This window comes from Pseudomonas xantholysinigenes (assembly GCF_014268885.2).
In the GTDB taxonomy this organism is placed as follows: Bacteria; Pseudomonadota; Gammaproteobacteria; order Pseudomonadales; family Pseudomonadaceae; genus Aquipseudomonas; species Aquipseudomonas xantholysinigenes.
In genome coordinates, this window is sequence record NZ_CP077095.1 from 2,843,174 (window position 1) to 2,958,516 (window position 115,343).

The following is a 115,343-nucleotide window of genomic DNA, read 5'->3' on the forward strand; positions in this document are numbered from 1 at the left end:
CACCGCGATCAGCGACAGCAGCAACGTCAGCGAGCGGCTGGTCTTCTGCACCGTCTGCATGATGCTGTCGAGGTTGTTGGTGAAGAAGTCCTTGGTGCCGTGGCGCTGCAGCATCAGCTTGTTGACCTCCTCCTCCACCCGCTTGCTCGGCATGCCGTCCTTGATCCGCACGCTGATGCTGTCCAGGTGACGCTGGCCGAGCACCCGGCCGGCGGCGGTCTCGTAGGGCATCCACACGTTGAGCGTGTTGCCGGCGACGAACAGGTTCTTGTTCTCGGCGGCCACGCCGATCACCGTGCACGGCAACTTGCCCACCAAAATCACCTGGCCCAGCGGGTTGACCCCGGCACCGAACAGGCGCTTGCGGGTGTTGTGGTCGATCACCACCACCTGCGCCTGGCGCCGGGCATCCTCGGCGCTGAACACGATCCCCGCCGCCAGCGGGATGTTGCGCACCTGGAAGTACTGTTCGCTGACGCCGTTGAGCTGCACGTCGGCGTCGATGTTGCGGTAGCGCACCAGCGAGCTCTGGCCGATCACCGGGGTGGCGCTGTCGACGTAGTACAGTTCGTTCAGCGCGGTGACATCGGCCGGCACCAGGGTTTCGATGGCCTTGGCTCGGCTGTCGCCGAAGCTGTTGCCGGAGTAGATGTCGATGGTGTTGCTGCCGATCGCCTGGATGTCCTTGAGTACATAGCCCTTGGCGCCTTCGCCGATGGCCGAGATCGACACCACCGAGGTAATGCCGATGATGATCCCGAGCATGGTCAGCAAGGTGCGCATACGGTGCGAGACCAAGGCGATCCAGGCCATCTTGAAGGCCTCGCGGAACAGCCCGAGGCTGGCCACCAGGCGCCGTGGCGAAGCCTTGCGGGGCGCTTGCCCGACGCCAGCCGTCGGCACCTCGCGCACGCTGCGCCGGTCGCTGACGATCTGCCCGTCGCTGACCTCGATGATGCGTTCGGCGTGGGCGGCGACCTTGGGGTCGTGGGTCACCAGGATCACCGTGTGCCCGGCACCGTGCAGCTCCAGCAGGATGTTCATCACTTCCTTGCCGCTGGCGGTGTCGAGGGCGCCGGTGGGCTCGTCGGCGAGGATCACCTCGCCGCCGTTCATCAAGGCCCGGCAGATACTCACCCGTTGTTGCTGGCCACCCGACAACTGGCTGGGACGGTGCCCCAGGTGGCCGGCCAGGCCCAGGCGCGTCAACAGTTCGCGGGCACGCTGGTAACGCCCGCCCTGGGGCATGCCGGCGTACACCGCCGGGATTTCCACGTTGCGCAGGGCATCCAGGTGCGGCAACAGGTGATAGCGCTGGAAGATGAAACCGAAGTGGTCGCGGCGCAGCGCGGCCAGGGCGTCGTCGTCCAGCTCGCGGGTCTCCTGGCCGCTGACCTGGTAACTGCCGGCACTGGCGTGGTCCAGGCAGCCGAGGATGTTCATCAAGGTCGACTTGCCCGAGCCCGAGGCACCGATGATCGCTACCAGCTCACCGGCCTGGATCTGCAGGTCGATGTCCTTGAGCGCGAGGAATTCTCGATCGCCGGCCATGAAGCTGCGGCTGACCCCTTGCAGACGCAACAACGGCTGTTGGTTGCCTGCCATGCGCGCATGCTGCGGCGACAGTTCGACATTCAGGTTCATGCTCACGCCCCCGCCTCGCCCGACACCGGTTCGCCGATCACCACCCGGTCGCCTTCGGCCAAGCCGGCCTTGACCTGTACCTTGACGTTGTTGTTGATCCCCGCCTGGACCTTGCGCACCTGGGCGAAGCCCTTGCTGTCGAGGACCCGCACCGGGAAGCTGCCGTCGGCCTCGCGCGGGCCCAGCGCCGCCACCGGCACGGTCAGCACACCCTGGGCGGTGTCGAGGACGATACGCACCTGGGCGGTCATCGAGATGCGCAGGCGATGCTCGGGGTTGGGCACCTCGAACAGCGCGTTGTAGAACACCGCGCTGGCCTGCTTGGCCGCGCCGCCGTTCTTGTCGCTGCTCTCCAGGTAGTTCTGCGGCGCCGGTTCCGTGCCGCGCAGCTTGGCGTAGTAGCGCTGGTCATCGCCGAGGATGGTGAAGTACACCTGCTGGCCGGGGCTGATATGGATCACGTCGGCCTCCGACACCTGGGCCTTGATGGTCATGGTGTCGAGGTCGGCCAGCTTGAGGATCACCGGCGCCAGCTGGTTGGAAATCACCGTCTGGCCTTCCTGGGTGACGATACCCACCACATGGCCGTCGATTGGCGCGACGATGCGGGTGTAGCCGAGGTTGACCCGGGCCGTGTCGATCTGCACCTGGGCGCTCTTGATCTGCGCGTCCAGCGAGCGCAGGTTGGCTTGTTGCACCTCGAACTCCGACTCGGCGTTCTCGAAGTCCTGACGCGAGATCGACTCGTCGGCCTGGAGCACGTCGTAGCGCTCGTATACGCGCTTGGCCTGCTTGAGCTTGGCCTGTACCGAGCGCCGTTCGGCCTGCAGCTTCTCGGCATCGACCTCGGCCTGGCGCAGGGTGTTCTGCGGCACCAACGGGTCAATTTCGGCCAGCCACTGGCCTTCGCTGACCTTGTCGCCCAGCTTGACCTTGAGCGACTTCAACTGCCCGGACACCTGGGCGCCGACGTCCACCTGGCGAATGCCCTCCAGGGTGCCGGTGGCCAGCACCGCGTTCTCGATATCGCCGCGTTCGACGCTGGCGGTGATGTACTGCGGCGCCTTGGCCGGGGCCTGCACGGCGTACAGCACGATGCCGGCGACCAGGGCAACCGCGGCGCCGAGGGTGATCTTGCGAAACTTGCTGTTATTCATGAGTGCCTACTACTGATCGAAGAGGGGGGCCGCGTTGCGGCCCTTTCGCGGCACAAGGCCGCTCCTACAGACATTCATCCTCGAGGGCACTGCCCTCGCCCGACCTCAGGTCAATCCCGCCTTGGCGGCCAGGGCCTGCCCGTCATGCCACCAGGCCGCCAGGCTGAACACATCCGGCACCTTGAGGATGCTGAAGTGGTTGCCCGGCCCCCGCCAGACCTCCAGTTGCGGCATCAGCTGTCGCCAGCCCTCCTGCATCGCCACCTGCTCGCGCTGGTTGCCGGCGGCGTCCAGGGTCGGGTCGGCCACCAGCACCAAACGCGCCAGGCCGGTGAAGCCGGCCTCAGGCCGATACACCGTGCGCAGCGCCGTGGCAAAGGTGCGGGTGACCCCGGCCAAGGCCTGCGGCGTGGAGCGCGCGGGCATCAGGCCGACGCGCACCATCGCCGCGTGCAGCTGCGCCAGTTGTGCCTGGTCGTCGGCCTCGGCGAAGGCCTGGGCGTCGATACCCAGCGACTTGCCAGTGGACAGCTGCAACGACGTCACCAGCCGTTGCAGGGCCGCGCTGAAGGTATGCGGCTTGCCGCAACTGCCCCCACCGTCGGGCGCCTCGCTGTCGATCAGGGTCAGCGAACGCACCTCGCGGCCCTTGGCCTGCAGGCGCAGGGCCAGGGCATGGGCGACCCAGCCACCGAACGAGTGCCCGACCAGGTTCAACGGCCCTTCGGGATGGAACGCCTCGATGGCCTGCAGATGGCATTCGGCGGCGACCTCCACCTGGCTGTGCGGCACCTCGCCCGCGGCCAGGCCACGGGCCTGTAGACCAAGCACCGGCCAGTCCGGCCCCAGCGCCTCGGCCAGGCCGATGAAGCTGGTGACACTGTCGCCAGCCCCCGGCACGCAGAACAGCGGAACATGCCCCGCGGTGCCGCTCTGGATCGCCAGCAACGGCTGATGCGCCGGCAAAAGCGCGGCCTGTGTCGCGGCGATGGCGTCGGCGATGGCCTGGCCAAGCACCGCGACATGGGGTTCCTGCACCATGCTCTGGTGATCGCCCGGCACACCATGGCACTGCAACACTTGCCCCGGCAACGCCTCGGCCCAGCCCAGGGTCGGGCTGTCGCAGGCAATGGCGCCGGTACGCTGCTCGGCCTGGAACAGGTGCAGCGGCACCGGCAACGGCGCCAGGTGGTAATGGGCCAGGGCATGGCCGTGGGCCGCCTGGCGGGCAAAGAAATGCCCCAGTTGCGCATCGCTGGCCTGGGCCAGGCCCGGTACCAGCAACTGCCGCGCCCGGCAATGGGCCAGCAAGGCATCGAACGCCAACGCCCCCGGCACCAGCGCCTCGACCTCGGCCAACTGCCCTGCCCCCGCCGCGCCCTGGGCGCGCCAGTGCTCGCGGCAATGCAGCAGCAATTGCGCCTCGGCCAGGTGCGGCCCGTGCCAGCGCGCCTTGCCCTGGTCGACCAGGCGCGGCACATAGGTGTCGATCAGGCCGACGAAGTCCACCAGCTGGTCGGCGCCCAGCAACTGGGCGGCCACTTCAAAGGCCAGCACCCCGCCGAACGACCAGCCGGCCAGGCGGTACGGCCCTTGTGGCTGAACCGCGCGGATCCGTCGCGCCAAGCGCGCCGCCAGGCACTCCAGGGTGTCCAGCTGCGCCTCGCCGACCGGCACGCCGGGCAGGCCGTAGATCGGGAAGTCCCCCGGGATATGCCGGCCCAGCACCGGGAAGTACAGGTCCAGGCCACTGAACTCGTGGACCAGGAACAGCGCCGGCCCGCTGCCGGTGGCACGCACGCAGACCAGGCTATCGTCCTGCTCCGGCGCTTCACGCTGGCCCAGGCGCTCGGCCAAGGCCGCCACGCTGGGGTACTGGAACAGCTCCGCCAGGGTGGTGCGCAGCCCCGCCTGGTCCATGTCGCTGACCAGGCGGATCGCCAGCAGCGAATGCCCACCCAGCTCGAAGAAGCTGTCATGGCGTCCGACCCGCTCCACCTCCAGCACCTGCGCCCACAGCCCGGCCAAGGCCTGTTCCCGGGCGCCGAGCGGTGCCTCGAAGGCGGCCACCGCCAGGTCCTGCGCGCCAGGCAGCGGCAAGGCCTTGCGATCGACCTTGCCGTTGTTGGTCAACGGCAGCGCCGGCAACGCCACGTAGGCCGCCGGCAGCATGTATTCCGGCAGGCGCTCGCGCAGGAAGGCACGCAGCGCCGGGCCGTCGAGGCCAGGTTCGTGGCGGGTGAACCAGGCCACCAGGCGCAACGGCCCCTGTTCCAGGCGCAAGGCCATCACTACCACCTCGTCCAGCCCCGGGCACTGCGCCAGTTGCTGCTCGATCTCGCCCAGTTCGATACGGAAGCCGCGGATCTTGACCTGGTCATCGCTGCGGCCCAGGCACTCGAGCAAGCCATCGGCGCGCCAGCGGGCCAGGTCGCCGGTGCGATACAGGCGGGTACCGGCCCTTGTGGCGAACGGGTCGTCGACAAAACGCTCGGCGCTCAGTTGCGGACGGTTGAGGTAGCCCAGAGCAACACCATCGCCACCGATATACAGCTCACCAGTCACGCCCTCGGGCACCACCCTTCCCTGTTGATCAAGCACATACACCGTGGTGTTGCCGATGGGCCGGCCGATCGGCACATGCTCGGCGTCCTCGGCCACGGTCGTGACCGCATGGGTGGTGGCGTAGGTGGTGGTCTCGGTGGGCCCATAGCAATGCACCAGGCGCAACCCCGGCGCCTGCGCAAGCAACGCGCGGAACGCGCCAGGCTCGCCGCGCTCGCCGCCGCACAGCAGGATGCGCAGCCCGGCCAAGGCCTCGGGGATCAGCTGCACGTACTGGTTGAACAGCGCCGTGGTGACGAACAGCACGCTGGCACCGCCATCGCGCAGGGCCGCGCCGAAGCGCGCAGGCTCCAGCAGGGTCTGGTGGTCGATCACCAGCACCTGGCCGCCGTTGAGCAGCGCGCCCCAGACATCCATGGTGGCGGCGTCGAACGCCGGGTTGGCGACAAAGGCCAGGCGGTCATCGGCGTTGAAGTCGGCGTAGCCGTTGTTCAGCACCAGCCGGGCAATGCCGTGGTGCGCCACGCGCACGCCTTTCGGCGTGCCGGTGGAGCCGGAGGTGTACATCACATAGGCCACTGCGCCTGCGTCCACGCGCAGGCCGGGGTTGTGCTCTGGCTGGTCGTCGAGCGCCAGGCAATCGAGGTCGATGCGCCGTACGCCACAATCGCCGGCCATGCCGCCGAGGGTCAGCAACGCCACGGCCTGGCAGTCCTGGGCCATGAACGCCTGGCGCTCGGCCGGGGCGTTGCTGTCCAGCGGTACATAGATCGCGGCGCACTTGAGCACCGCCAGTTGCGCCACCAGCAACGGCAACGAGCGCGGCAGCAGGATCGCCACGTGCTCGCCTGGCTTGACGCCCTCGCCGATCAGCCAGTGGGCCAGGCGGTTGGCCTGTTCGTTGAGCTCGCCGTAGCTGAGCTGGCGTTCGTCGTGGCGCGCCGCGACAGCTAAAGGATGCCGGGCCGCGCACTGTTCGAACAGCTGCTGCACCGGCAACTCGCGCGGATAGTCGCGGGCCGTGGCGTTGTAGTCCTCGACCAGGCGCTTGCGCTCCTGCTCCGGGACGACGCTGATACCGGCCATGGCTTGCTCCGGGTCGCGCTCCAGCGCCTCGAGCAGCCCGCCCAGTGCCTGCTCCAGGTAAGCGCACAGGCGCCGCGCATCCACGCCCGGCGCGCACTGCGCGGTGAGGCTGAACGCCTCGCCCAGGTCATCGATGCTCAGCGCCAGCGGGTAGTTGCTGCGCTCTGCGGCATGCAGCAACTCGATGCCGGCCCAGGCCTGCCCCGCCGCCGCGTCACGCGCCAACGCGGTGGCGCTGTGGCGGTAGTTGAGCAAGGCGCTGAACAGCGGCGCGCCCGGTGGCAATGCGCTGCAACGCTGGGCCAGGGCCAGCTGGGCATGCTCGTGCACCAGCAAGCCGGTCAGCCGTCGATGGGTGTCGAGCAGCGCCTCGCGCACCGGCAGCAGGCCGACGTCCAGGCGCAGCGGCAAGGTGTTGATGAACACCCCCAGCGCCCGCTCGATCCCTTCGCCGCCTTGCAGGCGCCCCAGCAGCACGGTGCCGAACACCACGCTGTCACGCCCCGACAGTTGCCCCAGCACCAGGCCCCAGGCCAGGTGCATCAGGCTGGCGGCGCCCACGCCCAGCAAGCGCGCCTGCTCGCGCACTCGCCGCGCCATGCCGGTCGGCAGCCAGTGCTGCGCCTCGGCCACGGCATCCGGGTGCGGTTGTGCCTGGGCGCCGTAGGGCAAGGTCGGTTCGTCGATATCACCCAGCTGTTCGCGGAAGAACACCTCGTGCTCCGCCTCGCCAGCGCCTTGCAGCACCTGGGCGATGTAGTTGCGATAAGGCACCGGCGCGGGCAACTGCTGCGACTGGCCGAGCAGGCACGCTTGCAGCTCCGCGCGCAGCACATCCTGGGCGACATGGTCCATGACCAGGTGGTGGAACAGCAAGGTTGCGGTAATCGCACCGGTTTGTCGGTCCCGGCTGTGCAGCAGGCGTAGCAGCGGCGCGCAGGCCAGGTCCAGGCGCAAGGCCGGGGGCTCATCGCCCGCGACTTCAACCAGTGGCAACGACGCCTGGCGCCAGACCACCTGCACGGGCTGCGCCAGCCCCTCCCAGGCCAGCGAGCTGCGCAGGATGTCATGACGGGCGATCACCTGCTCCAACGCTTGGTGCAAGGCCAGCAGCCGGCCATGGTCAGCCACGGCGAAACGTGCCTGCAACAGGTACGGGTCATCGCCCTCGCTGGCCAGGTGGTGGTAAAGGATGCCTGCTTGCAGCGGCCCCAGCGGGTAGATGTCCTGCACATTGGCGGCGCCACCGGGCACCTGGGCGACCAGGCCGTCGATGGCGGCTTGCGACAACTGCACCAACGGCAACAGCTCAGGGGTGATGCGTTGGCAATCGGCGCCGATGCGGTTGGCCGGTACCTGCGGCCCGCTGTCATGACCGAGGGTCGCGGCCAGGGCGGCCAGGGTCGGTTCGGCGAACAGCACGCGGATATCCGCCTGCAACCCTGCGGCGCGCAGGCGGGCGATCAAGGTCACCGCCAGCAGCGAATGGCCGCCCAGCTCGAAGAAGTGGTCGTGGCGCCCTACCCTCGGCACGTTGAGCAATTCGGCCCACAGTGCCGCCAGCTGGATTTCGGCCTCGCCCTGCGGCGCCTCGTAGGCACGGCTGAGCACCGCCTCGGCGCCCGGCTCGGGCAAGGCCCGGCGGTCGAGCTTGCCGTTGGCGGTCAGCGGCATCGCCGCCAGCGCCACATAGGCTGAAGGCACCATGTAGTCCGGCAGCTGCGCCAGGGCGTGCTTGCGCAGCGCCTCGACACCAGGCGCGGCCGCGCCTTCACGCAGGGTGAACCAGGCTACCAGGCGTTCGCCATGCAGCAGCACCGCCACCTCGCGCACGGCGCCATGGCGGGCCAGGCAGGCCTCGATCTCGCCCAGTTCGATACGCAGGCCATGCAGCTTGACCTGGAAGTCGTTGCGGCCGAGGAACTCCAGCTCGCCATCGGCGCGGCGGCGCACCAGGTCGCCGCTGCGGTACATGCGCTCGCCGACCACGAACGGGCTGTCGGCGAAGCGTTCGGCGTCCAGTTCGGGCAGGCCGAGGTAGCCACGGGCGACGCCCACGCCGGCGATATACAGCTCGCCGACCACGCCACGGGGCACCGGCAGGCCCTGGCCGTCGAGCACGTACAGGCGGGTATTGGCGATCGGCCGGCCGATCGGCGGCGCGCCCTCAGGCAGTGGCTGGCCCGGTTCCAGGGTCCAGACGCTGCAATCGACGGTGGCCTCGGTCGGCCCATAGACGTTGTGCAGGCGCACCTTGGGCAGGCGCGCGCGCAGTTGCCGCAGCAAGGCCGAGGTCAGCTCGCCGCCGCCACAGACGATATCGCTGAGGCTGTCACAGGCGGCGCTGGCCTCCAGCGCCAGGAACTGCTGCAACAGCGCCGGGACGAACTGCACCACGCCAACCCGCTGGCGCTGGATGACCTCGGCCAGGTAGGCCGGGTCGCGCTGCCCGTCGGGCCGCGCCAGCACCAGGCGCAGGCCGGCGCACAGCGGCCAGAACAGCTCCCACACCGAGGCGTCGAAGCTCACCGGGGTCTTGTGCAGCAGCGCGCCTTCGGCGCTCGGCGCGATCAGGCGCGAACTCCAGTGCACCAGGTTGCACAAGCTGCGGTGCTCGACCATCACCCCTTTCGGCGTGCCGGTCGAGCCGGAGGTATAGATCACATAGGCCAACTGGCGTGCGCCCAGGCCCTTGACCTGTGGGTTGTGCGCCGGGCGAGCGGCCCAACTCGGCTGGTCGAGGTCCAGGCGTGGCAGCAGGCTGGCGGCGAAACGCCCTCGGCTGCTGGCATCCACCAACAACGCCAGTGGGGCGCTATCGGCAAGCATGTAGGCCAGGCGCTCGTCCGGATAGCCAGGGTCCAGCGGTACATAGGCGCCACCGGCCTTGAGCACGGCGAGCAGACCGACCAGCAATTGCGGCCCGCGGGCTAGGCATACCGCCACTCGGCTGTCGGGCTGCACGCCTTGGGCGATCAGCTCATGGGCCAGGCGGTTGGCGGCCTCGTTGAGCTGCTGGTAGCTCAGCTGGCCGTCCTCGGCCTGCACCGCGATGGCCTGCGGCGCACGCGCCACCTGGGCCTCGAACAGCGCCTGCAGGGGCTGTTGCAGGCCGCCCACCAGTTCGCTGGCGTTGCAGCTGACCAGCTCCTGGCGACGCTCGGCGGCGCCAAGCAGCTCGACCCGCGCCGGTACGCTCTGGTCGCTGCCGGCGAAGGCCCAGAGCAGTTGCTCCAGGTAACCGACATGGCGCTCGATGGTGGCGCGGTCGAACAGCGCGGTGGCGTATTCCAATGCGCCGCCGAAGCCTTCCGTCGTTTCACCCAGGCTCAGGGTCAGGTCGAACTTGGCGATGGCCTGGGGGGCGCCCAGCGCCGCCAGGTGCAGCTCGCCCAGGCGCAATGCCGCGCCGGGCGCGCCATTCCAGGCCAACGACACCTGGTACAGCGGCGTGTGGGCCAGGCTACGCGGGGGCTGCAACAGCTCGACTACCTGCTCGAAGGGGATGTCCTGATGGTCCTGGGCCTGGCTGACACACGTTTTGACCCGTTCCAGCAACGTCGTCACATCGGGCGTGCCGGCGGTGTCGATGCGCAAGGCCTGCGAGTTGACGAACAGGCCGATCAGCCCCTCGACTTCAGCCTGCCGGCGATTGGCCACCGGGGTGCCGATCACCACCTCGGCCTGGCCGGAAAGCCGCGCCAACAGCACCGCCCAGGCGGCGGCGAAGAGCATGAATGGCGTGATCGCGTGGCGTTGGCAAAGGTCCTTGAGATCGGCGCTCAGGCGTTGATCCAGGCGCACTTCGACCCGCTCGCCCTGGTAGTCCTGGCGCGCCGGGCGTGGTCGGTCGGTAGGCAGCGTCAACAGCAAGGGGGCGCCGGCCAGGGACAGGCGCCAGTACTCGCCCTGACGTTGCAGCACGTCCCCGGCCAGCCAGCGGCGTTGCCAGATGGCATAGTCGCCGTACTGGATCGGCAACGGCGGCAGCGGGTCCAGCGCACCGGCACTGAAGGCCTGGTACAGCGCCGCCAGCTCCTCGGTGAACACCCCCATCGACCAGCCATCGGCGACGATATGGTGCAGGGTCAGCAGCAGCGCATGGCGCTCGCTGTCCAGGCACAGCAAGCGACCACGGATCGGCAATTGATGCGCCAGGTCGAACGGCAGCAGCGCTTCCTCGCGCAGCAGCCCGGCCAGCGCCTGGCCCTGGCCGCGCAGGTCGTGCCAGCTCAGGCTGAAACCCCCATTGCCCGGCGCGATGCGTACCCGCGCCTCGGCGCCTTCCTGGGCGAAGTGGCTGCGCAGGCTCTCGTGGCGCTCGACGATGCGCGCCAAGGCACGCTCCAGTGCCGAGCGGTCCAGCGGCCCCCGCAGTTCCAGGCCCAGGGGGATATGGTAGGCGGCGCTGGCATCGTCCATCTGCGCCAGGAACCACAGGCGCTGCTGGGCGAACGACAGCGGCTGCGACTGGCCACGCGGTGCTGGCTCGATGGCCGGCAAGGCCGATGGCGCGGCGCCTTGCAGCGCGGCGGCGAGCGCCAGCAGGCGGTCGTCGGCGAACAGTTGGCCGAGGGACAGGTCCAGGCCCAGGCGCTGGCGCACCTGGCCAACCATGCGCATGGCCAGCAGCGAATGGCCCCCCAACTCGAAGAAGCGGTCGTGGCGACCGACCTGCGCCACCTGCAGCAGTTCCCCCCAAAGCGCTGCCAGGGCGGTTTCCAGCTCGCCTTGAGGCGCTTCATGGGCCTGGCTGGCCAGGGCCTCACGCTCAGGCAGGGGCAGCGCGCGGCGGTCGACCTTGCCATTGGCGGTCAATGGCCAGCTGTCCAGGCGCACCAACGCTGCGGGCAGCATGTACGTCGGCAAGCACTGGGCCAGGCTGGCCCGCAACTCGGCAGGCGATGCTACCTCACCCTGGGCGATGAACCAGGCCAGCAGCCGTGGCTGGCCGGGCACCTCCTCGCTAGCCAGCACCAGCGCCTCGTCGATGCCCGGCAGGCGCAGCAACTGTGCCTCGATCTCGCCCAGCTCGATACGCAGGCCACGGATCTTCACCTGATCGTCGTTACGCCCCTGGTAATCCAGGGTGCCATCGGCGTTCCAGCGGGCCAGGTCGCCAGTGCGGTACATCCGCGCGCCGGGCGCTTCGCTGAATGGGTCGTCGAGGAAACGCTCGGCGCTCAGCGCGGGGCGATTCAGGTAGCCCCGCGCAACGCCGGCGCCGCCCACGTACAACTCGCCGGTGCTGCCTGTCGGCACCAACTGGCGCGCTTCATCCAGCAGGTACAGGCGGGCGTTGGCGATTGGCCTGCCAATGTCCAGCGCGCCACCGGGCAGCACCAGCCCAGAGCTGGCGACCACCGTGGCCTCGGTGGGGCCGTAGTTGTTGACCACCACGCAGCCCGGATCGCTGTGGAACTGGCGCAGGCGATCGCCGCCGATCAGCAAGGTGCGCAGGGTTGGGTGGCGCAGGCCCTGGGCAAAGGCGTACTCGGCCACCGGGGTTGGCAGGAAGGCCACCTTCAGTGGCTGTTCCAGCCACCAGGCCAGCAGCGCGTCGAGCTGCTCGTTACCCAGCGTCGCGGGCGGCAGGTGCAGCACGGCGCCGGCGCACAGGGCTGGCCAGAGCTCCCAGGCCATGGCGTCGAAACCGAAGCCGGCGACGCTGGCCGTGTGGTCGCCGCTGCCCAATTCGAAGGCCTTGCAATGCCAGTGCACCAGGTTGACCAGGCTCTGGTGCTCGACCATCACGCCCTTGGGCTCGCCGGTGGAGCCGGAGGTGTAGATCACATAGGCCAGGTGGCTCACCCCTAGCCCCGGCACCTGCGGGTTATCGGCCCGTAGCGGCCAGTCCGGACGGTCCAGGGCCAGCAACGGCACGCTCAGGCCTTGCAGGCGTTCGAGCAACGCCTGCTGGGCCAGCACCACCACCGGGGCGCTGTCGCCGAGCAGGTAGCGCAGGCGCTCGTCCGGGTGCGCCGGGTCCACTGGCACGTAGCCGGCACCGGCCTTGAGCACCGCCAGCAGCGCCACCAAGGTATCCAGGCCACGCCGGGCGACCACCGCCACCCGGTCATCAGGCCGCACCCCCTGGGCGATCAGGTGATGGGCCAGGGCATTGGCCCGGCCATTCAACTCGCCATAGCTCAACGCCTGCCCGTCCACCACCGCGGCGACAGCGTCCGCGGCGCGGGCGGCCTGGGCTTCGATCAGGCCATGCACGGTCTGCCCCTGGGGGAACAGCCGGCGGCTGTTGTTGAAGCCACGCAGCAGGCGCTGACGCTCGGTTTCACCGACCAACGCCACCTCGGCCAGCACCTGCTGGTCGTTGGCCACCATGGCTTGCAACAGCGTCTCGAAGTAGCCGGCCATGCGCCGCACCCGCGCCTCGTCGAACAACGCCGTGGCGTATTCCAGGCTGCCGGCCAGCGCCTCGCCTTGCTCGCCCAGGCTCAGCGACAGGTCGAACTTGGCCACCTGGTTGGTCTGGGCCACAGGCTCCAGGTGCAAGCCTGCCAGGTTCAGCGCGGCACCCGCGCCGGCCTGCCAGTTCAGGGTGGTCTGGAACAGCGGGGTATGGGCCAGGCTGCGCGCCGGGCGTACGATCTCCACCACTTGCTCGAACGGCAGGTCCTGGTGGGCCTGGGCCTGCAACAGGCGGTCCTTGACCTGGGCCAGCAAGGCCTCGGTGCTGGCGGCCTGGGCATCGACGCGTACCGCCAGGGTATTGACGAACAGCCCCACCAACGGTTCCAGTTCGGCGCTGCCGCGTCCGGCCACCGGGCAACCGACCACCACCTGCGACTGCCCGGCCAGGCGCGCCAGGGTGGCGGCCCAGGCGCCGAGCAGCACCATGTACAGCGTCACCTGGTGCCGCTGGGCCAAGGCGCGCAGACCTGCGCCCAAGCGTTCGTCCAGGCGCAGCGCCAGGCTGGCGCCGCTGAAGTCCTGGCGCGCCGGGCGTGGCCGGTCGCTGGGCAGGCTCAGCAGGGTCGGCGCGCCGTCGAGGGCGTCACGCCAGTAGTCGGCCTGGCGCTGCAACTGCTCGCCGGCCAGCCAACGGCGTTGCCACACCGCGTAGTCGCCATACTGGATGGCCAACGCCGGCAGCGGGTCGTCATGGCCGCCGCGCATGGCCGGATACAACGCACCGAGCTCGCGGGTCAGCACGCCGAGGGACCAGCCATCGGCGGCGATATGGTGCACGCTAAGGACCAACACATGCTGCTGGGCACCCAACTGCAACAGGCTGGCACGTACTGGCGGGCCGGCAACCAGGTCGAACGGGGCCATGGCCTCGCCTTGCAACCAGGCGGCCAGTTCTTCAGACGCCAGGGTCTGCCGATGCAGCCAGCCCAGCTGTGGTGCCGCCAACACTTCGACCTCGGCGCTGTCACCGCTGGGCACGAAGCGGCTGCGCAGGGTTTCATGGCGCGCGACGATGCGCAGCAGCGCACGCTCCAGCGCGTCGACGTCAAGCTCGCCGCGCAAGCCCAGGGCCAGGGGCACGTTGTAGGCCTGGTTGCCGCCTTCGAGCTGGGCCAGGAACCACAGCCGCTGCTGGGCGAAAGACAACGGCAGCGCCGTCCCGCGCGCGACCGGCACGATCGCCGGCAGCGTGCTGCGCCCGGCCCCGGCCAGCACCTGGGCCACCGCCGCCAGCTCGGCATTGGCGAACAGCTCGGCCAGGGTCAACTCCACGCCCAGGCGCAGGCGCACCTGGGAGACCATGCGCATGGCCAGCAGCGAGTGCCCGCCCAGGGCAAAGAAATGATCGTGGCGCCCTACCCGCTCCACCTGCAGCAACTCCGCCCACAACCCGGCCAAGGCGATTTCCAGCTCGCCCTCGGGGGCCACGTAGGCCTGCTCGAACAGCGCCGAGCGTTCGGGGGCCGGCAGCGCGCGGCGGTCGAGCTTGCCGTTGGCTGTCAGTGGCAGCGCTTCGAGCACGACGAAGGCCAGCGGCACCATGTACTCCGGCAGGTGGGCCAGCAGTTGCGCGCGCAGTCGCTCGGGTTGCGGCGCCTCGATTCCCGCTTGCGGAGTGAAGTAGGCCACCAGCCGCGGTTGGCCGGGCTGGTCCTCACGGGCCAGCACCACCGCTTCGTTGATCCCCGGCAGGCTGGCGAGGCGGCTTTCGATCTCGCCCAGCTCGATACGCACGCCGCGGATCTTCACCTGGTCGTCATTGCGCCCCAGGTAGTCCAGGGTGCCGTCGGCCAGCCAGCGCACCAGGTCGCCGGTGCGATACATGCGCGCCCTCGGGCTGCCGGCGAACGGGTCATCCAGGAACCGTTCAGCGGTCAGCTGCGGGCGGTTCAGGTAGCCCCGGGCAACCCCGGCGCCGCCGACATACAGCTCTCCCGGCACGCCCAGGGCCACCGGTTGCAGGTTGGCATCGAGCACGTACAACCGGGCGTTGTCCACCGGTTTGCCGATATGCAGCGCGCCATCGGCCACGACCACGCCGGAGCTGGCCACCACGGTGGTTTCGGTCGGGCCGTAGTTGTTGACCACGGCAAAGGTCTGGGTGCGGTTGAACTGGCGCAGGCGGTCGCCGCCGATCAACAGGGTGCGCAGGGTCGGGTGGCCGAGCTGGTGGCTGAAGGCATATTCGGCCACCGGGGTCGGCAGGAAGCTCACGTCCAGTGGCTGTTCACGCCACCAGGCGAGCATGGCGTCAAGGTCTTCATGGCCTTCGCCGGGTGGCGCCAGGTGCAGCACCGCGCCGCTGGCCAGCGCCGGCCACACTTCCCAGGCCATGGCGTCGAAACCGAAGCCGGCCAGGCTCGAGGTGTGCCGGCCCAGGCACAGGTCGAAGGCGCGGCAATGCCAGTCGACCAGGTTGTTCAAGGTGCGGTGTTCGACCATCACCCCTTTCGGCTGGCCGGTGGAGCCGGAGGTGTAGATCACGTAGGCCAGGTGCTCGGCGTTCAGCCCGGCGACCTGCGGATCGTCCGCGCGGGCCGGCCAGTCGGGCTGGTCGAGGGTCAGCACCGGCACATCCAGCTGCCCCAGGCGCTGGCGCAAGCCATGCTGGGTCAACACCGCCACCGGGGCGCTGTCGCCCAGCAGGTAGCGCACGCGCTCATCGGGATGGGCCGGATCGACCGGCACATAACCAGCGCCGGCCTTGAGCACGGCCAGCAGGCCGACCAGGGTGTCCAGCCCGCGCCGGGCCAGCACCGCGACCCGGTCGTCGGGGCGTACGCCCAGGTCGATCAGGTGGTGGGCCAGGGCGTTGGCCCGACCGTTCAGCTCGGCGTAACTCAGTGCCTGGCCCTGGCAGGTGGCGGCGTTGGCCTGGGGATGGGCCTGGGCCAGGGCCTCGATGCGCGCATGCAGCGTGCCCGGAGTGATCGCGCCCCCCGGCGTCTGGTTGAATCCCTCGAGCAGTTCGTCGCGCTCGCTGCCTGGCAGCATGGGCAACGCCCGCACTTGCCCGGCGCTGCCCTGGGCCAAAGCTGCCAGCAGGCTGCGCAAGGTCTGTTCGAGGTAGGCGCAGACGCGCTGCGCCGGCACTTCGGGGCTGGCCAGCAGGGTCAGGCGAAACGCCTCGCCGAAATCGTCGACACTCAAGGTCAGCGGATAGTTGGTGGCCTCGGCGGCATGGACGATCTCGATACCGGCCCAGCCTGCCCGGCGCACCTCTTCGGCGCCCGAGGGCGCGCTGTGGCGGTAGTTGAGCAAGGCGTTGAACAGCGGTGTTGGCGCGGCCACGCCGCTGCAGCGCTGGGCCAAGGCCAGCGGCGCATGCTCGTGGCGCATCAGGCTGCTCAGGCGCTGGTGGGTGGCCTTGATCGCCACGGCCAGGTCGTCCCCGTTCAGGTCCACCCGCAACGGCAAGGTGTTGATGAAGATGCCCAGTGCCCGCTCGGTGGCCTCGGCGCCAAGCAGGCGCCCCATCAGCACCGTGCCGAACACCACCTGCCCAAGCCCGGTGAGGCCGCCCAGCACTCGCGCCCAGGCCAGGTGGAACAAGCTGGCAACGCTCACACCTTGGCCCCGGGCCTGGCCGCGCAGGGCCTGGCACAGCGCCAGGTCGAGGTCCAGGGCATGCTCGTTGAGCGCCGCGCCATCGCCCTGCACGTTGGCCAGGCCATAGGCCAAGGTTGGCGCATCGATAGGGCCAAGCATGTCGCGGAAGAACGCCTCGTGCTCGGCCTCGCCGACACCCAGCAGGGCCTGGGCGACATGGTTGCGAAACGGCACCGGCCGGCCCAGTTGCGTGGTGTCGCCCAGCAGGTAGGCGAGCATTTCGTGGCGCACTACCTCCAGGGCGCTGTGATCCATGGCCAGGTGGTGGAACTGCAGGGTCGCGGCGATCCGCCCGTGGTTGTCCGGTGCCTGGCATTGCAAGCGGATCAGGGGCGCCTGGGCCAGGTCGAACGTGCTCTCGGGCACTTGCCCTTCGGCCAGTTGGATGACCCGCAGGCGGGCCTGGCGCCAGACCACCTGCACCGGGGTCTCGAGTTCTTTCCAGTGCACCGAGGTGCGCAGGATGTCATGCCGGTCGATCACCCCCTGCAAGGCCTCGGCGAAGGCCTGTACCCGCTCGCCGCTGGCGAACACGAAGCGCGCCTGCATCACGTAGGGGTCATGCCCGGTGGCGCTGGCATGGTGGAACAGCATGCCCTGCTGCAACGGCAGCAGCGGGTAGATGTCCTGTACGTTGGCCGCGCCGCCCGGCACGGCGGCCACCAGACGGTCGAGGCTGGCCTGGTCGAGTTCGACCAGGCTGAGCAACTCGGGCGTGATGCGCGTGCAGTCGGCCGGGATGCGGTTGTCCGGCACCTCGACCGCGCCCTGGCGGCTGGCCACGTACTCGCCGCTGGCCAGCAAGGCCAGCAGCGCCGGCTTGTGCTCGCGCAGCTGGGCCACCAGGTTGGCGTCGCTCAGGGCCTGGCGGTTGCCCTGCACGGCCAGTTGGCCATCCTTGAGGGCCAGCTGGACATTGTTGGCGGCCAGGGTCGCCAGTAGTTGCTTGATGCTCACAGGACGATCTCCATTCTGTCTGTGATGGCGGCATAGCCGGCCAGCGTCGGTTGCTCGAACAGGCTGCGCACGTCGGCTTCCAGGCCGGCTTCGCGCAGGCGCGAGGTAAGGGTCACGGCCAGCAACGAGTGGCCGCCCAGTTCGAAGAAGTTGTCTTGCCGCCCTACCCGCTCCACGCCCAGCAGCTCGGCCCAGATCCGTGCCAGCAGCGTTTCGGTGTCGCCGATCGGCGCCTCGTACTCGCGGCCTGGCAGGTGCGCCAGGTCCGGGGCCGGCAGGGCCTTGCGGTCGAGCTTGCCGTTGGGGGTCAACGGCAGGGCCTCGAGGTGGATGAACAGCGCCGGCACCATGTAATCCGGCAACTGCGCCAGCAACGCCGTGCGCAGGGCCTCGCCAGGCAGTGGCTCGCCGCTGTGGTAGGCCACCAGGCGTGGGCCGGCCGGCGCGGCGTCGTGCACCAGCACCACGGCTTCGCGCACCCCGCCCAGGCGCAGCAGGCAGGCTTCGATTTCACCGGGCTCGATGCGCAGGCCGCGCAGTTTGATCTGCTGGTCGGTGCGGCCGAGGAATTCGAGGCTGCCGTCGCCACGTTGGCGCACCAGGTCGCCGCTGCGGTACAGACGCTCGCCGGGACTGAACGGGCTGGCGATGAAGCGCTCGGCCTGCTGCTGCGGCAAACCGAGATAGCCGCGCGCCACCCCGGCACCGCCGATGTGCAACTGGCCGGCGACACCCAACGGCACGGGTTGATCATGGGCGTCGAGCACGTACAGCGTGGTGTTGTCGATGGGCCGGCCAATCGGCAGCGCGCCACGAGGCACCGGTTGTCGCGGGTGCAAGGTCCAGACACTGCAATCGACCGTGGTCTCGGTCGGGCCGTAGACGTTGTGCAGGCGCGCCTGTGGCAAGCGCTCGCGCACCTGGCGGGCCAGGGCTTCGGTCAGCTCGCCGCCACCGCAGACGATGTCGGTGAGGCTGGCGCAGCGGGCGCTGCCCTCCAGATCGAGGAACTGCTGGAGCATGGCCGGCACGAACTGCACCACGGCCACCTGCTGACGCTCGATCAGCTCGACCAGGTAGTGCGGATCGCGCTGCCCGTCCGGGCGTGCCAGCACCAGGCGCAGGCCACTGCACAGCGGCCAGAACAGCTCCCACACCGAGGCATCGAAACTCACCGGGGTCTTGTGCAGCAGCGCGCCACCAGCCGGAAACAGCCCGGCGCTCCATTGCACCAGGTTGACCACGTTGCGGTGTTCGACCATGACGCCCTTGGGCACCCCGGTGGAACCGGAGGTGTAGATCACATAGGCCAGGTGGCTGGCGTTCAGCGCCGGAACCTGCGGATTATCAGCCTGCAAGGCGGTCCAGTTCGGCTGGTCGAGGTCCACTTGCGGCAGCGCCCACACATCCACCAGGGCCTGGGTGGCCGCCTGCACCAGCACGGCTCGCGGCTGGCTGTCGTTGAGCATGTGGCGGATACGCTCGGCCGGGTAGTCCGGGTCGAGCGGTACATAGGCGCCGCCGGCCTTGAGAATGGCCAGCAAGCCAACCACCAGTGCCGGGCCGCGCTCGACGCAGATCGCCACACGATCGTCCGGCTGCACGCCGAGGGCGATCAAGTGGCGGGCCAGGCGATTGGCCTGCTGATTGAGCTGGCCATAGCTCAGCTCGCCCTGCTCGGCGCTGACCGCCACCGCGTCGGGGTTGCGCAATGCCTGGGCCTCGAACAGGCCATGCAAGGTCTGGCTGATATCGTGGGGCACTTCGCTGCGGTTGAAGTCGACCAGCACCTGGTGGCGCTCCTCGGCTTGCAGCACCGGCAGGTCGAGCAACAGGCGCTGCGGCTGCTGCTCAAGCGCCTCGGCCATCCCCAGCAAGACCTGTTGCACCTGCCCGCACACCCGCGCCGCGCCCACGCTGGCCGGGGCCAGGGCAACCAGGCGGAAACGCTCGCCGATATCGTCCACGCTCAGGCTCAGCGGGTAGTTGCTGCGCTCCTCGCTCTGCAAGGTCTCGATGCCTTGCAAGGCCTGGCGCTGGGCCTCGTCGACCTGGCTGCCATGGCGATAGTTGAGCATGGCGCTGAACAACGGCGCCGGCGCGGCCACGCCGCTGCAGCGTTGGGCCAGGGCCAACGAGGCGTGCTCGTGGCCGAGCAAGGCGCTGAGACGCTGCTGGGTCGCCCGCAGCGCCTCGGCCAGGCTGACACCTGCCAAGTCCAGGCGCAGCGGCAAGGTGTTGATGAACATGCCCAGGGCCTGTTCAGCGCCCTCGCCGGCCTCCAGCCGCCCCAGCAGCACGGTGCCGAACACCACGCTGTCGCGGCCACTGGTGGCGGCCAGCAGGCGCGCGTAGGCCAGGTGGAACAGGCTGGCGACGCTGAACCCCCGCTGCCGGGCCTGCCGGCGCAGACGCAGCGCCAGGCTGTCGTCCAACCAATGCTGCGCTTCCTCGGAGGCCTGGCCATCCAGTTGCACATCGCCCAGGCCGAACGGCAGGGTCGGCTCGTCGATATCACCCAGCTGCTCGCGGAAGAACGCCTCGTGCTCGGCCTGGCTGACGCCCAGACGTGCCTGGGCCACGTAGTTGCGGTACGGCGCGCCCGGCTCGGCGGGCACTGGCAGACCTTGCAGGTAGCCCACCAGCTCGTGGCCGAGCACATCCAGCGCGGTGTGGTCGAGGACAATATGGTGGAACTGCAAGGCCGCCAACTGGCCTGCGCCTTGTGGATCCGGCCAGTGGTACAGACGCACCAGCGGCGCCTGATCCAGGGCGAGTGCGTGAGGTACCTGGACCTCGCCGGCCACCTCGAATACCGCCAGCGGCGCGCTGCGCCAGACCACCTGCACCGGCTGCGGCAGGCCATCCCAGAGCACCGAGGTGCGCAGCACATCATGCCGGGCGATGACCTTGCCAAGGGCATCGACGAAAGCCTGCAAGCGTTCCTGGCTGGCGAAGACCATGCGCGAGGCAAGCACATAAGGGTCGTGCTCGGGTGAGCTGAGGTGATGGTAGAGGATGCCCTCCTGCAACGGCGCCAGTGGGTAGATGTCCTGCACGTTGGCCGCGCCGCCCGGTACCGTGGCAACGATGCGCTCGATGGCGGGCTGCTCCAGGTCTACCAGCGGCAGCAGCTCGGGAGTGATCTGTGTGCAGCCCAGCGGGATCCGGTTGGCCGGCACCTCGACCCTGCGGCCATGGCCCAACGTGGCAGCCAGCGCGGCTACGGTCGGCTGGCCGAACAGCGTGCGCACGTCGGCTTCGAGGCCGGCCTGGCGCAGACGCGCGGTCAGGCTCACCGCCAGCAGCGAATGGCCACCCAGTTCGAAGAAGTTGTCGTGCCGACCGACCTGTTCAAGGCCCAGTACCTCGGCCCAGATTGCCGCCATGGCAGCCTCGGTGGCGCCAAGTGGCGCTGCATAGGCCTGGCGCGCCAGTGCCGAGGCGTCCGGCTCTGGTAGGGATTTGCGATCGAGCTTGCCATGCACGGTCAGAGGCAGCTCATCCAGCTGAACAAAGGCTTGCGGCACCAGGTGAGCCGGCAAGCAAGCTTGCAGGCCCTGGCGCAGCGCGTCGCTGTCCACCGGCATGGTCTCGGTGAACCAGGCCAGCAGGCGTTCGTTGCGCACCAGCACCACGGCATCGGTGATGCCCGGCTGGGCTTTGAGCGCGGCCTCGATTTCGCCCAGTTCGACCCGCACGCCGCGGATCTTCACCTGGTCATCGTTACGGCCCTGGTAGTCCAGGGTGCCATCGGCGTTCCAGCGCACCAGGTCGCCGCTGCGGTACATCGTGCCGCCGTTGAATGGGTCAGCCAGGAAGCGTTCGGCGGTTAGTTCCGGGCGGTTGAGGTAACCGCGCGCCACCTGGGCACCGCCAATGTACAGCTCACCGACCACACCGACGGGCACCGGCTGACGCTGCTCATCCAGCACATAGACCCGGGTGTTGGCGGTCGGTTTGCCGATATGCAGCGCCCCGCCCGGCTGAAGCACGCCGGAGGTCGCCACTACCGTGGTTTCGGTCGGGCCGTAGTTGTTGACCAGCTGGAAGCCCGGATCACGCTCGAAGTAGCGCAGGCGGTCACCGCCGACCAGCAAGGTGCGCAAGGTCGGGTGCTGACGCTCGCGGCGCAGCGCCTGCTCGGCCACTGGCGTCGGCAGGAAGCTGACGTGCAGCGGTTGCTCCAGCCACCAGTCCAGCAGTTCGTCGACGTGCTCGCCGCCGATGTGGGCTGGCGGCAGGTGTAGCGTCGCGCCGGCGCACAAGGCCGGCCAGGCTTCCCAGGCCATGGCGTCGAAGCCGAAGCCGGCGACGCTGGAGGTCTGGCTTCCCGCGCCCAGCTCGAAGGCCTCGCAGTGCCAGTGCACCAGGTTGGCCAGGGTGCGGTGTTCGACCATCACGCCCTTGGGCTGGCCGGTGGAACCGGAGGTGTAGATCACATAGGCCAGTTGCTGTGCGTCCATCCCGGCAACAACCGGATTGCTGTCTGGCTCGGCCAGCCAGGCATCGCCATCCAGCGCGACGTTGGCCGTATCGCCAACCAACGCGGCGGTAGCGGCCTCGACCAGTACCAAGGCCGGCGCACTGTCGCTGAGCAGATAGGCAATCCGCTCCGCCGGATAGGCCGGGTCGACCGGCACATAGGCCGCGCCGGCCTTGAGCGCCGCCAGCATGGCGATCAAGCGCTGCGGGCCGCGTTCCAGGCACAGGGCAACCCGGTCAGCGAGTTTCACACCCCGGGCGATCAGGTGATGGGCCAGGCGATTGGCGCGCTGGTTCAGCTCGCCATAGCTCAATTGCTGCTGACCCTGTACCACCGCCACGGCCTCTGGCCGCTGGGCTTCGACCAACGCCTGGATCACCTGCCCTTGCGGGTAGGCCACGGCTGGCGGGTTCATACCTTCAAGCAGTTGCACTCGCTCCTGGGCATCGAGGATCGGCAGCGTATCAACACAAACCGTGCCCTCTTGCTCCAGGGCCTGGATCAACTGCGCCACGGCCGCCGCCATCCAGTTCGCCACGCGCACGGCGCCAATCCCCTGCTGGGCCAGCACACTCAAGCTCAAGCCCTCGCCCAGGTCGTCCACGCTCAGGGTCAGCGGGTAGTTGCTGCGCTCCTCGCCGCCCAACTGGTGCATGCCCTGGAAGCTATCGCCGGCGTCGCTGGCGATGCCCGCAGGGCTGTGCCGGTAGTTGAGCAAGGCACTGAACAGCGGTGCCGAAGCCGGCACGCCGCTGCAACGCTGGGCCAGGGCCAGGGAGGCATGCTCATGGCCGAGCAACGCCGAAAGCCGTTGGTGCGTGACGCGCACCGCCTCCTTGGCGCTGAGGCGAGTATCGATGCGCAGCGGCAAGGTGTTGATGAACACGCCCAGCGCGCGGTCGGCGCCCTCGCCACCTTGCAGGCGCCCCATCAGCACGGTGCCGAACACCACGTCCTGGCGCCCGGCCAGCACGCCCACCACTCGCGCCCAGGCCAAGTGCATCAGGCTCGCGGCACTGACGCCGAGCTGGCGTGCCAGCAGGCGAACTCGCCGTGCCAGGGCCAGGTCGAGCGCTTGCCGGGCCTCCTCGATATCACGACCATCGCCTTGTACATCGGCCAGGCCCATGGGCAAGGTCGGTTCCTCGACATCACCGAGCATTTCGCGGAAGAACGCTTCATGCCCTGCCTGCGCGGCGCCCAGGCGCACCTGGGCGACATAGGTGCGGTACGGCACTGGCGCGGCCAGTTGCGCTCCGCGCCCGGCCAGCAAGGCCTGCATCTCGTGCACTATCACTTCCATGGCCGTGTGGTCCAGGGCCAGGTGATGGAAGTGCAGGATCGCCACCACCCGTTGCTGCGCCGGGTCCAGGGCGTAGGTCAGGCGCAGTAGCGGCGCCTGGGTCAGGTCCAGGCGCTGCTGGCGGGCATCGAAATGCCCGTGCAGGTGATCGATCACAGCGTCCTCGCCCAGCCCAGTGACTTCGCTCACCACCAGGCGTGCCTGGCGCCACACCACTTGCACCGGTTCGGCCAGCCCTTCCCACACCACCGAGGTGCGCAGGATGTCGTGGCGGTCGATGACCTGTTGCAAGGCCGCCGTGCAGGCGTGCAGACGGTCCAGGCTGTCGAACGCCAGCCGGGTCTGCAGCAGGTATGGATCGCCCTGTTCGGCGCTCAGGTGGTGGTAAAGAATGCCCTCCTGCAACGGTGCCAGCGGGTAGATTTCCTGCACGTTGGCCGCGCCGCCCGCCACCGTGGCGACGATACGGTCGATGCTGGCCTGGTCCAGTTCGATCAGGCTGAGCATGGCCGGGGTGATCCGGGTCGCGGCCACCGGCACGCGGTTGGCCGGCACCTCGATTTCGCGACCACTGCCAACCGCCGCCGCCAGGGCGGCCAGGGTCGGCTGGGCGAACAGCACGCGCACATCGGCGTCGAGGCCGGCCTTGCGCATGCGCTCGATCAGGCTCACCGCCAGCAGCGAGTGGCCGCCCAGTTCGAAGAAGTGATCGTGACGCCCCACCTGCTCGACCTTGAGCACTTCAGCCCAGATCGCCGCCAAGGCCGATTCAATCTCGCCCTGCGGCGCCTCGAAGGCACGGCTGACCAGTGCCTCGCGGCCCGGCGCCGGCAGCGCCCGGCGGTCGAGCTTGCCGTTGGCGGTCAGGGGCAGTGCGTCCAGATGCACGTAGGCCGCTGGCAGCATGTAGTCCGGCAGCTGGCCTTGCAGGCGTTCGTGCAGTTCGGCAATCGCTGGTGCGTTGCCGGTGAAGTAGGCCACCAGGCGCTTGTCGCCCGGCTCGTCCTCGCGCACCACCACTGCCGTGTCACGCACGCCTGGGCATTCGCCCAGGCGTGCCTCGATCTCGCCCAGTTCGATACGGAAGCCGCGCAGCTTGATCTGTTGGTCGGCCCGGCCCAGGTAACGCAAGGTGCCGTCGACCTGCCAGCAGACCAGGTCGCCACTGCGGTACATGCTGCCACCGTTGAACGGATCGGGCAGGAAACGCTCGGCGGTCAACTCCGGCTGGCCCAGGTAACCCAGGGCCACGCCGTCGCCAGCGATATACAACTCGCCTACGGCGCCCACCGGCAGCAACTGCTGGCGGGCATCCAGCACATAGCAACGTGCGTTGCCGATCGGCTTGCCAATTGGGATGCTGCCCTCGCCCACCTGGGTGATTTCATGGGTGGTGCTGAAGGTGGTGGCCTCGGTCGGGCCATAGCCATTGATCAGGTGTTGCGGGGCACCGTCGCGCAGCACGCGGGCGATCACCGCCGGGTCCAGCACATCGCCCCCCACCATCAGGTAGCGCAGCGTGCGGAATACCGGCAGCAGGTCGTCGGCGAACTGGTGGAACAAGCCCGCCGTCAGCCACAGCACCGTCACGCCCTGGCTCAGCAACGCTTCGCGCAAGGCCTGGCGCGATAGCACCTGGTTCTGATCGATCACCACCACCGTGCCACCATTGAGCAGCGGCGCCCAGACTTCCAGGGTGCTGGCGTCGAACGCCGGGTTGGAGGCAAAGGCCACGCGGTCCTGGCTGTTGAAGTCGGCGAAGCCGTTGTTGATCACCAGGCGCACGATGGCCCGGTGCGGCACCTGCACGCCTTTCGGTGTGCCGGTGGAACCGGAGGTGTACATGATGTAGGCCGCGCTGCCGGCGTTCACAGCCAGTTCCAGGTCTTCGCCGGCATAGCGCTCCAGCTCGAGCCGGTCCAGCTCGATGCGCTGTACACCTTCCACCTGCGGTTGATCGCTGTGGGTCAACAGCAAGCGCGCCTGACTGTCGGCAACCATGAACGCCTGGCGCTCGGCCGGGGTATTGCCGTCCAGCGGCACGAACACTGCAGCGCACTTGCTCACGGCCAATTGCGCGGCCAGCAGGTCGAACGAACGCGGCAACAGCAACGCCACCCGATCGCCGGCCTGGATGCCCATTTCCAGCAAGTGGCCTGCCAGGCGGTTGGCTTGTCGATTCAGTGCCTGGTAGCTCCAGCGCCGCGTGCCATGGGCCACCGCCAGCGCCTCGGGGCTGACCTTGGCGTGGGCCTCGAACAGCCCGTGCAGAGGCATCTCATGCGGGTATTCGCGCTGGGTGTCGTTGAACTGGCGTAGCACCCGCTGCCGCTCGGCGGACGGCAAGGCGACCAGCGCGTGCAGCGGGGTTGCCGGGGCCTGCGTCAACGCCTCGGCCAGTTGTGCCAGGGCCGCCTGCAACAGCTGGCCAACCTGCGCCCCGTCCACCTCAGGCACGGCCTGTACGGTCAGTGAGAAACCACTGCCCAAATCATCGACGCTGACCACCAGCGGGTAGTTGCTGCGCTCATGGGCCGCCAGCAGCTCGATGCCGTCCCAGGCCCGTGCCTGCTCGGCACTGCCCGCCGGGCTATGGCGGTAGTTGAGCAGACTGGTGAACAGCGCCTGCGAGGCTGGCACGCCGCTGCAGCGTTGGGCCAGGGCCAGCGAGGCCTGCTCATGGGCGAGCAGGCGCGCCAGGCGCTGGTGGGTCAGGCGCACGCCCTCGGCGACGCCGGCCGCACCAACACTGACTCGCAACGGCAAGGTGTTGATGAACATGCCCAGGGCCCGCTCGGCGCCCTCGCCGCCCTGCAGGCGGCCAAGCAGCACGGTGCCGAACACCACCTCCTGGCGCCCGGACAACTGCGCCAGCACCTGGCCCCAGGCCTGGTGGACCAGGCTGGCGACACTGACGCCCAAGGCCCGCGCCTGCTCACGCAGGTGCCCGGCCAACGCGTCATCCAGCTGCTGCCGGTACTCAAGCACCTGGCGACCATCACCCAGGGTGTCGCGCAGGCCGAACACATCGGTTGGCTCGTCGATATCGCCGAGCAGCTCGCGGAACATCGCTTCCTGGGCCTGGCCATCGTGGCGCAGGCGCGCCTGGGCCACATAGTTGCGGTACGGCACGCTGTCGCCCTGGGGCGCGCGGCCCAGCAGCACATCGGCGACCTCGGCCACCAGCAGCTCCAGGGCGGCGTGGTCGAGCAGGATATGGTGCAGCAACAGGGTCGCCTGCAAACGGCCATGCACCCAGTTACTGCTCAGATGCAGCAGCGGCGCGCGCCCCATGTCCAGGCGCACCCTGTCCAATTCCGGCTCAAGGCTCAGCCGCGCCTCGCGCCAGACCACCTGCACGGCCTCGTCCAGCCCTTGCCAGTGAACGCTGGTGCGCAGAATGTCGTGACGCGCGATCACCTGGTTCAACGCCGCGACGAAGGCGTCCAGCTCGGCCTGCCCGGCGAAGGCGAAGCCCATCTGCAGCACATAGGGATCGACCTCGGCACTGGCCAGGTGGTGATAGAGGATGCCTTGTTGCAGCGGCGCCAGGGCGTAGAGGTCCTGAACGTTGGCCGCGCCGCCGGGGATGCCTTGCACCAGGCTGTCGAGGGCCGCCTGGTCCAGGCTCGCCAACGGCAGCATGTCGGTAGTGATGCGCGTGCAGTCGGCCGGGATCCGGTTGGCGGGCACCTGTACCGTCGCCTCGCCGCCCACTGCCGCGGCCAGCGCCGCCAGGGTCGGCTGGCCGAACAGCACGCGGATATCCGCCGCCAACCCGGCCTTGCGCATCCGCGCGGTCAGGGTCACCGCCAGCAGCGAGTGGCCGCCCAGTTCGAAGAAGTTGTCCTGCCGGCCAACCTGGGCCACGCCGAGCAGTTCGCGCCACAGCTGCGCCAACAGTACCTCGACCTCGCCTTGCGGCGCTTCATAGGCCTGCTGCGGCATATCGGGCGCTGGCAGGGCCTTGCGGTCGAGCTTGCCGTTGGGGCTCAGCGGCAGTGCCTCCAGGTGGGTGAACGAGGCTGGCACCATGAAGTCCGGCAACTGGGCCAGCAGCGCGGCACGCAGCACCTCGGCGGTGTGCGCCACACCGGTGTAGTACGCCACCAGGCGCTGGTCGCGGGCCAGCACCACGGCCTCCTTGATACCCGCGAGCGCCGTCAGGCAGGCCTGGATCTCGCCCAGTTCGATACGCAGGCCACGGATCTTGACCTGGTCATCGTTGCGCCCCAGGTACTCGAGGTTGCCATCGGCCAGGTGCCGGGCCAGGTCGCCGGTGCGGTACAGGCGCGCGCCGGCACCGCTGGCGAACGGGTCGTTGATGAAGCGCTCGGCCGTCAGTTCGGCGCGGTTCAGGTAGCCACGGGCTACCTGCACGCCACCGATGTACAGCTCGCCCGGCACGCCACGCGGCACCGGTTGGCCGTGGGCGTCCAGCACATAGAGCGTGGTGTTGGCGATCGGCTTGCCGATCGGGGTGTTGTCCGGCGCCTCGACGCAGTGCCAGGCACTGACGTCCACCGCCGCTTCGGTCGGGCCATAGAGGTTGTGCAGCTCGACGCTCGGCAGTTGCGCGAGGAAACGGCGCACCAGGCTGCCGGGCAAGGCTTCGCCACTGCACAGCACTCGCTTGAGGCCTTCTGCCTGCACCTCGCCGTGGGCCAGGAACACATCCAGCATTGATGGCACGAAGTGCAAGGTGGTGACACCCTCGGCACGAATCACTTCACGCAGGTATTCCGGGTCGCGGTGCCCACCGGGGCGGGCCATGACCAGACAGGCGCCGGTCTGCAACGGCCAGAGGAATTCCCACACCGACACGTCGAAGCTGAACGGGGTCTTCTGCAGCACCACGTCGTGCGCACCGAGTCCATAGGCGTCCTGCATCCACAGCAGGCGGTTGACCACCCCGGCATGCTCGTTCATCACGCCCTTGGGCAGGCCGGTGGAGCCGGAGGTGTAGATCACATAGGCCAGGTGGCGCGGGGTCAGGCCGGCGACCTGCGGCGCCGTGGCCGGCTGCGCCAGCCAGGTGGGCTGGTCGAGATCGACCAGGCGCGCGCCCTCGGGCACCGCGCGGGTGGCCGCATGCACCAGCACCGCCACGGGCGCGCTGTCGCTGAGCATATGGCGGATGCGCTCGGCCGGGTACTCCGGATCGACCGGCACATAGGCGCCACCGGCCTTGAGGATGGCCAGCAGGCCAATCACCATCGACAGCCCACGTTCGACGCAGATCGCCACGCGGTCATCGGGCTTCACGCCCAAGGCGATCAGGTGATGGGCCAGGCGGTTGGCCTGTTCGTCGAGCTGGCGGTAAGTCAGCTCGCCCGCCTCGGCCTTGACCGCCACGACGTCCGGGGTGCGCCGTACCTGGGCTTCGATCATCCCGTGCAAGGTCTGCTCCAGGTCATAAGCCACCGCAGTGTCATTGAAGTCTTGCAACACCAGGCGACGTTCAACCGGTTCCAGCACCGGCACGCCGGTCAGGGCGCGCTCAGGCTGCTGCTCCAGCGCCTGCAACAGGCCTTCGAGCACGTGCAGCAACTGCCCGCAGACCCGCTGCGCGCCTACCTGCGGCGTCACCCGCACACTCAGGCGCAGGCCATCGCCGAAATCGTCGACATCCAGGGCCAGCGGGTAGTTGCTGTGGCCCTCGCTGCCCAGGGTCTCGATGCCTTGCCAGGCGTCGAGCTGCGCACCCGCACGGGTGCTCTGGCGGTAGTTGAGCATGGCGCTGAACAATGGCAGTGGCGCGGCCACCTGACTGCAACGCTGGGCCAATGCCAGCGAGGCGTGCTCGTGGACCAGCAGCGCCGACAGGTCACGCTGTATCGCCTGCACGCCCTCGCGCACGCTGACGCCGGCCAGGTCGACACGCAGCGGCAAGGTATTGATGAACATACCCAGTGCCCGCTCACTGCCCTCGCCGCCCTGCAGGCGGCCCAGCAGCACGGTGCCGAACACCACGCGGTCCTTGCCGCAGGCGGCTGCCAACAGGCGTGCCCAGGCCAGGTGCAGCAGGGTCGCGCTGCTCACCCCAAGCTGACGCGCCTGGTCGCGCAGGCGCTGGTAGCGCTGGCCGGCGAACTCGACCTCGGCCACCTCGATGGCCAAGCCCTCACCCTGCACCTCGCGCAGGCCGAACGGCAGGCTCGGCTCGTCGATATCGCCCAACTGCACACGGAAGAACGCCTCGTGCTGCACCTCGCTGACGCCTTGGCGCGCCTGCACCACGTAGTTGCGATAAGGCACCGAAGGCGCCAGTGGCAGATCCTCTCCCAGCAGGTAGCCGTGCATCTCCGCCCGCACCCCCTGCATGGCCACGTGATCGAGCACGATATGGTGGAACTGCAACACCGCCTCGACTCGCTGGCTGCCCGCCTCGGGACGGTGCAGCAGGCGGATCAGCGGCGCCTGGGCCAGGTCCATGCGCGTCAGCTGACGCTCATCGAGTGGCAAGACGTGCAGCGGCGCCTGGCGCCACACCACTTGCACCGGCTGCGGCAGGCCTTCCCACAGCACCGCGGTGCGCAGGATATCGTGGCGAGCGATGACCCGCTCCAGAGCCTGGGCGAACGCGGTCAGGCGCTCGAGGCTGTCGAAGCGCAGATGCGCGCGCAGGGCATAAGGGTCGACGTCGGCGCTGCTCAGGTGCAGGTAGAGAATGCCCTCCTGCAATGGCGCCAGCGGGTAGATGTCCTGCACGTTGGCCGCACCGCCCGGCACGCTGGCGACGATCTGTTCGATCGTTGCCTGGTCCAGGTCGAGCAACGGCAGCAGCTCGGGGGTGATGCGGGTGCAGCCCGGTGGAATCAGGTTGGCCGGCACCGGCACCTCGTGGCCTTGGCCCAGGGTCGCTGCCAGGGCGGCCACGCTCGGCTGGCCGAACAGGGTGCGCACATCCACCTGCAAGCCGGCCTGGCGCAGACGCGCGGTGAGGCTGACCGCCAGCAGCGAATGGCCGCCGAGTTCGAAGAAGTTGTCGTGCCGCCCCACACGTTCTACACCCAGCAACTGCGCCCAGATCTCGGCCAGCAAGGTTTCCGTCTCACCTTCGGGGGCCTGGTACTGGCGCGGCTGCACATCGGGTACTGGCAGGCGCTTGCGGTCGGGCTTGCCGTTGGGGGTCAGCGGCATGGCCGCCAGGTGGACGAACAACGCCGGTACCATGTACTCCGGCAGTTGCAATAGCAAGGCCGCGCGCAGGGTGTCGGCGGCTTGCGCTTGGCCCGTGTGGTAGGCGACCAGGCGTGGGCCGTTGTGCGGGTGCTCGTGCACCAGCACCAGCGCCTCGCCGACACCTGGCACCCGGTTCAGGCAAGCCTCGATCTCGCCCGGCTCGATGCGCAGGCCGCGCAGCTTGACCTGATGATCGATGCGGCCCAGGAACTGCAAACTACCGTCGGCCAATTGGCGCACTCGGTCGCCACTGCGGTACAGACGCTCGCCGGGCTTGAACGGGCTGGCGATGAAGCGTTCGGCTTGCTGCTCGGGCAGCCCCAGGTAGCCGCGCGCCACCCCGGCACCGCCGATATGCAGGTGGCCGGCGACGCCCCAGGGCACTGGCTGGTCGTGGGCGTCGAGCACATACAGGTGGCTGTTGTCGATCGGCCGGCCAATCGGCAGCGCGCCTTGCGCCACGGCATCTTCGGGGTACAGCGTGCAGACGCTGCAATCCACGGTGGTCTCGGTGGGGCCGTAGACGTTGTGCAGCCGCACCTGTGGCAGGCGCTCACGCACCTGGCGAGCCAGGGCTTCGGTCAACTCGCCGCCGCCACAGACGATATCGGTGAGGCTGGCGCAGCGAGCACTGTCCGGCTGCTCGAGGAACTGCTGCAACAATGCCGGGACGAACTGCACCACGCCGATCTGCTGACGCTCGATCAGCTCGACCAGGTACTGCGGGTCGCGCTGCCCGTCCGCGCGGGCCAGCACCAGACGCCGCCCGCTGCACAGGGGCCAGAACAGCTCCCACACCGAGGCATCGAAACTCACCGGGGTCTTGTGCAGCACCGCCTCGTCGCCCGGGAATTGTCGTTGGCTCCAGTACACCAGGTTGGCCAGGTTGCGGTGTTCGACCATCACGCCCTTGGGCACGCCGGTTGAGCCGGAGGTGTAGATCACATAAGCCAGGTGGCTCGAGTTCAGGCCCGGGACCTGCGGATCATGCTCAGGCTGGGCGCTCCAGTTGGGCTGGTCGAGGTCGACCCGCGTCGCCGCCAGCTCGCCCGGCAGCGCGGTACTGGCGCCCTGCACCAGTACCGCGCGGGGCTGGCTGTCGCGGAGCATGTGGCCGATACGCTCGGCCGGGTAGTCCGGGTCGACCGGCACATAGGCGCCACCCGCCTTGAGAATGGCCAGCAGGCCGATCACCAATGCCGGACTGCGCTCGACACAGATCGCCACTCGCGTGTCGGGGCCTACCCCTTGTTCGATCAGGTGATGGGCCAGTTGGTTGGCCTGGGCGTTCAACTGGCGATAGCTCAGTGATTGACCTGCGCCCTGCACGGCAATGGCCTCCGGCTGACGCGCGGCCTGCCGCTCGAACAACACCTGGATCGGTAGCCCGAGGTCATGGGGCTGGGCCGTGGCATTGCAGGTCTGCAGCAAGTAGTCACGCTCCGCCGGTTGCAGCACCGGCAGCAGCAACAGGGCCTGCCCGGGTTCGCGCTCCAGCCCGTCGGCCAAGGCCTGCAATACCTGTTGCAGTTGCTCGCACACCCGCTTCGCGCCAACCGTGGCCGGCGCCATGGCAACCAAACGCAAGCGCTCGCCCATGTCATCGACACTCAGGCTTAGGGGGTAGTTGCTGCGCTCCTGACCGTCGAGGAACTCGATGCCTTCCCAGTCCAGGCGCCGTGCCTCGTCGGCCACCTGGCCATGGCGGTAGTTGAGCATGGCGCTGAATAGTGGTGCCGGGGCCGGCACACCGCTGCAGCGCTGGGCCAGGGCCAACGAGGCGTGCTCGTGGACCAGCAGCGCGCTCAGGCGCTGCTGGGTCAGGCGCGCGGCCTCGCCCAGGCTCAGGCCTGCCAGGTCCAGGCGCAGCGGTAAGGTGTTGATGAACATACCCATCGCCCGCTCGGCGCCCTCGCCGGCCTCCAGGCGCCCCAGCAGCACGGTGCCGAACACCACGCGTTCGGTACCGCTGACTGCTGCCAGCAGGCGCGCGTAGGCCAGGTGGAAAAGGCTGGCAACGCTGATGCCCAACTGCCGGGCCTGTCGGCGCAGGCGCAAGGCCAGGCCGTCATCCAGCCACAGTTGCGCTTCCTCGCTGGCCTGGCCGTCGCCTTGTACATCGCTCAGGCCGAATGGCAGGGTCGGTTCGTCGATATCGCCCAGTTGCGTGCGGAAGAACGCCTCGTGCTCGGCCTGGCTGACGCCCAGGCGCGCCTGGGCCACGTAGTTGCGGTACGGCACTGGTGGTTGCGCCGGGGCCGCGGCGCCGCTCAGGTAGTCGAGCAACTCGGCGCCGACGATTTCCAGGGCGGTGTGGTCGAGGACGATATGGTGGAACTGCAACAAGGCTTCGATGCGCCCATCCACTTCGTGGTGCAGCAGACGGATCAAGGGCGCCTGGCTCAAGTCGATGGCGTGCGGATTTTGACCGGCAAGCGGCGCCACCTGCAGCGCAGCCTGGCGCCAGACTACCTGCAGCGGCTGCGCCAGGCCCTCCCAGAGCACCGCGGTGCGCAGCACATCATGCCGGGCGATAGCGGTTTGCAGCGCGCCGGCAAAGGCTTGCAGGCGTGCCGGGCTGTCGAAGGCGATACGCGATTGCAGCACATAGGGGTCGTGCTCGGGCGAGCTGAGGTGGTGGTAGAGAATGCCCTCCTGCAACGGCGCCAGTGGGTAGATGTCCTGCACGTTGGCCGCGCCGCCCGGTACCGTGGCAACGATGCGCTCGATGGCGGGCTGCTCCAGGTCTACCAGCGGCAGCAGCTCGGGAGTGATCTGCGTGCAGCCCAGCGGGATCCGGTTGGCCGGCACCTCGACCCTGCGGCCATGGCCCAACGTAGCAGCCAACGCTGCCACGGTTGGTTGGCCGAACAGCGTGCGTACATCGGCCTCCAGGCCGGCTTGGCGTAGACGCGCGGTCAGGCTCACCGCCAGCAGCGAATGGCCACCCAGTTCGAAGAAGTTGTCGTGGCGGCCAACCTGCTCAACGCCCAGCACCTCGGCCCAGAGCGCGGCAATGGCGATTTCCACCGGGCCTTCGGGCATGGTGTAAGCCTGGCCGGTGAGCAAGGTCGGTTCCGGCAATGCCTTGCGGTCGAGCTTGCCGTGAGCCGTCAGCGGCAGCGCGTCCAGCTGAACAAAGGCTTGCGGCACCAGATGAGCCGGTAAGCAAGCTTGCAAGCCCTGGCGCAGCGCGTCGCTGTCCACCGGCACGGTCTCGGTGAACCAGGCCAGCAGGCGTTCGTTGCGCACCAGCACCACGGCATCGGCGATGCCCGGCTGGGCTTTGAGCGCGGCCTCGATTTCGCCCAGTTCGACCCGCACGCCGCGGATCTTCACCTGGTCATCGTTACGGCCCTGGTAGTCCAGGGTGCCATCGGCGTTCCAGCACACCAGGTCGCCGCTGCGGTACATCGTGCCGCCGTTGAACGGGTCGGCCAGGAAGCGTTCGGCGGTCAGGTCCGGGCGGTTGAGGTAACCGCGCGCCACCTGGGCACCGCCGATGTACAGCTCACCGACCACACCGACGGGCACTGGCTGACGCTGTTCATCCAGCACATAGACCCGGGTGTTGGCGGTCGGTTTGCCGATATGCAGCGCCCCGCCCGGCTGAAGCACGCCGGAGGTCGCAACTACCGTGGTTTCGGTCGGGCCGTAGTTGTTGACCAGTTGGAAGCCCGGATCACGTTCGAAGTGTCGCAGACGGTCACCGCCGACCAGCAGCGTGCGCAAGGTTGGGTGTTGCTGCTCGCGACGCAGCGCCTGTTCGGCCACTGGCGTCGGCAGGAAGCTGACGTGCAGCGGTTGCTCCAGCCACCAGTCCAGCAGTTCGTCGACGTGCTCGCCGCCGATATGAGCGGGCGGCAGGTGCAGCGTCGCGCCGGCGCACAAGGCCGGCCAGGCTTCCCAGGCCATGGCGTCGAAGCCGAAGCCGGCCACGCTGGAAGTCTGGCTACCGGCGCCCAGCTCGAAGGCCTGGCAGTGCCAGTGCACCAGGTTGGCCAGGGTGTGGTGTTCGACCATCACGCCTTTGGGCTGGCCGGTAGAGCCGGAGGTGTAGATCACATAGGCCAGTTGCTGCGCGTCCATCCCGGCAACCACCGGATTGCTGTCTGGCTCGGCCAGCCAGGTATCGCCATCCACAACAACGCTGGCCTTATCTCCAACCAACGCGGCGGTAGCGGCCTCGACCAGCACCAAGGCCGGCGCACTGTCGCTGAGCAGATAGGCAATCCGCTCCGCCGGATAGGCCGGGTCGACCGGCACATAGGCCGCGCCGGCCTTGAGCGCCGCCAGCATGGCGATCAAGCGCTGCGGGCCGCGTTCCAGGCACAGGGCAACCCGGTCAGCGAGTTTCACACCACGGGCGATCAGGTGATGGGCCAGGCGATTGGCGCGCTGGTTCAGCTCGCCATAGCTCAATTGCTGCTCACCTTGCACCACCGCCACGGCCTCTGGCCGCTGGGCTTCGACCAACGCCTGGATCACCTGCCCTTGCGGGTAGGCCTGGGTGGTGTCGTTGAACGCCACCAGCACCTGCCGCAATGCCGTCTCATCGAGTATCGGCAATTGTTCCAGGGCCTGCGCCGGCGCCTGCTGCAATGCCAGCAACAACTGCCTAAGGGCATTGACCATCCACCGACCGACTTGCGCCGCTGGAATGCCGGCGGCAGCGAGCACGCTGAGGCTGAAGCCCTCACCCAGGTCGTCCACGCTCAGGGTCAACGGGTAGTTGCTGCGCTCCTCGCCACCGAGCAGGCGCACGCCCTGCCAGATGCCCTGGCCATCGTGCGCGGCGGGGCCCGCACTGTGCCGGTAATTGAGCAAGGCGCTGAACAGCGGCGCCGAGGGCGCCACGCCGCTGCAGCGCTGGGCCAGGGTCAGCGGCGCATGCTCGTGGCCGAGCAAGGCCGACAGGCGCTGATGAGTCGCCTGCAGCGCCTGGGTTACAGGCTGAGCCACATTCACCCGCAACGGCAAGGTGTTGATGAACATCCCCAGGGCGCGGTCGGCGCCCTCGCCACCTTGCAGGCGGCCCATCAGCACGGTGCCGAACACCACGTCCTGGCGCCCAGCCAGCACGCCCACCACCCGCGCCCAGGCCAAGTGCATCAAACTGGCAGCGCTGACGCCCTGTTGCCGGGCTTGCTCACGCACCGCCCGGGCCAACGCCGGTGCCAATTGCAACTGGGCCTGTTCGAGCGCCCCTCCATCGCCCTGCACATCGGCCAGACCGTACGGCAGGGTCGGCGCTTCGACATCGCCCAGTTGCGCGCGGAAGAACGCCTCATGGCCGGCCTGGTCCTCGCCCAGGCATACCTGGGCCACATAGTTGCGGTACGGCACCGCCGGCGGCAAGCAGTCGCCGCGACCGTCCAGCAACAGTTGCATTTCCTCGCCGATCACCGCCATGGCGGCGTGGTCGAGGGTCAGATGGTGGAACTGCAGCAACGCCACCCATTCACCCTGGCGCGGGTCCTCGGCGAACAGCAGGCGCAGCAGCGGCGCCCGGGTCAGGTCCAGGCGCTGCTGGCGAGCGTCGAAGCGCGCCTGCAGCCCATCGAGTACCGCCGCTTCGTCAAGCCCGGTGACCTCGGTCACTTCCAGCCGTGCCTGGCGCCACACCACCTGTACCGGTTCGGCCAGGCCTTCCCATACCACCGAGGTGCGCAGGATGTCGTGGCGGTCGATGGCCTGTTGCAGGGCCGCGGCCCAGGCCTGCAAGCGCGCCGGGCTGTCGAACGCCAAGCGCGATTGCAACAGGTACGGATCGCCCTGTTCGGCGCTCAGGTGGTGATAGAGGATGCCTTGCTGCAACGGTGCCAGCGGGTAGATTTCCTGCACGTTGGCCGCGCCGCCCGGCACCGTGGCGACGATGCGGTCGATGCTGGCCTGGTCCAGCTCGATCAGGCTGAGCATGGCCGGGGTGATCCGGGTCGCGGCCACCGGCACGCGGTTGGCCGGCACCTCGATTTCGCGACCACTGCCAACCGCCGCCGCCAGGGCGGCCAGGGTCGGCTGGGCGAACAGCACGCGCACATCGGCGTCGAGGCCGGCCTTGCGCATGCGCTCGATCAGGCTCACCGCCAGCAGCGAGTGGCCGCCCAGTTCGAAGAAGTGATCGTGACGCCCCACCTGCTCGACCTTGAGCACTTCAGCCCAGATCGCCGCCAAGGCCGATTCAATCTCGCCCTGCGGCGCCTCGAAGGCACGGCTGACCAGTGCCTCGCGGCCCGGCGCCGGCAGCGCCCGGCGGTCGAGCTTGCCGTTGGCGGTCAGGGGCAACGCGTCCAGGTTCACGTAGGCCGCTGGCAGCATGTAGTCCGGCAGCTGGCCTTGCAGACGTTCGTGCAGTTCGGCAATTGCTGGCGCGTTGCCGGTGAAGTAGGCCACCAGGCGCTTGTCGCCCGGCTCGTCCTCACGCACCACCACGGCGGTATCGCGCACACCCGGGCATTCGCCCAGGCGTGCCTCGATCTCGCCCAGTTCGATACGGAAGCCGCGCAGCTTGATCTGTTGGTCGGCCCGGCCCAGGTAACGCAAGGTACCGTCGGTCTGCCAGCAGACCAGGTCGCCACTGCGGTACATGCTGCCGCCGTTGAACGGATCGGGCAGGAAACGCTCGGCGGTCAACTCCGGCTGGCCCAGGTAACCCAGGGCCACGCCGTCGCCAGCGATATACAACTCGCCAACGGCCCCCACCGGCAATAGCTGCTGCCGGGCATCCAGCACATAGCAACGTGCGTTGCCGATCGGTTTGCCAATCGGAATGCTGCCCTCGCCCACCTGAGTGATCTCATGGGTGGTGCTGAAAGTCGTCGCCTCGGTCGGGCCATAGCCATTGAGCAGATGCTGCGGAGCGCCGTCGCGCAATACGCGGGCAATTACCGCCGGATCCAGCACATCGCCCCCCACCATCAGGTAGCGCAGCGTGCGGAATACCGGCAGCAGGTCGTCGGCGAACTGGTGGAACAAGCCCGCCGTCAGCCACAGCACCGTCACGCCCTGGCTCAGCAACGCTTCGCGCAAGGCCTGGCGCGACAGCACCTGGTTCTGATCGATCACCACCACCGCACCGCCATTGAGCAGCGGCGCCCAAACTTCCAGGGTGCTGGCGTCGAACGCCGGGTTGGAGGCAAAGGCCACACGGTCCTGGTTGTTGAAATCAGCGAAACCGTTGTTGATCACCAGGCGCACGATGGCCCGGTGCGGCACCTGCACGCCTTTCGGCGTGCCGGTGGAACCGGAGGTGTACATGATGTAGGCCGCGCTGTCGGCATCAGCCGTACGCTGCGGCGCTTGATCCGGGTAGCCATCGAGCATGAGCTGATCAAGCTCCACCCGCCGCGCCGCGCTCTGCAAAGGCTGGTCGGCATGGGTCAACAGCACCCGCGCTTGGCTGTCATTCACCATGAACGCCTGGCGCTCGGCCGGGGCATTGCCATCCAGCGGCACGAACACCGCGGCGCACTTGCTCACGGCCAGCTGCGCGGCCAGCAGGTCGAACGAACGCGGCAGCAGCAACGCCACCCGCTCGCCGGCCTGCACCCCTAGCTCGACCAGGTGCTGCGCCAGGCGATTGGCCTGGGTCTGCAGCTCGGCGTAGGTCCAGTGGCGCCCGCCATGCACCACCGCCAGCGCCGCTGGCGTGCGCAGGGCATGGGCCTCGAACAAACGGTGCAAGGGCTGCTCACGCGGATAGTCGCGAGCCGTGGCGTTGAAGCCGTGCAACACACGCTCGCGCTCGGCTGCGGGCAGGCCGTGGAGGCTGTGCAGGGCGCTGTCGGGGGCCTGCTCCAGCGCCGTGACCAGGTGCACCAGGGCCATCTGCAACAGTTGGCAGACCTGCTCGCCATCGACCGCTGCCACGGCCTGGACGGTCAGGCGCAGATCGCTGCCGTAGTCGTCGACGTTGACCACCAGCGGATAGTTGCTGCGCTCCTCCGCGGCGAGCAACTCGATGCCCTGCCAGCGCGGGCCCTCGGCCTGCTCGCTGGTGCTGTGGCGGTAGTTCAGCAAGCTGGTGAACAACGCCTGCGCAGCCGGCACGCCACTGCAACGCTGAGCCAAGGCCAGCGAGGCCTGCTCACGTTCGAGCAGACGCGCCAGGCGCTGGTGGGTCAGGCGCACGCCCTCGGCAACGCCGGTCGCGCCGACACTGACCCGCAGCGGCAAGGTGTTGATGAACAAGCCCAGGGCTCGATCGGCGCCCTCGCCGCCTTGCAGGCGGCCGAGCAGCACGGTGCCGAACACCACTTCCTCGCGCCCGGACAACTGCGCCAACACCTGACCCCAGCCTTGGTGGACCAGGCTGGCGACACTCAGACCCAGTGCCCGTGCCTGCTCGCGCAGGCGCCCGGCCAAGGCCGGGTCGAGTGCCAGGCGGCTATCGCGCACTGGCTGGCCATCGACCTTGGCCTCGCGCAGGCCGAACACTTCGGTCGCTTCATCGATATCGCCCAGCAGCTCGCCAAACAGCGCCGCGTCCGCCTGGCTGTCGGCGCCCAGGCGAGCCTGGGCCACGTAGTTGCGATAAGGAATGCTCGGCGCCAACTCGGCCGGGCCTTGCAGCAAGGCGCCGACTTCGGCCACCAACTGCTCCACCGCCGTGTGGTCGAGCAGGACATGGTGCATCAGCAAGGTCGCCTGCAAGCGGCCATCCTCGAACTGGCTGCTCACGTGCAGCAGCGGTGCGCGGCCCAGGTCCAGGCGCGGGATCGGCAACGCCGGGCTCAACGCCAGCGGCGCATCGCGCCAGACCACCTGCACCGGCTCCTCCAGGCCCTGCCAATGCAGGCTGGTGCGCAGGATGTCATGGCGGGCGATCACCTGGTTCAGCGCAGCGACGAAGGCGTCCAACTGCGCCTGCCCGGCAAAGGCGAAGCGGGCTCGGCCGACATAAGGGTCGGCGCCCGTGCTGGCCAGGTGATGGTAGAGAATGCCCTGCTGCAACGGCGCCAGGGCATAGAGATCCTGGATATTGGCCACGCCGCCAGGAATCTGCGCCACAACCTGGTCGATGCCAGCCTGGTCGATACTGGCCAGGGGCAGCAACTGCGGGGTGATGCGTGTGCAGCCGGCATCGATGCGGTTGGCCGGCACTTCGACACCTGCCTGGCGGCCCACGCTGGCGGCCAACGCCGCCAGGGTCGGCTGGCCGAACAGCACGCGCACGTCGGCGTGCAGGTCATGCCGGCGCATGCGCTCCACCAGTCGCACCGCCAGCAGCGAATGGCCGCCGAGTTCGAAGAAGTTGTCCTCGCGCCCCACCTGCTCGACACCCAGCAGCTCGGCCCAGATCGCGGCCAGGCATTGCTCGGTCTCGCCCTGTGGTGCCTGGTACTGGCGCAGCGGCGCCTCGGGTTCCGGCAGGGCCTTGTGGTCGACCTTGCCATTGGCGGTCAGTGGCATCGTCGCCAGGTGGATGAACAGTGCCGGCACCATGTACTCCGGCAACTGGGCCAGCAGGGCCTCGCGCAAGCGCCCGGCCTCCTGCGTCACGCCGCTGTAGTAGGCCACCAGCCGTGGGCCGCTCAGGGCATGCTCGTGGACCCGCACCAGCGCCTCACGTACCCCGGGTACTCGATCGAGGGCCGCCTCGATCTCGCCCGGTTCGATACGCAGGCCGCGCAGCTTGATCTGGTGGTCGTTGCGGCCCAGGAACTCCAGCACGCCGTCGGCGCGCTGGCGCACCAGGTCGCCGCTGCGATACAGCCGTTCTCCAGCTACGAACGGGCTGGCGATAAAGCGCTCGGCCTGCTGCTCGGGCAGCCCCAGGTAACCGCGGGCCACGCCGGCGCCGCCGATATGCAGGTGCCCGGCCACGCCCCAAGGCAGCGGCTGGTCGGCACTGTCGAGGACATACAAGCGGGTATTGGCGATGGGCCGGCCGATCGGCAAGGCGCCCTCTGGCAGCGGTGCCTGGGGCTCCAGGGTCCAGGCGGTGCAGTCGACCGTGGTTTCGGTGGGGCCGTAGACATTGTGCAGGCGCACCTGTGGCAGGCGCTCACGCACCTGGCGCGCCAAGGCCTCGGTCAGCTCGCCGCCGCCGCAGACGATATCGCTGAGGCTATCGCATGAGGCGCTGTCGGGCTCCTCGAGGAACTGCTGCAACAGCGCTGGCACGAACTGCACCACACTGACCTGGCGCTGACGGATCAGCTCGATCAGGTAGCGCGGCTCGCGCTGGCCGTCTGGCCGCGCCAATACCAGGCGCAAGCCCGAGCACAGCGGCCAGAACAGCTCCCACACCGAGGCATCGAAGCTCACCGGGGTCTTGTGCAGCAGCGCGCCCTGGGGCTGGTTGGCGATCAACTGGGCGCTCCACTGCACCAGGTTGACCACGTTGCGGTGCTCCACCATCACGCCCTTGGGCTGGCCAGTGGAGCCTGAGGTGTAGATCACGTAGGCCAGGTGCCGCGGCGTCAGGCCAACGACCTGCGGGTTGCTCGACGGTTGCGCGGCCCAGGTCGGCAGGTCGAGATCGATCGTCAGCGCAGCCCCTTGGCCGATCCGATCACGGGTCGCGGCGTGCACCAGCACCGCTACCGGGGTGCTGTCGCCGAGCATGTGGCGGATCCGCTCGAGCGGGTAGCTGGGGTCGAGCGGCACATAGGCGCCACCGGCCTTGAGGATCGCCAACAAACCGACCAACAGAGCCGGCCCGCGTTCGACGCAGAGCGCCACGCGCTGGTCGGGGCCAACGCCCAGTTCGATCAGGTGGTGGGCCAGGCGGTTGGCCTGGTCATTGAGGGCCTGGTAGCTCAGCTCGCCCTCCTCGGCCTGCAGCGCGACAGCCTCGGGGCGTTCGGCCACTTGCTGCTCGAACAACGCATGCAGCAACTGCTCGGGCGCCTGCCCAGCAGCGCTGGCATTGCCTTCGAGCAACAACTGCTGGCGCTCTGGCGCGGTCAGCACCGACACCTGCAGCAACGGCCGCTCAGGCTCGCGCTCCAGGGCATCGGCCAACTCGCCGAACACCTGCAGCAACTGCCCGCACAGGCGCTCGGCGCCCCAGGCGGCCAGGGCCTGGACAGTCAGGCGCAGGTCCTCGCCCAGGTCATCGACCGCCACGGCCAGGGGGTAGTTGGTGCGTTCCTCGGCGCCGACCACATCGATACCCGGCGCCACGGCGATCACTTCGGCAGCGTCGCCAGCGCCGCTGTGGCGGTAGTTGAGCATGCTGTTGAACAGTGGCGTTGGCGCCGCCACGCCGCTGCAACGTTGGGCCAGGGCCAGCGGCGCCTGCTCGTGGTCGAGCAGCGCGGTGAGCTGGCGGTGGGTGGCCAGCAACGCCGCGCGCGCACCCTGCCCGGCCAGGTCGACACGCAATGGCAAGGTGTTGATGAACATGCCCAGCGCCTGTTCGCTGCCCAGGCCCGCGGCCATGCGCCCGAGCAGCACGCTGCCGAACACGACCGACTCACGCCCGGACAACGCCCCGAGCAGCCGTGCCAGGCCCAGGTGCATGATGCTCGCCGGGCTCGCCCCCAGTTGCCGGGCCTGGGCGCGCAGGCGCTGGCTGAGGGCAGTGGGCAGGGTCATGCGTGCCTGTTCCACCGCCTGGCCGGCCAGTTCCGTCACGCCGAAGGCCAGGGTCGGTGCGTCGATATCCGCCAGCATGGCACGGAAGAAGGCTTCATGGGCCTGCTCGTCGCGGGCCAGCGCGGTCCTGGCCAACAGGTCGCGGAACGCCACCGCTGGCGGCAGCTGCTCGCCCTCGCCGGCCAGGCGCGCGTGGATTTCGCGGCGGACGATATCCAGGCCGGTATGGTCCATCACGGTGTGGTGGAACAGCAGCAAGGCCACCACCTCGCCGTCTTCACCACGGGCATCGACCAGGCGCAGCAACGGCGCCTGGCGCAGGTCCATGCGGTAATGCGTGCTGTCGAAGCGCTCGCACAGGTGCCGCAGTGGCGCTTCGCCCGCCGTCACCGCGAGCGTTTCACGGGCCAGCGGCGCCTGGCGCCAGACCACCTGGCGCGGGGCGTCCAGCAACTCCCAGGCCATCGCCGTGCGTAGGATGTCATGGCGCTGGATCACCCAATCCAGGGCCTCGGCAAACGCTTCCAGGTGCGCCGGGCTGGCGAAGCGCAACTGCGCCTGCAGCACGTAGGGGTCGCCGTTGCGGGCACTCAGGTGGTGATAGAGCATGCCCTCCTGCAGCGGCGCCAATGGGTAGATGTCCTGCAGGTTGGCCACGCCGCCCGGCACGCTGGCGACGATCCGGTCGATGGCGGCCTGATCGAGGCCAGCCAGCGGCAGCATCTCGGGAGTGGCCCGCAGTGCCGGGCTCAGCCAATCGTCGCCCTGCTTCGCGAGCATCTCCAGCAGTGCCGGTTTGTGGGCAGCCAAGGCGTCCCACAAGGCATCGTCGAGGGCATCATCGGCGCCGTCGACCAGCAGGTCGGCCTCCTCGCGCTGGAGTCGGATCGCACGGGTGGAAAGCGCTGCCATGAGTTCGCTGAAGAGCATCGGTAAGCATCCTGCTTTTGCCAATCGGAAATGCTTGGAACGCTAATGGATTGGGCGACAGGCGGCTGACATGGGAAGGGGGGACAAAGGATTTGCAGGCAAGCCTGGGCTGGACGGCTTGCACCGCGACGGGTCGCAACGGTTATGAAATCGAGTGCCGCAAAAAGCCCACCACGGCCTCCAGCACCCAGCCCGGCTGCTGCCGATGCGGCACATGCCCGCCGCCCTCCAACACCTGCACCTGCACCGACCCTGCAGCCAGCCGGGCAAGGCGCCGCGGATGCGCCAGGCTACCGAACTCATCCTGGTCACCGTGCAGGCTCAACAACGGGCAACGCAGTTCAGCCAGCGGCTGGTCGAGGTGCCAATTGGCGAAATCCGCTGAAAGCCAGTTGTCGATCCAGGCCCGCAGCACCCACTCGGCCTTGTCGCCGTGGTAACGCTGCAATCGCTGCAACTGGCCCGGTTCGGCAAACTGCTGCTCGGCGGCGCGAATCCCATCCACGGTGCGCGCCTCGACGAACGCCTGGGCCGACTCGGTGATCACGCCACGGCAGCGCTGCCCATGGGTGGCGGCGCACGCAATGGCCATGCCGCCACCGACACTGTGGCCAAACACGATGAACGGGCCGATCGTCCTCTGCGCCAGCAGCGCGGCAAACCCCTCGCCGGCTTCGGCCTCGACGAAGCCCGGGCGCAGGTGGCCGGGATGGGCGTCGGAACGGCCAAAACCAAGGCGGTCATAGGCGATGACCGGGTGCCCGCTGGCCTGGGCCAATTGCTCGGGAAAGTCACGCCACAGCGCCACGCAGCCTAGCGAGTCATGCACCAGGATGATGGGGACAGGGTGGGCCTTGGCTGGGGTCCAGGTCTGGGCGTGGAGACGCCCTTGCGGGGTTTCGATCCAGTGGGTTTGCACGGTGACAGCGGGCATGCGGGCTCCTGTGACGATTTCCGGTCGAGGCAGGCATGCTAACCGTTGGCGGTGGCGTGGAGCCATGGGAATGTTATGGGCAACTGCCGTACTGGGGCCTCTCAGTCCGGTACGGTCTCTGTGGGAGCAACTGTCTTGCTCAACTGCTAAAGCTAGCGGGATCCCTGTGGGAGCGGGTTTATCGGGGCGCCGAACCGCCGCGAAGCAAGCGACGCGGTGCCTGGCACCGGCTACGCCGGTGTTCGCGGCTGAAGCCGCTCCCACAGGGATCGCGCCGACCTCAGGGCATGCACCATACCTGTGGGAGCGGGCTTGTCGGACCGCCGCACCGCCGCGAAGAAGGCGACGCGGTGCCTGGCACCGGCTGTGCCGGTGTTCGCGGTCGAAGCCGCTCCCACAGCGACCGCGCTAGCTTTAGCAGTTGAGCAAGACAGTTGCTCCCACAGGGGGCTGGGCGATCTCCTTGGCCCTGCCACTACTCGATGCTCACTCCCCGGCCGCGCCCTTCAGCTCGACCCGATTCCCATCAGGATCAAAGCAGTACAACGACAGCCCCTCGCCCTCGGCACCATAGCGCGGCTGCGCCGCCTGTACCTCGACCCCGGCGTCCTGCAACATCCGGCTCAACGCTGCCTCATCAAACGGCTCGATGCGCAGGCAGAAATGATCGAGGTTATGCCCCGCGGTCCCGGGCCCCGGCCCGCCTTGCTGGCCCAGCGGTCCATCGACCGCCACCAGGTCGATCAGGCTGGCACCCGCCGCCAGGTGGATCATTCCCAGCGTTTCGCGCCGCCTGCGTATCGGGCAGCCCAGCAAGTCGTGATAGAACCTCAAGCTGCGTTCCAGGTCGGCAACCCGCAACACGATATGGTCGATATGCAGAATCTCGAAAGCAGGCATGCTGGCGCTCCTCGAGCAGACGTTGCCTAGACCATAGCAGCCCGCTACTGACCGCGCAGATCCTCGAAGAACGACAAACGCCCCTGCACCTGGCTCGAGGCGCGAGGTTGCGCGGCGGCCTCGGCGCTGGGTTTCTCGACATGCCAGTAGCAGTGCTTGACCGCCCGGGTGACCGCCACATAGGCCAGCCGCTGCACCTCTTCCTTCTGCGCCGTGTCGAAGGCCTGGGCATCGCCTGGCTTGCCCAGGCCAGCCAGGCGATAGACCTGGTTCTTGTAGGGCGAACTGGTCAGGTACTGGCAGTCACCGAGCATGAACACGGCATCGGCCTGCAGCCCTTTGGCGCTGTGATAGGTCAGTTGGCGCAGGCGGCGCTGGCCGGGCGGCAAGCTAGAATCAGCTTTAATAACAGGCATTAAATGCTGTTCTATCAATAACTTATCGCTTGTTTTTCGAAACAACATCATCACCGAATCACCCTGTTGATAATGCTCGATCAGGGTCTGCGCCAACGCCGCTTCGTCCCGTTCGAACACTTTCACCGGCGACAAGGGCAGCTCGGCCGCCGGGCCGCTGGCACGCGCCTTCTTGCCGCTGATGGCCGGCGCGCCTTTGACCAGGTGCTCAGCGGCATCAATGATGTGCTGCTGGCTGCGGTAGTTCTCCACCAGCATCACCCGGGTGTTGGCCGGCGATGGGAAGGCCTTGGTGAACGCCATGAAATAGCTCGGCGAGCTGCCGCGCCAGCCGTAGATCGACTGCCAGTCGTCCCCCACGCACATCAGCGACGAATGCTGCGCCACCCGGCCAGTATGCATGGCCGGACCGCGTCGGCGGATTTCTGCCAGACTGGCGCGCAGCCAGCTGACGATCTGCGGTGAGACGTCCTGGAATTCATCGATCATCAGGTGTGCCAATGGGCGCAGCAGCGGATCGGGCAGCAGCGCCAGGTTTTCCGGGTTGTTCTCGCCAAACAGGGCGAACATGCGGTTGTAGGTCATCACCGGCGGCGACTGGGCCAGCAGGTGCGCTTCGAAGGCTTTCCAGTACAGGGCCAGGGCCTCGAAGAAGGCGGCGTCGCTGTCACCGGGCGCAAAGCTCATGGCAGCCACTGCCGCGTTGACGTCCAGGCCAAGGTTCTCGATAAAGCCTGCGGCGCTGACGAATGCATCGAGCAGCGGCGCCGGAGCCAGCTCGCCCTTGACCTTATATTCAAAGCCAGGACCGGCAACGGCGTCCCCCGCCAAGGACGCAGCCAAGCGCCTGGCCGCCGCATAGTTATCTAGCCATATCAATGGCTTATCGCAGAAAGCTTGAAACAGGGTGCGCTTTACCGCCCATTCCGCGCGCACCGCCAGCTTAGCGCCGGGGCGCTGGTACTGGCCGCTTTCGCTGGGATCAAAGCCCAGCACCACCCAGGCATCCAAGCCTTCCAGGCGCCCATGCACATGAAATTGGCTGCCACGGATCTGCACGGTCTCGCGGCACGGTTCGATGCCCTTGATCGGCCAGGCGCCAGCGGCGAACCACAGGTCCTCGATCACATCGCACAGCTCCTCGTCGCGCTGGGCCGCCAGCTGGGTGACCTGCGCACGCTTCTGCACATCCGGGTGTTCCGGGTCCAGCGGTTTGAGCAGCAGCGCTTCCTGGCGCAGGCTGCCGACCAGCTCGGCGAAGCGAGGGCTGTCGGCCAGCAGGTCGCGATAGCACAGGTTCAGCTGTTGGCGTTGGGCATCGTTCAGGCGCAGGTCGAAGGGATTGCTCTCGGCGTTGGCCTCGGCGCCCGCGGGCATCTCGTTGCCCAGGGTCTCGAACGCGCGCATCTGGGCAAAGCCCGGCAGGCTGCGCACCAGCGGCAGGATGCGCGAGTGGAAGGTACGCACCAGCTCGCGGCCCTGGGTCGGCGACAGCTCGACCTGCCACAGGGCGAACACCTGCAGCAGGCGCTGGATGAAGTCCTTGCGCGACTCGCGGGTGAAGGTCACCACGGTCAGGGCGTCGAGTTCGAAGCCCAGGTAATGGCGCAGCAGCAGGATACGCAGCACCAGCGAGGTCGATTTGCCCGCGCCGGCCCCGGCTACCACGCAGGTGGACGGTGTGTCGGAGAAGATCAGCTTCCACTGCGCCGCGCTCGGCTGGGCCGCCGCAGGCAGGCGCTGGGCCACATCGGCCTTGAAGCGCTTTTTCAATTCCGCCGTCAATGGCAGGCGCCAGTCGTCGAATAGTTTGTCGTCCTGGCCTGGTACCCCGGCGTGATCCGGGCGGGTATCGCGGATGATTAGCACTTGGCGTCCGGCCTCGTAACCGTCCACCCGACCGCGCTCGTAACCTTCGCGCAGGCCGTCGGCATGGCCATTGCGCTGGCCGGTGGCATGCCCAAGGAACCAGGAGTCGCGATGCTGCGCCTGCAGGCGGCTCAGGCCTCGGCCCAGCAGGCGCGCGGCGAGGCGGCGCAGCCAGGGCAGCTGGGCGGGCGGGGTCAGGTCGGCCGGGGCCTGGGGATGCTCGTGGGGCACGGTCACTCCGTTGCAAATCGAATCAGCAGGCATGTTCGCCTCATCTGCCGCAAAGCGCCAGCGAATGCTTATGGATCATGGGATTAGGCGATGAATCGCAGGTAGCATCGAAGACAGACAAATCTAATAAATAGATCAAATCAAGCCGATATTTACGCTTTTTTTCGATCTTTCAAGCGTCCATCATGGCCCCATTCCACCGACTCAGAGGAGCACCATCATGCTGCAACTGCGACCCTTCGAAAGCCTGGGCCATGCCAACCATGGCTGGCTCGACGCCCACCATCACTTCTCGTTCGCCGAATACCACGACCCGGCGCGCATGCACTGGGGCAACCTGCGGGTCTGGAACGATGACCTGATCGCCGCTGGCGCAGGCTTCCCGCCGCACCCGCACCGCGACATGGAAATCATCACTTATGTGCGCGAAGGCGCCATTACCCACCAGGACAGCCTGGGCAACAAGGGCCGTACCGAGGCGGGCGACGTGCAGGTGATGAGTGCCGGCAGCGGGATCGTCCACAGCGAGTACAACCTGGAGAAGGTCGATACACGGATCTTCCAGATCTGGATCATTCCAGAGAAGGTCGGCGACGCGCCGTCCTGGGGCACCCGCCCCTTCCCCAAAGGCGAACGTGGTGAGGGCTTCGTGACCCTGGCCAGCGGCCGTGCCGGAGATGAAGACCACCTGCGCATCCGCACCGATGCGCGCCTGGTGGCGGCCACCCTGAAGGCTGGGGAAAGCGCCGAGTATGCCTTCGATGCTGGCCGCCGCGGTTACCTGGTGCCGGCCAAGGGCCGAGTCGAGATCAACGGTCTGCAGGCCAAGGCCCGTGACGGCGTGGCGATCGCGGAGGAATCCATGCTGCGGGTGACTGCGCTGGAAGACAGCGAGATCGTCCTGGTCGATGTGGCCTGAGTGTTGGAGCCAGCCTTGCTGGCTCCAACAGCAACCGTCCCTTCACTGCACCGGCAGGAAATTCATCAGCAACAGGCTCTGTGCATAGTTCAGGCCGATGCGCCGGTAGCGCTCATCGAGCATCTGCGCCAGCAAATCCAGGCGTGCAACCACCTTGCCGAACTCCACGGCGAAACTCAGGTTGCTGCCCTGCTCGGATATCTCGTTGGAAAACAGCAGCAGCACGCCGTTGGCATCCTGGCGCTGGCCGAGCATCCAGGTGGCTTTCTCGATATTGCGCGCGGCGTTGTTGATGAACAGCGGGTCGAGGGTGTCGGTCATGTAGAACTCGGTGCGCCCACCATGGGCGGTCACCAGCATGCTGCCGATGGCGTAGATGAACGCACCGACCCGATCGCCGCGAAACTCCGGGCTCAGGGCGTAACTCAAGGCCGCCAGGTCGCGACGATCGCCCAACTGTGGCAAAGGCTGGCGCTGCTCGATGGCGATACGGATCTGCCGCGCCGCGGTGGTGGCATCGAGGTAGCCGGACTGCTTCCACTGGCTGGGATTGCGCAGGTACAGCTTGTTCATCAGCAGATATAGGCTCTGCAGGTTGTCGCGCATGGCCAACGTCGCCATGCGGTCGACACTGGTCTGGAACAGCTCGTCGGGCTTGCCGTTGCGTAACTGGCTGAACAGGTCGCTACCCTGCTGCTGGCTACAGCCGCCCAGGGCAACCAAGGTAGCTGCCAACAGCAGGCGCGGGGGGATCAGGGCAAGTCGTCGTACAGCCATCGGCACCGGTAGCAAGGGGCGGCCGCAACGGGGATCGCCGCGGCCTGGCCATGCATAGAACGCACAAATGCAAAAAAGTGCGATGGTGCCTTGTGTCACATGGCGTGACGCAGCTTCTCCAGCATCTGTGCATGCAAGGCCGGATCGCCGCAGGCCACCACGCAACCGCCGTTCTGCGCGCTGCTGCCATCCCAGGCAGTGATCACCCCGCCCGCTCCTTCGATGATCGGCATCAGCGCCTGCACGTCGTAGGGTTGCAGGCTGGCCTCGACAATCACGTCGACGAAGCCCGAGGCCAGCATGCAGTAGGCGTAGCAGTCGCCGCCGTAGCGCATCAGCCGGGCCTGACCGGCCACCTGCTCGAAGGCGGCCTTGCGCGCTGGCGTGTCGAACATGTCCGGGGTGGTGCACATCAACGTGGCGCTGGCCAGATCGCCGCAAGCACGGGTCTTCAGCGGCGTGCCGCTGCGCCAGGCGCCCTCGGGCGTGCCGACGAAACGCTCGCCGGTGAACGGCTGGTTCATCACGCCGATGACTGGGCGCTCACCGTCGTTGAGCGCGATCAGCGTGCCCCACAGTGGCAAACCGGTGATGAAGGCACGGGTGCCGTCGATGGGGTCGAGCACCCAATGCAACGGGCTGCTGCCCTGAACCGTCCCTTGCTCCTCGCCCAGAATGCCGTGCTGCGGGTAACGCGCCTGGATCAGTGCGCGCATGGCGTCCTCGGCGGCCTTGTCGGCCACGGTGACCGGATCATACAGGCGCCCGCCCTTGTCCTCGACCTGCAGCTCAGCGCGAAAATACGGCTTGATCGCGCTGGCGGCGGCATCGGCCAGCTGTTCGGCGAAGGCGCGGAATTCGCCAGTCTGTTCGGCAGTCAGGGACATGGTGCAGGCCTCATTGGGGAAAGGGCTCGCATCATACCCCAGTGCACGGGCAGCCGTGGCAGGCAGCGCAGGCAATGATATTGTTATGCCATTATCACCGCTTCATTTAACCGTCACTCAATCGTTGTACTAGGATAGCAAGCAGCGCCAACGGCCCCGCCGCCAGCCAAGGAGGCTGGACACCGGCGTGCACGGCCTTCCGTACCACCGCACTTCATGGATGACACGATGAATTCGCACCTGCTGTTTCCGCAGATCGGCAAAGTCATAGCCAGCACCGGCAGCCGCCATTTCCCCCGGCATCTGCACGACCTGATCCAGACCCACCTGACCATCGACGCCACCCATATCCGCCGGATCCGGGTGGCGCCTGCGTGCTCACCGCAGGTCGAAGCCACCCTGCTCAGCGAGACGGTGTTCAGCGCCGGCGAACCGAGCGATGCCTTCGACGACCCGGCGCGCTTGCACCTGGCCCGGCGCAAGAATGGCTACCACTACGAGATCACCGTGCTGCGCGCCGATCCACGCTATGGATTCTCCGCCACCGAGCGCAGCCGATTGGAGGCCATTTCGCCGTTGTTGTTGCCCATGCTGGAAAAACACATCAGTGCCTTGCAGCCAGCCACGCTCCCGGCAAGCGAACCGGAAAGCCTGGAACAACGTTTCGAGGAGCGCCTGCGCCAGACCGGCATCGCCCTGTCGGAGCGGGAAATGCAGGTGTGCGCTGGATTGCTGGCCGGGCATACGGCGCCGCAACAAGCCGAGCGCTTGCAGTTGAAGGTCAATACCGTGGAAAGCTACCTGCGCCGCGCGGCGATCAAGCTGGGCATCAGCGGGCGGCATTCGCTGATGCGCTGGATGTACGGCGAGCTCAGCCTTTGATGGCTTTCTCGATCGCGGCGATATCGATCTTGCCCATGGTCATCATCGCCTCCCAGGCGCGCTTGGCCGCCGCACGATCGCTGCCCGCCACGGCCTGGGTGAGCAGGCGCGGGCTGATCTGCCACGACAGCCCCCACTTGTCCTTGCACCAACCGCACACGCTGGCCTGGCCACCGTTATCGACGATGGCGTTCCAGTAGCGGTCGGTCTCCTCCTGGGAGTCGGTCGCCACCTGGAACGAGAAGGCTTCACTGTGGCGGAAGGTATCGCCGCCGTTGAGGCCAATGCAAGGTATGCCCATCACGGTGAATTCCACCGTGATCACATCACCTTGCTTGCCGGAGGGGAAGTCTCCCGGCGCCAGGTGCACCGCGGTTACCTGGCTGTCGGGGAAGATGCTGGCGTAGAAGTTCGCCGCGGCTTCGGCGTCGTTGTCGTACCAGAGGCAGATCAGGTTCTTGGGATGCATGGGCAGGTCTCCTGGGGCCTCGAAGGGGTGCTTCGAGTCTAGGCTTTGTACGAAAAGTCTAGTCCCCCTGCCCGCTCGGCCTGCGTTCTGGCGATCGGCGGCTCACCCCAGGCAGGCAAACGCCTCGGCCAAGTCATGATCGCTGGACAGACTCTGCGGATGCGCCTGGCGATACGCACGCAACGCCTGCTCCAGCCGCGCGCCGCGCAAACGGCCGTCCGAGGCGATGAACAACAAGGCATCGTCGCGGGCCGCCCGGTAGGTGCGGCCCGAGTGGCTGGTCGAGCCACTGGCGGCCGCCGTGCCCAGGCTGGAGCCCACGGTGAAATGGTCAGTCGAGTTGCCCTTGCCGTCCATCGCCCAAGCCTGGCCGGCAAAGGCCAGGCCGGCCAGCAACAGCCTCGCCCGGCTCATGAAGCGGCCGATACCGCGTCAGCGGCATCGCTGCGCCGCTGGCTGAAGGCCAGGTAGTAACCGTTGCAATCGAGCACGCCGAACTCTCGCGCGCCGTAATCCATGTCCTGCAACGGCCAGGCGATTTCAGCCTGCGCCCGTACCTGCTGGAAATACGCCTCGATACCCTCGATCGCCAGGTAGAACGTCCCGGTGCAGCCGATCGGTTGCGGCGGCCACAGGTCCTGTTCGGTGAACAGCAGGTGGCTGTCCTGCAGGCACACGGTCAAGGTCGAGCCTGCGCTGTCGGACACGGTGAAACCCAGTACGTCCCGATAGTACTGGCGGGTTTGCTCCAGATTGGCGCAGCGCAACAATGGCGTGACGAGCATGCTGGTCTCCTTGAAAACCTGGGCGATCCCGGATCATGGCGATTATCCAACCGTCCGGCAAGCACGCTGTATGACGGGTTTGCCAGGCCTCTAAATCCGCCGCGCGGGTTTGACGCAGGACGCGACAAGGTTCAAGGTCTGCGCACCGGGTAGCTGAACGCCGCCCACCGCACGGAGCCCGACATGCATTTCGACCTGATCCAGGCCTTGAGCCTGGCCGGCAAGCACGACACGCCCAACGACGACCGGATCGGCTGTGCCGACAGCCATGCCTGGGTGATCGACGGCGCCACCGACCTCGGCGAGCCAGGCCTGCTCGGGGCACGGGGTGGCGCGGCGTGGCTGGCGGCGAACGCACAGCGCGCCTTCGCTGGAGCCACAGGCGTGCTGCGGCCAATCTGCGACAGCGTGTTCGAAGAGATCGCTCAAGCCTATCAACGCGATCGCCAGCGTGATCCCGTGGCCATCTGGGAACTGCCACGCGCGGCCTTCGCCGCCGTGGCCCTGGAGGGCGATGAACTGGTCTGCGCGCACCTGGCCGATTGCGTGGTGCTGCACCGCAGCGGCAATGCCGTGCGCTTCCTCACCCCAGAGCCGGACCGCGAGGCCGAACAGGCCGAGGCTGCCGCCTTGGGCCCTGGCACCGGTGCCCATGGTGTGCGCACCCCGGCCGTGCTGGCCGACCGCCGCGCGTCCCGCGAACGGCCGCGGGCGGTGCTGGGGGTCGATGCGGCGCTGTCCCGGGAGGGTACGCTCTACTCCCGTGTTTCGGCGACGCCCGGGGACGATGTGCTGTTGATGAGCGACGGCTTCGCCGCGCTGTTCGACACTTACCGCGCCTATGACCCAGATACCTTCATTGCGCGCCTGCACAGCCACGGCCTGGCCGACCTGGCCCAGACGCTGCGCGCGATCGAACAGCAGGATGCCGCCTGCCTGGACTACCCACGCTTCAAGATGAGCGACGATGCCTCGGCGATCTGGTTACGTATCGTCGGCCCCCGGTAGGCACGCAACCTTGGCCTGAAAAAACTGAAACTCTCGCGGCCCCCCGCCGGTCACAGCCTTTGAGCCTGCAACAAGGATTGCAATCCAAAGGAGACTGGACATGCCCCACACTCATCGCAAAGCCCTCCTCCCCCTGGCCCTGGCCAGCGCCCTGCTGATCGGCAGCCCGCTGGCCAGCGCCGACGATATCCTGCTGGTCGGCAACAAGGCCGATGCCAGCGTCTCGGCATTGGACACCCGCAACGGCAAGGAACTCATCCGCCTGCCGGTCGGCACCGGCCCCCACGAAGTGGTGGTCAGCGGCAACGGCCTGCTGGCGGTGGTCGGCAACTATGGCGTGCAAGGCACGGCCAACAACAGCCTGAGCGTGATCGACTGGCCCGGCCGCAAGGTGCTGCGCACCATCGACCTGGGCCAGGACTCGCGCCCCCACGGCATTCGCTTCCTGCCCGACAGCCAACGGGTGGTGGTCACCACCGAGGACAGCGAGCGCCTGCTGATCGTCGACCTGGCCCAGGGGCGGGTGCTCGACCGTATCGAGGTCGGCGGCGGCAAGCCGCACATGGTCGCGCTGTCGCCCGGCGCCGACCGCGCCTACGTCACCCATGTCGACGGCGGCAGCCTGTCGGTGGTCGACCTGCTGCACAAGAAGAAGATCGCTGACATACCCACTGGACAAGGCAGCGAAGGCGTGGCGGTGACCCCGACCGGGACCCAAGTGTGGGTCAGCAACCGCGCTGGTGACGAAGTGGTGATCGTCGATGCCCAGCGCCTGGAGGTCACCGACCGGATCCGTACCGGGGTGTTTCCGATCCGCATCGCCATGACCCCGGATGGCAAGTACGCCTTGGTCACTTGTGCCAAATCGGCGGAGCTGGCGGTGATCGATGTGGCTGCCAAGAAAGAGATCAAGCGCATCGGCCTGGCCCGTGAAGGCGCCGAATACCGTCGCACGCAACTGGGCGAGGAAGCGCTGCCGATCGGTGCGGTGGTGTCGCCCGACGGCAAACGGGTCTACGTGGCGATCAGCGGCGGCGACGAGGTCGCGGTGATCGATACCGCCAACTGGACCGAGAAGGCCCGCTGGCAGGCAGGCCCCGAACCCGATGCCCTGGCGATCGTGATCCAGCCCAAGGCAGAAAGCTGACCAACAGGCAAAAAAAGGCGCCTCGTGCGAGGCGCCAAATATTCACCTGCTACCAAAGGAGCTCACGGGCTTCCCAGGTGAATCCGATAGCTGTCAGAGAATCGACAGCGGGTACTCGATGATCACCCGCACCTCGTCGAGGTCCGACTCGAACGCGGTGGCGCGGGTGGTGGCCTGGCGCAGGCGAAGCGCAAGATCCTTGGCTGCGCCGGTCTGCACCACGTACTTGACCTCTATATCCCGCTCCCAGCGCTTCTGCTCGGTGAGTGGGTCGCCGTTGGCGTCGCGACGCATGTAGTAGGCATTGGCGTTGCTGTAGTCAGCATCACTGCCGCGGCCATAGCGAGTCATCAACGACAAGCCCGGCACGCCATAGGCGGCCAGGTTCAGGTCGTAGCGCAGCATCCACGAACGCTCCTTAGGCGAGTTGAAGTCGCTGTACTGGATGGAGTTGTCGAGAAAGATCGCGTCGGACTGGCGCAGGTAGTCGAAGTCATCGTCGCCGTTGTTGCGCTGATGGCTCAAGGCCAGGGTGTGCGCGCCATAGCGCAGGCCAACCTTGGCGCTCCAGATGTCGTTGTCGAACTGCCCCAGGCGCTGGCGCCCTTCGTCCCTGGCGTTGTAGAAGTTGAAACCGCCAAGCAGCGCCAGCTCATCGCTCAGCGGCCAGGTGACGCTGGTACCGACGTAGTACTGGTTCCACACATCCTTGAGGCGGCTGCCGAACAGGCTGACGCTGACATAGTCGTTGACTGTGTAGTCACCGCCGCCATAGGCAATCCAGGGCGCGTCCACCGGGCCGCCGTAGAAGGTTGCGAAGTTCTCGCGCAGGTCGCTGGACACCGGCTGGCTCATCGCATGCAGGCGCCCGGCCTGCAACGTCAGCCCTCGCACGCTGGTGTTTTCCAGGGTCAGGCCACGAAAGCTCTCTGGCAACAGCCGCGAATCGCCAGCAGCCACCACCGGGTTGACCGGGAATACGTCGCCCACCCGCAACACAGTGTCGAACAGGCGCACCTTGGCCGCGCCGCCGAGCTTGGTGTATTCGTCGCGGGCCTGGCCATCGCGGTCCACCGGCAACACATCGAACGAGCTGCGTCCACCATTGCGTCCGCCACCGGTGTCGAGCTTCAGGCCGAGCATGGCGAAGGCATCCACGCCGACGCCCACGGTGCCCTGGGTGAAGCCCGACTCGAAGCGAGTGATCAGGGCATGGGCCCAGGCTTCGGAATAACCGTTGTCGCTGGCCTTGCCACTGTTGTAGGTGGGTGCCGGGCCATCACGGTGATCGCGATTGAAGTAGAAGTTGCGGTTGAGCACGCTCAGGCGGCTGCCTTCGATAAAGCCCTCGGCGCCGGCCTCAGCGGCCCAGGCGCCAGGCCCGAAGCCGGCCAGGGCTACCAGGGTAGCCAGGGAAAGGTTGGGTTTACAGGTCATCCGTTGCGCCTCGCAGTGTGGCTGTTCTTGTTGTCGGGCCTTGGCGCTGTCTTGGCAGATGCCTCGGCCGAGGCTGATGCTCGCCGCTGGCGGATAACGGGAAGATGATCGCGCAATTACAATCGCGTCATGCGGGCAGCGCCGGCACCGGCTTGCCGGCGACCTTTCAGATCTGTAACGCCGGCGTCATGCCCCTGTTGGCTGGGCATCGCTAGCGTGGACAGCGAAATCCAACGTTTGGAGACTCGCACCATGCTACGACCGACCCTGATCGCCGCGCTGCTGGCCCTGTCGCTCTCGGCCCAGGCCACCGGCTTTTCCCAGCAACGCAACGAACAACTGATCGAGGATCACCAGCAAGCGGTGGCGGCCTACGCCGAACGCCGCGCCAAGCCGATGCCGGAGATCGTCGACTACCGCTACGGCATGAAACTCGACGTCGCCCGTTTCGTGCGCCAGTCGGGCGACCCGCGCACCTGCGAAGTGGTACCGCGGCTAATGACCTTCGAGGACAGCCAGGGCACCCTGCGTACCGTGCGCTACGCGGTCATGTCGCAATGCATCAACAACAAGTAGCTCAGCCGCGCAGGCCATCCACCAGTTGCAGGCTGTTGCGCCCGCCGCGCTTGGAGGCGTACAGCAGCGCATCGCCTTGTTCGATCAACGCCGCGAGGCTCGCTGGCGGGTGATCGAACAGGTTGGCGCCGATGCTCAGGGTGACCGCCTCGGGGGTGCTGAACGACAGCGCGGCGGTACTCTGGAACTGCTGGCGCAAGGTGGCGGCCAGTTGCTCGATGACCTCGCGCGAGGTGCCACCCAGCAAGATCACGAACTCATCGCCACCGAGCCGCGCGGCGATTGCCCGCTCCGGCAACAAGGCCCGGATCATCTCGCTCAGGCCGATCAGCAAGCGGTCGCCGGCGGCGTGTCCGTGCAGGTCGTTGACCAGCTTGAAATGGTCGATGTCGATCAGCAGCAAGGCCCCCGGGTTCGTCGGTGAGACGGCCTTGAACAGGTTGCTCGCTCGCACTTCCAGGGCGCGGCGGTTGTACAGGGCGGTCAATGGATCGCGCGCGGCCAGGCGCTCGATACGCTCCTCGCGGCGATAGCGCACGGTACCGGTCATCGACAGGGCGATCAGCATGATCGCCATCGCCCCCTCCACCAGCGACACCTGGATGATCTGCCCACGGAACGCGGCCAGGTCGATCAAGGTACCCGGCAGCAGCGCCGGCAGGGTCTTGGCCAGGTAGAACAGCCCGTGCAGGCGCAGGATGTAGCGCAACTGCACCGCGCCCACGCTCAGCGACTTGCCCTGCAGGCGCAGCAACCAGCTGGCATACAGGGTGAACACGGCGACCAGCAGCGAGTTGGCGACCAGGAAGGTCTTCGACCAGAGCGGCCATTGCGGCAACAGCAACAAGCTCGCCCAGAGCAGCGGCGCCAGCAGGCACAGGCGCGACAGACGGGTTTCGGTAAAGCGCGCCACCCCCAGCAGAAAGCACCAGTGGGCGGCGACCAGCATGCCATTGGCGAACCAGATGCCGATGAACAGGTAACCGCTGCCGCGCAACAGCGCCAGGGTGGAGCCGACACTGATGGTGGCGAACCCGGCGCTCCAGCACAGCAGCGAGGATTCGCGCACGCTGCGCCATTCTACGACCAGGTAGAGCGCGGCGGCGGCGGCTAGCGCGATGGTCAGGGTCAGCATGGTGGAAGCGTCGAACGCCATGGAGGGTAAAACCTGTGCAGTACGGTTCAAAGCAGTGGATTGTATGCGTTCGCCGGGCGTTGCACAGGGCCAATAATATCCAAATGATGTCATTGCCCCTAAAAAACACTCAAACGACAACCGCTCACTGCTCCGACAGGAAACTCACCAACTGCCGGCCATGGCTGCTCAACGTCTCCCAACTGCGAAAGCAGATGCGCAACTCCAGTGTCGCCCAACGCTCCTCCAACGTGATTCGGCGCACGGGCAACTCCTGCTCGGCGCGCAGCGCTGCGGTCTCAGGCAGCATGGCGATGCCGGCATGCTGGGCCACCAATTGGGCGATGGCCTCGAAACTCGGTGCACGCACGCGCACCTTCAGTGGCATGCCCAAGCTCATCGCCAACTCCTCGACAAAGCGCTGCATGGCCCGCTCGGCCGGCAGGCAGACAAAGGCAAAGCCCAGCGCGTCGGCTAACCGTAGCTGGTCACGGCTGGCCAGCATATGATCGGCCGGCACCAGCAATACCAAGCGTTCGGTGCGAAACGGCAGCGACACCACGCCGTCGTTGACCAGGTTGCCGTCGTACACGCCAATCTCGCAGTCCCCGGCCAGCACGGCCCGCAGCACATCGACACTCTTGTGCTCGACCAATTGCAGGTCGACTTGCGGGTAATCGACCAGAAATGGCCCGAGCACCGCCGGCAGCAAGGTGCTGTTGGTCACGGTGGACACCGCCAGGTGCAGGTCGATGCGCCGCTGCCCGGCCAGTTCCTTGAGGGTGTCGTGCAGTTTCTGCGCCTCGCCCAGCACCGCGCGCGCCGACTCCAGCAGCAACCGCCCGGCAGGCGTCAACTGCATGCCATCGGCCTTGCGGGTGAACAGCGTCAGGCCACTGCGCGCCTCGAACTGGCGCAGCCGGGTGCTGGCGGCCGAGACTGCTACCGGAAAGCTCGCCGCCGCCTTGCTCAGGCTGCCGGTGGCAGCGATGGCCACGAGCAGGCGCAAGTCCGCCAGATCGAAGTGCATGATGCCTTCTCCAAAACAGAACGCCATGTTCCAGAAAAAGCGATTCTAGCGCGGCAACCTTCTGTTCAGAATAAGCCAAGACTCATTTTGTTACGGATCGACCATGACCCTGCCCGCCCCGCTCCACCGCGCCCTCGCCAATGGCAGCTTGTATGCCGTGCTGGCAGCCCTGGGTTTCAGCTTCAAGGCCATTTTCGTCAAGCTCGCCTATGCCGCCGGCCCGGTGGACGCCATCGCCTTGCTCGCGTTGCGCATGGCCTTGGCCCTACCCTTGTTCGCCTGGTTGGTCTGGTCCGGCCGTGGCCAGGGCGCGCCGCTGACCTTGGGCGCCGGCCTGCGCGTGGCGCTGCTGGGGTTGTTCGGCTACTACCTGGCGAGCCTGTTCGACTTCTACGGACTGCAGTACATCAGCGCCGGCCTTGAACGCTTGATCCTGTTCACCTACCCCACCCTGGTGCTGCTGATCCAGGCCGTGGTCCAGCGTGAGCGCCCGAGCCTGCGCACCCTGGCGGCCATGGGCCTGTGCTACCTGGGCCTGGGGATCGCCTTCGTGCATGACATCGGCGCCGCCGGAGGCGGTAGCCAGGTGCTGGTCGGAGCATTGTGGGTGTTCGCCAGCGCGGTGACCTACGCGCTCTACTATTCGGGCACCGGCATGATGCTCAAGCGCATGGGTTCGATGCGCCTGGCCGGATTGTGCGGCACGGCGTCGTCATTGATGGTGTTGGCCCACTACCTGCTGGTGGCGGATATCGCGCCCTTGCTGAGCCTGCCCAGCGCGGTGTGGCTGAACGCGGCCTTGATGGCGCTGTTCTCGACGGTGCTGCCGATCTACTGGGTGGCCCTGGCGATCCAGCGCATGGGCCCGACCCACACCGCGGCGGTGGGCAACCTGGGGCCGGTGCTGACGGTGCTGGCGTCGTGGGCGATCCTAGGCGAGACGGTCTCGCTGTATCAGGTCATCGGCCTGGCGCTGGTGCTGTTCGGCGTGTCGCGGTTGAAGCCGGCGAACAAAGCCGAGCCGCAGGCAAGTGCCGCGCAACGCTAGACGTTCACCTGGGCGACACGGTGCCAACAATGATGCCCTGCTCGCGCAACTGCTCCAGCAGCATCAGCCCCTGGTGCTGAACCTCGTCATTACCCAGCGCCCGCAAGCGCTCACCACCACTGCCTGGCAAACCCACCAACAGTTGCCAGGCCATGGGCGCCAGGCGCGCGAAACGCACCTGCAGGCCAGCATCCCGATACACCAGCAACAAGGTGCAGGCCTCGGGTACTTCGCTTGGCTGATACCCCGGCCCAATACGCTCCACCGGCCAACGATAGGCCAACACCCGCGCCACGCACGACAAAAGCGGCTCGCCCTCGAGCAGGTCGCCGGCCGGATCATGGGGAGGGTCCTCGGCATCGCTCAGGTACAGCTGCGCCTCGATCCATTCGTAATGCGCCAGTTCGAGCTGCCAGGGCGCATCGAGCTCGATGCCCTGCAGATAGTCGATAAATGCTTCGGCAAGTTCGGTGAACAAGGGTGTCTGGCTGCGGTAACGGGCATAGAAGTCCGCCACCCGGGCGCGCCAGCGAGGCTCGCCGAGCGTCGCGCGCAGCACCGGAAAGCTTCCCGCCAACAGCCCTTCGATGGCGCCGAGGAACAACTCGCGGTAAACCCTCAGGCGCCTTGGTTCAATGCCCGGCGGCGGCGGATTGGCGCTGGGGTCGCGCAGGTGCCGGGCCAGGGTGAACTGTTGCAGGCGCAAGGTCGTGGACATGTCAGTGCCCTCCGTGGGCCAGTTGCAGCGCACGCATGCGTGCGGTCTCGGCCAGCAGCTCGGCCAGGGGCGGATAGTTGAAGTCACGCTCGAGCACCGTAGGCAGCGTGCCGAAGCGCCGACAGGCGCTGGAGAACAGGGCCCAGACGTCCTCCTTGACCGGTGCGCCGTGGGTGTCGACCTTGAGGTCCTCGGCTTCGTCATAGTGACCGGCCACATGCATCCCCACCACTCGCTCGCGCGGGATGCCAGCAAGGAACGCCTGTGCGTCGTAGCGGTGGTTGCAGGCATTGACGAATACGTTGTTGACGTCCAGCAACAGGTCGCAGTCGGCCTCGTCAAGCACGGCGCGAATGAACGTGAGCTCATCCATGGCCTGGTACGGCGCCGCGTAATAGCTGATGTTCTCCACGGCGATACGCCGCCCGAGCACATCCTGGGCCTGGCGGATACGCGCGGCCACATGCTGCACGGCTTCCTCGGTGAAGGGGATGGGCATCAGGTCGTACAGGTGTCCGTCATCCGTGCAGTAACTCAGGTGCTCGCTGTACAGGCGTACCCGGTGGCGGTCCAGGAAGGCACGGGTACTGGCGAGCAACTTGACGTCCAGCGGTTCGGTGCCGCCCAGGGACAACGACAGCCCATGGCAGGCGATGGCAAAACGCTCGGCCAGGCGTTCCAGGCCTTGGGCAAAGGCACCACCGACGCCAATCCAGTTCTCCGGGGCGCACTCGAGAAAATCCAGCGCCGCGGTATCCATGTTCAACAATTCGGGCAGCAGGCCCCGGCGCAAGCCGAGCCCGGTGTACAGGGGGGTAGAAGCATTCATTGCCAGGTCTCTCGCAGGCCGTGGAAACCGGCTTGCCGGCGAACCCCGGCGCGCTGCATCGCTGCGCCGGGCTCGCCTGCAAGGCTGGGGCGTCAGGATTTGCTGGTCAGGTGGCTGAACAGCCCATCAGGCATGGCCTTGCCATTGGCCTTGAAGATCGCGGCCAAATGCTCGTAGGCCTCTTGCTCGGAGATGAAGCCATCGTGGTTGCGGTCGATCTTGTCGAAGTCACCGGCGCGGTCCTTGGCCACGGCAAGGAATTCCTCGCGCGATACCTTGCCGTCGTGATTGGTGTCGGTGCGGGCGAACGAGGCATCGCCGCATTTGCCTTCACCGCACTTACCCTCGGCGCCGGCCTTGGCGCTGGCGCCACACTTGCCCTCGCCGCATTTGCCTTCACCTTGGCTGGCCTTGCCGCTGGCGCCACATTTACCTTCACCACATTTGCCTTCGCCGGGGGTCTTGGCGGCGGCCAGCTGATAGCCCTGGGAGAGTGGTTCCACGGCAAAGGCCGTGTTACCCAGGACCATGCCACCGATCAGGGTGGCGCCGAGCAGGCCGAGCGTATTGCGCGTTTTCATGGTGTTGCTCCACTTGGTTGGAAAGTGGAGCCATTTGGCCGCAGCGGTGTGTCGTCGGTGTATCACCGCTGGCGCGGTTTTGTATGACAGTCGGTCGTGGCGGCGGGAGGATACAGAGCGATACAAGAAACGACCCCCTGCTCGCGCAAAGGGCCGTGGCGGATGCCTCAGTCGTCCAGCGGTTTGGGCGGCGCGGCAGGTTTGGCGGGTTTGCTGTCCTTGGGCTTGGCCTCAGGGGCCACGGCCACCGGCTCCGGCGCGGTGATGGCTTTTTCGCTGGCCGGCAACTCATCGACCGCCTTGAAGATCACTTGCGGGTCAAGTTTTTCGCCACTGTCGTCGTCCTTGAGAATGTGCCGCTCGCCATCCTTGCCCACCAGGATGACCTTGGTACCCTTGCTCGCGCCCAGCTTGAGCTCGCGAATCAGGGCCATGGTGGCCTGCTGCTCGAGGTTCTTGTCCTCGCGCTTGCCCATCATGTTGGCGACGCTGTACAGCACCAGGTTGCGCTCGGCGAAGCCCGCCTTGGTGGCTGGATCCTCCAGGGCCTGGTTCAAGCCACGCAACGTCGGGTCGGCGCTACTGGGCGCGATCACCACCAACGGCCTGGCCTTGCCCAGTTCCTTGGCCAATGGTGCATCGCTGTCGGCGGCGTACAAAGGGCCGACCACGGCGAGCAAGGTGGCGAGGGTCAGTGACCGGACGAGCATGCGCATCTCCTTGTGTTCTCGATAAACCTAAAGACTACGGATCAGGGAGAAAGATCCGACGCGGGAGCCTAAACCAGCTGCCTGCCCTATGGGGCAGGCAAAAGGTTACTTGGCGTGTCCAGGACGCTCCGCGTCAAAGCCGTTCACGCCCTGAGCATAGTCCAGATGCGCCAGGCCGGACTCCACATCTTGACTAAGGCCACTTGTGCAGCGCCTCGACGGTCAGGTCGAATTTCTTCTGGTAGATCCACTGTTCGGTCTGCTCCTTGAGCGCAGCAAACGCCGCAGCCGACGCGGATTGCTCCTCCAGCACCTGCAACTGGTCGTGGAACGCCTGTGGCAGCTTCAAGCTGCTCTGGTAGGTTTGCGCGACATAGTCCCCCCAGAAAGGCTGCTCAAGCATCCATATCGCCAGCGTGTCCGCCGTCTCGCCGCTCAGGACCAGGCGCTCGACCTCGGCGACATCCTCGGCCGCGACCTCGACGACATTGGCAAAGCGCAGTGCGCGGACACTGACGGGCAGCTCCAGCGATTCGCGCAACTGCAGGCAATAGATCAACGCCACCTCGAGCGATTCGCGCTGCCCTTGTTCGGTCCGCGAGGCATCCTGCCAGGCGTGGTACTTGACCTGCTCCAGTCGCCACAAACGCCGCGCCAACCTGACCAGGGCCGCGCCGCGCTTGGCGGGAGGTGAATCATGCACGGTCTGCCACAGCAACTTGCGCACCTCCAGGTCGGCGAGCACGGCGGTGGAGTTGTCCGCGCAATTCTCCACCACGGCATTGTCCAGCAGCTCCCTGGCAAGCTCGGGGTTTTCCAGCATGCTTTCCATCAGGTCAAGCACCCGCGCGGCCAGGTACTTGAAAGTACGTGGATCCTTGAAGTCGGCGGAACGGGTCAGTGCCACCAGCAATTGCAGGAAGTTCGCCGAACCGTCCATCATGTCCACGCCAGACCAAGCGACGGCCATGCTGTCTCGCAGCTCGTTGCTCATACGGTCCAGCCACTGCAAATGATGAGGGACCTCGCTGTCATAGGGGGTTTCCCACTCCGCCTGCCAGCCAACACTTTGCCTGAGCGCCACCGGGTTGCCGGTTAGGTCCACGTAGCCCTCGCGCCATAGTGTCGATTGCAGGAAGCCTTCGGGCAATTGGTTGATGGTGTTGCTGGTCAGGTCCAGCAGGTAGAGGTGCGGGCACTGCAATACACCCGTAGGTACGGCCGAAAGTTGTGCCCCACGCAGGTGCAGCTCGTTCAACTGCATCATGGTTGCAACAGAAAAGTCACTGCCCAGGGGGTTGCCCGAGAGATTGAGGTAAACCAGCGACCGACATCCCGCGAGAACTGTCGCCTGCGCCGAGTCCAGCGTGATGCGGTTGTGCGCAAGGTCCAGAACCCGCAGCGTGGGTTTGAGCATCAAGCTGACAGGCACGCGCTGCAATTTGCTACCGGTCACCTCAAGGGTGCGCAACCGCGGAAACGCGCGCAGGAACTCATCGGGCAACTCCTTTATTTTCAAGGCGCGCAAGGCAATGCTGCGCACGTGGGGAAAGCTGACCTGCGCAGGTATCGCCGGTAACGTGCGCAGCGACTCTCCGGTAAAGGTCCAGGTAATATCCGGGCGCTCATCGACCGGGTTGATCCTCGAGGGAATCGTCTCGCGCCAACATTGCATCGCCGCCTCTCTGAACCGGCCTCGTGCACCTCGGTCGCCACTGAGCAAGCCTGCTTTTTCCCACTGTTTCAGCGCATCATCCAACAAGGCTGCCTGCTGCTCGAGCACCTGCAGCTCTTCACTGACGGGCCGCCCCGCCAGGTGCATCCTGATCAGCCAGTCCTCGATCTGCGCGTTGCTGTACGCCGGGTACAAGTCGCGCAACCGGGCAGGTAACGAGCGCGGTCGGGTATTGGCCCTGGTAAGGCTGCTCAGGGTGTTGCCTCCCAGTGGATAGCCGATTCTGCCGTCATCCAGCCGTTGCGGCGCATTGATACCGGTACCGGCTTCGGCTTCGCCTTTGCCCAGCAAGCGAGCAATCAAAGGCCGTTGCGCAGGAAAGCTGCGCGCCAGCCTGGCTCGCAAGTTCGTCGCATAGGGCTCGGCGAGGCCCAGCGCAGAAAGCGCCTCGCTACCCAGGGCGTTGACCAGCACTTCGAACAGCTCTCCCGGTCCCGCCAGGCCTATGCCCAATGCGTCCTCCAAGGTGAACTGACCCGTTTGATGAACCAACCTGAAGCTGCGCCCAGCGCCGTCGCTGGTCAGCACCGGCCTGAGCGCCTCGCCATCGAATAGCCGCCAATGCGGCCTGCGCGCAGTGGCGAGCACTGCCTCCAGCATGCCAAGCACCACCTTGGCCAGGTCGAGGTTCTGCGGCACCTCGAAGAACAGCGCCTCACCAGCACGGGCAATGCGGATATGCAACATGCTGACCCTGGCCGCCTGGACCAGCCGGAATGGCAACTGGCCCCTGCTGGCCAGGTAATCCTGATCGACCAGGCTGGCCGACCTGATCAACTGCCGGGCAGCCGGCAGATGCAGGCGAGGAAATACCTTGCGCAAGGCCATGACCGAGGCATCATCACTAAATTGCGTTTCATCGTACAGTTGCTGCAGTAGCTGCCGACGCTGCGTTGCCACCAGATCGGCCAGGGCCGCCCCAGTTCCCCCCGCCGCGCCCGGCAGCGCTTGGGCCTTGGCCAGCGCGCCACTGTCGTCACTACCGTGCGCGCTGCGCAGACCATCGATCAGCGCCTGCACACGCCTATCGATCAGCAGGCGGCTCACCGTATCGGTCAGTTCCGGCTCCGGCGCCCGGCCATAAACATGCAGCGCGCGCAGGTGATCGGCGCTCAGCCCATGGATCGCCATAGCTTGGTCGACCTGCGCATCGTCCAGTTGCCGATACGGCCCATCGAGGCGGCGGAACAGCTGGTAGGGGTCGGCCCATTCGGCGGGCTGGTCGCTCCAGAGGCGCCAGGCCCCAGCGCCGTTACTGCGCAACAGCGGCCCGTGCGCCTGGCGCGGCCGTATTTGCCACTGCCCATCGGCGCTACGCTGGCGTACCTCATAGTAGTGCCCCTCCAGAGTCACCCAACAACGTTCACCCTGCCGGTAAACGCCCAGATCATCGACAGCCGCGTCGGCAGGTGGGACCGCGCCGCGATACGGCGTCAGGTCACCGCTCCAGAGTTTCTCTGTACCGTTCTCCAGGCGCGCGGGCAGCAGTTTGTCCAGCGTATTCCAAGCACGGGTAACGCCACCGGCCACTGCGGCAGTCGCACCGACCATCGCCACTTTCCTGGCAATCGCCAGAACATGATCCAGCGCGGCGTTGGTATCACCGTCTCGCCAATCTTCGAGTGCCTGGAAGACATCCGATAGCAGCTCCCAGACCATGACGGCCAGCAACAGCGCTCCCAGTGTAGGAATGAACAGGCTGGCCAGGCCGAGCAGTGTCCAGCCCTCGGCCTCCAGGCGCCGCCGATGCTCGCGTTGCAGCTTGCGATCGATGGCTGCCGCAGGCACGGCGATCGCGGCGGCATCGTCCTTGATCTGCGCAATGCGCGCCGCGGCCAGCCGATCGAACAACGGCAGCGGGTAGGCCGACATATGCTGGTCCATCTCTCGGGTGGCGAAATCGGCGATATCCTCGAGTTCGGTTGCGACCTTGGCGAAAAACGCCTGGCTGTCACGCCGGCGCACGAAACGACTGAAGAACTGCTGGTAGGGCTTCTTGCGCAGGCGCTTACCCAGCACTTTGCGGGTAAAGGCCTCAAGGTCGTCACTTGCACTCCACGGCCCGTCCGGGTCCCCTGGGATGTACACCAAGACACGCCGGCTGGAATTGAACAACCAGCCTTCCTGCAGGACATCAAGCACCACGATCTGCTGCAGGTCGCAGTCGAAAGCTTTCATCTGCTTGGCCACTACCTTGGCTTCGTTCAACGTGCCTGGCTCTGCGTTCTGGCATAGGGCGATCACCATTGCCAGTTCATCGGCCTTCAATACCCCTTCGGACTTCGCCTTGCAGGCGGCGATCAGCATCTCGCTGCGATACAGCGCGGCCAAGCTCGCGCTGACACAGTGGCCGCTGGCCGTGCGCTCGGCGGACGCGTCGAGCACGCTCCCCAGGTGCTGCTGGTAGCGCGCGCCCAGGTCCAAGGCACGGCATAGCACCGCGAACTCCAGCGCTGTTGGCCGCAGGCAGCGCTCACCCGAGGCATCGACAAGCATGTTGTTGCGTGGTTGCCCTGCTGACGTCGTCTCGACCGCGGAAAAGTTGTACAACGCCGCTTCCAGCAAAGGGATGTCGTAGTAGTCCTGTTCCATCTGCGGCTGGCGACCGCTGGCCCAGCTGGGGTGAGGCGAAGCCGCAAAGTAATAGGCGCGAAAGAACAACTGGTCGATGTCCTGCACGCTGTCGAATCGCTCACGCATCTCACGCTGCAACAACGGCCTGGCGAACGTATCGAGCCCCTGTATCCGCGCAAACTCCGCGCGCAAACGCTGGCGACTGAGCAGGCTGGTCTTGAATGCCTGGTGCAACGCATCATGCTGCGATGCGTACAGGCCATTGGCCGGAATGTTCTGGTCGGTCGGCAGCGCCACTTTCAATGCGCCGATCCAACTCGGCAAACGCTTGGCGACAATGCCGTCCTGATACCCTTGTTCCAGTGCCAGCGTATCCACCGCTTCACGCTGCGGATCGAGAGTGTTGTCCATTTACGCGCCTCCTGAATGATTGAGGCGCGAAACTAGCGGCTTGCTGGAAAGCGCAGGCGCTGGATGATTACCACCCGCTCAAAACAGGGGAAGTTGGCGATTGATCAGGGCGCTGAAGCTATCGCCGACAAAAGGCAGGATGGCATCGGCCACCGGTTGCAGCTGACGGCTGAGGTAATGCTCGTAGTCGATCGGCGCCTGCAGGTTTTCCAGCGGCTCGGGGCCAGCCGTGGTGACCAGGTAGCTGATCCAGCCGCCGCGCTGATACTGCAGGGGCCGCCCCAGGTGACGGTTGTAGTCGTCGGCCAGGCGCGCCGCGCGCACGTGCGGCGGCACGTTGCGCAGGTACTCGGCCAAGGGGCGGCGCAGGCGCTTGCGATAGACCAGCAAGTCGTCCTGCTCACCGGCCAGGGTACGTTGCACGTACTGACGGACATAGTCACGGTATGGCTGGCCACGGAAGATTCGCCCGTAGAGCGCTTGCTGGAACTCTCGCGCCAGCGGTGACCAGTCGGTGCGCACCGACTCCAGGCCCTTGAACACCATGTCCTCGCCGCCCTCCGCCCGCCGTACCAGGCCGGCATAACGCTTCTTGCTGCCCTCGTCGGCGCCGCGAATGGTCGGCATCAGAAAGCGCGCGTAGTGGGTCTCGAACTGCAGTTCCAGGGCGCTTTCCAGCCCCAGGGTCTGGCGCAGGTGCTCACGCCACCACTGGTTGACCTCGGTCACCAACGCGCGACCGATGCGCGCCGCGGCCTCCTCGGCGTGCGCGCCCTTGAGCCAGACGAAGGTCGAGTCGGTGTCGCCGTAGATCACCTCGTACCCCTGGGCTTCGATCAGCGCCCGGGTCTGGCGCATGATCTGGTGCCCACGCATGGTGATCGATGACGCCAAGCGTGGATCGAAGAAGCGGCAACCGCTGGAGCCCAGCACGCCGTAGAAGGCATTCATGATGATCTTCAACGCCTGCGACAAGGGCGCGTTGCCGGCGCGCTTGGCTGCCTCGCGCCCCTGCCAGACGCGCTCGACGATGGCCGGCAGGCAGTGCTTGTGGCGCGAGAAACGCCCGCCCCGGAAGCCCTCGACCGACTGTGCGTCATCCGCGTGCAGCAACCCCTCGACCAGCCCCACCGGGTCGATCAGGAAGGTACGGATGATCGACGGGTACAGGCTCTTGTAGTCGAGCACCAGCACCGAATCGTACAAACCTGGGCGCGAATCCATGACGAAGCCCCCTGGGCTGGCTTCATCCGCACGCCCGCCGAGGTTGGGCGCGACATAGCCCAGGCGATGCATGTGCGGAATGTACAAATGGCAGAACGCCGCCACCGAGCCACCGCCACGGTCCGCCGCCAGCCCCGTGACCGAGGCGCGCTCGAGCAGGAAGTCCAGCAGCCGCGTGTGGGCGAAGATCCGCGTGACCAGCTCGCAGTCCTTGAGGTTGTAGTGCGCCAGGGCCGGTTTGTCCTCGGCAAACATCCGGTTGATTTCGTCCATGCGCTCGTAGGGCGTGCTGATTGCCTTGCCTTCGCCGAGCAGCTGCTGGGCGACGCTTTCCAGGCTGAACGAAGGGAAGCTCCAGGTGGCCGAACGCAAGGCCTCGATGCCGTCGATCAACAGCCGGCCCGGTGCTTCGGCGAAGAAGTGGCTGCGGCTGCCGTGCTCGCGCAGGTGCAAGGGCGCACCGTCGCGGCCCAGGCACAAGGGCACGCCAAGCTGCCGGGCGTGTTCGTGCAGCAGGCGCAGGTCGAACTGGATCAGGTTCCAGCCGATGATCGCGTCCGGGTCGTGCTGGGCCAGCCAGCGATTCAGGCAGTCGATCAGCGCCGCCCGGTCAACGCAGTACTGCAGCTCGAAATCGACCTGGGCGGCATCGCCATTGGCCGGGCCGAGCATGTACACGTTGCGCTGGCCACAGCCCTCCAGGGCGATGCTGTACAGCTCGCCGCGCTCGCTGGTCTCGATGTCCAGCGACACCAGGCGCAGTGGCGGACGGTAGTCGGGGTCGGGCTTGAGCTGGGTGTCGTGCAGCACACCCTGGGCATCGGCCTTGCCGGCAAACCGCACCGGCGCGGTGATGAAGCGCTCCATCAGGTAGCGCTCGGGCGGGCGGATATCTGCCTCGAGCACCTCGATGCCGGCCGCGCGCAGGCGCTTGTCGAGGGCGATAAGTTGACGGTGCTGGCGGCAGTACAGGCCCAGTACCGGGCGCTGGTCGAAATCACGCAGGTGCAGGGGCTTGAGCTCGACACCCTGCTCGTTGGCCAGCAACGCACGGGCCTGCTGCGCCTGTTCGGCCGGAATGAACGCTACCGACGGCTGTGGCGCCAGGCACACACGCCTGGGCCCCTGGTCGGTAGCCAGCCAGAACTCCACGCAAGTGCCTGCGGGCGTGTCGTGCCAATGACGGGTTAGGACAAACCCCTGTTGCAACTGCACCGCGTGGACCTCGTCAAGCTGGAGCGCAAAGCGCGATTCTACCGTGCTCCAGCAGAGATTGCTGATGAGCGCGACACGCTTGCAGGGCTAACGAGCACCGCTGGCGAACCCGGCGCGACGGCCAGTCAATACCAACAACCCAGCCAACGCGACCAGCCCCAGCACCACCGTACCGAAAGACGCAACGCCGATCCCGGTCAGCAACAAGCCGCCAATGATCCCGCCCAAAGCAATCGCACTGTTCCACACCGTCACCAGCATCGACTGCGCCACATCGCCGCCCTCGCCCGCCGCATCAGCGCAAGCCGTCTGCAACAGGGTCGGCGCGCCGCCATAGGTCAGCCCCCACAACGCCACGCTGGCGTGCACCAGCCACGCCGCGCCCTGCGCCTGCCCCAACGCCAACGTTGCCAGGGCGAAGCCGGCCAGGCACAGCACCACCAGCCCACGCAAATGCCGGTCCACACCGATGCCGACCAGCGCGATACCCGCCAGCGACGCCAGGCCGAAGGTCATCAGCACCTGGCCAACCTCATTTGCCATGCCGGCCGCCGCCAGCAACGGCACGATGTAGGTGTAGAGAATGTTGTGCCCCAGGATCCAGGCCAGGATCACCAGTAGCACCCGCGCCACCCCAGGGGTACGCAATACCGCCAGCGCCGCTGGGCGCCGACCGGCCACTTGGCCCGGAAAATCCGGCACCGCCCGCAGCACCCAGCCCACCAGCAACAACGCCGCCAGCGCCACTACCACGAAGGTGGCGCGCCAGCCCAGCCAGGCCCCCAGCCAGGTGCCGATCGGCACGCCCAGCGACAGCGCGATGGGCTGCCCGAGCATCGCCAGCGCCATCGCCTTGCCCTGCAGGGCAGGCGCCACCATGCGCCGCGCATGGCCGGCAATCAGGCCCCAGGCCAGCCCAGCGGCGGCACCGGTGAAAAAACGCAGGAGCAAGGTCAGCTGGTTATCAGGGGAAACGGCGGTCAGCCCGTTGAACAACACGAAGCCGCCGATGGCCAGCAACAGCGCCCGGCGCCTGTACCAACCCTGGGTCAAGGTCACCAACGGGATCGCCGTGAGCAGTGAGCCCAGGGCATAGGCCGTGACCCACTGCCCGGCCATGGCCTGGCTGATGTCCATGCCCGTGGCGATCTGGTCGAGCAAGCCGGCGGGCAAGGTTTCGCTGAGGATCGCGATGAAGCCGGTCAGGGCCAAGGCCAGCAACCCACTCACAGGGAGCCGGTTGGCCTTGGCGTCAGGCGTGGCGACACGGATCGCCGGGGAAGGTGTATGCATGGGGGCCTCTAACTATTGGTCAAGGCCGATAGCTTGTGGCGGCAAGGCATTAAGGAAAAAGATGGGTAGAATGCCGCTCATACAGGACATAAACGTCCTTAATCGGAGCGCAGCATGGACAGCCTCAACGGTTTCGTGGTGTTCAATCGGGTCGCCGAAGCCGGCAGCTTTGTCGCTGCCGGCCAGTCGCTGGGGATCAGCGCCTCGGCGGTGGGCAAGCGCGTGGCGCGCCTGGAAAACCGCCTGGGGGTGCGCCTGTTCCACCGCAGCACCCGCAGCATCACCCTGACCGCCGAAGGCGCGCTGTTTCTCGAACGCAGCCAACGCATCCTGGCCGAAATCGAGGCCACCGAGCAGGCGCTGTTCCAGGCCAGCAGCACCCCGCGCGGACGCTTGCGGGTCAGCCTGCCGCAGGTGACCGGGCTGGTGATGCCGGCGTTGGCCGAGTTCATGGCGCGCTACCCGGATATCGAACTGGACCTGGACTTCAGCGACCGCATGGTGGATATCGTCGGCGAGGGCTTCGATGTGGTGATGCGCGGTGGCCAGCCGCTGGATTCACGCCTCAACGCCAAGTTCCTCGGGCACTTCCAGCACCGCCTGGTGGCCTCCCCGGCCTACCTGGCCGAACAGGGCGCGCCGCAACATCCGCGCGACCTGGCTGGGCACCGCTGCCTGCACTACCGCTTCCCCAGCACCGGCAAGCTGGAGGTCTGGCCGCTGCGCCGGGAACATCCCGAGCAGGACTACGCCATTCCCATCGCCATGGTCTGCAACCATGTCGAGACGCGCATCTGCTTCGCCCTCAATGACCGCGGCATCACCTGCCTGCCGGACTTCAGCGTGGCCAGGGAGCTGGCGGCCGGCACCCTGGTGAGCGTGCTCGATGGGTTTATCGAACGGCGTGGCAGTTTCTACTTGCTGTGGCCTTCAGGTGGGCAGATGCCGCCGAAGTTACGGGTATTCATCGATTTCATGAGTGCGCATGTACTGACCGGTGCAGGGGGATCGGTTACATGAGTAACGCCGTGCGGCGCACCGATGTTCAAGCCGTTACCCGTTCCCCTCACGATTTCAACCGTACAGGTAGCTGATGTCCTTGTGCGCCAACGCCGGCACCTGCGCCACCAGGTAGTCACGCAGCTTGTGCATGTGATGTGCCTTGGGGCTGGCCTTGAGCCAGGTCATGTAGTAACCATCGCCGGTGGCCACCGCCTGGGGGAATGGCGTGACCAGGTTACCCGCCGCCAGGTCGGCGCTGGCCAGCACCAGGTCGACCACCGAAATGCCCAGCCCCTGCTGGGCCGCCGAAATGCCCTGGTCGAGGGTATCGAACACCTGGCCCTGGTCGATGCTGATGTCCAGCGCATCCAGGCGCGCCAGCCAGCGTCGCCAGTCGCGGCGGTCCGGCGAGGGGTGGAGGAATTCGCAGTCCTCGAGCACCGAGAGCGGCGGCGCCGGGTCGGCAAGGTAGGTGGGGTGGCAGACCGGAATCAGCCATTCGTCGAACAGCTTCAAGCTTTCGACCTCGGCCGGGAAGCGGCCGTTGCCCAGCAGGATGGCGCAGTCGTAGGGCTCGGAATAGAAATCCACCGCGTCGATGTCCATCCATACGCTGGACAGCTGCACCGAGCAGCTGTTGTCTGCCTTCTTGAAGCCGTCCAGTGCCCGCAGCAGCCAGCGCACGGTGAGCGTCGACGGCGCTTTCAGGCGGATGCCGTAGCGGTCCTGGCGCAGCAGCGCGCAGGCGTTCTCGATGATCTTGAAGCCGACCTTGAGTTCCTGGGCCAGCAGCCGGCCATGCTCGGTCAGGCGCAGCTTGGGGCCGCGGCGCTCGAACAGGTCGCAACCGAACAGCGCCTCAAGAGTCTTTATATGGTGGCTGACCGCCCCCTGGGTGAGGGCCAGCTCCTGGGCGGCACGGGTGAAAGAGCCATAGCGCGAGGCCACTTCGAAGGCCCGCAGGGCGTGCAAGGCGTGAATCCGTTCCGACATGAAGGCCTTCCAGAGCATGAATGAGGCTCATAGTAGGTCATAGTTCCAGGCGTTTTACAACGCAGCGACCCTCACCGAAAATGCTGGTAAATAACAATTTTATATAGCCAACCCGCATGGATATGACGGAAAAATCACTTTAACGCACTCACACGGATATACCTGGGGAAATCATGTTTACGGGTTATGGACACTGCTACCGCCTGGATGCGCTAGAGCTCGCCGATGAACATGTGCACAACCAGCATCACTGGACGCACAAGACCATAGAACATTTCAAGCAAACCCTGGCCAACCCTGACTTCCCGTGCCTGTTCGGGCGCAAGGCGGTCAGCGCGCGCACTTGCCACATCATCTTCGCCCGCGCCAGCCAGCTGGCCGACGACATCGCCAGGGGCCTGGCCGACTACATCCGCACCGTCGCGCCGATCCCGCTCAAGCAGCGCATCGGTCATCCGCTGCTGGTGTTTCTGCAAACCGACCCGGCCAGCACCCTGGCCGAGCAGCAACGCCTGGCCTGGGCGGTACTGCAACAGGTCCATGCCCGCGACCCGCAACCCTGGCCAAACGAAGTGCCACAGGACCCGCACGACGCTCGCTGGGCGTTCTGCTTCGCCGGCATGCCGCTGTTCGTCAACATGAGCTTCCCCGGCCATCGGCTGATGAAAAGCCGCAACCTGGGCCAGCACATCGCCTTCGTCATCAACCCGCGCGAGAGCTTCGACGAAGTGGCCAGCGCCGGCACCGAAAGCGGCCAACGCATCCGCGCGCGCATTCGTGAGCGGGTGCGCCACTACAACGATGGCGTGATGCCCGATTCGCTTGGCTTCTTCGGCCAGGACGACAACTTCGAATGGCAGCAATACCAATTGCAGGAGCCCGGTTCGCTGAACCCGGCGCGCTGCCCGTTCCATACCGCAACCGCTGAACCCATGATCGAGAACTGAACGTGAATACTGCACTGACCGCCACCTACGCCCTCACCGTCCTGCTGCTGATCGCCACGCCTGGCCCGGTGGTGGCACTGATCGTCAACACCGCCGCCGCCTCGGGCTCGCGCAAGGCGCTGTTCACCGCCGTCGGCACCAACTGGGCGTCGCTGGTGCTGATCGGCGCCGCGGCCTGGATCATCATGACCAGTGCGGCCATCGACAAGACCTGGCTCAACGGCATGAGCCTGCTGGGCTGCCTGTTTATCGGCTACATCGCCCTGGGCACCCTGCGCGAGGCGCTGCAGAGCAAGGCCGACAGTGCGGACGAACAGGCCGCGCCTAACGCGCAAGCGGGGCGTGGCGGTTTGCTCCAGGGCTTCATGGTGGGCATTTCCAACCCCAAGGACATCATCTTCTTCATTTCCTTCTTCCCACAGTTCATCCAGATCACCGAATCGTTCGGCAAGAGCATGCTGGTGCTGTCGCTGCTGTGGATCGCCATCGATTTCGCCGTGCTCAGCCTGTACATCTTCGCCATCGGCAAACTTGCCTCGCCGCGCAGCAACCGTCTGATCAGCCTGGCCTCGGGCGTGGCGCTGCTGTTGATCGCCGCCGTTGGCCTGGCCTACAACCTCAAGGCACTGGCGGCCTGAGCCCGACCCTCGCCCAAGGAGCGCCCATGAACCCGATCGACGACCGCCCGACAGGACTCATGGGCAATACCGCGCCACTGCCACAGGACTACCAGCGCTTCCTGCAACTGGGCAGTCGCCGTGCTCCGCAGATACTCTACGTGCATGAGCGCGGCTACCGCTCCAGCACCATCAACACCGATGCCCTGGGCCTGCGCTACAGCCATTGCGCCGGCAAGCGCTTCTCGGTGGCCGAGCGCGGCGGCGTGGCCCGGGTCAACCTGCTGGTGGGCGGCTCCACCGCCATGGGCATCGGCGCCAGCTCCGACCAGCACAGCGTGGCGTCGTACCTGTCGCAGTTGACCGGCGAGGTCTGGCTGAGCCTGGCCAGCTGCGGGCTCAACGCGACCCAGGAACTGCTGCTGTTCCTCACCCATCAGCACCGTTTCGGCCAGATCGGCCACGTGGTGCTGCTCAGCGGCCTCAATACCCTGGCCCAGGAAACCTTGGGCGAGGTCCTGGCCGGCGCCCAGGACCCGCAGCGCGCCCAGGCCTACCAGGGCTTTCTCAACCGCTTCAACGAAGGGGTACAGGTGGTCGATGAGCCACGTCGCGAATCGCTTTGGCAACGCCTGGGCCAGGTCCTGGCGCCGGTTCGCGAACAGCCGTGGCCGGATATCGAGCCGCTGTCGAGCCCTGATAAACGCTTGATCCGCGCCGCCGACAGCATTGGCCGTACCCTGCGTCAATGGGATCGCCTGCTCGCCGACGGCCATACCACCCTGACCTTCATCCTGCAGCCGTTGCTGCCCTGGTGCCGCGACAGCCTGCCGACCGGCGAGCAGGCCATGCTCGCCGGCCTGGAGCGGCAACCGTCGAATTTCGACCGGCTGATCGGTAGTGCATTCGACAGCCAGTTGCACATGGCTTTCTTCCGCCGCATCAAGAGCCAGGCGGAACCTGTGCCCTGCTACGACATGAACTGCATGCTCGGCAGCTCACCGGCTTTCGCCAGTGACCTGTTCGTTGACCGCCTGCACTTCAACGACCTGGGCAACAACGCGCTGGCCAAAGTCATCACCGCCAAGCTCGGCCTGGCCCAGGAAAACCAGGCCTTGCGTAAGGTCACGCCGATCAAGCCGGGCGGATAGCGACGTACCGGGCTTTCGGCAAGGGGCCTTGGCTGGCTAGAATACGCCGTCGTCGCTCCTGATCCGCCTGAGGCACTCGCATACCTGCCATGACTTACCCTGTCGTCCCCCAGCGCCCGACCACGCGCGCCAGCCGCGTCGCTGTTGTGCCATTGATGCTGGCAGCCTTCGGCGCCCAGGCATTGGAGGTGAACATCGACCCCCATGCCGACCTGCTCTACCGCCAGGCCCTGCCCCTGCTGGAACAGGCCGACAGCCAGGACGACAGTGCCAGCCCCCTGCGTACCTCGCCCCAGGACCCGGAGCTCAGCCGCCAGGGCCAGGCCATGGCGCATACCCTGCCGACGGCCGTGGCACTGCTCAAACGCTCCGTCGCCCTGGGCCATCCGGTTGCCCAGTACCGCCTGGCGCTGTACTACACCACCTACCTGCCGGCCGGGCAGATTGCCGACGCCGCCTGCCCGTTGCTGGAGGCCAGCCTCAAGCAGGGCTTCGCCCCGCCGGCCCTGGCCATTGCCCGCTGGTGCACGCCGTACAACGCCAGCCCGGCCTACCACGAGGCGCTGGAAGCGGTGCCCAGCATGGCCACCTTGTATGCCTCCTACTACCCGCAGCCGGCCACGCGCCTGGCTTGCAGTCGCGCCCGGCCGCAGGGGCTGCAGTTGCAGTGGGGGCGCCAGCGCGACTACCAGGCGGAAATCTACCGCCTGCTTGGCGAGCTCGACCCGCAGCAGCGCCAGGGTTTCCTGCAAAAGGCGGTAGAGATCAACGGCTGCGCCGCCGCCCAACAGCGCCTGGCCAGCCAGCGCTGATCCGGCGCCGCGGGCGCAATGCCGAGACTGCCGTATCTGGCGTAATCCCTGTGAGAGTGGATTTACCCGCGAACACCGGCGTAGCCGGTGCCAAGTACTGCGTTGCTTGCTTCGCGGGTAAACCCGCTCCCACAGGTACAGCGCATGGCTGGCCCCTGGTGTAGTCGCTGCTGGGCTAACTGTATTGCCGAGATTTCTCGGCCTGACGCAATCCCTGTGGGAGCAGGCTTGCCCGCGAACACCGGTGTAGCCGGTGCCAGACACCGCGTTGTTGCTTCAAGGGGGTATAGGCCGGCGCGCCTACAGAACGATACATAACTCACTGCAGCACGACACACTGCAGATACCCCACCCCCGCACACTCCCGGCCATCATCGCGCGAAGGCACCCCGCCCTCGCCGCCTGCTCCGGGAAACCTGCCCATGAAAGCCCTGCCCTCTGGCTGGAAACTGTTCACTGTTCTTGCGGCGCTCACCTTGCTGATGACCGCCGCTGTGCTGGCCAGTCAACCGCTCGGCGTCGACGGCCTGCGCAGCGCCATCCGTGCTACCGCGCGCAGTTCGTTGGCCTTGTTCCTGCTGGCCTTCCTCGCCTCGACACTGACGACCCTGCTGCCAGGTACGGCCAGCCGCCAGCTACTGCGTGAACGGCGCTACCTGGGCCTGGCCTTCGCCTTCTCGCACACCGTGCATGGCGCCTTGATCTACCTGTATGCCCAGCGCTACCCGGAGCTGTTCTGGGCCGGCCGCAACGCGGTGGCCAACATACCCGGCTCACTGGGGTACCTGTTCATCCTGCTGCTGGTCCTGACCTCGTTCCAGGCACCGATGCGCCTGCTTGGCCCACGCCTGTGGAAAGGCCTGCACAGCACCGGCACATGGGTCCTGGCCGCCGTGTTCTGCCTGTCGTTCTACAAACGCATTCCCCTGGGCGGTTGGTACCCCCTGGCCTTCGCCCTGATGTTCACCGCCATCGCCCTCAAGCTGATTGCCAAGCAGGCCCAACGCCTGCGCCGCGCCACCCCCTCGTTGTCCCACTGACAGAACCCAAGGAGCCTCGACATGCTGACACAAGCCCTCACCCGCCCCTTCACCGCCCTCGATCGTGCCGGACACTGGGGCGCCGACCTGCCACTGCGGCTGTTCCTGGCCTGGGAGTTCTTCGAATCGGGCCTTGAGAAGTTCAACGGCAGCAACTGGTTCGCCGACCTGCAAGGCAGCTTTCCCTTCCCCTTCGACCTGCTGCCGGCAGGGCTGAACTGGCAGCTGTCGATGTGGGCCGAGTTGATCTGCCCGCTGCTCCTGCTGCTGGGGCTAGGGACTCGGCTGGCCTCTGCGGTACTGATGGTGGTGACAGTGGTGGCGATTGCCGCGGTGCACTGGCCAAGCGAATGGTCGAGCCTGGCGGACCTGGGCCGCGGCTATGCGATCACCGACCAGGGCTATGGCAACTTCAAGCTGCCGCTGATCTACCTGGTGGCGTTACTGCCGCTGCTGTTGAAAGGGGCCGGACGGTTGAGCCTGGATCACTGGCTGCGCCGCCAGCACTGATTCAAAGGTAGGAGCCGGCTTGCCGACGAACACCGGCAAGGCTGGCTCCTGGAGAATTGCCGGATCAGGCCGGTTCGACCTCGTCACGCCGATGCGCCCACTGGTACAGCGCCGGCAACACCAACAAGGTCAGCGCCGTCGACGACAGGATGCCGCCGATCACCACCGTCGCCAGCGGCCGCTGCACCTCGGCGCCGGTGCCGGTGGCCAGGGCCATCGGAATGAAGCCCAGGGACGCCACCAACGCGGTCATCAACACCGGTCGCAGGCGCGTCAGCGCGCCCTCCTCGACGGCCGCGCGCAGGCCACGGCCTTCCTCGCGCAAATTGCGGATGAAGGCGATCATCACCAGGCCATTGAGCACCGCCACCCCGGACAGGGCGATAAAGCCCACGCCCGCCGAGATCGACAGCGGAATATCACGCAGCCACAGCGCCAGTACGCCACCGGTCAGGGCGAAGGGAATACCGGTGAACACCAGCAACCCGTCCTTGAGGTTGTTGAACATCATCAGCAACAAGGCCATCACCAGCAGCAGCGACACCGGCACCACCACCCGCAGACGCTCGGCGGCCGACTGCAACTGCTCGAACTGGCCGCCCCAACGGGTCCAGTAGCCCGGCGGGATCGGTACCTGGTCAATCAGCGCCTGCGAGGCCTGCTCGACGAACGAGCCCAGGTCACGCCCGCGCACGTTGGCGCTGACCACCACCACGCGCTTGCCGTCCTCGCGGCTGACCTGGTTCGGGCCCAGTTGCAGGTTCAAGGTGGCCACCTGCGACAGCGGGATGAAACCGATCTGCGCGGCGCCGTTGCTGGCATTGGCCGGCACCGGGATGAGCAAGCTGGACAAGCCATCGACATCGGTGCGCAGCGTTTCCGACAAGCGCACCACCATATCGAAACGGCGATCGCCCTCGTACAGGGTGCCAGCAGTGCGCCCGCCCACGGCGATGGCGATGGCGTCCTGCACGTCGCCCACGTTCAGGCCATGGCGCGCGGCCTTGTCACGGTCGATATCGATGGTCAGCACCGGCAGGCCGGTGGTCTGCTCGACCTTCACCTCCGATGCCCCCGGCACCTGCTGCAGGCTGGCGGCGATCTGTGCGGCGGTTCGATTGAGCACGTCCATGTCGTCGCCGAACACTTTCACCGCGACATCGCTGCGTACCCCGGAAATCAACTCGTTGAAGCGCAACTGGATCGGCTGCGACAGCTCGTAGTTGCTGCCCGGCACGCTGGCCGCGGCCTTTTGCACCTCGGCGATCAAGTCATCGCGAGACTTGCTTGGGTCCTGCCACTGCTCGCGCGGCTTGAGCATCACATAGGCGTCGGAAATGTTCGGCGGCATTGGGTCGGAGGCGATCTCGGCGGTGCCGGTGCGCGCGAACACCCGCTCGACTTCCGGTACCTGGGCGATGATGGTCCGCTCCAGCCGCTGCTGCATGTCCACCGACTGCGACAGGCTGGTGCCCGGCACGCGCAACGCCTGCAAGGCAAAATCACCCTCGCTGAGGCTGGGGATGAACTCGCTGCCCATGCGGCTGGCCAGCACCCCCGACAGCACCACCACGGTGGCCGCGGCGGCGAACGCCAGGTTGCGTCGGCCCAGTACCCAGTCCAGCACCGGTGCGTAGCGACGACGCGCGGTGCGCATGACCACGCCCTCCTCCTCCTTGACCTTGCCGGTGACGAACAGGGCAATGGCGGCCGGGACGAAGGTCACCGAAAGGATCATCGCCCCCAGCAGCGCCATCACCACGGTGAAGGCCATGGGGTGGAACATCTTGCCTTCGACCCCGGTCAGGGCAAAGATCGGCAGGTACACCACCATGATGATCAGTTGCCCGTAGATCAGCGGTCGACGAGCCTCGCGGGCGGCGGCGAACACCTCGTGGAAACGCTCGGAGCGGGTGAGCATGCGGCCGTGGTGCTGCTGGGCATGAGCCAGGCGGCGAATGGCGTTCTCGACGATCACCACCGCGCCGTCGACGATGATGCCGAAGTCCAACGCCCCCAGGCTCATCAAGTTGGCACTGACCTTGTTGCTGAACATACCGGTAAAAGTGAACAGCATCGACAGCGGGATGACCATGGCGGTGATCAGCGCGGCGCGGATGTTGCCCAGGAACAGGAACAGCACGGCAATCACCAGGATCGCGCCTTCGATGAGGTTTTTCTTCACCGTGGCGATGGCTTTCTCGACCAGGTTGGTGCGGTCGTACACGGTAATCGCCACCACGCCCTTGGGCAGGCTGCGGTTGATCTCCTCGAGCTTGGCCGCCACCGCCTGGGACACCGTGCGGCTGTTTTCGCCAATCAGCATGAACACCGTGCCCAGCACCACTTCGCGGCCGTTCTCGGTAGCCGCGCCCGAGCGCAGCTCCTGGCCCAGGCCAACCTGGGCCACGTGGCTGACACGTATCGGCGTGCCGTCGACACTGGAAATGACGATGTTGGCGATGTCCTCGGCCGAGGCCACCTGCCCCGGGGCGCGGATCAGCAACTGCTCGCCGTTGCGCTCGATATAGCCGGCGCCGACGTTGGCGTTGTTGCGCTCCAGCGCCGCGATCAGGTCATTGAGGGTCAGCTTGTAGGCCGCCAGGCGCTTGGGGTCCGGGGCGATCAGGTACTGCTTGGCATGGCCGCCGATGCTGTTGACCTCGGCCACCCCGGGCACATTGCGCAGTTGCGGCTTGATGATCCAGTCCTGGATCACCCGCAGGTCGGTGGCGGTATAGGGCGTGCCGTCGTCCTTGAGCGCGCCGTCCTTGGCTTCGACCGTCCACAGGAAAATCTCGCCCAGGCCCGTGGAGATCGGCCCCATGGCCGCCTCGATGCCCTCGGGCAGTTGCTCGCGGGCCACCTGCAGGCGCTCGTTGACCAGCTGGCGGGCAAAGAAGATGTCGGTGCCGTCGTCGAAGATCACCGTCACCTGCGACAACCCCGAGCGCGACAGCGAACGGGTCTGTTTCAGGCCCGGCAGGCCGGCCATGGCGGTCTCGATGGCGAAGGTGATGCGCTGCTCGGTCTCCAGGGGCGAGTAGCCGGGCGCGGCGGTGTTGATCTGCACCTGCACGTTGGTGATGTCGGGCACGGCGTCGATGGGCAGTTTCTGGTAGCTGTGGATGCCCACGGCGGCCATCAGCACCACCGCGAGCATCACCACCAGGCGCTGCTCGATGGCGAACTGGATCAGGCGTTCGAACATGAAGGATGTCCCCGGTCAGTGGCTGTGTTCGGCCGAGCCTTTGCCCAGCTCAGACTTGAGGACGAAGCTGCCGGCGGCGGCAACCACGGTGCCGGCGGCTAGCCCTTCGCGAATCTCCACCTGGTCGCCATCACGGCGTCCGGGCTTGACCGGACGGGCCTCGAAGCCCTCCTCGGTGCGGGCGAACACCACGGTCTGCTCCTCCCAGCTCTGCAGGGCGCTTTGCGGCACCACCACGGCGGCGTCGAAGCGTTCGACGGTAACCGCAATATTGACGAACAGGCCCGGGCGCCAGGCGCCGTTGGGGTTGTTCAGGGTGGCGCGCACGGTCGCCGCACGGTTTTGCTCGCCGAGCAGGCTGCCGACGTAATTCACCTTGCCCTCCACCTCGGCACCCAGGTCCGGCGCGCTGACGGTGACGCCACGGCCACTGACCACCTTGTCGAGATCGCGCGGGGCCACGGCGAAAGTGGCCCAGACCCGGCTCAGGTCGGACAGGGTAAAGGCGTTGCTGGCCTCGTCCACCACCTCGCCCACGGTCAGGTGCTTCTCCACCACCACCGCGTCGAACGGCGCGCGCAGCTCGTAGCGGTTGCCCCGGCCGGCGGGGGCGACGGCGGCGACTTTCTGCCCGGCGTTGGTGGCGGCAATCTCGGCCTCCTGCAAGGCCTGGCGCGCTTGCAGATAATCCTGCTCGGCGCTGATACGCTCCTGCCACAGTTGCTTTTCGCGGGTAAAGGTCAGGCGCGCCAGTTCCAGGCGACGCTGGGCGGCTTGCTGCTCACTGCGCAGTTCGGAGATCTGCTGACTGGCGATCACCGCCAGCACCTGGCCACGCTTGACCGCCTGGCCGAGTTCGGCGTGCACCGACTCGACCACGCCTGGCACGCGGGGCACCACGTGGGCGGTGCGGTCCTCGTCGAAGCGGATCTCGCCGGGGAAGCTGATGGCGGTGCCCAGGGTCTGCGGGCCGGCGGTGCTCAGTTGCACTCCGGCGGCCTGGATCTGCTCGGCGCTGAGGTGCAGCTGGCCCTCTTCCTCGCCATGGTTTTCGCCCTCTTCTTCGGAGCCGCCATGGCCGTGTCCGTCGTCCTTGCCTTCGGCATGGCCGTGATCGTCCTGCTGGGCCTGGCCACTGGCGGCCTGGCCGAGGTTGCCGGTCCAGGCCAGGCCGCCAAGGCCGAGGGCGGCAATGGCGGCGGCGAGGATGGCGAGTTTGCGTGGGTTGGTCATTGTTGCTCCTGGTTCCAGGCTGAGGCGTTACCTCGTGGGGCCGCTGTGCGGCCCATCGCGACACAAGGCCGCTCCACGAGGTTTTGTATTGATCGTCAGTTCCGCGCGTTCCCTGTAGGAGCGGCCTTGTGTCGCGATGGGCTGCGCAGCAGCCCCCTTTCACAGCGCACCCGAGAGCTCGCCATAGATTCGCTCCACCTGCGCCCGCGCATCCGTGGCTGAAGCCAGTGCGTCCAGATACAGCCCCCGCGCCTCGATCAGCGTGCGCTGCGCATCGAGCACATCGAGAAAGGCGAACTTGCCCATCTCGAAGCCACGGGTGGCGGTGTCCACCGCCTGCTGCGCCGAGGGCAGGATGGTGCGGTCGTAGGCCTGCACCTCGCCCATGGCCGTGGCCCACTGGTCAAGCGCGCTGCGGGTGTCGCTGCGCAAGCGCAGCTCGACGGCATTGCGCAGGTCGCGGGCCTGATCGGCGCGGCGCGTGGCTGCCAGCACGTTGCCCTGGTTGCGGTCGAACAACGGCAAGGGCATCGACAGCCCCACCACGTTGACCCGCTCGCGGTCCTCGCGGCTGTACTGGCTGCCGAGACTCACCGTCAGGTCGGGAATGCGCTTGGCCTTCTCCGAACCGACGCTGGCCTCGCCACGCGCGATCTGCGCCGCGGCCAGGCGCCAGTCGGCGGTCTGCTCGACCTTGGCCAGCAGCACGTCGGCACGTGGTGCCGGGCCGGGCGACAGGCTGGCGTCGTCGAGGTGGTCGAAGCCGGTTTCGGCGCTGCCGGTCAGGCGCGCCAAGGCTTGCCAGGCCACGCTACGTTCGCTGCGGGCACGCCGCTCGGCAGCCTGGGCCTGGGCCAGTTGCACCTGGGCGCGGGTGGCCTCCACTGGCGAGGACTGGCCGGCCTTGACCCGCCCTTCCACCACCCGCAGGCCACGTTCGGTCAGGGCCTGGGACTGTTGCGCCAGTTCCAGCGCGGTCTGCGCGCGCAGCGCGGCATGAAAAGCCTGGATCACATCGGCGCGCAGGCCGTTGCGCTGTCGCTCCAGCTCCAGGCTGGCCACCGCCTGGCCAGCCTCGGCGACCTCGATGCGCGCGCCGCGCTTGCCGCCCAGTTCGAGGGCCTGGCTGAGGGTCACGGTGGTGGTGCTGGTGTTGCGCCGGGTGTCCTCGACCTCCCAGGACAGCTCCGGATTGGGCATCAGCCCGGCCTGGCGGCGCTCGCCTTCAGCGATGCCGATTTCACGGCCCACGGCGGCCAGCTCGGGGTTTTGCGCGAACGCGGCGCTGAGCGCCTGATCCAGGCTCAGGCTCTGGGCACTGGCCGGGCCGGCCAGGAGCAGGCAGAGCCAGGCGATCTTGCGGGGAATGGGCACGGCGGAAGTCCTCGTCGACAAGCGGCGGAATGCTTTGGCGTGGGACTTTAGGGAGCGCTGGTTATCGGGGCGGTGGCATGAACATTACAATTCTGTAATCGACACCGCGCCCCCGTTGTAGGAGACAGCCTTGCCGGCTCCTGCAACGGGCGATTATCGCCCGGTTCATCAGGTTGGCAATTGACGAAACTAACCAGATAGTACATATATTTACGGCATCCAAAAACAACAAAGCGATGCCCGCCATGACACCCCGAATCCTCGTGCTCAACGGCCCCAACCTGAACCTGTTGGGCGCCCGCGAACCTACTCAATACGGCCACGAAACCCTCGCCGACCTGGCCTGCCTGTGCGCCAACAGCGCCCGCGAGCTGGGCCTCGAGCTGGAGTTCCGCCAGACCAACCACGAAGGCGAACTGCTCGACTGGATCCACGCCGCCCGTGGCCGCTGCCATGGCATCGTCATCAACCCCGCCGCCTGGACCCACACCTCGGTAGCCATCCGCGACGCCTTGGTCGCCGCTGAATTGCCTGTGATCGAAGTGCACCTGTCCAACGTGCACAAGCGCGAGCCGTTCCGGCATGTGTCGTTCGTCTCGAGCATCGCCACCGGGGTGATCTGTGGCCTCGGCAGCCAGGGCTACGCCATGGCCCTGGGCTACTTCAGCCGGACCTTGCAGGAGCAAGCCGCATGAGCACCCAAGGTATCCTCGCCGGCCTAATCGGCCGTGGCATCCAGGCCTCGCGCACACCGGCATTGCACGAGCACGAGGGCGACGCCCAGGCCCTGCGCTACCTGTACCGGCTGATCGATGCCGACCAACTGGGGCTGGCCGACACTGCCCTGGCGCAGTTGCTCGATGCCGCGCAACGCACCGGCTTCACTGGGCTGAACATTACCTTCCCGTTCAAACAGGCAATCCTGCCACTGCTCGATGAACTCTCGGACGAGGCGCGGGGCATTGGCGCGGTGAATACCGTGGTACTGCGCGACGGCAAACGCGTCGGGCACAACACTGATTGCCTGGGCTTCGCCGAAGGCTTTCGCCGGGGCCTGCCGGATGTGGCGAAACGCCTGGTCGTGCAACTGGGCGCGGGCGGCGCCGGCGCGGCGGTGGCCCATGCCCTGCTTGGCGAGGGGGTCGAGCAATTGGTGGTGTTCGAGGTGGACCTTGCCCGTGGCCAGGGGTTGGTCGACAACCTCTGCCAGCGCTTCGGCAATGGCCGGGCCCGGCTTGGCGACGACCTGGCTGGCACGCTGGCGGCGGCCGATGGCCTGGTCAACACCACGCCGGTGGGCATGGCCAAGCTGCCGGGCACGCCACTGCCGCCCGCATTGCTGCATGGCGGGCTATGGGTGGCGGAAATCATCTATTTCCCGTTGCAAACCGAGCTGCTGCGGTGTGCCCGGGCCTTGGGTTGCCGCACGCTCGATGGCGGCAGCATGGCCGTGTTCCAGGCGGTCAAGGCGTTCGAGCTGTTCAGTGGCCGGGCGGCCGATGCCGAACGCATGCAGGCGCATTTTGCCTGCTTGGGATAAGGCCGCGTGATGGCTGGCACCGGCTGTGCCGGTGTTCGCGGCTGAAGCCGCTCCCACAGGGATCGCGCTAGCTTTAGCAGTTGAGCAAGACAGTTACTCCCACAGTGCCAGTGATCAGGCCTTGATGTAACGCATCACTGCCTCGCAGATCATCTGCTTGTGGCGGTGCTTGACCTGCTCATCGGCCAGGTCGATCTGGAAGATATCGCCGAAGGTATGGCGGTTGGACACCCGGTAGAAGCAGAACGAACTCATCAACATGTGCAGGTCGATGACCTCGATGCCCGGGCGGAACACCCCCTCCTCCACCCCACGCGCCAGGATCCGTCCCAGGGCCTGGAGCACCAGGCTGCTCATCTCGCGAATCGCCGGTGATTGCTTGACGTACTCACCGTAGTGAATGTTCTCGGTACAGACGATACGCACGAAATCGACGTTGTGGTCATGGTGGTCGAAGGTGAACTCCACCAGCCGCTGGATCGCCTGCTCGGCCGGCAGCGACTCGAGATCCAGGCTGTGTTCGGTCTTGCGGATATCGCCGTAGAGCTTGACCAGGCACTCGACGTACAGCTGCTCCTTGCTGCCGAAGTAGTAGTAGATCATGCGCTTGGAAGTGGCGGTGCGCTCGGCGATGGCATCGACCCGGGCTCCGGCCAGGCCCTGCTGGACGAACTCGGTGATGGCGGCCTGGAGAATATTCTCGCGGGTCTTTTCCGGGTTGTTCTTGCGCGATTTGCGCAGCCCTTCGACTTCAGGCTTGGCTACCGAATCACTCATACCGACTCACAGGCTCGTTTGGGGAATCCGGGGGATTATCCGTGAGCCGTGCGGTGCAGGGAAGCACAGCGGTAGCTGTGGCAGCGGCTTCAGCCGCGAACACCGGCGTGGCCGGTGCCAAGCACCGCGTCCCCACTTCCACAGAAGTTAAGGCAAACGCTTCACAACACTGGCTTGCGCCCCCCACCGGCGCGCCGTTTGGCCATCGCCGCCAAGCGTACGGCGACGTTGGCCGCGCCATACCCGGCGTAGCCGCCCCTGCGCTGGAGAATCTCGAAGAAAAAACGCTCCTCGAACGCTTCGGTGTATACGTGGAACAACTCGCCGCCTTGGGCATCGCGGTCGTACAGTACGTTGTAGTAGGCCAGTTCGCTGAGGAACTCGTCATCGAAGTCGAAGCGCGCCGCCAGGTCGTCGTAGTAGTTCAACGGGATCTCCAGCAACGGCACGCCGGCATCCTTGGCCCGGGCCACCTCGCGGAAGATGTCGTCGCACTCGAAGGCGATATGGTGCACGCCCGAACCCCGGTAGCTGGACAAGGCATGGGCGATGGCGGTGTTGCGGTTCTCGGAAATGTTCAGCGGCATGCGCACGCTGGCGCAAGGGCTGCGCAGCGCGCGGCTCTTGACCAGGCCATAAGGGTCGGGCAGCACCACTTCATCATCGGCGCCGAAGTCGAACAAGCTCTTGTAGAACAGCACCCAGCTGTCCAGTGCCTCGGCCGGCAGCGCCAGGGCCATATGGTCGATACGCCGCAGACCACCGCTGGCCCGGGCTTGAGCGCTCAGGTGGAAGTCGCTGTGGTAGATGCTCTGGCCCGTATCATCCGTTTGCACCAGGTACAGCAGGCTGCCATCCGGCGCACGAACCGCCGGGATCTCACGCTCATTGGGGCCGACCAGCCCGCGAAATGGCTGGCCCCGGTAGGCCGTGGCACGCTGCAGTGCCGCCTGGTCGTCACTGACCCGCAACGCAGTGGCGCACAGCGATGGCCCGTGAGCCTCGAAAAAATTGTGCGCGAACGAATAAGGCTCGGCATTGAGCACGATATTGATATCGCCCTGGCGCAACAGACTCACCGCTTTGCTGCGGTGCGTGCCGGCGGCGACGAAACCAAGGCGCTCGAGCCAGCTCGCCAACCGCGCGCCGACGGCCTCATCGACAGCGAACTCGAGAAACTCCACACCCGCATAGCGGCTGGCCGCTGGCGGCGCGAACAATGTGTCCACCGCCTGCGCCTCGTGCGCCAGTCGCAACCGGGTCTTTTCCTCCAGGTACAACAGTGAACGCAGACCGTCGGCGGCGTTCTGCCGGGGCGGCGCGGCACGGAACCCATCGTTGAAGATTTCCAGCGACAACGGGCCACGATAGCCAGTGGCGAGAATCGGCGCCAGGAAGCCCGCCAAGTCCAGTTCGCCCTGCCCTGGGAAACAGCGAAAATGCCGGCTCCACTCCAGCACGTCCATGACCAGGATCGGTGCATCGGCCATCTGCACGAAGAAGATCTTCTCGCCAGGGATGTCGCGGATGGCACCCGGATCGCCCTTGAGCGACAAGGTATGGAAGCTGTCGAGGATTACCCCCAGCGCCGGGTGATCGGCCTGGCGCACCAGGTTCCACGCCTGCTGGTAGGTATTGATGTGACGCCCCCAGGCCAGCGCCTCGTAGCCGATGCGCAGGCCTCGGTCGCCGGCATGTTCGGCGAGCAGCCGCAGATCCTCCACCAACAGTTGCTCGTCACCCAGCGCATCGGGTTGGACGTTGCTGCACACCAATACCAGGTCGGTGCCCAGTTCCTGCATCAGGTCGAACTTGCGCTCGGCGCGATCCAGCTGTTTGTGCAAGCGCTCGCGCGGGCAGCCTTCGAAGTCGCGAAATGGCTGGAACAGGGTGATGGCAATGCCAAGATCGGCGCAACGCTGGCGGATCTCACGGGGGCTGCCGGCGTAGTACAGCAGGTCGTTCTCGAAGATTTCGACGCCGTCGAAGCCCGCGGCGGCGATGGCCTCGAGCTTTTCGGGCAGGGTACCGCTCAAGGACACGGTGGCGATCGAACGCTGCATGGGCAATTCCTTGTTGTTGTGGGCTGGTGTTGGCTGCAGCGGCCCTTTTGCGAGCAAGCCCGCTCCCACAGGTAGTGTTGATTGTTGTGGGCAGCGGATTGACCACGAATGGGCCGTGCCCGACAGGTGCTGTCTGGCACAATCGATTATTCGCAGGTAGAGTCGCCCCGGCAATGAACTTTGTACGGAACAGTTAGTTTCTGTTCGATTACCGCACAAAACCCTTTTTACTGAATTGCGCCACCTACCCCGCTGAACAACCATGAACACCAGCAGCAGGTTACCTCCGGCCATCCGGCGGGACCTGCGCTGCAACGCCCAGCGTCACCACATAATAAATTCAAGAAAACGGGTACCGATCTATGCACACCTTGCTCGCCCTGCGATCCGCGACGCCTCGTTCGTCTTCTCCCCATAGCCCCCGTTCGTGCCCCCGGCACTGACCCTGCGGCCCCTGACAAGAACAACGGAGACAACATGGCCCACTCAAGCTCCCAAGCTCGCAAAGCCACTGCCAGCGGCTGGATCGGCTCTGCCCTGGAGTACTACGACTTCTTCATCTATGCCCAGGCCGCGGCGCTGATCTTCCCGCAGATTTTCTTCCCCTCCAGCGACCCGAAGATGGCCATCATCGCCTCGCTGGCCACCTACGGCGTCGGCTACCTGGCGCGCCCTGTCGGGGCCTTCGTGCTCGGCCACTGGGGCGATACCCGCGGGCGCAAGAACGTGCTGCTGCTGTGCATGTTCCTGATGGGCCTTTCCACCATGGCGGTGGGCCTGCTGCCCACCTACCACGACATCGGCCTGCTGGCTCCGGCGCTGCTGGTAGTGCTGCGATTGATCCAGGGTTTCGCCGTTGCCGGCGAGATATCCGGGGCCAGTTCGATGATCATGGAGCACGCGCCGTTCGGGCGCCGTGGCTACTACGCCAGCTACACCCTGCAAGGCGTGCAGGCCGGCCAGGTGATGGCAGCGGCGGTGTTCCTGCCATTGGCCTACTTCATGCCCAGCGAGGCGTTCAATGAGTGGGGCTGGCGGATTCCGTTCCTGATGAGTGCGGTGGTGCTGATCGCCGGCTTCATCATCCGCAAGGAAGTCCACGAAACGCCGGCGTTCGTCCAGGAAGAACAGCAGGCCAAGGTGGCCAAGTCGCCGATCAGCGAGGCGTTTCGCCATAGCTGGCGGCACATGGTGCTGGTGATGTTCATGGCGCTGATGAACGTGATCCCGGTGGTCGCCACCATCTTTGGCGCCGCCTACGCCGTACAGCCGGCCTATGGCATCGGCTTCGACAAGAGCGTGTACCTGTGGATTCCGGTGGTGGGCAATATCGTCGCGGTGCTGGTGATCCCCTTCGTCGGTAGCCTCTCGGACAAGATCGGCCGGCGCCCGACCATGATCGCCGGCTGCCTGGGCTCGGGCCTGCTGGCGTTCGTCTACCTGTATGCGATCAGCATCCAGCACGTGCCGCTGGCCTTCGCCGCCTCGATCGTCATGTGGGGCATGGTCTACCAGGGCTACAACGCCGTATTCCCCAGCTTCTACCCGGAGCTGTTCCACACCCGCTATCGCGTCTCGGCCATGGCCATTGCACAGAACATCGGCACCATGATCACCGCCATGCTGCCGGCACTGTTCGCCATGGTGGCGCCGCCGGGGTCGGAAAATATCCCGCTGGTGGTCGGTGGGCTGGCGCTGCTGATTACTTGCGTGTGTGCCTTGGCTGCGTATCTTGCCCCCGAAACCCACCGCCTGGCGATGGAAGACCTGGGCAATCCCCACGCACGACCAGTGACGCAGGACGCCTCGCAAGCCAGCTGCAAAGACAGCCAGAAAGCGTTCGGGCATTGACACGAGCATCACTCGACCCTTGTAGGAGCCGGCCTTGCTGGCGAACCTGGCGATACGCTGGATGGCACCGGCGCGGCCGGTGTTCACCGGCAAGGCCTGCTGCTAGCGGATCGCAGAGGTCTTCTGAAGCTATTCAGGAAAACATTTAATGATATAAGATAACATTTCAATTATTCCTTCCCCGCGACGCTTTCCGATGACCAGCACCTCCCTCGCACCCAACCAACGCCTGCAAAGCATCGACGCCCTGCGCGGCCTGGTGATCCTGTTCATGCTCCTGGACCACGTGCGCGAAACCTTCTTCCTGCACCGCCAGGTCAGCGACCCGATGACCGTCGACGCCACCGACCCCAGTCTGTTTGCCAGTCGCACCCTGGCGCACCTCTGCGCGCCAGTGTTCGTGCTGCTTACCGGGCTGTCGGCCTGGTTGTACGGGGAAAAACACCGGGGTCGCGGCGAGGTCTCGGCCTTCCTGTTCAAGCGTGGCCTGTTCCTGGTGGTGCTGGAGTTCACCCTGGTCAATTTCGCCTGGACTTTCCAGTTTCCCCCCAGCGTGATCTACCTGCAGGTGATCTGGGCCATCGGCCTGAGCATGATCGCCCTGTCGCTGCTGGTGTGGTTGCCACGCCCGCTGCTGATCACCCTGGGCGTGCTGATCGTCGCCGGGCACAACCTGCTCGACGACCTGCATTTCGGGCCGGCATCGGTGCTGCATGTGCCGTGGGCGATCCTGCATGATCGTGGCTGGCTGGAACTCGTCGACGGGCTGCGCCTGCGCACCTCTTATCCGCTGTTGCCATGGATCGGCGTGATTGCCCTGGGTTACGGCCTGGGGCCTTGGTTCGCCGGCGGCAGCCAGGCTACCGAGCGCCAACGACACCTGCTGCTGGCCGGGGCCTTGGCCTTGCTGGGTTTCGTCGCGCTGCGCCTGCTCAACGGTTATGGCGAGGCGCCCTGGAGCCCCTACCCCAGCGTCACCCAGACTCTGATGAGTTTCTTCAATATCACCAAGTACCCGCCCTCGCTGCTGTTCCTGGCCCTGACCCTCGGTGTTGGCTTGCTGTTGCTGCGCGGCTTCGAACGTGCCGGCAACACCCGCTGGATCACCCTCCTGGCCGTGTTCGGCGCGGCGCCCATGTTCTTCTACCTGCTGCACCTGTATGTGCTCAAGCTACTGTACCTGGCCAGTGTCGCCCTGTTCGGCCACAACCAGGGCGACTATTTCGGCTTCGACCACATCGCGGCGGTATGGCTGGTCGCCGTGCTGCTGGCTGTTGCGCTGTACTTGCCGGTACGCGGGTTCGCCCGCCTGAAGGCGCGCCGCCGCGACCTGGCCTGGCTCAAGTACCTGTAAAAGCGTTTCGCCCGGCGGTGTGATGGTCTACCATGCCGCCCGCCGGTTTCCACACGGAATCAAAAGGGAATCCAGGGCTCGCCAACCGCGGGCCGAACGGAACTGCCCCCGCAACTGTAGGTGCCGAGCCCGCGCCATCGATGCCACTGGATGATCCATCCGGGAAGGCTGGCGCCGGGCCAGGACGCACCAGTCAGGAGACCTGCCGGCACGCATTCACCAACCGGCGGGGTGTCCGGGATGGTCATCCGCCTTGCGCTTCGAGCCCCTCGCTCGCGCTCGGCGATGCCTGTCCGTGCCCATGACCGCGCACCGCAAGACAGGAGATCGCCCCACCATGCTGCCCCGCCTCGCCACCTTGCTCGCTGGCCTGACACTATCAGGCCTGGCCCAGGCCAGCGCGACCCACTACCCGCTGACCCTCGACAATTGCGGCGTGCCCCAGACGTTCGCCCAGGCGCCCGAACGCGCAGTGACCATCGGCCAGGCCGGCACCGAACTGCTCTACGCCCTGGGCCTGGGCGAGCGCCTGGCGGGTACCTCGCTGTGGTTCAACAACGTCCTGCCCGAGTTCAAGGCGCAGAACGATCAGGTCGAGCGCCTGGCCGACAACGAACCGAGCTTCGAGGCCGTGGTCGGCAAGCGTCCGCAGTTGGTGGCGGTGCAGTTCGAGTGGATGGTCGGCGCCCAGGGCGCGGTGGCCACCCGTGAACAGTTCGCCGAATTGCACATCCCTACCTACCTGCTGCCTTCCGATTGCGAAGGCAAGGACAACCTGGTCGGTGCCGACGGCACCCGTCTGCGACCGTTCAAGGTCGAGAGCATTTACAAAAGCATCAGCCAACTGGCCGAAATCTTCGATGTGCAGGCGCGCGGTAATGCACTGAACACGGCGCTTCAAGACAGCCTGCTGCGCGCCCAGCGACAGTTGGCAGGCAAGGATCTGGCCCACACCAGCGCGCTGTTCTGGTTCTCCAGCGCCGACCTGGCGCTCGATCCCTATGTTGCCGGCCGCCAGGGCGTGGCCGACTTCATGCTGCAGACCCTCGGCGTGCGCAACGTGGTCGAGTCCAGCGAAGAATGGCCAACCGTGGGCTGGGAAACCCTGGCCCGGGCCAATCCGACCTGGTTGATCGTGGCCCGCATGGACCGCCGTCGCTACCCCGCCGACGACTACCAGAAAAAGCTCGAATTCCTGCGCACCGATCCGGTGACACGCAACATGGACGCGGTGCAGCAAGGCCGGATCATCGTGCTTGACGCCGATGCCATGCAGGCGGGCATCCGCCTGTTCCGCGGGCTGGAGGTGCTGTCCGCGGCCTTCGCCAGTGGCAAAGCAGCGCAACCATGAGCCGCCTGTTGCCCCTGGGCGCCTGCGCGCTGCTTGCCCTGAGCCTGGCCATGCTCGCTGGTATCGCCATCGGTGAGACCCGAGTGGGTGTCGATGTGGTCTGGCAGGTACTGGCCAACCAGCTATGGCAGGCCGGCCATCCGCTGGACCCGATCGACGCTGGCATCATCTGGAACTACCGCCTGCCGCGGACCCTGGTAGCGGCCGCTTGCGGTGCCGGGCTGGCCCTCTGCGGGGTGATCCTCCAGGCATTGCTGCGTAACCCGTTGGCCGAGCCGTACTTGCTCGGCCTCTCCGCTGGCGCCTCGACCGGCGCCGTGGCCGTCGGCCTGCTGGGGCTGGGTGGCGCGGCGCTGTCGCTGTCCGGCGGCGCCTTCCTCGGCGCGCTGGCGGCCTTCGCCTTGGTGCTGGCACTGTCCCAGGCCAGCGGCAGTCGCAGCCGCCACGACAATGCCCAGGTGATCCTGGCCGGCATCGCCGGTTCGCAGCTGTTCAATGCGCTCACCGCCTTCCTGATCACCAAGTCCGCCACGGCCGAGCAAGCTCGCGGCATCCTGTTCTGGTTGCTCGGCAACCTCAGCGGCGTGCGCTGGCCCGCCGTCTGGTTGGCGCTGCCCGCCGCCCTGCTTGGGTTGCTGGTGTGCCTGTGGCATCGCCGAGCTCTGGATGCCTTCACCTTCGGTGCCGACTCCGCCGCCTCGCTTGGCGTGCCGGTGCGCCGCACCCAATTGCTGCTGATCAGTTGCGCGGCGCTGGTAACCGCGGTGATGGTGTCGATCGTCGGTGCCATTGGCTTCGTCGGGTTGGTCATCCCCCACGCCCTGCGCCTGCTGCTCGGCCCCGGGCATGCGCGCCTGGTACCGGCCAGCGCCCTGGGCGGGGCGTTGTTCCTGATCGTCGCCGACATCGTGTCGCGCACGCTGATCAGCGGCCAGGTGATTCCCGTCGGCGTGGTCACCGCGCTGATCGGCGCACCGGTATTCGCACTGATTCTGGTCAGTCGGCGGGGCCGCCCATGACCGCTATGAACCCTCCGGCAACCGCGCCTATCAGTTGCCAGGGCCTGGGCCTGCGCCTGGGTGGGCGCGAGGTACTGCACGGCATCGACCTGGCGCTGCGTGCCGGCGAGACCCTCGGCGTGGTCGGGCCCAATGGCTCCGGCAAGTCCACCTTGCTCAAGCTCCTGGCTGGCCTGCGCCTGCCTAGCAGCGGCGCTGTCCAGTTGCTGGGCGAGACACTGACGACCCTGCCGCGCCGACGTATCGCGCAAATCCTGGCACTGGTCGAGCAACACGCCGACACCCTGGACGCCATCAGCGTGTTCGACGCCGTCGCCCTTGGTCGCACGCCCTGGTTGTCGGCCTTGGCACCCTTTGCCCAGGCCGATCGAGCCATCGTCGAACAGGCCCTGGCCGACGTCGACGCCAGCCACCTGCGCCAGCGCCGCTGGGGCGAGCTGTCCGGCGGTGAGCGCCAGCGCGTGCATATCGCCCGTGCCCTGGCGCAGCGCCCGCAGGTGCTGCTGCTCGACGAGCCGACCAACCACCTCGACATCCAGCACCAACTGAGCTTGCTGCACCAGGTGCAGGCGCTACCGGTGACGACCGTGGTGGCGCTGCACGACCTCAACCAGGCGTTGACCTGCGACCGTCTGGCGGTACTCGACCAAGGGCGTCTGGTCGCCCTCGGCGCACCCGAAACGGTGCTGACGCCGGAGCGCCTGCTGGACACCTTCGGCGTGCGCGCTCATTACCTCACCGACCCTGTGGACGGCGCACGCATCCTGCGTTTTCGCGCCACCTGAATCCGGAAACCGCCCTTGAAGCCCATCGCCCTGGCCCTGCCCCTGCTGAGTCTGACGCCCCTGGCCCTGGCCGATTCGGCGCAGTCGCAGTCAAGGGGGTTGATTGCCGACAGTAACTGGCAGTTGCTCAACCGCAGCATCTTCGACCAGCGTGACTACCGCCACGGTGGACGCAACGGCGGCGCGCGCAATGCCTACAAGCCGCGCCACGAGCGTAATGGCAAGGCCGAAGAGTGGGCCTATGGGGTGATGGGCACGTTCAACTCGGGATTCACCCAAGGACCGATCGGCGTCGGCGCGGATGCCCACGCCTACCTGGGCGCTCAACTCGACAGCGGCGGTGGCCGTGCCGGCAAGGCGCGACTGCTGGGGCTGGACAACGAGGGTCACCCCAAGCGCGCCTACAGCCGAGGCGGCGCCGCGCTCAAGCTGCGCGTCTCGAACAGCGTGCTGGCGTATGGCGAGCAACGGGTCAAGACGCCAGTGTTCAGTTCATCCGACAGCCGCCTGCTGCCCGAGACCGCCACCGGCTTTTTTCTCACCAGCCAAGAAATCGACAAGCTCAAACTGGTCGCCGGTCACTTCACCGCCAGCACCGACCGCAACGCCTCGAGCCACGACCAGGGCTTCGTGGTCAACTATTCCAATGCCCGCCAGGGCAATCAGTTCGGCCTGGCCGGTGCCACATGGAACCCAACCACCGGCATAAGCGCCAGCCTTTACACCTCGCGCTACCAGGACAGCTGGAACCAGCACTATTTCGGCAGTACCCTCAGCCACGCCCTCGACGATCGACGCAGCGTCAACCTCGACCTCAACCTGTACCGCACCCGTGACACCGGCAAAGCCTTGTCGGGACGTATCGACAACACCACCTGGAGCCTGGTCACCCGTTACGCCCAGGGGCCACATGCCTTCAGCCTCGGCTGGCAACAGGTGGATGGCGATAGCCCATTCGACTATGTGACACGGGGTGCCATCTTCCTCGGCAACGCCGTGCAGATGTCCGACTTCAATGCGCCCAACGAAAAGTCCTGGCAGGCACGCTACGACCTGAACATGAGCGGGTATGGCGTGCCGGGGCTGAGCTTCACCGCGCTGTATGTGCGTGGGTTCGCCATCGATGGGACACACGTGGACCCGCGAGGCGGCTATGCCTACCTAGGGTATGGCAAGGATGGCCGACACTGGGAGCGCGACCTGGAAGCGCGGTACGTGGTGCAGAGCGGCAAGGCCAAGGGCGTGGCGTTTTCCTTGAGGCATAACGTGCATCGTGGCAACACCGCGCAAGCGGAGCTGGATGGCGACCAGATTCGCTTGGCGGTGGAATGGCCATTGGCGGGTGGGTTCTGATTTCAACAGCCAGGGCGCGCCCTGGCCGGCATCAGACACCAGGTCGTCTGGTTCGCGCTCCCACAGGGATAATGGTTCCCTGCATGACAACGCAGCCGCAAAGGGCTGGGCGACCTCCTGCAGGTCAATCAGGCCGGTTCGATCGTCTTGGGCATTTGCCAGTAAGCCCGTTCCTGCGGCGTCAGGCTGGCAAGGACTTGGTCGAAAATCTCGTTGAACTCACTGCTGACATTGCCGAACGCCTGGAAGTTGGTCAGTAGGTAGCGCTTCACCGTTTTCGGCCAGTTTCCGGCCTTGTGCGCGGCGATGATGATGCCTTTGGCATCCTGGTAGTAGGCGGCCGGTTTCACCTCGGTCAGGCGTCGCTCGAAGTGGCCGAAGGTCCATTCGTCCTCACGGGCTTCGAATTCGTCCAGCAGTTTCACCTTGTATAACGCGAGATCGGGCATCGTAAGTTGCTCCTTGGAAATGACAGGGAAGGAGACGGTAGGCGATTGCACGCAGGGTGAAAATGAACAGGGTGTTGACCGCTGGGCTTGACCGAAGGAATGGTCTGACGAGCTCTTTAGCAACCCATCCTTGAAAGGCGTCAGAGCGGTCCTGTGGGCTCGACAGCATCATCCGCAGGCATCGACTTTCCACCAGGCGGGTCGACTGTCCTCGAATGAATGTGAGGCAGGCCTGAGGCCCGGCGCGCCCTTGTCGTCGAAGCAACCCAGCAACAAGGCCACGGTCGGTCCATCGTCGATGGCACCGAGGGAACTGCCACAGGTGACGCAGAAAGCGCGACTGGATACTGGCGAGGAACGGTACAGCGCAGGCACGCCATCCTCCCCGACCCAGCTGACTGCCGCCTTGGCGAACTCGACCCAGCACAGCGTCAACCCGCCCGAATGCCGCTGGCATTGACAACAGGAACAGGTATGGGGGAAATCAGGCTCGCCTTCGGCGACAAAGCGGATACGGCCACACAGGCAACCGCCCGTAAACATAGTCATGCAGCGCACCTCCTGCCGTTGCTGAAGCCAGCACGATAGCCAAAGGCGCAGCCATTACTGAGGGTAAAAAGTGTTACACCATATGGCATGACCGCACGCACCAACTGCGCCCTACACGGCGCACTGCTAGAGTGCCCGCCCGAACACATAACGACGTAGTGGAACCCACTTGATGGACAGGATATTTCAGTTTGTGGCGGTGGTCGTGCTGTGCACGCTCATCGGCACGGCATGCGAATACTACGAGGTGAACCGCTACCTCAAATGGTTGTTGATGGCGCTGCCCGCCCTCGTCTGGGTACGCCTGCGCAATCCGTTCCAAGGCTGAACAGAGCGCCACGTAAAGCGATTCACCAGATTTTCAATTGCGGTTCGAACCGGAAGGCAGACTCCGGCGTGCGGCCCGTGTGATCATGCAGTTGTCGCACATAGGATTGGTACGTCAGGTTCAACGAAGTGCCATACAACTGTTCCAGCACATACTCCACCAGCGCCGGCGCCAGCTGGAGATCCTTCTGGATGGCCATGCGCACCGCGCGGATGGCCATTTGTCGAGGGTTGGGGTTGGCTTCCAGATTGATATCCAGCACACGCCTTTGCAGGTCCTCGTCATAACCATGCCGCGCGCGCACCTTCAGCGCGTGTACATCAAAGATGACGGCATCCAGGTTAAAGAATGTGGTCCTGCACAGGTCAGACAGGTACTTGGCCTGCGCGTGCCCCTCACGAATTGCCCACGTGTCTTGCAGTGACCAGATATCGAACAGGCGCCCGTTCTCGCGGAACCGGAACCCACCAAACTTGTTCATGACCGGGTTGAGGCCGGCAAGCGCATGGCGGATTTGCTCGGCCGAAGCCGTGGTCACCATGTCAATGTCCGATGAGAAGTGCCTGACCCCCAAGCCGAAGTCCCTGACCATCCCACCGAAGATCACCACATCGGGAAGCTTGCAGCGGATGTTGACCAGGGTCGCCTGCAGCGACGGCTTGATGCCGTCGCGCTTACGCAGGTAGGTGATCAGCTTTTTGCGGGTGTTGATCATTGTTAGCGTGGGGTTGGTTTCTTGAAGGAATTCAGCTCTTCGAGCAAATTGACCGCGTAGGTGTCGGTCATTCCTGAAATCATGTCGGTCAGCAGCAGAAACTGCCGATATCTGGGCGGCAGCTCCTTCACATCGTCTGCCGGAGCTTGGTAGACCCGACGATAGTTTTCCGAGATCCGAGTAAACACATAGCGATTATAGGGGTTCTTGGGGAGCTTGTGCTGCGGATCGTCGGGATCCGTTTCGGCAATAGCAGCCCAGAAAATATCCATGAGTTGATGGATCGTATTGTATCCACGCAGCTCGACCTCCAGGACGGTCCGGTGGACGAACGCGTATTTCCGGGAGAAATCGCACAATGCATCGCGCAGCTCAGCAGCGCTGGACAACTGCAGCAGCGTTTTTTTCTCACATCCGGAAACAAATGCGCTCTCATTTTCGATAAACGCCTTGGTCACCGCGTTGATCATTTCGCCAATGGCGTAAACGCGGAAGCGTTGCATCGAGACATCGTTCAGTTCACTGGGCGAAAGATTGGCCGCCCGGTATTCGTTATGTTTCGCCTCGCCCTGCTGGACAACGCGCCCCACCAATCCGTCCGAATGCCGATGCTTGAGGTATGCCATCAGATCGTAAAACGATGCTAGACCTTTTTTGATTGCATCTTCCGCGTCCAAGACTGCATAGGCGATATCGTCACAGGCCTCCATGACGTACGCCAATGCGTGGCGCTTGCCGGACGTCAACCCAACTTTGCTCAGCACATCACGCGCAATACCTTCTTCTGAGCGGAAGAAACCGTGCTTCTTGCAAGCCACGCCAGCATGCTCATCAACATCCGTGGCGGCCACCGGATACTTCATCATGGCTGCCAGGGTCGCATAGGTCAGGTCCAGGCCGTAGTTGTCATTGAGAAGCTGGAGCCTGGTGACCAGACGAAACGTCTGCGCATTTCCCTCGAATCGTAGGAAGTCCTCGAACAAGGATGCCCCTAGCCCGTGATCCTTTTCTTCAGGGAAGTTATCAGCAAACCAGCTTTGTATGGCTGCTTCCCCTTGGTGACCAAAGGGTGGATTACCCAGATCATGCACTAGCCCGACGGCGGCCAGTAGTGCCGGCAAATCACGGTACGCCTCGTCGAACGGCCTGAGAGACTCGAGTTCTTTCGCCAGGGTAATCCCGACACTCCTGGCCAAGTTGGACACTTCGTGGGAGTGCGTCAACCGGTTGCGGACGCTGTCGTTGCGGTCCAAGGGAAAGACTTGCGTCTTGTCGGCCATGCGCCGGACAGGTGTACAGAACAGGATCCGGTCGTGATCCCGCTCCAGTGCAGTCCGGTACTCGACATCTTTGTCCTCCATGACTGCCGCTTGCTTGCCATCGGCCTTGCGCCGCCCTGTATTGAGCAACGCCTGCCACTTATCCTGCGCAACCTTTGCCATTACATCGTCCTTGTATGTGTGGTTCAGACAAGCGCTCAAGCCTAGCAGGGCAAACGCAAAGCGGAAGACCGGGTGTTTTCAGCATATTGCGCGCCGAGGATAGCGGATTGCCTCGCGGCCTTGACCACACGCCCATACCCGCTCGCCACCTGCTTGCAGTAAACTCCATGACCTCTGCGCACCCAAGGCCCACCCATGCCCCGCCTGCCAAAACTGCTGCTCCCCGCCCTGCTGATAGGCGCCCTCGCCGCTTGCGACCAGCCACCGAGCCGCGAGGAAAAGATCCTCGCCGAACTGCCGCTGCAGGACGCCTACACGCACAACATCGAGCGCATGGCCGGGCTGCTGGCCATGACCCACCGGCAAGTGCCCGAGGACAAGATTCGCGCAGTCCTGCGCAAGCACCTGACCGTCGAGGATCAACGCCAGGACCTGTTCAAGCTCTACAGCGAGCAGCACTTCAGCGATGCCGAGTTCGACACCATCGTCGCCGCCACCCACGACCCGGCCAAGGCCAAGGCGCTGGGGGAAACCGACGAGGGCAGGCGCCTGAGCGAGAAACTCACCGGGTTCATGCGCGAAAGCGCCAGCGACCCCAAGGTGCAGGCGCTGGCCGAACAGCGGATGCGGCAGGTGGAGGATGACCTGCGCGCCCTGGAGCAGGCTGCGCCCTGAACCCGCTAGCCGCGCCCAGCCCTGTTAGCGCAGCAGCGCCTGGATCTGTTCGTGCAAGGTGTCCAGGTCGAAGGGCTTGGCCAGGATCGGCGCCTTGCGCGTGATCGGGCTGCCGGACTCGAGGATCTCCGCCGGATAGCCGCTGATGAAGATCACCTTGAGGTCCGGCCGCAGCTTCACCGCAGGTTCAGCAATCTCCACGCCCGAGATACCGCCGGGCAGGCGGAAGTCAGTGACCATCAGGTCCAGGTGCGGCTTGCTGGCGAGGATGGCGAACGCCTGTTCGCCATCCTCGGCCACCAGCACGTGGTAGCCCTCGCCTGCCAGGTAGTCCCGCAGGATCATGCGGATCGCCGGTTCGTCCTCGACCACCAGCACCACATCTTGTGCATCTTCACTCATGACAACGCCTTCATATTCAACAGGTTGGCTATCAGACCCCAGGCTTACGCAGAGGTTGCCTGGATCTGATCGCGATGTTGCGCCGCCTCGGGCAGCGGCAGGTAGACGCTGAAGATGGACCCGGCGCCGGCCTGGCTGTCGACCTCGATGCGCCCACCATGGGCGAGCACGATCTGCTCGGAAATATACAGCCCCAGGCCCAGGCCACCGTTGGCCTGCTGGGCGGCAATGCGCTCGAACTGCTGGAAGATTCGCTGCTGGTTCTGCGCGTCGATGCCGATCCCCTGGTCCTGTACCTGCACACAAGCCATGGCGCCGTCCGCGAACACCCGCACTCGCACCGGCTTGCGCTCGCCATAACGCAGCGCGTTGGAGAGCAGATTGGCCAGCACTTGCTCGATACGGAACTCGTCCCACTCGCCCTGCACGGCCTCACAACGCTGCAGTTCGATATAGGTGTCCAGGGCTTGGGCCTGGGCGCTGAAGTTCTCCACCAGACCGCGCACCAGGTGCCCAAGATCGAAGGTCCGGGGCCGGATCGACAGCTTGCCGGTGCGGATCCGTGACACATCGAGCATGTCTTCGACCAGGCGGATCAAGCTGTTGATCTGGCGCTCGTCGCGCTCGACCATGGCCTTGAGCTTGTCTTCGCTGAACGCGGCCAGGTTGCCGCGCGACAGGTGCAGGCGACGCAGCTGGGCCTCGAGAATCAGGCCATTGAGCGGAGTGCGCACCTCGTGGGAGACGATCGACATGAAGTCGTCGCGCATGCGCACCGCGTGCTCCAGCTCGCCGCGGGCCACCTGCAGCTGCGTGAGCAACTGCTCCTGCTCGGCACGGCTACGCTCCAGGGCCTGCAGCTGGCGGTCGAGGGCCTTGCGTTGGCGGAACAGGTCGACGAACACCGACACCTTGCTCTTCACCGCCAGGGTGTCCAGCGGCTTGTGCAGGAAGTCCACCGCACCGCTCTCATACCCCTTGAAGGCGTAGTTCATTTCGCGCCCGGCGGCGCTGACGAAAACAATGGGGATGCTGCGGGTCTTTTCCATGCCACGCATCAGTTCGGCCAGCTCGAAGCCATTCATGCCCGGCATCTGCACGTCGAGAATGGCCAGGGCGAACTCATGTTCGAGCAGCAGCGACAAGGCCTGCTCCGCCGATTGGGCCTGGTGCACCTGGCGGTCTTCGCCCTGGATCAGGGCATCGAGGGCCAGCAGGTTTTCCGGCAGGTCGTCGACGATCAGCAGTTTGGCGGTGATATGGCTTAGCATTCGCTAGGTTCCAGGGTAGCGAGCAACTGCCCGATACCACTCAGGGAAAGAATGTGGTCAGGGTCGTGCAAGGCCAAGGCGGCCTCCGGCATCAACGCGACCTGTGCTTCGCGGGGGTCCTGGACCACGGTCCGCCCTCCGCTGTTCTTGATATACAGGAGCCCCTGCGCGCCATCTGCATTGGCGCCGGTGAGCAGGATGCCGAGCAGGCCCGCGCCATAGGCATCGGCCGCCGAGGCGAACAGCAGGTCGATCGCGGGGCGCGAGAAATGCACCGGTTCTTCCTGGCTCAGGGAGAAGCTGAAATCCCGCTCGATCGACAAGTGATAACCAGGCCCCGCCACATAGATCAGCCCAGGCTCGATACCCCCCTTGTCGGCGGCCTCGCGCACGGGGCGCCGCAGGCGCCGCTGGAGCACCTCGGCAAGCTGGCTATGGCGGTCATCCGGCAAGTGCAGCACGCAGACGACCGGAATGCCGAAACCCGCCGGCAGCGCGCCGAGCACGCCGAACAGCGCGGCAACGCCGCCCGCCGAGGCGCCAATGACGATCGCGCGCACGCCGTTCATACCTTGCGGTAGATCCGCTCGGGCCGCACCAGCGGCTCGAAGCGCTCGCCGTAGGCCGAGAAATCCACCGACTCCTTGCTGCCCAGCACCAGGAATCCACGGTGGCACAGGGACTCGTGGAACAGGCCCAGGGCGCGGTCCTGCAGGTCCTTGTTGAAATAGATCAGCACATTGCGGCATGACACCAGCTGCGTCTCGGAAAACACACTGTCGGTGGCCAGGCTATGGTCGGCGAAGGTCACGTTCTCACGCAGGCTGGAGTCCATGATTGCATTGCCATAGGCGGCGGTGTAGTACTCGGCGAAGTCCCGCCGCCCGCCGGCCTTACGGTAGTTTTCCGCGTACTCGCGCATGCTCTGCATCGAGTAGATGCCCTGCTTGGCTTTTTCCAGGGAATGCGGATTGATGTCGGTGGCATAGAGGATGGTGCGCTCCAGCAACCCTTCCTCGCGCAGCAGAATGGCCATGGAGTACACCTCCTCGCCCGTGCTGCAGCCGGCGATCCAGATCTTCAGCGACGGCCAGGTGCGCAGCAGCGGCACCACTTCGTTGCGCAGGGCCAGGAAATGCCCGGGGTCGCGGAACATCTCGCTGACCGGGATGGTCAGGAACTGCAGCAGCTCGAGGAACATGCCCGGGTCGTGCAGCACCCGCTCCTGCAAGGCCGACACCGTGCGGCAGTCGAACTGGCGCAAGGCATGGAGGATCCGGCGCTTGATCGAGGCGCCGGAGTAATCGCGAAAATCGTAGCTGTACTTGAGGTAGATCGCCTCGATCAGCAGTCGGATCTCGATATCGGTATTGCGTTCGCTGGTCAAGATTTCAGATTCGCTCCAGTTGCGGCAGCCAGACCCGGATCAACGAGAACAGACGGTCCAGGTCGATCGGCTTGGCCAGGTAGTCGTTGGCGCCGGCCTGCAGGCAACGCTGCTGGTCGTCCTTCATCGCCTTGGCGGTCACGGCGATAATCGGCAGCTTGCGCCAGCGCGGTTGCTGGCGGATCAGCCGGGTAGCCTCGTAGCCGTCCATTTCCGGCATCATCACATCCATCAGCACCAGGTCGATATCGTCGTTGGCTTCCAGGCACTCGATGGCCTCGCGCCCGTTGCGGCCGATCTCGACGATGGCGCCCTTGTGCTCCAGGGCGCTGGTCAGGGCGAAGATGTTGCGCACATCGTCGTCCACCAGCAGGATCCTGCGCCCTTCGAACACCTTGTCGCGACTGCGCGCGGTCTTGAGCATGCGCTGGCGTTCGTTGGACAACTGCGACTCGACTTTATGCAGGAACAGCGTGACTTCGTCGAGCAGGCGCTCGGGCGAACGCGCGCCCTTGATGATGATCGAGCGCGAGTACTTGAGCAGGTCGGCCTCTTCCTCGCGGGTGAGGTTGCGGCCGGTGTAGACGATCACCGGCGGGAAGCTGCGGATGTCCTCGGCGGTCATGCGCTTGAGCAGCTCGTTGCCGAGCATGTCGGGCAGCTTGAGGTCGATGATCATGCAGTCGTAGATATTCTCGCGCAGCAGCGCCAGGGCGTCCTGGGCCAGGGCCACGGCGGTGATCTCGATATCGTCGTCGCCGATCAGGCGGGCGATGCTGTCGCGCTGCAGGTCATCGTCCTCGACCAGCAGGATGTGCTTGAGCTTCTGCGTGAGCTTGGCCTCCAGGCGACCGAATACCGCCTTGAGCTCCTCGCGACTGGTGGGCTTGACCGCGTAGCCGACCGCGCCCATGTGCATCGCCGCCTCGACGCGGTCTTCCACCGAGATGATATGCACCGGGATATGCCGGGTGCTCGCCTGCTCCTTGAGGCGCTGCAACACCGTCAACCCGGAGTGGTCGGGCAGGCGCATATCCAGCAGGATCGCATCGGGCAGGTATTGCGCGGCCAGCTCGAAGCCTTCGTCGGCCGCGTGGGCGACCAGGCAGCTGTAGCCCAGCTCGTGGGCCAGGTCGTAGAGGATCCGGGCGAAATTCGGTTCGTCCTCGATCACCAGGATGCAACGGTTGCCAAACGGCGCCCGCTCGCGATCGTCGGCGAATGCCGGGGGCGGTCGCTCGGTCCTGACCGGGATGCTGACCTGAGGCGCCGGTGGCAGCTCATCGACTGCCGGGCGCAGGCTGTGCACTTCGGTTTGCTGCGCGGAGGGCTCGAAGTGCTCGGGCAGGATCAGGCTGAACACGCTGCCCTGCCCCGGGCTGCTGTCGACGTTGATCTGCCCACCGAGCAGGTGCGCCAGATCGCGCGAGATCGACAGCCCCAGGCCGGTGCCGCCATAGCGGCGGTTGCTGGTGCCGTCGACCTGGTGAAAGGCGCCGAAGATCGCCTGCTGCTGGTCGGCGGCGATGCCGATGCCGGTGTCGCGCACGGCGAAGACGATGCCCATGCCGTTCTGATGGCTGATCCGCAGGCTCACCTGGCCGCGCTCGGTGAACTTGATGGCATTGGACAGCAGGTTCTTGAGGATCTGCTCCAGGCGCTGGCGGTCGGTGAACAGCGTCGCCGGCAAAGGCTGTTCGAGCTGCACGTCGAACGCCAGCCCTTTGTCCTGGGCCAGGGGTCGGAACATGCCCTGCAAGCCCTCGACCAGGCGCTCCAGCGGTGTGGTTTCGGCGCGCACCTCGAGCTTGCCGGCCTCGACCTTGGCAATGTCGAGGATGTCGTTGATCAGGTTGAGCAGGTCGTTGCCGGCCGAATAGATCGACTCGGCGAACTTCACCTGGTCGGCGCTGAGATTGCCTTCGCCGTTCTCGGCCAGCAGCTTGGCCAGGATCAGCGAACTATTGAGCGGCGTGCGCAGCTCATGGGACATGTTGGCGAGGAATTCGGACTTGTACTTGCTCGAGCGCTGCAGGTCGTCGGCGCGGGCCTGCAATTCCACCTGGGCCTGATTCAGCTCGCTGTTCTTGCGATCCAGGGCCTCGGTGCGCTCGGCCAGTTGCTCGTTGGTCTGCTCCAGTTCCGCCTGCTGGGTTTCCAGGTGGGCCTGGGACTCCTTGAGCACCCGTGACTGCTCTTCCAGCTCCTCGTTGGCGGTCTTGAGCTCTTCCTGCTGCACTTGCAGCTCTTCGTTGAGTTGCTGGGTTTCGGCCAGCACTTCTTGCAGGCGCTGGCGATAACGCGCGCTCTCGATGGAGATCCCGAGGTTGCCGCCGACCCGCTCCAGCAGTTCCAGGTCACGTTCGTGCAAGGGCCGCAGGAAGCCCAGTTCAAGCACACCGTTGATCTGCCCGTCGTTGCTGGTCGGCATCAGCGCGCCACTGCGCGGCAGGCCGTTGCCCAGGCCCGAACTCAGGCGGTAGTAGTCCGCGGGCAATTCGTCCAGGCGCAGCAGGCGCGCCTGGCGCAGGGCCTGGGTCAGCAAGCCGCCATGCTCGCCCACCCGCTGCTCCTGGGCCTGCTGTTCGGCATCCAGGCCGTAGCTGGCCACCCGCACCAGGCTACCGTGCTCGTCACGCACATACACGGCGCCAACCACACTGCCCAGGTAGCCGGCGAAGAACCGCAGGATATTGTCGCCGAGCATCGGCAAGGTCAGTTGCCCCAGCACCTGCTCGGCCAGTTGGGTCTGCCCGGTGCGCAGCCAGGCCTGGTGCTCCAGGCGCTCGGCACTGCGCTGCTGGGCCTGCAGGTTGTCGACATAGCTGGCCGACAACGCCAGCAAATCGCGGCGCCCCAGGTAGGCGAGCAAGGCGCTCAGGGCAACGATGAACAGCACGAAGGCACTGATGGCGAACACCGTGACGCTGCTGACCTTCTCGTTGCGGGCCATGCGCAGCTGTTGCTCGGTGGCGACGAAACCGTCGAACTCCTTGCGGATCTCGTCGGTGATGCGCTTGCCGCGACCGTTGCCGATGGCAACCTGGAAGTCACCCTTGCCGCGCCTGAGGCTGATCATCTCGTTGGCGAAGTCGTTCCAGGCGCGCTGCAAGGCGACCAGCCGATCGACCCGGTCGACCTGCTGGGGGTTGTCCTCGACCATCCCGCGCAGGCCTTCGAGGCTGCTGAAGATCCTGGGCTTGGCCACTTCGTAAGGGTCGAGAAAGCGCTCATCGCCGGTGATCAGGAAACCGCGCATGCCGGTTTCCATGTCGATCGACAACTTGACCGTTTCGTTGGCGTTGCCAATGACCCGGTCGGTGTGCTCCACCCATTGCATGGCCGAAAGCAGGTAGTTGATCACCGCGACAAACGCCACGGCGCCCAGGAGCCCCACCGCCAGGGGCAGGCCAACGTTACGGCTGAGCAGCTTGCGAAAGCTGCGCTGGTCCATCGAAGCTGCTTGAATCATGGGTAGGTGCCCGAGTGAAAAAGTCCATTGAACAGTGTGGCGGCTACGTCGTGTAGGAACTGCCCTGCGCCAGACCGACCGGGAAATACTGCGAGTCTAACCAGCTTTGGCCAATCTGGCAGGGCATTTAGCCAGTATTTGAAGGCCGGTCGCGCCAATCGTTCCATCTATTTGCTCACATCGGTAAGCTTGGGAACTTCTGCCCTTGCCGCGGGCACAGAGTAGAGACCATTCAACGAAACAGGATCCGCCCCATGCACCTTCTGGTAGTCGAAGACGACGACATCGTTCGCATGCTGATAGTCGAAGTGCTCGACGAGCTGGGCTACACCGCCATCGAGGCGGACTGCGCCGACGCTGCCTTGAAGATTCTCGAGGACCCTGCGCAGTCCCTGGCGCTGTTGATGACCGATGTCGGCCTGCCCGACATGCGTGGCGAGGAATTGGCGGGCAAGGCCCGTGAGGTCCGCCCATTGCTGCCGGTGCTGTTCGCCAGCGGCTATGCCGAGAACGTCGAGGTGCCAACAGGCATGCACCTGATCGGCAAACCGTTCAGCATCGACCAACTGCGCGACAAGGTCCTGGCCATCCTTGGCGCGCCGTGAGCGTGCCCGTGTTTAAATAGGCGTTTTTGCTTCGGGCCCCTTCGCCATGTCTCATCTCCTGGTCATCGCCAGCACCCGCCCCGCCCCGCGCGTCGGCAGTGCCGGACACTACATGCTGCAAGTCCTGCAAGGCTTCCTTGCGCGCGGATGGCACGTGACCTTCGCCGCAGCCGAGACGGCTGGCGAGCACCAGGCAGACCTCGCAGCCCTGGGCGTTAATGAACAGGTCATCGCGGCGAATACCTTGGCGCCACTGGCGCAAGCCCCCGATGTGGTGCTGTTCGACCATTTTGCGGTCGAGGAGCAGTTCGCCGGCCTGATTGCCCTGCACTACCCCGGCGCCTTGCGGATGCTGGTCGGCAATGGCTTGCACAGCCTGCGCGAAGCCCGTCAGCAACTGCTGCGCCGACGCCTGGTCGAGGGCCTGGACCCTAACGATTTCCGCGCCCTGTTTGCCACCACCGGGCCCGCGCTGTACCGCCAGATGGCACCGAGCGCCACTACCCAGCGCGAGCTGGCGGCGATCTGGCGCTGCGACTTGACGCTGCTGCCCGGCGAAGCGGAGCTCGACCTGCTGGTCAACGGCTTTGGCGTGCCTGACTACCTGCTGCACCATTGCCCAATCACGGCAACTCCCGCCCCGCAACCCTGGCGCCCCTTCAGCGAGCGACAACACTTCGTCAGCCTTGGCAACTTTGACCAGGCCGCCAACCAGGACGCGCTGTTGTGGCTGCGGCACAACCTGTGGCCAATGCTCCGTCGGCGCCTGCCCGATGCCCGGTTGGACGTGTGGGGAGCGGGTGCCGCCACACGGGCCATGGCCTTGCACGCTCCAGATGAAGGCTTTCACTTACGCGGCTGGGCTGAGGACGCCGACACACTGATGGGCAACGCACGGGTGTGCCTGGCGCCCTTGCGCTTTGGTGCCGGCTTCAAGGGGCGCCTGCTCGATGCCTTGCGCTGCGGCACCCCCAGCGTGACCACGCCGATCGGCGCCGAGGGTTTGCAGGGCCGGCAGCCCTGGCCTGGGGCTATCGCCAGCAGCGCCGAAGGGCTGGCCGAGGCCGCCGCGCGATTGCACAGCGACGAGGCGCAGTGGAACAAGGCCCAGGCGGGGTGCGCGCAGTGGCTGAGCCAGCAGCGCGATGCGTTGCTGGTGGAACGCGTCGAGCATGGGCTGGGGCATCTGGAGGAGCAGCGCCTGTACAACTTCACGGGTGCGATGTTGCGGCGCAGCGCCAAGCCCCAGTAGGAGGTCGAAGCCTACAGCTCGCGGCGCAGCAAGTAGGTGTCCATGATCCAGCCCTTGCGCGCTCGGGCCGCTTCACGCATTGCCAGGATTTGCCCTTTGACTTCCTGCAGTCGGCCCTGCACCAGCAGTTCATCCGCCGTGCCCAGGTAAGCGCCCCAGTAGATCACCAATTGCGGGTCATCCAGGTCGGCAAACACGCATTGCCCGTCGAGCATCACCAGCACATTATCGATCCGCGGCTGTTCGCCCAGGCGCCGGCCCGGTAGCACGGTCAACGGCTCGCCGATGCGATTGAGGGGAATCTGGTGGCGGGCCGCCAGGGCCTGGATGCTGCTGATTCCGGGAATCACCTCCAGCGCCAGCGCCACGCCGCGCGCTCGGACCAGGTCCAGAATACGCAGTGTGCTGTCATAAAGGCCTGGCTCGCCCCACAGCAGGAACGCGCCGACCTCATCGCCAGCCAGTTCCTGTTCGATCAGCCGCGCGTACAAGGCTGCACGGTGCACGTGCCAGTCGTGCACGGCCTCGACATAGTCAGTGGCCGCGCCATCCCGACACGGGTCGGCGACTTGCACCAGGCGATAGCCGCCCTCGGGCAGGTAGCGCTCGAGGATGGCCCGGCGCATGCGCACCAGGTCATCCTTGTCCACGCCCTTGTCGAGCACGAAGAACACCGTGGTACGGCGCAGCGCCTCTACCGCCTCGTAGGTGATCTGGCGTGGATCGCCCGGGCCTATGCCAATCAGTAGAAGTTTTTTCATCACCTGCCCTGCCTGGGAACCGGTGGTCATTGTCGACCGACCGCCGGCCCAGGTAAAGACGGCCTAGGGGTTGTACGCAAAGTAGCCGAGCGGCGATCAGGCCAGCCTGTTTTCAACGCAGCATGATCGTCGCGCAGGCACTTTACGTGCAAAGCCTAGAAGATCGAGAAGTTGTAGCTGACGATGACCCGGGTCTCATCCATGTCACGCGCCCACTTCTCGTAGTTGCTGCGGTAGGTGGAGTTGCGCAGGCGCACGCTGACATCCTTGAAGGTGCCGCTCTGTACCTGGTACTTGAGTTCGCTGTCGCGTTCCCATTCCTTGCCTTCGGCGTTGCTGCCCGGAACCTTGATGTTGTCACCGTTGATGTAACGGGTGAAGAAGGTCAGGCCTGGCACGCCGAGGGCCTTGAAGTCGTAATCGTAACGCAACTGCCAGGAGCGCTCCTGGGCGGCGGCGAAGTCGTTGACCTGGGCATAGTTGACCAGGTAAGGATTGGTGCCATCGAGGTACGGCATGGCGCTGTCGCCATACATGCGCTGCCAGCCAGCGCTGAACTTGTGACCGCCCAGGCTGTAGCCGAGCATGCCGCTGAACGCGCGGTGGTCGATCTGGCCGGCACGGGCATTGCCGATATCGTCGCTCTTGATCACCCGCAGGTCAGCCGACAGGGTGCCGACCTGCAAGGGTTGGCTGGCGACCAGGCCCAGGAAGTGCTGGCGGTAGATGTTCTCCAGCTTCGAGACCTGGTACTGGGCACTGACGCGCTCGTTGAACCGGTAATCGACGCCCGCCAGATCGAAATGGTCGGCTTCGATGTCGCAGGCGTAGCGCTTGTTCTTGCAATGGACACGAATGTCCTGGCGGTCGGTGGAGTCCCGCGCGGTGTACTGGTTCAGACGCGCCAGGGTGAACTTAAGGTCGCGCACTTCCTCGGACGTCAGCCAGGCGCCATGGAACATGGTCGGCAACAGGCGACCGTCGTTGTATTTGAGCAGCGGTACATCCGGCATCATCGAGCCGTACTTGAATACGGTCTCGGACACCTTGACCTTGCCGGCGATTCCCATCTTGGCGTACTGGTCGGCGGAATGTCGCGGGTCGTGGCCGGAGGACGGCAACAAGCCACTGTTACTGTCGGCCGGGCTCGAATCCAGTTTGAAACCGACCATGCCCAGGGCATCGACGCCAAAACCTACCGGCCCCTGGGTATAACCGGACTGTACATTGAGGATGAGCCCCTGGGCCCATTCTTCGCGCTTCGACGCGCCTTGGCTGGCACTGCTGTGGCCATCGCGAAAATCCCGGTTGAAATAGACATTGCGTGCTTCGATCTTGGCACTGCTGTCTTCAAGAAAACCGGCAGCCTGGGCGTTGACACCGACACACAGGAAGAACAGGCCGGCAACTCGGCGCCCGGGGGCGAGGGGAAAAGGGGCAAACATGCGAACAAAACATCCAAGAGAAGGGCAAAAAATCATCCGGGCAATCGAATGCGCCGGCACTACAGGACAGGCAAAGACACTTCGACCATCATCCATAATTTTCACCCAGGGCCTCTAGCGCACGCCATGGGACCATGGTCTAAGCCCACAGGCAGATGCCCCGCCGGGAAAGTTCGGATACCGCGCTAAAAGCCGGTAAAGTTCCCGGCTTATTGATTGAAAGTTTGCTGTTTACCCCCTGGCGGGCGATGTCTACACTGACACTCAGCGAACAGCTATACCCACCCGAGTGGCCGGCGTTTAGTCCAGTTTGATGTTCGTCACGTCATGCCACCGCAGACTTACAGGAGTGATGACAGTGTCCAGACTTGCAGAGTTTCGTGCTGCCGAAAAAGCGCTTCAAGAACAGATGGCACAACTGGAGGCGCTGAAAAAGGATGCCGGCCTTAAACGCGAAATCGAATTCGAGCAGAAACTAGTCGGCCTGATGAAAAGCTACGACAAGAGCCTGCGCGACATCATCGCCATTCTCGACCCCAAGGCCACCCAGCGCGCCCCCGCCGTCGCCGCCAAGCAGCAGCGCCGGCCACGGGTGGTGAAGGTCTACGAGAACCCACACACCGGCGAGCTGATCGAGACCAAGGGCGGTAACCACCGTGGATTGAAGGCGTGGAAGGAACAGTACGGCGCGCAGACGGTGGATTCCTGGGTGCGCTGATGAAACCTCGACACCCGCTTCACACTTTTTTCACAAGCACTGGCTCAGTATCGAACCAGCTAAAGGACTAGCGACCCCATCACGCGCCCGCACATGCGGGCCTCTAATTCCAGCGCCCCGCCCTCGTGCGGGGCGCTTTCATTTGCGCTGCCGGCTGACTGCCGTATCATGGCCCGTCTGTTCAAAGGCCCTGATTCTGGAGTACCCCATGAGCCTGCACGATCTGCAAACCCTGCCCGGCGTCACCGCCCAGCCAGACACCGCCACCGCCCAGTTCGTCTTCAACCACACCATGCTGCGGGTCAAGGACATCGAGAAGTCGCTGGACTTCTACACCCGCGTATTGGGCTTTCGCCTGGTGGACAAGCGCGATTTCCCCGAGGCCGCATTCAGCCTGTACTTCCTGGCCCTGGTCGATCCGACGCAGATCCCAGCCGACGATGCCGCACGTCACCAGTGGATGAAGTCGATCCCCGGCGTGCTCGAACTGACCCACAACCATGGTACCGAGAACGACCCGGCATTCGCCTACCACAACGGCAACACCGACCCACGCGGCTTCGGCCATATCTGCATTTCGGTGCCGGACGTGCGTGAGGCCTGCGCGCGCTTCGAAGCACTGGAGGTACCGTTCCAGAAGCGCCTGCAGGACGGCCGCATGAATCACCTGGCCTTCGTCAAGGACCCGGACGGCTACTGGGTCGAAGTGATCCAGCCGACCGATCTCAAAAGCTGACTCCGCGCTTCACGCTCGTCGGGCCGGGAACTACCGGCCCCTCGCTGTGGTATATGGAAGTAACGGTTCTTCCCAGCCACAGCGAGGACAGGACGATGCAATCCCTCCACTGTGAATACCGCGACCACCACATCACCGCCAGCGTGATGCCTCACCCCGACTCTCCCCTGCCCTATGCGGCCGGCTGCCTGATCACCGATCCACAGGGCCATACCAGCAAGCGCATGGCGATGCCGATGAAGTTTTTCTCCGACCTGGACAACGCCCAGCATGTCTCCCTGGCCCATGGCCGGGCGCTGGTCGACCAGCAGTTGGACCAGGGGCACAAGACGTTCTAGATGCAAGGCCCCAAATCACGGCAGGAGGTCGCCCAACCCTTTCGGGCTGCGCTATAGCGCAGGGAACCACTTTCCTGTGGGAGCGGGCTTGCCCGCGAAGCAAGCGACGCGGCAGGAAATTTTGCTAAATATCCCGGGCGTACGCCACAGCAGCCGCCACCTGCTCAGCGCTGGGCCGCACGCCGGTATACAACACGAACTGCTCAAGCGCCTGCAGGGCAATCACCTCCAGCCCAGTGATAACCGGCTTGCCCAGTGCTTCGGCGGCGCGGATCAACGGCGTGCGCGCCGGCATTGCCACCACGTCGAACACCCGCTCGGCCGCAGCGATGGCCGTCTCGGCGAAAGCCAGCTGCTGCGCCTCGGGCCCGCCGGCCATACCGATCGGCGTGACATTGATCAGCATCGGCGGGCACAGATCGCCAAGCTCTGGCAGCCAGCGATAGCCGCAGACATCCGCCAACTGACGCCCGGCCTGCTCGTTGCGCGCGACAATGGTGCCATCGGCAAACCCAGCATCGCGCAAGGCACTGGCCACCGCCTTGGCCATGCCACCACTGCCACGCAGGACGAAGGCGGTCGCCGGATCGACCTGATGTTGCGCCAGCAATTGACGTACCGCCAGATAATCGGTGTTGTAGGCCTTGAGATGGCCATCGCGGTTGACCAGCGTGTTCACCGACTCGATGGCCGCCGCCGACGGATCGATTTCGTCCACCAGAGCCATGCAGGCTTCCTTGTACGGCATCGACACGCCGCAGCCGCGGATACCCAGGGCGCGGATGCCGGCCACCGCCGCCGGCAGGTCAGCGGTGGTCATGGCCTTGTAGTAATAATCCAGGCCCAGTTGCTGGTACAGATGGTTGTGAAATCGTACGCCGAAGGTGCCGGGGCGACCGGCCAGGGAAATGCACAGGACTGTGTCTCGGTTGGGTGGAATACTCATCGTGGCTCTCGCTGTCTTGGCTGAAACGATTGCGCCAGAGTAACAGACCCCGCCGTCGGTCGCCCCTTACACAACCTTTACCCTTGGCCTGCGCTCAGTTGCGCGGACTTGTGGTCATAGTAGTCAGGCCCCAAGCGTGGGGTTGTCTTGCGAGGTGTCAGCATGAAACGTCTTCTCCCCGGTATCGCCTTGCTGGTTGGCGCGCTGGCCGTCAGTGGCCAGGCATCCGCCCACGGTGGCGGCTGGTACGGCCCGGGGCCGGTGATCGGCGCGGCCGTGGTCGGTGCCGTGGTGGGCGCCGCCGTGACCGGCGGGCATGACCGCACTGTCTACGTTGAGCGTCAACCGGCCTACTATGCGCCGCCACCCCCGGTGTATGTCCAGGCGCCACCGCCGCCGGCGTACTACCAACCCTACGTGGTCGAGCGCTATGTGCCCGCGCCGCCACCGCCGGTGTATCGTCGCTATTACGGCCCGCCACCGGTCTACTACGGCCCACCGCGCTGGTAGCGACAGGACTGGGGGCAGAGCCTGACCCGCCGCCAGCTTGACGTATACGTCAAGCTGGCATTAGGTTAACGGCATTCCTTTGCCCGAGCCCGCGCATGAGCAGCCAGACCTACAGCATCTCCGACCTGTCCCGCGAACTGGACATCACCACCCGCGCCATCCGCTTCTACGAGGAGCAAGGCTTGCTCAGCCCTGAGCGCAAGGGCCTGGAGCGCATTTATTCGGCGCGCGACAAAGTCACCCTCAAGCTGATCCTGCGCGGCAAGCGCATCGGTTTCTCGCTGGCCGAATGCCGCGAACTGATCGAACTCTACGACCCCAGCGGCGGCAACCAGAAGCAGCTGCACAGCATGCTCGCCAAGATCGCCGAACGCCGCGCCCAGCTCGAGCAGCAGATGCTCGATATCCAACAGATGCACCTGGAGCTGGACACCGCCCAGGAGCGCTGCGAACAGGCCCTGGCCGCCACCTTGAACACACCGCACAACCACCGTTGATCCGTCACAGGAAGCCCGCCATGTCATTGCCCGAGAAAGTCCGCCTGGTCGAAGTCGGCCCGCGCGACGGCCTGCAGAACGAAGCCCAGCCCATCAGTGTCGCCGACAAGGTGCGCCTGGTGGACGACCTCAGCGAGGCGGGCCTGGCCTATATAGAAGTGGGCAGTTTCGTGTCGCCCAAATGGGTGCCGCAGATGGCGGGCTCCAGCGAGGTGTTCGCCGGCATTCGCCAACGCGAAGGTGTCACCTATGCAGCGCTGGCCCCCAACCTGCGCGGTTTCGACGACGCCCTCGCCGCCGGGGTCAAGGAAGTGGCGGTGTTCGCCGCCGCGTCGGAGTCCTTCTCCCAACGCAATATCAACTGCTCGATCAGCGAGAGCCTGAAGCGCTTCGAGCCGATCATGGAGGCGGCGCGCAAGCATGACATACGGGTGCGCGGCTATGTGTCCTGCGTGCTTGGCTGCCCCTATGAGGGGACTGTGCGCGCCGAACAGGTCGCACCAGTGGCCCGTGCCCTGCAGCAGATGGGCTGCTACGAAGTATCGCTGGGCGACACCATAGGCACCGGTACCGCGGGGGATACCCGCCGATTGTTCGAGATCGTCGCGGCACAGGTGCCCCGCGCGCAACTGGCCGGGCATTTCCACGATACCTACGGCCAGGCCCTGGCCAACGTCTACGCCAGCCTGCTCGAAGGGATCAGCGTGTTCGACAGCTCCGTGGCCGGCCTCGGCGGCTGCCCTTACGCCAAAGGCGCCACGGGCAACGTCGCCAGCGAAGATGTGGTGTACCTGATGCAAGGGCTGGGCATCGACACCGGAATCGACCTGGACCGCCTGATCGCCGCAGGCCTGCGCATCAGCGAGGTGCTCGGGCGCACCACCGGTTCGCGCGTGGCGCGCGCACGGACCGCGCACTGAGTCATACGGCTGTCACACTGGTGTGGGTGGAGTGTTACCGCCTACACGCCGACCAGCGAAAAATCGGGTAACAGGGAAACAAATCGACAAAATTTCACGTGCCAGGATTTTCTACAAAATAGTTAAGCCGTTGTTTTTAAAGGATTTTAAAAAGTTGGCACGGCACCTGCTATATCTCTGGCATAACAAGAACAAAAAACGCGATACCCAATAAAAACAACAGAGAACGACTCTGACATAACAACAACAACACGGCAGAGGCGTAGCAAGCAGATTTTTTTGGAGTCGACGTGCTTTCCAGGGG

At 66.1% G+C, this 115,343-nt stretch carries 71 protein-coding genes and 1 riboswitch (1 of these 72 cut by a window edge); of the genes, 31 read left to right on the forward strand and 40 right to left on the reverse strand.

Going from position 1 to position 115,343, the window contains the following annotated elements; genetic code table 11:
- The 7 genes from HU772_RS12735 to HU772_RS12765 all read right to left on the reverse strand — a co-directional run.
- On the reverse strand, positions 1–1,644 hold the 5' portion of the coding sequence (locus HU772_RS12735) for a MacB family efflux pump subunit (protein WP_186659390.1). Its footprint begins 357 nt before the window's first position; only the first 1,644 of its 2,001 coding nucleotides appear in the window; the start codon lies at positions 1,642–1,644; its stop codon lies off the left edge, out of view.
- 2 nt (positions 1,645–1,646) lie between these two features.
- Positions 1,647–2,801: a macrolide transporter subunit MacA gene (macA, locus tag HU772_RS12740; protein WP_186659391.1), complete on the reverse strand. Its 1,155-nt coding sequence runs from the start codon at positions 2,799–2,801 to the stop codon at positions 1,647–1,649.
- 105 nt (positions 2,802–2,906) lie between these two features.
- Positions 2,907–17,450, reverse strand: coding sequence for a non-ribosomal peptide synthetase (locus HU772_RS12745; RefSeq protein WP_186659392.1), 14,544 nt, complete (start codon positions 17,448–17,450; stop codon positions 2,907–2,909).
- On the reverse strand, positions 17,447–42,898 hold the full coding sequence (locus HU772_RS12750) for a non-ribosomal peptide synthase/polyketide synthase (RefSeq protein ID WP_186659393.1): 25,452 nt from the start codon (positions 42,896–42,898) through the stop codon (positions 17,447–17,449). The genes HU772_RS12745 and HU772_RS12750 overlap by 4 nt, the downstream gene beginning before the upstream one ends.
- A 142-nt stretch (positions 42,899–43,040) precedes the next feature.
- Entirely contained in the window at positions 43,041–43,832 is a 792-nt protein-coding gene (locus HU772_RS12755) for an alpha/beta fold hydrolase (RefSeq protein ID WP_186659398.1), read from the reverse strand.
- Positions 43,833–44,318: 486 nt separating this feature from the next.
- Positions 44,319–44,732, reverse strand: coding sequence for a VOC family protein (locus tag HU772_RS12760; RefSeq protein WP_186659399.1), 414 nt, complete (start codon positions 44,730–44,732; stop codon positions 44,319–44,321).
- Positions 44,733–44,776: 44 nt separating this feature from the next.
- Entirely contained in the window at positions 44,777–47,281 is a 2,505-nt protein-coding gene (locus HU772_RS12765; protein ID WP_186659400.1) for a UvrD-helicase domain-containing protein, read from the reverse strand.
- A gap of 187 nt (positions 47,282–47,468) precedes the next feature.
- Here HU772_RS12765 and HU772_RS12770 point away from each other — a divergent pair, with 187 nt between their 5' ends.
- A complete protein-coding gene (locus HU772_RS12770) occupies positions 47,469–48,167 on the forward strand; it encodes a pirin family protein (RefSeq protein ID WP_186659401.1) in 699 nt (232 codons plus the stop codon).
- Positions 48,168–48,209: 42 nt separating this feature from the next.
- Here HU772_RS12770 and HU772_RS12775 read toward each other — a convergent pair whose 3' ends face one another.
- Both HU772_RS12775 and hisN read right to left on the reverse strand, forming a co-directional pair.
- Complete coding sequence (locus HU772_RS12775) at positions 48,210–48,944, reverse strand: hypothetical protein (RefSeq protein WP_186659402.1); 735 nt, start codon at positions 48,942–48,944, stop codon at positions 48,210–48,212.
- A 95-nt stretch (positions 48,945–49,039) separates the two neighbouring features.
- Entirely contained in the window at positions 49,040–49,831 is a 792-nt protein-coding gene (gene hisN, locus HU772_RS12780; protein WP_186659403.1) for a histidinol-phosphatase, read from the reverse strand.
- Positions 49,832–50,059: 228 nt separating this feature from the next.
- On the opposite strand from hisN, the gene HU772_RS12785 reads away from it, so the two are divergent.
- On the forward strand, positions 50,060–50,713 hold the full coding sequence (locus HU772_RS12785) for a helix-turn-helix transcriptional regulator (RefSeq protein WP_186659404.1): 654 nt from the start codon (positions 50,060–50,062) through the stop codon (positions 50,711–50,713).
- On the opposite strand, the gene HU772_RS12790 is transcribed toward HU772_RS12785, so the two are convergent.
- From HU772_RS12790 to HU772_RS12800, 3 genes are all read right to left on the reverse strand, one after another.
- Positions 50,703–51,182 carry a VOC family protein gene (locus tag HU772_RS12790; protein WP_186659406.1) on the reverse strand — a complete coding sequence of 160 codons (480 nt, stop codon included), beginning with the start codon at positions 51,180–51,182 and terminating at the stop codon, positions 50,703–50,705. The two genes, HU772_RS12785 and HU772_RS12790, sit on opposite strands and share 11 nt — an antisense overlap.
- A gap of 102 nt (positions 51,183–51,284) precedes the next feature.
- Complete coding sequence (locus HU772_RS12795) at positions 51,285–51,596, reverse strand: DUF2388 domain-containing protein (RefSeq protein ID WP_186659408.1); 312 nt, start codon at positions 51,594–51,596, stop codon at positions 51,285–51,287.
- A complete protein-coding gene (locus HU772_RS12800) occupies positions 51,593–51,967 on the reverse strand; it encodes a VOC family protein (RefSeq protein WP_186659410.1) in 375 nt (124 codons plus the stop codon). The genes HU772_RS12795 and HU772_RS12800 overlap by 4 nt, the downstream gene beginning before the upstream one ends.
- Before the next feature lie 183 nt (positions 51,968–52,150).
- Between HU772_RS12800 and HU772_RS12805 the strand changes: the two genes are divergently transcribed.
- Both HU772_RS12805 and HU772_RS12810 read left to right on the forward strand, forming a co-directional pair.
- Positions 52,151–52,975: a protein phosphatase 2C domain-containing protein gene (locus HU772_RS12805; protein WP_186659412.1), complete on the forward strand. Its 825-nt coding sequence runs from the start codon at positions 52,151–52,153 to the stop codon at positions 52,973–52,975.
- Positions 52,976–53,075: 100 nt separating this feature from the next.
- On the forward strand, positions 53,076–54,122 hold the full coding sequence (locus HU772_RS12810; RefSeq protein WP_186659414.1) for a YVTN family beta-propeller repeat protein: 1,047 nt from the start codon (positions 53,076–53,078) through the stop codon (positions 54,120–54,122).
- A 93-nt stretch (positions 54,123–54,215) separates the two neighbouring features.
- Here HU772_RS12810 and HU772_RS12815 read toward each other — a convergent pair whose 3' ends face one another.
- Complete coding sequence (locus HU772_RS12815) at positions 54,216–55,559, reverse strand: OprD family porin (protein WP_186659416.1); 1,344 nt, start codon at positions 55,557–55,559, stop codon at positions 54,216–54,218.
- 252 nt (positions 55,560–55,811) lie between these two features.
- On the opposite strand from HU772_RS12815, the gene HU772_RS12820 reads away from it, so the two are divergent.
- Positions 55,812–56,135, forward strand: coding sequence for a DUF2790 domain-containing protein (locus HU772_RS12820; protein WP_186659418.1), 324 nt, complete (start codon positions 55,812–55,814; stop codon positions 56,133–56,135).
- 1 nt (position 56,136) lies between these two features.
- On the opposite strand, the gene HU772_RS12825 is transcribed toward HU772_RS12820, so the two are convergent.
- Both HU772_RS12825 and HU772_RS12830 read right to left on the reverse strand, forming a co-directional pair.
- The gene (locus tag HU772_RS12825; RefSeq protein WP_186659420.1) at positions 56,137–57,291 is read right to left on the reverse strand and encodes a GGDEF domain-containing protein; all 1,155 of its coding nucleotides are present in this window, start codon (positions 57,289–57,291) and stop codon (positions 56,137–56,139) included.
- Between the two features lie 124 nt (positions 57,292–57,415).
- Positions 57,416–58,300: a LysR substrate-binding domain-containing protein gene (locus tag HU772_RS12830; protein ID WP_186659422.1), complete on the reverse strand. Its 885-nt coding sequence runs from the start codon at positions 58,298–58,300 to the stop codon at positions 57,416–57,418.
- Positions 58,301–58,403: 103 nt separating this feature from the next.
- Between HU772_RS12830 and HU772_RS12835 the strand changes: the two genes are divergently transcribed.
- Positions 58,404–59,348, forward strand: a complete 945-nt coding sequence (locus HU772_RS12835) for a DMT family transporter (protein ID WP_186659423.1) — start codon at positions 58,404–58,406, stop codon at positions 59,346–59,348.
- Between the two features lie 4 nt (positions 59,349–59,352).
- Here the strand turns inward: HU772_RS12835 and HU772_RS12840 are convergent, their stop codons facing one another.
- From HU772_RS12840 to HU772_RS12870, 7 genes are all read right to left on the reverse strand, one after another.
- Complete coding sequence (locus tag HU772_RS12840) at positions 59,353–60,066, reverse strand: HvfC family RiPP maturation protein (protein WP_186659425.1); 714 nt, start codon at positions 60,064–60,066, stop codon at positions 59,353–59,355.
- Between the two features lies 1 nt (position 60,067).
- Positions 60,068–60,895, reverse strand: a complete 828-nt coding sequence (locus HU772_RS12845) for an HvfB family MNIO-type RiPP peptide maturase (protein WP_186659427.1) — start codon at positions 60,893–60,895, stop codon at positions 60,068–60,070.
- Positions 60,896–60,987: 92 nt separating this feature from the next.
- Complete coding sequence (locus HU772_RS12850) at positions 60,988–61,476, reverse strand: HvfA family oxazolone/thioamide-modified RiPP metallophore (protein ID WP_186659428.1); 489 nt, start codon at positions 61,474–61,476, stop codon at positions 60,988–60,990.
- Positions 61,477–61,643: 167 nt separating this feature from the next.
- Positions 61,644–62,186, reverse strand: coding sequence for a DUF4174 domain-containing protein (locus tag HU772_RS12855; protein ID WP_186659430.1), 543 nt, complete (start codon positions 62,184–62,186; stop codon positions 61,644–61,646).
- A 193-nt stretch (positions 62,187–62,379) separates the two neighbouring features.
- Complete coding sequence (locus HU772_RS12860) at positions 62,380–66,906, reverse strand: NEL-type E3 ubiquitin ligase domain-containing protein (RefSeq protein ID WP_186659432.1); 4,527 nt, start codon at positions 66,904–66,906, stop codon at positions 62,380–62,382.
- A gap of 78 nt (positions 66,907–66,984) precedes the next feature.
- Positions 66,985–69,345: a DNA polymerase II gene (locus HU772_RS12865; protein ID WP_186659434.1), complete on the reverse strand. Its 2,361-nt coding sequence runs from the start codon at positions 69,343–69,345 to the stop codon at positions 66,985–66,987.
- Positions 69,346–69,432: 87 nt separating this feature from the next.
- A complete protein-coding gene (locus tag HU772_RS12870; RefSeq protein WP_186659435.1) occupies positions 69,433–70,638 on the reverse strand; it encodes an MFS transporter in 1,206 nt (401 codons plus the stop codon).
- 114 nt (positions 70,639–70,752) lie between these two features.
- On the opposite strand from HU772_RS12870, the gene HU772_RS12875 reads away from it, so the two are divergent.
- Positions 70,753–71,658, forward strand: a complete 906-nt coding sequence (locus HU772_RS12875; protein WP_186659436.1) for a LysR family transcriptional regulator — start codon at positions 70,753–70,755, stop codon at positions 71,656–71,658.
- Between the two features lie 54 nt (positions 71,659–71,712).
- On the opposite strand, the gene HU772_RS12880 is transcribed toward HU772_RS12875, so the two are convergent.
- The gene (locus HU772_RS12880; protein WP_186659437.1) at positions 71,713–72,633 is read right to left on the reverse strand and encodes a LysR substrate-binding domain-containing protein; all 921 of its coding nucleotides are present in this window, start codon (positions 72,631–72,633) and stop codon (positions 71,713–71,715) included.
- 173 nt (positions 72,634–72,806) lie between these two features.
- Between HU772_RS12880 and HU772_RS12885 the strand changes: the two genes are divergently transcribed.
- From HU772_RS12885 to HU772_RS12910, 6 genes are all read left to right on the forward strand, one after another.
- A complete protein-coding gene (locus HU772_RS12885; protein ID WP_186659438.1) occupies positions 72,807–73,580 on the forward strand; it encodes a YqcI/YcgG family protein in 774 nt (257 codons plus the stop codon).
- A 2-nt stretch (positions 73,581–73,582) separates the two neighbouring features.
- The gene (locus HU772_RS12890; protein ID WP_186659439.1) at positions 73,583–74,218 is read left to right on the forward strand and encodes a LysE family translocator; all 636 of its coding nucleotides are present in this window, start codon (positions 73,583–73,585) and stop codon (positions 74,216–74,218) included.
- Between the two features lie 26 nt (positions 74,219–74,244).
- Complete coding sequence (locus HU772_RS12895) at positions 74,245–75,348, forward strand: hypothetical protein (protein WP_225923009.1); 1,104 nt, start codon at positions 74,245–74,247, stop codon at positions 75,346–75,348.
- Positions 75,349–75,503: 155 nt separating this feature from the next.
- Entirely contained in the window at positions 75,504–76,160 is a 657-nt protein-coding gene (locus HU772_RS12900) for a sel1 repeat family protein (protein WP_186659562.1), read from the forward strand.
- A 422-nt stretch (positions 76,161–76,582) separates the two neighbouring features.
- Positions 76,583–77,200 (forward strand): ferric reductase-like transmembrane domain-containing protein, encoded by a 618-nt coding sequence (locus HU772_RS12905; protein ID WP_186659440.1) that lies wholly within the window; start codon positions 76,583–76,585, stop codon positions 77,198–77,200.
- Between the two features lie 21 nt (positions 77,201–77,221).
- Complete coding sequence (locus HU772_RS12910) at positions 77,222–77,710, forward strand: HvfX family Cu-binding RiPP maturation protein (protein WP_186659441.1); 489 nt, start codon at positions 77,222–77,224, stop codon at positions 77,708–77,710.
- Positions 77,711–77,774: 64 nt separating this feature from the next.
- Here the strand turns inward: HU772_RS12910 and HU772_RS12915 are convergent, their stop codons facing one another.
- The 3 genes from HU772_RS12915 to HU772_RS12925 all read right to left on the reverse strand — a co-directional run bounded on the left by HU772_RS12915 (position 77,775) and on the right by HU772_RS12925 (position 83,528).
- Entirely contained in the window at positions 77,775–80,921 is a 3,147-nt protein-coding gene (locus HU772_RS12915) for a CusA/CzcA family heavy metal efflux RND transporter (protein WP_186659442.1), read from the reverse strand.
- Positions 80,922–80,936: 15 nt separating this feature from the next.
- Positions 80,937–82,154, reverse strand: coding sequence for an efflux RND transporter periplasmic adaptor subunit (locus HU772_RS12920; protein WP_186659444.1), 1,218 nt, complete (start codon positions 82,152–82,154; stop codon positions 80,937–80,939).
- Between the two features lie 159 nt (positions 82,155–82,313).
- The gene (locus HU772_RS12925) at positions 82,314–83,528 is read right to left on the reverse strand and encodes a TolC family protein (protein WP_186659445.1); all 1,215 of its coding nucleotides are present in this window, start codon (positions 83,526–83,528) and stop codon (positions 82,314–82,316) included.
- Between the two features lie 245 nt (positions 83,529–83,773).
- Between HU772_RS12925 and aroQ the strand changes: the two genes are divergently transcribed.
- Positions 83,774–84,223, forward strand: a complete 450-nt coding sequence (gene aroQ / locus HU772_RS12930) for a type II 3-dehydroquinate dehydratase (protein ID WP_186659446.1) — start codon at positions 83,774–83,776, stop codon at positions 84,221–84,223.
- Entirely contained in the window at positions 84,220–85,068 is an 849-nt protein-coding gene (locus tag HU772_RS12935) for a shikimate dehydrogenase (protein WP_186659447.1), read from the forward strand. Before aroQ ends, HU772_RS12935 begins: the two co-directional genes overlap by 4 nt.
- Before the next feature lie 114 nt (positions 85,069–85,182).
- Here the strand turns inward: HU772_RS12935 and HU772_RS12940 are convergent, their stop codons facing one another.
- Together HU772_RS12940 and quiC are read right to left on the reverse strand one after the other, a co-directional pair.
- Entirely contained in the window at positions 85,183–85,845 is a 663-nt protein-coding gene (locus HU772_RS12940) for a TetR/AcrR family transcriptional regulator (RefSeq protein ID WP_186659448.1), read from the reverse strand.
- A 161-nt stretch (positions 85,846–86,006) separates the two neighbouring features.
- The gene (gene quiC / locus HU772_RS12945; RefSeq protein WP_186659449.1) at positions 86,007–87,908 is read right to left on the reverse strand and encodes a 3-dehydroshikimate dehydratase QuiC; all 1,902 of its coding nucleotides are present in this window, start codon (positions 87,906–87,908) and stop codon (positions 86,007–86,009) included.
- A gap of 477 nt (positions 87,909–88,385) precedes the next feature.
- Between quiC and HU772_RS12950 the strand changes: the two genes are divergently transcribed.
- From HU772_RS12950 to HU772_RS12975, 6 genes are all read left to right on the forward strand, one after another.
- Complete coding sequence (locus HU772_RS12950) at positions 88,386–89,759, forward strand: MFS transporter (RefSeq protein WP_186659450.1); 1,374 nt, start codon at positions 88,386–88,388, stop codon at positions 89,757–89,759.
- A gap of 196 nt (positions 89,760–89,955) precedes the next feature.
- Positions 89,956–91,113: an acetyltransferase domain-containing protein gene (locus HU772_RS12955; protein WP_186659452.1), complete on the forward strand. Its 1,158-nt coding sequence runs from the start codon at positions 89,956–89,958 to the stop codon at positions 91,111–91,113.
- A gap of 26 nt (positions 91,114–91,139) precedes the next feature.
- A riboswitch (cobalamin riboswitch) is annotated at positions 91,140–91,337 on the forward strand.
- Positions 91,338–91,450: 113 nt separating this feature from the next.
- Positions 91,451–92,464, forward strand: a complete 1,014-nt coding sequence (locus HU772_RS12960; RefSeq protein ID WP_186659453.1) for an ABC transporter substrate-binding protein — start codon at positions 91,451–91,453, stop codon at positions 92,462–92,464.
- Positions 92,461–93,483: a FecCD family ABC transporter permease gene (locus HU772_RS12965; RefSeq protein WP_186659454.1), complete on the forward strand. Its 1,023-nt coding sequence runs from the start codon at positions 92,461–92,463 to the stop codon at positions 93,481–93,483. Before HU772_RS12960 ends, HU772_RS12965 begins: the two co-directional genes overlap by 4 nt.
- Complete coding sequence (locus HU772_RS12970; RefSeq protein WP_186659455.1) at positions 93,480–94,268, forward strand: ABC transporter ATP-binding protein; 789 nt, start codon at positions 93,480–93,482, stop codon at positions 94,266–94,268. The genes HU772_RS12965 and HU772_RS12970 overlap by 4 nt, the downstream gene beginning before the upstream one ends.
- A gap of 15 nt (positions 94,269–94,283) precedes the next feature.
- Positions 94,284–95,621, forward strand: coding sequence for an OprD family porin (locus HU772_RS12975; RefSeq protein WP_186659456.1), 1,338 nt, complete (start codon positions 94,284–94,286; stop codon positions 95,619–95,621).
- Between the two features lie 128 nt (positions 95,622–95,749).
- Here the strand turns inward: HU772_RS12975 and HU772_RS12980 are convergent, their stop codons facing one another.
- Entirely contained in the window at positions 95,750–96,070 is a 321-nt protein-coding gene (locus tag HU772_RS12980; protein WP_186659457.1) for a hypothetical protein, read from the reverse strand.
- Positions 96,071–96,238: 168 nt separating this feature from the next.
- Positions 96,239–96,619 (reverse strand): GFA family protein, encoded by a 381-nt coding sequence (locus tag HU772_RS12985; protein ID WP_186659458.1) that lies wholly within the window; start codon positions 96,617–96,619, stop codon positions 96,239–96,241.
- A 172-nt stretch (positions 96,620–96,791) separates the two neighbouring features.
- On the opposite strand from HU772_RS12985, the gene HU772_RS12990 reads away from it, so the two are divergent.
- Positions 96,792–96,947, forward strand: a complete 156-nt coding sequence (locus tag HU772_RS12990; protein WP_186659460.1) for a hypothetical protein — start codon at positions 96,792–96,794, stop codon at positions 96,945–96,947.
- Positions 96,948–96,969: 22 nt separating this feature from the next.
- Here HU772_RS12990 and HU772_RS12995 read toward each other — a convergent pair whose 3' ends face one another.
- The gene (locus tag HU772_RS12995) at positions 96,970–97,662 is read right to left on the reverse strand and encodes a hypothetical protein (RefSeq protein WP_186659462.1); all 693 of its coding nucleotides are present in this window, start codon (positions 97,660–97,662) and stop codon (positions 96,970–96,972) included.
- Between the two features lie 2 nt (positions 97,663–97,664).
- Positions 97,665–99,104 (reverse strand): dGTP triphosphohydrolase, encoded by a 1,440-nt coding sequence (dgt, locus tag HU772_RS13000; protein ID WP_186659464.1) that lies wholly within the window; start codon positions 99,102–99,104, stop codon positions 97,665–97,667.
- A 195-nt stretch (positions 99,105–99,299) separates the two neighbouring features.
- Between dgt and HU772_RS13005 the strand changes: the two genes are divergently transcribed.
- Complete coding sequence (locus HU772_RS13005; protein WP_186659466.1) at positions 99,300–99,779, forward strand: hypothetical protein; 480 nt, start codon at positions 99,300–99,302, stop codon at positions 99,777–99,779.
- A 24-nt stretch (positions 99,780–99,803) separates the two neighbouring features.
- Here the strand turns inward: HU772_RS13005 and HU772_RS13010 are convergent, their stop codons facing one another.
- From HU772_RS13010 to HU772_RS13030, 5 genes are read right to left on the reverse strand one after another with little or no spacing between them, the layout of a single operon-like run.
- On the reverse strand, positions 99,804–100,181 hold the full coding sequence (locus HU772_RS13010; RefSeq protein ID WP_009686481.1) for a response regulator: 378 nt from the start codon (positions 100,179–100,181) through the stop codon (positions 99,804–99,806).
- Between the two features lie 44 nt (positions 100,182–100,225).
- The gene (locus HU772_RS13015) at positions 100,226–101,452 is read right to left on the reverse strand and encodes a hybrid sensor histidine kinase/response regulator (RefSeq protein WP_186659468.1); all 1,227 of its coding nucleotides are present in this window, start codon (positions 101,450–101,452) and stop codon (positions 100,226–100,228) included.
- Complete coding sequence (locus tag HU772_RS13020) at positions 101,446–102,021, reverse strand: chemotaxis protein CheB (RefSeq protein WP_186659470.1); 576 nt, start codon at positions 102,019–102,021, stop codon at positions 101,446–101,448. The genes HU772_RS13015 and HU772_RS13020 overlap by 7 nt, the downstream gene beginning before the upstream one ends.
- Positions 102,018–102,839 (reverse strand): CheR family methyltransferase, encoded by an 822-nt coding sequence (locus HU772_RS13025; RefSeq protein ID WP_186659472.1) that lies wholly within the window; start codon positions 102,837–102,839, stop codon positions 102,018–102,020. Before HU772_RS13025 ends, HU772_RS13020 begins: the two co-directional genes overlap by 4 nt.
- Positions 102,840–102,843: 4 nt before the next feature.
- Positions 102,844–106,311 (reverse strand): response regulator, encoded by a 3,468-nt coding sequence (locus HU772_RS13030; protein WP_186659474.1) that lies wholly within the window; start codon positions 106,309–106,311, stop codon positions 102,844–102,846.
- Between the two features lie 254 nt (positions 106,312–106,565).
- On the opposite strand from HU772_RS13030, the gene HU772_RS13035 reads away from it, so the two are divergent.
- On the forward strand, positions 106,566–106,916 hold the full coding sequence (locus tag HU772_RS13035; RefSeq protein WP_186659476.1) for a response regulator: 351 nt from the start codon (positions 106,566–106,568) through the stop codon (positions 106,914–106,916).
- Between the two features lie 46 nt (positions 106,917–106,962).
- Complete coding sequence (locus tag HU772_RS13040) at positions 106,963–108,168, forward strand: glycosyltransferase (RefSeq protein WP_186659478.1); 1,206 nt, start codon at positions 106,963–106,965, stop codon at positions 108,166–108,168.
- 11 nt (positions 108,169–108,179) lie between these two features.
- Here HU772_RS13040 and cobF read toward each other — a convergent pair whose 3' ends face one another.
- Both cobF and HU772_RS13050 read right to left on the reverse strand, forming a co-directional pair.
- Positions 108,180–108,929 carry a precorrin-6A synthase (deacetylating) gene (cobF, locus tag HU772_RS13045; RefSeq protein ID WP_186659479.1) on the reverse strand — a complete coding sequence of 250 codons (750 nt, stop codon included), beginning with the start codon at positions 108,927–108,929 and terminating at the stop codon, positions 108,180–108,182.
- 155 nt (positions 108,930–109,084) lie between these two features.
- On the reverse strand, positions 109,085–110,374 hold the full coding sequence (locus HU772_RS13050) for an OprD family porin (RefSeq protein WP_186659481.1): 1,290 nt from the start codon (positions 110,372–110,374) through the stop codon (positions 109,085–109,087).
- Positions 110,375–110,732: 358 nt separating this feature from the next.
- Between HU772_RS13050 and HU772_RS13055 the strand changes: the two genes are divergently transcribed.
- The 3 genes from HU772_RS13055 (at position 110,733) to HU772_RS13065 (ending at position 112,166) form a co-directional block, all read left to right on the forward strand.
- Positions 110,733–111,092, forward strand: a complete 360-nt coding sequence (locus tag HU772_RS13055; protein WP_186659483.1) for a histone-like nucleoid-structuring protein, MvaT/MvaU family — start codon at positions 110,733–110,735, stop codon at positions 111,090–111,092.
- A 208-nt stretch (positions 111,093–111,300) separates the two neighbouring features.
- Positions 111,301–111,828 carry a lactoylglutathione lyase gene (gloA, locus tag HU772_RS13060; protein WP_186659484.1) on the forward strand — a complete coding sequence of 176 codons (528 nt, stop codon included), beginning with the start codon at positions 111,301–111,303 and terminating at the stop codon, positions 111,826–111,828.
- Positions 111,829–111,923: 95 nt separating this feature from the next.
- Entirely contained in the window at positions 111,924–112,166 is a 243-nt protein-coding gene (locus tag HU772_RS13065; RefSeq protein ID WP_186659485.1) for a hypothetical protein, read from the forward strand.
- A gap of 124 nt (positions 112,167–112,290) precedes the next feature.
- Here the strand turns inward: HU772_RS13065 and HU772_RS13070 are convergent, their stop codons facing one another.
- Positions 112,291–113,112 (reverse strand): shikimate 5-dehydrogenase, encoded by an 822-nt coding sequence (locus HU772_RS13070; RefSeq protein ID WP_186659486.1) that lies wholly within the window; start codon positions 113,110–113,112, stop codon positions 112,291–112,293.
- A 162-nt stretch (positions 113,113–113,274) separates the two neighbouring features.
- Here HU772_RS13070 and HU772_RS13075 point away from each other — a divergent pair, with 162 nt between their 5' ends.
- The 3 genes from HU772_RS13075 (at position 113,275) to HU772_RS13085 (ending at position 115,039) form a co-directional block, all read left to right on the forward strand.
- Entirely contained in the window at positions 113,275–113,622 is a 348-nt protein-coding gene (locus HU772_RS13075; RefSeq protein WP_186659488.1) for a hypothetical protein, read from the forward strand.
- A 95-nt stretch (positions 113,623–113,717) separates the two neighbouring features.
- Positions 113,718–114,119: a MerR family transcriptional regulator gene (locus tag HU772_RS13080; RefSeq protein WP_186659489.1), complete on the forward strand. Its 402-nt coding sequence runs from the start codon at positions 113,718–113,720 to the stop codon at positions 114,117–114,119.
- Positions 114,120–114,139: 20 nt separating this feature from the next.
- Positions 114,140–115,039: a hydroxymethylglutaryl-CoA lyase gene (locus HU772_RS13085; protein ID WP_186659490.1), complete on the forward strand. Its 900-nt coding sequence runs from the start codon at positions 114,140–114,142 to the stop codon at positions 115,037–115,039.
- Positions 115,040–115,343: the final 304 nt, after the last annotated feature.

Excerpts from the sequence above, each read along its gene's own strand:
- macA (WP_186659391.1), bottom strand. The coding sequence starts at position 2,801 with ATGAATAACAGCAAGTTTCGCAAGATCACCCTCGGCGCCGCGGTTGCC.
- HU772_RS12750 (WP_186659393.1), bottom strand. The coding sequence starts at position 42,898 with ATGCTCTTCAGCGAACTCATGGCAGCGCTTTCCACCCGTGCGATCCGA.
- HU772_RS12755 (WP_186659398.1), bottom strand. The coding sequence starts at position 43,832 with ATGCCCGCTGTCACCGTGCAAACCCACTGGATCGAAACCCCGCAAGGG.
- HU772_RS12760 (WP_186659399.1), bottom strand. The coding sequence starts at position 44,732 with ATGCCTGCTTTCGAGATTCTGCATATCGACCATATCGTGTTGCGGGTT.
- HU772_RS12765 (WP_186659400.1), bottom strand. The coding sequence starts at position 47,281 with ATGCCTGCTGATTCGATTTGCAACGGAGTGACCGTGCCCCACGAGCAT.
- HU772_RS12770 (WP_186659401.1), top strand. The coding sequence starts at position 47,469 with ATGCTGCAACTGCGACCCTTCGAAAGCCTGGGCCATGCCAACCATGGC.
- HU772_RS12775 (WP_186659402.1), bottom strand. The coding sequence starts at position 48,944 with ATGGCTGTACGACGACTTGCCCTGATCCCCCCGCGCCTGCTGTTGGCA.
- hisN (WP_186659403.1), bottom strand. The coding sequence starts at position 49,831 with ATGTCCCTGACTGCCGAACAGACTGGCGAATTCCGCGCCTTCGCCGAA.
- HU772_RS12785 (WP_186659404.1), top strand. The coding sequence starts at position 50,060 with ATGAATTCGCACCTGCTGTTTCCGCAGATCGGCAAAGTCATAGCCAGC.
- HU772_RS12790 (WP_186659406.1), bottom strand. The coding sequence starts at position 51,182 with ATGCATCCCAAGAACCTGATCTGCCTCTGGTACGACAACGACGCCGAA.
- HU772_RS12795 (WP_186659408.1), bottom strand. The coding sequence starts at position 51,596 with ATGAGCCGGGCGAGGCTGTTGCTGGCCGGCCTGGCCTTTGCCGGCCAG.
- HU772_RS12800 (WP_186659410.1), bottom strand. The coding sequence starts at position 51,967 with ATGCTCGTCACGCCATTGTTGCGCTGCGCCAATCTGGAGCAAACCCGC.
- HU772_RS12805 (WP_186659412.1), top strand. The coding sequence starts at position 52,151 with ATGCATTTCGACCTGATCCAGGCCTTGAGCCTGGCCGGCAAGCACGAC.
- HU772_RS12810 (WP_186659414.1), top strand. The coding sequence starts at position 53,076 with ATGCCCCACACTCATCGCAAAGCCCTCCTCCCCCTGGCCCTGGCCAGC.
- HU772_RS12815 (WP_186659416.1), bottom strand. The coding sequence starts at position 55,559 with ATGACCTGTAAACCCAACCTTTCCCTGGCTACCCTGGTAGCCCTGGCC.
- HU772_RS12820 (WP_186659418.1), top strand. The coding sequence starts at position 55,812 with ATGCTACGACCGACCCTGATCGCCGCGCTGCTGGCCCTGTCGCTCTCG.
- HU772_RS12825 (WP_186659420.1), bottom strand. The coding sequence starts at position 57,291 with ATGGCGTTCGACGCTTCCACCATGCTGACCCTGACCATCGCGCTAGCC.
- HU772_RS12830 (WP_186659422.1), bottom strand. The coding sequence starts at position 58,300 with ATGCACTTCGATCTGGCGGACTTGCGCCTGCTCGTGGCCATCGCTGCC.
- HU772_RS12835 (WP_186659423.1), top strand. The coding sequence starts at position 58,404 with ATGACCCTGCCCGCCCCGCTCCACCGCGCCCTCGCCAATGGCAGCTTG.
- HU772_RS12840 (WP_186659425.1), bottom strand. The coding sequence starts at position 60,066 with ATGTCCACGACCTTGCGCCTGCAACAGTTCACCCTGGCCCGGCACCTG.
- HU772_RS12845 (WP_186659427.1), bottom strand. The coding sequence starts at position 60,895 with ATGAATGCTTCTACCCCCCTGTACACCGGGCTCGGCTTGCGCCGGGGC.
- HU772_RS12850 (WP_186659428.1), bottom strand. The coding sequence starts at position 61,476 with ATGAAAACGCGCAATACGCTCGGCCTGCTCGGCGCCACCCTGATCGGT.
- HU772_RS12855 (WP_186659430.1), bottom strand. The coding sequence starts at position 62,186 with ATGCTCGTCCGGTCACTGACCCTCGCCACCTTGCTCGCCGTGGTCGGC.
- HU772_RS12860 (WP_186659432.1), bottom strand. The coding sequence starts at position 66,906 with ATGGACAACACTCTCGATCCGCAGCGTGAAGCGGTGGATACGCTGGCA.
- HU772_RS12870 (WP_186659435.1), bottom strand. The coding sequence starts at position 70,638 with ATGCATACACCTTCCCCGGCGATCCGTGTCGCCACGCCTGACGCCAAG.
- HU772_RS12875 (WP_186659436.1), top strand. The coding sequence starts at position 70,753 with ATGGACAGCCTCAACGGTTTCGTGGTGTTCAATCGGGTCGCCGAAGCC.
- HU772_RS12880 (WP_186659437.1), bottom strand. The coding sequence starts at position 72,633 with ATGTCGGAACGGATTCACGCCTTGCACGCCCTGCGGGCCTTCGAAGTG.
- HU772_RS12885 (WP_186659438.1), top strand. The coding sequence starts at position 72,807 with ATGTTTACGGGTTATGGACACTGCTACCGCCTGGATGCGCTAGAGCTC.
- HU772_RS12895 (WP_225923009.1), top strand. The coding sequence starts at position 74,245 with ATGAACCCGATCGACGACCGCCCGACAGGACTCATGGGCAATACCGCG.
- HU772_RS12900 (WP_186659562.1), top strand. The coding sequence starts at position 75,504 with ATGCTGGCAGCCTTCGGCGCCCAGGCATTGGAGGTGAACATCGACCCC.
- HU772_RS12905 (WP_186659440.1), top strand. The coding sequence starts at position 76,583 with ATGAAAGCCCTGCCCTCTGGCTGGAAACTGTTCACTGTTCTTGCGGCG.
- HU772_RS12910 (WP_186659441.1), top strand. The coding sequence starts at position 77,222 with ATGCTGACACAAGCCCTCACCCGCCCCTTCACCGCCCTCGATCGTGCC.
- HU772_RS12915 (WP_186659442.1), bottom strand. The coding sequence starts at position 80,921 with ATGTTCGAACGCCTGATCCAGTTCGCCATCGAGCAGCGCCTGGTGGTG.
- HU772_RS12920 (WP_186659444.1), bottom strand. The coding sequence starts at position 82,154 with ATGACCAACCCACGCAAACTCGCCATCCTCGCCGCCGCCATTGCCGCC.
- aroQ (WP_186659446.1), top strand. The coding sequence starts at position 83,774 with ATGACACCCCGAATCCTCGTGCTCAACGGCCCCAACCTGAACCTGTTG.
- HU772_RS12935 (WP_186659447.1), top strand. The coding sequence starts at position 84,220 with ATGAGCACCCAAGGTATCCTCGCCGGCCTAATCGGCCGTGGCATCCAG.
- HU772_RS12940 (WP_186659448.1), bottom strand. The coding sequence starts at position 85,845 with ATGAGTGATTCGGTAGCCAAGCCTGAAGTCGAAGGGCTGCGCAAATCG.
- quiC (WP_186659449.1), bottom strand. The coding sequence starts at position 87,908 with ATGCAGCGTTCGATCGCCACCGTGTCCTTGAGCGGTACCCTGCCCGAA.
- HU772_RS12950 (WP_186659450.1), top strand. The coding sequence starts at position 88,386 with ATGGCCCACTCAAGCTCCCAAGCTCGCAAAGCCACTGCCAGCGGCTGG.
- HU772_RS12955 (WP_186659452.1), top strand. The coding sequence starts at position 89,956 with ATGACCAGCACCTCCCTCGCACCCAACCAACGCCTGCAAAGCATCGAC.
- HU772_RS12960 (WP_186659453.1), top strand. The coding sequence starts at position 91,451 with ATGCTGCCCCGCCTCGCCACCTTGCTCGCTGGCCTGACACTATCAGGC.
- HU772_RS12965 (WP_186659454.1), top strand. The coding sequence starts at position 92,461 with ATGAGCCGCCTGTTGCCCCTGGGCGCCTGCGCGCTGCTTGCCCTGAGC.
- HU772_RS12970 (WP_186659455.1), top strand. The coding sequence starts at position 93,480 with ATGACCGCTATGAACCCTCCGGCAACCGCGCCTATCAGTTGCCAGGGC.
- HU772_RS12980 (WP_186659457.1), bottom strand. The coding sequence starts at position 96,070 with ATGCCCGATCTCGCGTTATACAAGGTGAAACTGCTGGACGAATTCGAA.
- HU772_RS12985 (WP_186659458.1), bottom strand. The coding sequence starts at position 96,619 with ATGACTATGTTTACGGGCGGTTGCCTGTGTGGCCGTATCCGCTTTGTC.
- HU772_RS12990 (WP_186659460.1), top strand. The coding sequence starts at position 96,792 with ATGGACAGGATATTTCAGTTTGTGGCGGTGGTCGTGCTGTGCACGCTC.
- HU772_RS12995 (WP_186659462.1), bottom strand. The coding sequence starts at position 97,662 with ATGATCAACACCCGCAAAAAGCTGATCACCTACCTGCGTAAGCGCGAC.
- dgt (WP_186659464.1), bottom strand. The coding sequence starts at position 99,104 with ATGGCAAAGGTTGCGCAGGATAAGTGGCAGGCGTTGCTCAATACAGGG.
- HU772_RS13005 (WP_186659466.1), top strand. The coding sequence starts at position 99,300 with ATGCCCCGCCTGCCAAAACTGCTGCTCCCCGCCCTGCTGATAGGCGCC.
- HU772_RS13010 (WP_009686481.1), bottom strand. The coding sequence starts at position 100,181 with ATGAGTGAAGATGCACAAGATGTGGTGCTGGTGGTCGAGGACGAACCG.
- HU772_RS13015 (WP_186659468.1), bottom strand. The coding sequence starts at position 101,452 with ATGCTAAGCCATATCACCGCCAAACTGCTGATCGTCGACGACCTGCCG.
- HU772_RS13020 (WP_186659470.1), bottom strand. The coding sequence starts at position 102,021 with ATGAACGGCGTGCGCGCGATCGTCATTGGCGCCTCGGCGGGCGGCGTT.
- HU772_RS13030 (WP_186659474.1), bottom strand. The coding sequence starts at position 106,311 with ATGATTCAAGCAGCTTCGATGGACCAGCGCAGCTTTCGCAAGCTGCTC.
- HU772_RS13035 (WP_186659476.1), top strand. The coding sequence starts at position 106,566 with ATGCACCTTCTGGTAGTCGAAGACGACGACATCGTTCGCATGCTGATA.
- HU772_RS13040 (WP_186659478.1), top strand. The coding sequence starts at position 106,963 with ATGTCTCATCTCCTGGTCATCGCCAGCACCCGCCCCGCCCCGCGCGTC.
- cobF (WP_186659479.1), bottom strand. The coding sequence starts at position 108,929 with ATGAAAAAACTTCTACTGATTGGCATAGGCCCGGGCGATCCACGCCAG.
- HU772_RS13050 (WP_186659481.1), bottom strand. The coding sequence starts at position 110,374 with ATGTTTGCCCCTTTTCCCCTCGCCCCCGGGCGCCGAGTTGCCGGCCTG.
- gloA (WP_186659484.1), top strand. The coding sequence starts at position 111,301 with ATGAGCCTGCACGATCTGCAAACCCTGCCCGGCGTCACCGCCCAGCCA.
- HU772_RS13065 (WP_186659485.1), top strand. The coding sequence starts at position 111,924 with ATGCAATCCCTCCACTGTGAATACCGCGACCACCACATCACCGCCAGC.
- HU772_RS13070 (WP_186659486.1), bottom strand. The coding sequence starts at position 113,112 with ATGAGTATTCCACCCAACCGAGACACAGTCCTGTGCATTTCCCTGGCC.
- HU772_RS13075 (WP_186659488.1), top strand. The coding sequence starts at position 113,275 with ATGAAACGTCTTCTCCCCGGTATCGCCTTGCTGGTTGGCGCGCTGGCC.
- HU772_RS13080 (WP_186659489.1), top strand. The coding sequence starts at position 113,718 with ATGAGCAGCCAGACCTACAGCATCTCCGACCTGTCCCGCGAACTGGAC.
- HU772_RS13085 (WP_186659490.1), top strand. The coding sequence starts at position 114,140 with ATGTCATTGCCCGAGAAAGTCCGCCTGGTCGAAGTCGGCCCGCGCGAC.